The organism is Saprospiraceae bacterium (genome assembly GCA_016717265.1).
Lineage (GTDB): Bacteria > Bacteroidota > Bacteroidia > Chitinophagales > Saprospiraceae > Vicinibacter.
On the sequence record JADKFX010000001.1, the window covers coordinates 1,425,514 to 1,540,856 of the forward strand.

The window sequence follows — 115,343 nt, forward strand, 5'->3', positions numbered from 1 at the left end:
TTAAGAAGGGTCTTAGCATAGCAAACATTACGATCAAGGTTAAACCAAATACAATATACGCTAATACTTTATTTTCATGTTTTGTATAAAATGCAAAGACCAATAACAAAAGTCCAAATCCCATTGGAACAAAAGCAGTATGTGCAGAAAAATTATTAGCTGCATATCCCCAAAATCCGATTGCTAATAATATGATTGCATTGATAATAGTTGCTTGTTTTGATTTCATGAAATCCGATTATTTTGTTTGTTTAAATATAAAAAGATTTACTGATTTTGATCTTTTTTAGGAGGTTCTTCTTCGAAAATTTCATCATCCGTGGATTGATTATTTTTTGGTAATAGAGAATGATCTGCATTATGTGTACTCATCATTTGACGAAACGTTTCACAATCTAATTCAATTCCGATGTCACCGGAAGGTCTAATAAATTCAACGGCTGGATTAAAACCAGATTCTTGATCCAATTCTAATTTAGTAATAAATTTTGTAAAAAAAGGTTTAGCCATTGCAGATCCTTGGCCTAATTCTAATGATAAAAATCGAATCCATGGATCTTCCCCACCTACCCAGGTGCCAACAACCAAATTAGGAGTAATTCCCATATACCAACCATCTACATAATCATTTGTTGTTCCGGTTTTGCCACCATTGGGCACTTTTACACCCCAGGTTCCTCCAGATTTGCGGAGTAAATCTACCATCACATAATTATAATTTGGAGATAATGCAACATTGTTAGTGGGCGTACTGCGATAGATTACTTTTCCATTTTTATCTTCAATCCGATTTATAAATACAGGTTTTGTATAAATTCCATTATTCGCAAAGGTTGTATAAGCGCCGGTCATTTCCAAAACAGAAAGATCTGAAGAACCCAAAACAATTGACGGATATTTTGGTATTAAATAGCCACCATCTCTTCTTCTGAGAGAAGAATCAATTCCCATATTATTTAATAATCCACGGATGGGTTCGACACTTCCTAAAAGAATCACAAGTTTAACGGAAATTGAATTTTTGGATAAAGCTAAGGCACGATATAAATTCATATTTTCTCCGGAAAAGGTTTCAGCAGCATTTCCAGGTGACCAAGCCTCGGGAAGGTGAAAATTTGGATCATCGGCAGGAATTGTATATTGAACATCTTGAAACTCACTACATGGAGAAATTCCTTGTAATGCAATGGCAGTTGCGTATACAAAAGGTTTAAACGTGGAGCCTACTTGTCTCCTGGAATTAACATGATCATATTTAAAATATTTAAAATTAGTGCCCCCTACCCATGCTTTAACTTCTCCTGTATGCGGATCCATTGCAATAGAACCGATTTGCATATGTTTCCGGTGAAATTTAATGGAATCCAAGGGGCTCATTAAAGTATCTTTTTCACCCATAGTTATATAATCATACACTTTCATTTTAACAGGGGTCGTCATGGATTTCCGCACATTCGTTTCAAATGCAAGCCATTCTTTTTTAATAGCTGGCCACTGTTTGCTTTTTAAAATTTTGTGCGAATATTCATATTGTGATTGATTAATTATTTTTTTCTTTAATTCTTTTTCTAAAAAGCCAGTTTCTTTTTCTTCATTTATCAATCGCTGAATGGTCCGATCATTCATATCTACATTACCAATTTCAGATTCCATTTTGGCAATAATGTTTCCAAAATGTTGATTCCAAATTAAATTGAAACGCTCCGTCTCACGGATCATAAGATTCAATGCATCCTTTCGGATTTTTAACATATTTTCATCTGAATCATACGTCCAAGGATCTTGTTTAGTCCAAACATTAAAATATGATTTTTGAACTTTAAGCATATGTTCCCGAGCGGCGTCTTCAGCATATTTTTGATAGACAGGATCAATGGTTGTATAAATTTTTAAACCATCTTCATAGAAATTATATTTTGTACCATCTGCTTTACGGTAGCGTTCATCGTCTAATAAATTTTTTAAATATTTTGAAAGTTCAGCCCGAAAATATAATGCCATACCTTCTAAATGGGATTCCCTTTTAAATTGAGTTATATCAATCGTTTTAGCTGAATACGCTTTTAATTGTTGAGCATTTATAAAATTTTTATCAAACATCAAAGCAAGGACAGTATTTCTTCTGTCAAGTGCAATTTTTGGAAATCGTTTTGGATTAAATCGGGTTGGATTTTTTAGCATTCCAATAATCATTGCAGCTTCATTTAAGTTCAATTCTTTATGATTTTTTCCAAAATAAGTTTGGGCTGCAGTTTGAACACCATTTGCACCATATAAAAAGTCAAACTTGTTAAGATACATTGCAAGGATTTCCTCTTTCGTATAGCTTTTCTCAAGTTTAATTGCGGTTAGCCATTCCTTCATTTTTACCCGGATAATCAGGAATGTTCTTATAATTTTATTGCGATCTTCCAAATTGGGTCTTTCGAAAAGTAATTTCGCTAATTGTTGTGTAATGGTACTTCCTCCTCCGGATTCTTCATTACTTAATAAGATGGTTTTAAATGCTACCCTCATTAAAGCAAAAAAGTCAATCCCAGAATGCTTATAATATCTTGAATCTTCAGTTGAAAGTAAAGCATGTACTAAATGTTGATTTAGACTATCATATGGAATGAATTCCCGGTTTTCTGTATAATATTTACCAAGTATACTGAGGTCGTTTGCATACACGATAGATGCTTGATTGTAGCTTGGATTTTCAAGGTCTTTGAAACTTGGCAAATTATCAAATGAAACGAATATCAAACACAGATACAAAAATCCGATTCCAGCAAACAAGATCTTCCAGATCATTAATACGGCACTACTAAACCAGCTTTTATCGGCCGTTGTCTTGCCAGAATAGATATCGGTAAATTTAAAGTCTTTCCGAAGTTGATTTAGAAAGCGTTTTATGGAATCCCAGCTATTCATAATTAATATACCACAAAAATCTAATTTAAATTATAATAATCCAAAGATTTTAGAACAAGAGTTTCGGGAACAAGTTGGTCTAATTTTACCAATCCAGGTGCTTCTAGAAGACTAAAACGGGTAATCTGATTTAATTTTTTCTTATCCGCTTGCAAATTTTTAAAAATTTCAGGATACCAGGATTCTGAAAAATTTATGCCTCCTGTAAAAGGGAGAAGAAAAGTTTTCAATTGTTCCAGAATATAAGGTTTCCAGTTAAACATCGCTGCTGATATGTAACTTTCACAGATAATACCTATTGCGATTGCTTCGCCATGTAATATATCGTGTTCAATGGATAAGTAATAACTTTCAATGGCATGTCCAATGGTATGTCCAAAGTTCAAACTTTTCCGAATGCCATGCTCGTAAAAATCCTGTTCAACGATATGTGTTTTTGTTCGGATAGATTTTTTTAAATAATCTTGTAAATTGGATACATCTAAAGGCCATCCTAATTCTTTAATATCCTGCCAATAAGGAGGAGATTGAATTAAACTGTGTTTTATAATTTCAACAAAGCCATTTCGCAGGTGCCTTTCTGGCAATGTTTTTAGAAAAATTTGATCAATTACAACGGCTTTAGGTGGTATGAAACTGCCAATTTGATTTTTGAAATGATTCAGATTAATTGCTGTTTTGCCACCGATTGCTGCATCGGCCATGGCCATTAAACTAGTTGGTACGTATACACAATCTACACCTCTCAAAATAACGGAGGCAGCAAATCCTCCAACATCACAAATGATTCCACCACCAAGACAAATAATAAGTGCTTTGCGATCAATTTGTTGGCTCAACCAATGATTCCAAAGAGCTTCACAAGTTGCTAAGGTTTTATTTTTTTCACCAGATTGTATCGTAAATTTTGAATACACTAAAATTTTACTTTTTTCAAGAAAATAAGGGAGACAATGCGTTTCTGTATTTTCATCTAAAATTATATTGATAGAAGAATACGACTCATTGTTTATGATATCATTTAATTTTTCCCATGGAGCTAATGAAAGAATTAAAGAAGATTGTTTTTGAATAGTACTCAATGGATTTGTATTTTAAATAGTTACTCTGAAATTGTTGGAAGTACTTCTAAAAGCCTTTGTAAAGCAATGCGGTAACCATCCAATCCATGACCTGAAATTTCAAAAAAAGCAACGGGTTTAATATAAGAATGTTTTCGAAAGGACTCTCTTGAAGAAATGTCACTTATATGAATTTCTACTACGGGAATTTTAATTGCGGAGATAGCATCCCGGATTGCAATGGAAGTATGGGTATATGCTCCTGGATTTAGAAGTATCGCATTTGCTTTATTTCTGTAATCCTGTATCCAATCAATCAGATACCCTTCATGATTACTTTGATGATAGGGTATTCTTACTTGTGGAAACTCCGTTTTGAGCTCATCTAAAAAATCTTCAAAAGATTTTGTACCATAAATAGATGGCTCGCGTTCACCTACTAAGTTTAGATTAGGACCATGAATAATGGGAATTTGCCACATCAGTTAACCATTTCAGACATATACTTCAAACGAATTAAGCGGATTTCTTCAAATGTGATATCATCTTCCTTTAGACTTTGGTAGGCTTCTTCTGCAGAATCTGATTCAGCAGAATTGAAATAGTCAAAAATATCTTCTTTAGAATACTCATCTACATTATCCTTGATATAATAATCAATATTGATACGAGTCCCGGAAGAAACAATCATATTTAATTCATCCATCAATTCTTCCATATTCATTTGCAGGTTTCTAGCAATGTCTTCTAATGGAATTTTTTTATCAATACTCTTAATAATTTCTACCTTATTTTTGGATTTATCTGCGACTTGCCGAATTACAAAATCCTCTGCTCTTTCAATGTCATTTTCTTCGACATATTTTTGAATAAAATCTAAAAATGGCTGACCATATCGTTCCGCTTTTCCTTTACTAACCCCTGAGATTTTACAGAGATCATCAATTGTAATTGGAAAGCGTGTAGCCATTTCTTCCAATGCAGGATCAAAAAATATGACCCAGGGTTTTACTTTATTTTTTCGGGCAACTTCTAATCGTATTTCTTTTAAAGTTTTGAATAAGACTGGATCTAAAGCGGCACCTTGTGAAGGCGCTGAGTCTTCTTCTGTAAAAGAGGAAGTATCCCCATAATCATGGTTGATACTAATATATACTTTTGTTGGTTTATCAATAAATTCTTGACCTTTTTCACTTAATTTTAAAATGCCATAGGTTTCTATATCTTTAATGATATAATCCATTATGATTCCCTGACGGAAAAGTGAAAACCAATATAAATTTCCTTTGTCAATACCTTTTGAAAATAACTCATTTTGATCTAAGTCATAATCTAAAATGTCTTTTGTCTTAACGCCACAAATAAACTCTACGAGTGTTTTGATTGTAAAATTTTGATTTAAAGATTTTATTGCTTTTAATGCCAATAGCATTTCTTCTTTAGCTTCTTGTAAAGGTTTAGGATTGCGACAATTGTCGCACATTTCTTTACAGGATTCTTTGTCAAATTCTTCGCCAAAATAATGTAATACAAATTTTCTACGGCACACCGCACTTTCTACGTAAGCTTCCATTTCGTCCAGGAGTTGAGCGCCCATATCACGTTCAGAAGCTGGTTTGTCACGTAAAAATTTTTCTAGTCTTAGGAGATCTGCATTTGAAAAAAATGCATAGCAATCACCTACCATACCATCTCTACCGGCTCTGCCAGTTTCCTGATAGTAGTTTTCAAGACTTTTGGGTATATCAAAATGAATTACAAATCGCACATCTGGTTTATCAATTCCCATCCCAAATGCAATGGTAGCACAAATCACATCGATTTCTTCCATCAGAAAATCATCTTGAACTTGTGTGCGCGACTTAGCTTCCATACCTGCATGATAGGGAGATGCCTTAATCCCATTAACTTGTAAAATTTGCGCTAGATCTTCCGTAGTTTTTCTAGCTTGAACATATATAATTCCGGATTCTCCGGGGTGTGATTTAATAATTTGAACAATTTGTTTTGCAGTCTGATCTTTTGTAATTTTTGGTCGTACTTCGTAATATAGATTCGGTCTGTTAAATGATGAAACATAGATTTGTGGATCTACCATTTCCAAACTTTTTACAATATCTGTTTGGACTTTTGGTGTAGCGGTGGCAGTTAAAGCAATTGTAGGAATATGGCGATTTAAGGAATTGATCATATCCCGAATTCTTCGATAATCTGGTCTAAAATCATGTCCCCATTCTGAAATACAATGCGCTTCATCCACGGCAATAAAGGATAGATCTACTGAATTTAAAAATTCTATAGTTTCCTCTTTTTGTAATGTTTCCGGAGCCACATATAATAGCTTGGTTTTACTGCGGACGATATCATCTTTCACCTGCTTAATTTCGGATCGATTCAGCGATGAATTTAAAAAATGAGCGATTTCATCTGTTTGACCGTAGCCTCGTATGGAGTCTACCTGGTTTTTCATTAATGCAATCAATGGTGAGATAATGATCGCAGTACCCGGGAGCATTAATGCCGGAAGTTGATAACATAAAGATTTACCGCCTCCTGTTGGCATTATGACAAAGGTATCTTTGCCATGCAATAAACTACTTATAATATGTTCCTGATTGTCTTTAAATGCTTCAAAGCCAAAGTGATTTTTTAATGCTTCGTAAATTATTTCTTTTGTGAACATCGGTTACAATTTGTTGCTTATTTGTTTTTTATACATATAAGCGATTGGGTTAAGGGAACTAAAAATACGTCGAAATCCCGGATTGGTTTAGTTATTGTGATTTATTTTGCAAATATTTTACAAAAAATTCGCCTTAAACATATCAGCTTTGTGATTTTATGATAAATATTCAGAATTCTTTACTCATTAAGATTCAGGAATTAGAATTGATTTCAAAGCGTCTTGAGCCTAAAATAGAGCTTCGAAAAGATTGGACTGATAAAGTGAATCAGTTTGCTTTTGAATTTATTGATTCTTTGAACGAACAATCTGCATTTCAAATGTTTGGTAGTTTGAAAGATTGTCTCAATTTAAATCTTGAAGAAAATTCAACTCAAGAAATTTCAACAGTTTTATCTGATCTAAAAGAAAATTTAATTTCTCAGGGTTTAAATCCAGCATCCGGAGGACATCTGGGTTATATACCAGGTGGCGGGATCTATGGAACGGCTCTGGGTGATTATTTAGCAGCCATTACAAATCAGTATGCGGGTATTTTTTATGGAGGACCAGGTGCAGTAAAAATTGAGAATGAACTGATTCGTTGGATGGCTTCTTTATTCGGGTATCCGGAGAATAGTCATGGGAATCTTTCAAGTGGGGGTTCCATTGCTAATTTAATTGCCATTGTTACTGCACGAGAAGCTAGACAAATAAAATCATCAGAGATTTCTAAACAATGTATATATCTCACAGAACAAGTTCATCATTGTGTGCATAAAGCAATTCGAATTTCTGGTCTTGGAGAAGCTCAAATCCGTTTTATAGGAATGGATTCTAAGTTCAGAATGGATGGAGCTTTATTAAGAAATGCTATTATTAAAGACAAAATGGATGGGTTTACGCCGTTTTTAGTGGTTGGAAGTGCAGGAACCACAGATACTGGTGCAATTGATCCTTTAGATCTTATTGCAGAGATCGCCCAGGAGGAGCATATTTGGTTTCATGTGGATGCAGCTTATGGAGGTTTTTTTACACTTTGTAATTTAAAAAATGAAGAGGGTAGGACTTATAAAGACCTACTAAAAGGTATTGAAAGATCAGATAGCTTGGTTGTAGACCCACATAAGGGACTATTTCTTTCATACGGATTAGGGGCTGTTTTAATTAAGGATACAGCGGCTCAGTATAGAGCGCATTATTATAAGGCGGCTTATATGCAAGATACGCTTTCTAATCAGGAGGAATTAAGTCCCTCAGATTTGTCACCTGAACTTACCAAGCATTTTAGAGGATTAAGACTATGGTTGCCTTTAAAACTGCATGGTTTAGCCCCATTCAGGGCATGTTTGGAAGAGAAAATCTTATTGTGTAGGTACTTTTATGAAGAAATTGGTAAACTTGGATTTGAAAGAGGGCCATTTCCAGAAACTTCAGTATGTATATATAGATACGTACCGGAAAGCTCAAATGCCAATGAATTTAACCAAAAATTGGTGGATTATATAGTGCAAAATGGGCGGGTTTTTGTCTCCTCAACCTCTATAAATGGGGTTTTCTGGATTCGAATCGCTATTTTGAGCTTTAGGACACATCTAACTATTATTCAGGATTACCTGGATTTGTTAAAACAAGCATTAACGAAGCTAAAATACTGATTTTCTATTGGAATTTGGAAATTTTATAAGAAGTTGCTACATTTGCAGCCCTTTTTAAAATAAAAGAATAAAATTAATTATGCGTCATTTTGAAGTAAGCTTTATCGTTGATCCAGTACTGTCGGGCGATGAGGTTAAATCGACAGCTCAAACATACCAGGATATGCTCACCAATGAAGGTGCCCGTATTATCCAGGTTGATGAGATGGGACTTAGGCAATTAGCTTATCCCATTAACAACCGGTCATCCGGATTGTATTTTTGCATTGAATTTGCAACTGAAAACCCAACGTTTATTGGCAAATTTGAACTTGCCTTAAAACGGGACGAGCGTATTTTGCGTTTTCTTACTGTCAAGCTTGATAAATTTGGTGTCAAGTATAATGATGATAAAAGAAATGGAAAAATTGGTAAAAAAGCGAGAAAGGAAAAGCAAAATGAAATCACTGCTGGTTTAATTACAGATTCAATTACAAGATCTGTAAATGCAATTCCAACGCCTCCAGTTGAAATCATAACTGAGGAAGAATAATTTCAAAATTTAAAAAAATTTAAAAAATGGCAACGCAAGACGAAATTAAGTTTCTCAGTAATCCGAATATCGGACAGAAAAAAAGTAAATACTGCCGTTTCAAGAAATTCGGCTTAAAATATATCGATTATAAAGATGAGGCATTTTTAGTTCAATTTGTAAATGAACAAGGAAAATTATTGCCACGTCGATTGACCGGTAATTCATTGAAATATCAAAGAAGAGTTGCAACCGCTGTAAAACGCGCAAGACATTTAGCAATTCTTCCATATGTAACAGATCTTTTAAAATAATCCTAAACTGAAAAAATTATGGAAATCATTTTATTAAAAGATATGGATAAATTAGGCGACAAACATGAAGTCGTAAAAGTACGTCCTGGCTTTGGTCGTAATTTTTTAATTCCAAATGGTATTGCATTGTTGGCTAATGATGGTAACCTTCGCAAACTTGCTGAATTAAAAAGACAAGAAGACGCACGGGAGAATAAAAAAGTGAATGATTATAAAGCAATGGCAGATCAATTAAATGGTGTGGTATTGAAAATTGGAGCTAAAACTGGAGCATCCGACAAAATATTCGGAAGTGTTACCAATGTTCAATTAGCACAAGCTTTAAAAGATCAATGTAATTTAGATGTAGAACGCAAGAAAATTCATATTGAAGAGGAAGTAAAAACAACAGGTGTTTATACTGCTATGATTGACTTCCATAAAGATGTTCATACGAAAGTAACATTTGAAGTAGTATCAGAGTAAGCTAAAAAAATTGCAACCTATAAAATCCCGAATCATATACCTGATTCGGGATTTTTTTTTTATCAAATAAAGCCTACAATCATTAATACTGCAAAACCAATTAAACATATACAAATTAGAGTTTGCAACTGGCTTGAACTTATTTTCTGGATATATTTATTACCTAACCAAGCTCCCGAAAAAGCTGAAATTAAAGCAACACCAATAAGTCCCAAATTTGAATGTGCTAATTCTGAAAAATTCGTTTTTCCATAGATCCAAAGCCGACCTATATCGACCAGGCATGCACATGCAATGCCCGTTGCAATAAATTGATGTTTGTTTAATCCAGCTTTACTTAAAAATGCAGATCGCAAGGCACCTTGATGACCAGAAAGGCCACCAAAAAAGCCACTTAAAATTCCACCCCATAATATTTGATTTTTATTTAATTGGATTGTTTTAAGGCGATTGGTAAATTCCAATAAAACAAATACGATTAAGAGACTCCCTATGATTAATTTTAACATCGTAATTTTCATTGGATAATCTAATAAAGAATAATTTAAGGACCATCCAGAATTATAAAAGTAAGCAAAGACTATTGCACCCAGGATCGAAGTGAATAATGAAATCAAACCAAAAGATTTAAGAATACTAAAATCAATATTGCCATATGTAAGAAATAACTTAAAGAAATTATTTAAAAAATGTACAATGGCGGTCATGATGATAGCGACTTCTACCGATACTAATATGGTAAAAACAGGAAGGAGTATGGTACCTAAACCAAAACCACTATAAAAAGTTAGTAAAGAACCCAAAAAGGAAAAGAGTATTACAATAATATATTCCATATTTCAATTTCTCATTCGCAAATATAATGTGAGTCCAATTGCAAGTATAATTAAACAAATCAAAAGAACTATATGAAGTTCGTCCCGTCTTTCTGAATTCCGGTTTAGATTTAATTGTGTTTTCGCTTTTGTATCCACTTTTAATTCGTACTCAAATCCATCTGGTTTTTTAAGAATATGGAAATTCAAAAGTTCTTGTTCAAAAAAAAAGGTGTATGTTTTATCTGCCACGATCCCAAAATCGATAATCAGTATTTTCTGGTCCAAATAGGCAACAAAATGCCCGCTTTGTTCACCATGATACATCCCAAAAACATGGTCCATTCCTCCTTGATCGTAAAATGTCCAAACTTGTTGTGTCATAATCAAGAACTGCTTTGTTACTCGTAATTGCGAATCCTATCTAAATTATTTAAACATAAGCAAATAGCTTTATAATGCACTACTTTTAATGGATGTAGTGGTAAGTAAAAATACCATATCTTCGTTTTGAAAATAGACATTATGCAAAAAATATTTTTATTGATTGGGTATTTTGCTTTTGTAACTGTAGGTTTTTCTCAAAACTTAATCCCTAATCCTGGTTTTGAACAATGTGACAAATGTGATTCCAGAGGATTTTTTGAGTTGGGTATTGGTTATGGTGCAAATGATCCAATAGACTGGAATGCATCCACCTATGGAACTCCGGATATTTATTCAATAAGTCCCCGTACAGGAAAGAAGCATGGTGGGTTTTTTCTAGGATTTCCAAAATACGAGTACCTGACCAATCACTTTACAAGTCCTTTAAAAGCAGGTGCGACTTACCGATTTAGTTTTTGGGTAAGACCCGGTACACAGAATTTGAATTATATTCTAGATGAAATTGGAGTTTATATTCAGACCGGAACAGCTAAATATCCACAGGCAGACCCATTGAAGCAATTAATACCAACATTTCAATCTCCGAATAACGAATTTATTGATGCCTCAGGGTATCGGCAATATAGTTTTGAATATTTGTCGTGCGGGGGTGAAGACCATTTTATTGTAGGACGATTTCAAGCTTTACAAAAAGGTGATACCATGTTTGTAGGTGCAAAACGACCAGCCAATCCAGCAAGTGAACCCATCTATTATTTTGTAGATGATTTTGAAATGATTGAATTAAACCCACCGGTTGCCATCGACCTTTTACCTGAAAAAATAGCATTATGTCCAGGTGAAATAAAGCAAATCAGTATATCGGCTCCTTATGACAAAGGGGCCATTTTATGGAGTACAGGTGAAACAAATGCTACCATCAATATTCCACAATCTAGTTCCTTAAGTGTAGAAATTAAATTAAATGATTTTTGTAAAACAGTACTCCGGGATACCATCCTAATACAATTAGAAAAGGAAATCAGTATTAAAATTTTAGGAAAAGATAGTATTTGCATAGGTGATACCGTATCCCTCAATGCAATTTGTAATGGAAACTGCTTTGATATTATATGGAATACCAATGAAACAACCAAAGCAATAAATATTACAAAAGATGGTGTTTATACTGTAAAAGCGAAATCGATCTGTAAGGAACTTACAGATAGTAAAGAAGTGTTTAGCTTGCGAAAATTGTTGGAATCATTTATTCAATTTCCAAATTTAATCATTCCAAATGGGGAAGAAGTAAATCGCGAATTCAGGCCAATTATTGATTCCAATCACAAAGACAAAGATCGGATTAAAGCAATGAAAATGGTGATTTATAACCGATGGGGTCAAAAGTTATTTGAGACCTCTAATAAGGATGGAAAATGGATACCTGAAATCAACACACCTATGGAAACCTATATGTATGTGGTAGAATTTGAATATCAGGATTGTGATCAGATCCGTAAACGTTTAATGAAAGGTTCCGTAACTTTAGTTCGATGATGTTAAAAATTCAATTAGATAATAAACATGCCCTCGTATGTGGCGCTAGTAAAGGAATTGGAAAAGCAACTGCATTCGCTTTAGCATCTGCAGGTGCATCTGTAACCCTACTTGCAAGAAATGCAGTCCTTTTAGAAGAACTGATAAGCCAACTTCCTAAAAGTCAAAATCAAAGTCATCGGGCATTGATTGCTGATATGAATGATCCATTGGATTTGAATAAAAAAATTCATGGGCTTGCTTTAAGTAATCCAGTGCAGATATTAGTTAATAACACCGGAGGTCCTCCAGGTGGTCCAATTCTTTCAGCAGATCAAAATCAATTTGAACTGGCTTTTCGGCAACATCTTATTTGCAACCATATCCTTGTAAGTAATTTAGTTCAAGGCATGAAAGATTCATCCTACGGCAGAATTATTAATATCATTTCAACTTCAGTAAAACAACCTCTGGATAATCTTGGAGTGTCGAATACGATCAGAGGTGCAGTTGCAAATTGGGCAAAAACACTTGCTAATGAATTAGCAAGTTTTCAAATAACGGTAAACAATATTTTGCCTGGGGCAACGCAAACAGAGCGATTAGAAGCAATCATAGAAAGAGAATCCGTCCAACTGAAATTAAGTTCGGAAGCTGTTTCTGCTAAAATGATTTCTGCAATTCCTATGAAGCGATTTGCCAAACCAGAGGAAATAGCAAATGCAGTTGCTTTTCTCGCAAGTCCATTAGCTGGATATATTACAGGAATTAATTTACCTGTAGATGGTGGTAGAACCAGATGCTTATAATTTTCAAGTTTTAAATTACTTCTAACCTAGGATTTAATAGGTCTTATAATTTTTTCCTGTTTTATTGTTTTATCAAATTTTGATTGATATTTAGTTTGTATCAATTGTAAATCCATTTCCGATTTATCAACTTCCTTTTGTAAAATAGCAGCACGTTCTATTATTAAATTGGAAGGTTTGAGTTCTTCCCATACTACATTGGAATATGCATCAGAAATTCGCTCTCTCAATTTTTCTTCATCTGCAAAAATTGATTTTTGTTTTGTTGCCAATAAATTGCTTCTTAAATCTTCCAGGGCTTTATAATAAGAATCTGCCTGAGCTATATGTTTCTTATTTTTCATTTTTGTTTTTAACTCAAGAATCGTTTTTTGTTGATTGGAAATAGCACTTACAGTTCTAGCTAATTGCTCATGCATGTAATAAAATTTCATATTTAAATCATATTGTAATTTTCGATCAGCCAAGCTAAAGTCTGGACGATCCGTATGTACTAATTTAATGGTGTCTATATAGGAAGAATTTCCAACAATTAGTTTTACCTGATAGTTTCCGGGTAAAACTTTTGGAGCACCAAACGCACCAAAATCTAATTTAGTACCACCTTCAGCAACTTTTGAAGGTTTCATTCTTTGATTCCAATAAATTTTATTAATCCCTTTTCTCTTAGTTCCTGGTAAACTTTGAATTAATTTTCCTTCCATATCCAGTATATCAATTTTGACATCATCATTCATCAATCGATCTTTTAAATAATATTGAAAGGGTTTAATATCATCTGGATTTCCTGCAACCCATCCACCACTTATTGGAGACCCACCTCCATATTTTCCAGTTGTTAAGTCAAGTTCCTTGGTATCAAATAATACGACATTTTGTTCTGCTAATTCTTTTGTCATATTTCGGATGGCAGTAATGTCGTCTATGACATAAATACCGCGACCATGAGTACCTATGATTAAAGCATTTTCTCTGGATTGTATTTGAATATCCCTAACCAATGCAAAATCCGGAATATTATTTTTCATTCGAAACCAATTTTCTCCGCGATCAAGACTCGCAAATAGTCCCATTTCTGTACCTAAAAATAACACGTTTTTATTGTGTGAATCTTCTTTTATTTTATGAGCAAAGCCGGTAAATTCTTTGTTGGTAATTTGGATCCAACTTTTGCCCATATCATTTGATTTTGCTAAATAAGTTTTATGATCTCCATAAGTATGATTATCAAATGTTACATACACTGTATTAATATCAAATTGGGATGCTTCAATACTGCTTACCCAAGTTTGAGCTGGAATTCCTGATGTGGCATAATTTGCTGAGACATTCGTCCAGCTTTTACCTCCATTTATAGTCAATTGTAAATTTCCATCATCGGTACCGACCCAAATTACCTGATCATCTAAAGGAGATTCTGCAACAGAATAAATAGTACAATGATTTTCAGCACTTGTATTATCTGCGCTTAGACCTCCAGAATTTTCTTGTTCTTGTTTTTTCTTATCATTTGTAGACAGATCCGGAGAAATTGTTGTCCAGTTTCTTCCTTGGTCAGTGGATTTAAATAGATATTGAGAAGCAACATATAAATTCTTTTTATTATTTGCTCCAGTCACTATCGGACTATTCCAATTCCAACGCATTTTATCTTGATTACCAGTTTGCTGCGGTTTCATGGAATAAGATTTAAATGTACGAAGGTCAACTCTTGCAGAATTTCCACCCTGACTTTCAGCAAATGCAATATTTGGATCTAAAGGATCCGGGACAGTCCAAAAACCATCACCCCAATATACTCCTTTCCAATCTCCATTGCCAATACCACCTGGATTAGCACTTGGTCCAATCCAAGAGCCGTTGTCTTGTAAGCCTCCATAAATGCGATAAGGATTTTGATTGTCAACAGCAACCCGATAAAATTGTCCTACTGGAAGATTCTGACAAAAAATCCAGGTTGCTCCCCGATCATTACTTATATATACACCACCATCTGTACCTAAATACATATTGCTGGTGTTGTTTGGATTGATCCACAAAGCATGATGATCACTATGAACCCATCCACCATCATAGCTTGCATCATTAAAAGAATATCCTCCATCATCTGAATACGAAAATTGGAAGGCAGGTCTATAAACTCTTTTAGGATCCTTTGGATCGATAACCAAAGTAGAAAAATAAAATGGCCTGGATACAACATTCATGGTAGCACTTTGTGGCTTCCAGGATTCCCCGGCATCCGAGGAAATAAATAGACCCGTGTTATTGGATTCAACTATAGCTAATAGATTTTCAGGGGCGCTTGGAGCTAATGCTAATGCAATTCGTCCAAAATCTCCTTCCGGTAATCCTTTTGTTATTTTTCTCCAGCTGGTACCACCATCCTCACTTTTATAAAGTGCTGATCCTTTGCCTCCGGATTCAAAAGAAAATGCTTTTCTTCTAAATTGCCAGGTCGTTGCATAGATAATATTTGGATTTAAAGGGTTGATTGCAATATCTGCACAACCGGTTTTTTCGTCTATATAAAGTATCTTATTCCAGGTTTTTCCTGCATCTATCGATTTATACAAACCTCTGTGCGGACTATCACACCAAAGTGCTCCGGGTGCAGCTACATAAACTGTATTTGAATTATTTGGATCCAGGAGGATTTTAGATATATGCTCTGTACTATCTAGCCCTATTTTTATCCAATTTTCTCCGGCATCATTGGATTTATATAAGCCTACACCAATAGAAACTGAATTTCTCATATTGCTTTCACCAGTTCCTGCATAAATTGTGGTAGGTTTTTTTTGGTCAATTGCAAGCGCTCCAATGGATTGACAATACTTATCAAAAATAGGCTTGAAGGAAGCTCCGGCATTGGTTGATTTCCAAATTCCACCGCCAGCAGTACCAATAAATAAATTCCGTGGTTCTGAGTTTACACCTTCTATGGCTGTGATCCGACCACTCATTGTGCCGGGACCTAATGCGCGAGCTTCTAATGCACCAAAAGTGGAGGCGTTAATTTTTTGCTGTCCGCTAAGAGTGTTAAAGCAAAACAATAATGAAAAGAGGCAAAAGAGAAAACGAGTCATATAATCCAATTTAAAGTTCAAAAATAAAGGACATAAGATCAACTACAAATAAATTAGACAAAACATCTATATAATTAGTCAAATGGTCCATTTGAGCTACAAAATTAATCTATTTATTGAATTACGAAGATTTTCGTAGAATTTTTGATTTTTGATCAAGCAATTTGGTTTTTGGCATTTGTTAAGGTGCTTTGTATAAATTTAGATTCATCCTGAGAAATGACAGCTATAAACAAGATTCTAAGGTTTTATTATTGTGTTTTAGTTCCGAATATCAGAATTTCTGAGTATATCTGGAATCAAATCTGGTTTGCTATAAACCACTTTAATAATGGTTCCGTATTTAAAAACATAGGACTATTTTCCAGATACGGTAACTCCAGTTTTGATTTGTAAAAAAATAAATAACATCATGACGGGATGGTAAGGAAAGGAAGAATATCCTGCTCAGGAGTTTGTATTTTTTAAAATTGACAATGGTTCACCTACTATTAAAATTACATTTGACCAGGAAGGTAGGTTGGAAAATATCGATGCTTTGTATTTAATGTTTGCATAAAAAACCAGTCAGAATCGGGTCCCGATTTATAATCAGGATAAGGCCGGAAAAGCTAGTCAATGGATTTTACTTTGTTTTCTTGTTTCACAAATGATTTATTTAATTGATATTAATTTAAATGACAAGGTTTCAAATGGGACTTATTTTTTAAAAATAATGACAATTTCTAATTCAAGCAATCCTGTAAATTGTCAACATAAAGTGGACTAAATATAACTTTAAATAAAGTAGTGGGCTTTCTGGAACCTTTAAATTTGGAAATTATGGAAACAAAAAAGAACTAAAAATTAAGTAATATTAATTAATTGTTTTGCCAATAGTTATGTATGGTTTGCAATTATAGAATCCATTCCAGAGGCTGGAGATCAAAATGAATTGAGCACACATTTCATTTCGACTAGGTATTGTCTATTTTATAAAGTTGGTTATATCCCTGAAAATTAACTTGGACCAATTTTTATTCTTCCATATCTTTTGTAGCTGCTTTATATTCTGCAATTAATTTTTGCTGAATATCTGGAGTTACCGGAGCATATTCATTAAAATGCATTGAAAATTTTGCTTTTCCTTGTGTCATAGACCGAAGACTGGAAGAATAATTATGCATTTCAGATAATGGAACTTTGGCTTTTATTTTTTTGTAATGTCCTTCTGAATCCATGCCTAATATAATTGCACGCCGAGTTTGCAAATCGCCCATGATATCGCCCATTGCTTCATCCTGACATAGAATTACTAATTCATAAACGGGCTCTAAAATTTGAGCTCCAGAACTATGAAATGCTTCTTTAAAGGCCATGGTTCCAGCAATTTGAAAGGCCATATCATTACTATCAACTGCATGCATTTTTCCATCAAAAACAGAAACCCGAATGTCTGTACAATAAGAACCCGTGAGCGGACCTTCAACCATTTTATTCATAATTCCTTTTTTGATGGCGGAAGAAAACTTTGTATCAATTGCACCACCAACAATACACCAAAAGAAAGAAAGTTTGCCACCCCAACTAAGCTCTTCTGCTTCCCGGTGTCTTACATTTAATCCAGCAGGATCAGGCATTCCTTCATGAAATGGTTCAACACGCATATGCACTTCGCCAAATTGCCCAGAACCACCAGATTGTTTTTTATGCCTATAGCTGGTATCAGAAGCTTTGGTTATTGTTTCAAGATATGGAATTTTTGGTTTTAAAAAATCTACATGTAAACCATGTAATTTTTCAATTCGGTATTTTAATAAATCAAGATGAAGTTGTCCCTGGCCATGTATTATATTTTGTTTTAATCGTTGAGAATGTTCCAAAACCAAGGTCGGATCTTCTTCTTGTAAATCATGGATGGATTTTATTAATTTTTCAAAATCATTTTTATTATCCGTTGAAATTGCAGCGCGGATTCTAGGTTCTGGAAATGGTATAGGTTCAATTTCTATATCATTTCCTTTAATGCTAAGTGTATTATTCGTATGGGTATCTTTCAATTTTACAACAACCCCTAAATCGCCGGCAACCAATTCATTTACAGCTTCCCGGTTTTTGCCATTTGAAACAAATATTTGATTTAATCTTTCAGAACCTCTATTAGAATTATTAATAAATTCATCCCCGGTTTTTATTTTACCAGAATAAACTTTAAAATAGGAAACCCTCCCAACTTTTGGTTCTGTCATGGTTTTATATACAAATAAAGTGGCAGGACCATTTGCATTTATGAAGAGCTCTCCAGTTTTTAATTTTGCAGCAGGGCGATCCGCCGGAGATGGACAAACATCATTAATGAAACCCATAATACGGCCACTTCCCATATTTTTTATAGCGGAACTACAAAATACCGGAAACAAACTTTGTTTTGCAATTCCTTTTCGCAAACCATCTGCTAATTCAGATTCATCCAAATTGCCAGTTTCAAAAAAATGTTCCATAAGGGTATCATCGTTTTCTGCTGCTGCTTCTACGATGGCATTATGCATTGATTGTGCTTTTTGCATTTCACTTGCTGGAATTTCTTTTTTAATTGGCTTCCCACCATCTGCCGGAAATTCATACATGATCATTCGAAGTGCATCAATTATGGCATTAAAATTTTTCCCAGGATTTAAAGGATATTGAAAAGGGATGAGTTTATGTCCAAAACGTGAAATTGCTTGATCCAAAGTAGCATCAAAATCTGCCTTTTCATGATCGCATTGATTAATGACAAACATCGCTGGTAAATTGAATTTTTCAACATATTCCCAAAGTAATTCTGTGCCAACTTCTACACCATGTGCTGCATTAATCGTCATGATTCCTAGATCTGCAACTTTCATAGAAGATAGAATTTCTCCAACAAAGTCATCGGATCCAGGGGTGTCAATTATATTTATTTTTGAATCCTTCCAGCTTACATGCATCAATTTGCTATATAAACTTGCTTTTCGTTCTTGTTCAATTTCTGAAAAATCAGATACTGTATTACCAGCATCAATCGTACCACGACGTGTAATTGCTTTTGCTTCGAAAAGCATACTTTCAATTAAACTGGTTTTTCCACTATGGGAATGACCGAGCAAGACTACATTTCTGATTTGTTTTGGATCAAAGCTCATATCCTGATGGTTTTATTTGTTTTGAAATAGTTGCAACAAGTTATCCTATTTAAGAAGATTTCCAAAAATTATTTTAATATATTTTTATAGATCCGCCTCCTTGAACAGTTTAATTAATATATGTAAATATTGGATATATATAATTAATTAATAATAGTATACTTAATTAAAATTGGTATTGGCTTTTTAAATTTGCTAGTTTAGAAAATTTGGCTGAAAGTACCTGCTTAGTAGGTTTGTGAATCTGCATTTAGGGAATTTCGAAAAAGGTTAGAATTGCATATTGCATCTAGGATTTATAAAAGTTGAAGTAAGTTAATTGACAGGCTTTATGAGATTTGGTTGGCTATCTTATTTAAAGCTTGATTTTACCAAAAATAAAGCTAGCTAAAACATTTTTAATATTTGATTAAAAGGACCCATCCATCCGTTTTAATTCTAAAAATGGATTTGAATTTTAGCTAAAGATCTTCAATTTACAGTCACTGAGAATTACCAATAGGTGGAGCTTATATTAACCATATTATTCAAAGATTTTTTTTAAATGGATCATCGAATTAAAGTTAGATTCCCTTTTAATTCAATGATTTCAGAATCGTTTGATCTTATTTTGGCATAATACACAAATACACCTGGATTCATTTTCTGTGTTTTGAATGTTCCATTCCAGCCAGAAGTTTGAACATTCATTGGTATATTTTGTGCATCAAATACTTTTACACCCCATCGATTGAAGATAGATAAAGTTTCAACAATTAAATGATCATCTCCTTGAATATAAAAATAATCATTTATATTATCTCCATTTGGAGAAAAGGAATTTGGAGCAAATACCTTATTTGATTTTTTCACGCGAATGAAAATAGAATCTGTTTGATTACAATTTCGTTCATCAATCACTTGGGTATAAACCCACATATTCTGGTTAGCTATAAAATTAATTTGACTACAATTATTACAATTTGAAAGATTTGTAGGATTCCAGAAAATATTTTTTAAATTTTTGTTTGACTGAAGATTCAGATTAATGCTTGATCCTTTATCAACTTCCAGGTCGTTTCCAAGGTCAATGATTAGTTCTTCAGGATTCACCAAAGTTATATGGATAGTATCTGTGATACAAGCTTTTGGATCTCGTATAAAGATTTCATAGGATCCTGAACTTAAATTCTCAATTTGAATTTGATTCCCAAGTTTCTTACCGTTTATAATAATTTCGAAAGGTTCAATAAAATCAGAATGATTTAGGATTCTAAAAATACCGTCATTTTGATTGAAACAAGAAATTGAATCCAATTCGTAATTCAAAGATAGCGGAGTAAAGCTGGTATTAAATAAGATCAAACTGTCACAGCCCTTTGCATTCGCTAATAGGATCGTATCAAGTTTTGCCTTTGTTGGGTCACAAGTACTTAGTTTAATTTGTGTGGTATCAGATGGGCTGTAAATGGTCGTGGTTATTATTACACTATCGCATTGCCTACCGTTTAAAATCCTGGTTTTTATTCCAACTGCAGTTAGATCACAGGAGCTTTGTATTAGCTGCGTTGTATCTGGAGGAATAAAAATGGTAGTTCTTAAAATAACGCTATCACAAGTGCTACCTTTAAATACCAAGGTATCTTTACCTGCGAGTGAGGATATACAAGTATTCTGTATAACTAAAAAAGTATCTGAAGGTAGAAAGTTAGTTGTTATTTGAACAATACTATCACAGCCAAATTTATTTTTTAACGCTTGGATATTAATTCCAGATTGGGAAAGCTGGCACGTTGTTTTGGAAATAAATATGGAATCTGATGGATTTAAAATAATTTCTTTTGTTACGAGACTATCGCAACCAAACTGGTTCGAATAGATGCTTGAAAAAATACCTACTTTAGATTTGTCGCAACTTGTGCTTTGAATGTAAGTGGTATCTAATTTGAGTGGGATATAACTTGTAATCACTAAACTATCGCAAAAACCGTTTGTAAATTTTATAGTGTCAATATAGCTTATTAGTAAACCACAGATTTTGCTTTCAATAAAAGTAATTTGTTGTGGGCTATAAATTGTAAAGATTGTTATAATACTGTCGCAGCCAAGATTATTTTTCAAATACATTAGGCTTGTATCCACCTTAGTTAAATCACAGGTATTAACGATTACAAAATTGCTATCCTTTCTTAACGGAATATATTCTGTGATTACCAATGAATCACAATATTGACCTTTTAAGAACAGGGTATCTTTTGAGTATGCAAGATAATTGCAATCCGATTTTTGTAAATTTGTAATGGTGTCTGAGCGAAGTGTAAATTCAAAAAATAGCAAGGAATCGCAACCATTAGAATTTTTCAAATAAAGGGTATCATATTTTTTGTTTTGGGGATCGCAAGTATTTATTTGAATGTATGTACTATCTGTGAAGCGTTTTATTTTTTCAAGAATGACAATACTATCACAGCCATGGATTGAATAGGAAAATGTATCTATTGAATTTTGGAGAATGGTACAGGAATAGTTTGTTAATCTTAAAGTGTCGGTATTACTTCGATGAGAAAAGCTAGCCTGGCAACTATCAATGTTTCCACAATCATCTTCCGCATAAAAGGTGAGATGGAGCGGATTTTTTGTTGAATCTCCATTAAAATTAGTACTTAGCGTAACATTACTGCAATCGGAATTCGTTTTTGAAAACCCAAACGTTTTCAGCCAAGCTCGCAAGGAATCCTGGGTGTTCGGAATGCAGGCAAAGTTTTTAGTTTCCGCTTTAATAATAAATTTAGGAGCCGTGGTATCGATCACCGTAAATTTTGCAATTGCAGAACTTTCGTTGCCACAAAAATCTTTTGCTACGAATTCAACGGTTACAGATTCGCAATTTTTTATTGGAGGATTAGAGTAGTTTGCATTCCAGTTAATTGTGCAGTCATCTGAAGCAATCGCATTGCCATTATTCCGAATCCAGTTATTAAATGCTTTTGGGATATCTAGATTGCAATCGATCGTTATATTTTCAGGAAGCTTGATGAATTTCGGAGGTATATCGATGACATCAATGATTTGAACTACTGTTGTAAAATTTCCACATCCATCGGTGATTTCCCAATCGCGGGTAATTTTTTTAGTACAGGGATCCATTTCTTCTATAGTTTCTATTAAAGTAACCATCGGATTTGGATCACAATTATCAGTTATATCCAGGGTTGGAATATTTGGAATCAATTGTTCGCAGGCAACTGTTATATCAATTGGCGGTTTATTGACCTTTGGTTTTTCTTTATCTTCAATACATTTTTCAAATATTTTAATATCATCAATGAGCATTCCTATTTGACTACCATTTATGGTATTATTTCCGGTATCTGTAAAATCCATATTAGCGGATGAGGAAGTTGCAGTAAAAACATAACTTGCCTTTAACCAGATGATCTGTCCTGGATTTGTGGCAGTCCAATTTACATTCAGCCAATTTCCAATTTTCAAATTTGCAGTATAATTTCCTGGCTTATCAAATTTGGCATAATAAAACTCAATTGTATACTGGTTACCAGGTGTTAGACCTGTAAGTGGGTAAGACATAGTACCAACGCCATAACCAGGTCCTGAAGGAGAACCAAACAAATCAATAAAATTGGAAGGCCCATTTGGATTTCCACAACTACTACAGAAATAATGATCTTTGTCAACATGATCTACAGAACCTGCGGTTATATTCCATGGGCCCATTGGACCCGCTGGATAATTTATAAACCAGGCTGGTGGAGGATCGGGCGAAAATTCAAAATCTAAACCCTGGAAATTCAATTCTTGTAGCGTGTCTTTACAACAACAACCACCTTGGGCTGGTAAGCTCTGAGTTATTAGTTCAAAAAGAAAAAAGCAAACAAAAATTTTTAAAAAAAAAGTACGCATTGATTAATAAACAGGTTTCATTTTGGACACTCGTTCAAATATAAATTATTTAATATTTACCATGGTCTCGAAGTCAAATTTACATAAATTAAAGGACTTTTGATAAGGCTTAGAAATTTATATTTAAATAACCGTCATCCGGTATTGACACCATTTTTACGAGCATTTAAAGTAATTTTAGAGGGTCCTTTAATTTTTAGATAGGTCGAATTAGTAAATCATTGAAAAGTTTATGAAGCTTGCCTTTTGATTGGATGGTTTAAGCAGTGAATTCTTAAATTTCAATATATTTTATAGAATAAATGGCAAAATTATTTAATTTAAAGTGTTATTAATTAATTATATATACATATGTATTATTATAATATAAATCTGAGTTTAAAGGGATCTCAATATTTTTCAAAATTTTCATCATTATTTTGTGTAAATGTCCTACTTTTGCAGTCCATTTTAAAAGACTATAGACATGATTGCAGTCGTTAACATTGCAGGACAACAATTTAAAGTAAGTTCAGGGCAGAAAGTTTATGTACATCGTCAAGAGGACGGAATTGGAAGCAAAGTCAATTTTGATCAGGTTTTAATGCTTATAAATGGAGATGCAACAACGGTTGGTATGCCAACTGTAGAAGGTGCTAGTGTTTCTGCAACGGTATTAGATCATCTAAAAGGCGATAAAGTTATCGTTTTCAAGAAAAAAAGAAGAAAAGGATACCAAAAAAAGAATGGTCACCGCCAGTCTTTTACTCAAATTCAAGTCGATTCAATTAATGTTTAATTTTTAAAAGGTACAGTCATGGCACATAAAAAAGGGGAAGGTAGTACAAGTAACGGACGCGACAGTAATAGTAAAAGATTAGGTGTTAAATTGTTTGGAGGCCAGAAAGCTATTGCAGGTAATATCATAGTTCGCCAACGAGGAACCAAATATCACCCAGGTACAAATGTTGGAGTTGGTAAGGATTTTACCTTGTTCGCTTTAAAGCCAGGGGTCGTTACTTTTAAGAAAACCTTTAGTGATCGGAATGTAGTTCACGTTCTTTAGGCAAATTTTCATACTTTTTATTTTATTGCATTTTGAATAGCTCAACTATTTAAAAATTTGGTATTTGTAAACCTTTATTCTCAAGGATTTTAATTGGCTATTTACCTCCTTAAATGCATATACCATTTAGATTTCGACTAAATTTGTTAAATAAAATAAAAATAGTAGCCATTTAAGTTAAATTAATTGAAAGTTTTAGCGTCTAAGTATAAGGTATTATACCTTCGATTAAAATCATAGCTATGAAATTTAACATTGGAATTTTTCAATTTTTATTATTCGGTTTATTCATTTCTTGTAGCCCAAGTTTAAGTCCGTTTACACAAAAACTTTATGAATCTAATAATTGGTCTGTAGATGAATTAAAGCAGATCCAATTCTATATATCGGATGATATTGTATTGCGACGAAAAGTAACGGAAGGCCAGACCATGATTCAAAATGGTAAGATCAAAACAATCGATGGTGAAAAAATTGAAGAGCTCATATTTAAAAGAGGAACACCCTGTGTATATTTATTTTCACCGAAGGAAGAACGCTTTGCTATTAGCTTTGAACAATCGGAGCCACCAAAATATTTGATGTTTGGTCCGAATCCAAAATATAGCAACCGATATGTATTATTAGGTAAAGAATGGAATCGAAATTCCGGTTCTATTACATATCAGGATGCAAATTGGTATACAACCACAGAATCTGCTTACGCTTGTTTGTTAGTAGACTTAAAGCGGGCTAGTAGTATTCAAAGAAATTCAAAAATTGTGAAAGGCCAGCGTGTTGGAGAATAAGGATTTCAAATTTCTATTAAATTGCAATTCTTTATTTTTTGAATCAAAAATAGCCTCGAATCCCTTTACATTAATTCTTCGTATGGAATGGAATCTGTGATTTGAGGATTTGGTTTTGGTTTTTCAGTTCTGGAAAACAAGTCAACTGAACCATTTTCTAACCGCAGTACACCCCGAGGACAAACTGCAGCACAAATTCCACAACCTACGCAAGATGCCCTGACAATATTAGCGCCTCGTTGAGCATACGAACGCACATCAATACCCATTTCACAATAGGTAGTACAATTCCCACAGGAAATACATTGAGATCCATTAGTTGTAATTCTGAATCTAGAAAAAAATCGTTGTTGAATACCAAGAATTGCCGCCATTGGACAGCCAAACCGACACCAAACTCTGCTTCCTAAGAGTGGATAAAAACCAACACCAATCACACCAGAAAAAACAGCTCCTATTATAAATCCATACCAACTTCTTAAAGCAGCAGAAGATATTCCTAATACATGGGTTTGTCCAGTTTGGAAAGTATAGATTACTCCCGCGGTCATGATAATTGAAAAGAGGAGAACCGCATATACTAAGATGCGTTCCAATTTCCAGGATTTTATGGATTTATCAGAAAGATGTCTGAAAGAATCACCTGCAGTTTCTGCAAGTCCCCCACATCCACAAACCCAGGAACAATACCATCTCTTTCCATAAAAGTAAGTTAATACAGGTGAAATAAAAACAATCATAAGGATCCCAAAAAGTAACATGTTCCGTCCGATATTTCCATGCGACAAGAGTTCTTGAATATGCCAACCATCAAAGAAATAATAATTTAATGGCCACATATTTTTATAGTCATTGTATGGAAGATTCATTTTTAATAAATATTCCGGAAGTAAAAATGCAATACCAGTTTGAAAAAACATCACAGAAATAGTCCGAATGACCTGATATCTATTATGCCTGTATTTTAAAATAAACTTGATTCCAAAAAGTAAAATTGCAAGTGTATATAAAGCGCCATAGACAAACCATTGACTCGCTGGTTTGTTTTTTAAATACATACTTAGTGGATCAAAAAATGCAATCAATCCAGTATTTTCTCCGGCATCAGAATGCCCCAGATATTCAGGCCACCAATACAGAATACAATAAAAGAAAGTTAAGATTAAAGAGACTATCCATGCAGTGGCTTTTCGGGCACTAATCCCTTGTATCCAAATGTGATTATTTTGAATACCGGAAGGACGTGTAAGATAGATTAAAAGAGAATATAATAGGATTCCAATGGACAAACTTCCCAGACTAATAAGCAACCAATTGTCACCAAAAGGGAATGCTAGAATCGGCAATTTATCAAATGTTGCCAAGATTAAAATGAGAACACCAAAACAAATGACAATCCAAGAAATCCATTGAAAGAATTTTATGAATTGATATTTAAAAGTTTTTAAAGTAGTGTCCATAGTATTCAATTTTTTTTAAAGAAACGAAGCACAGCATTTAAAGATCCAGAACTGCGAAGACTTGTTTTTTTACCAAATTTTAATTTGTAAATTTTCAGCAATTTTGGTGCAACATCAGAATAAAATTCAGGTTCAAAAAATGCAAGCCTGATATTCGCAACTACATTTTCTAATGGAGTTTTTTTACGAATCCATTGTTCGCAAACTTCTTGCCGGAATCTAAAACCCATTAAATTGAATCCTTTAATAATTTTAGTATCCTCGTCAAATATAAGTCGAATACTTTTCTTACCAGAACTTGACTCCCAATACAAGGTATCCAAAGGATATTCAATTTTATTTGGAACCAATCCATACACTTGATATTCTATATCAAAAAATTTGGCAGAATTAAACCAAATTAATTGTTCATAAGGTTTGGGTTCAACACAAATTGTATATGCTAAGGTTTCACCCATGATGCTCCCGGTATACCAAACAGCTTCTATCGCTTTACGATCTTTTATGGGTTCTCGCAATTGAACACAATCGCCAATCGCATATACATTAGGAATATTCGTTTCTAAATAATTGTTGACTAAAATTCCTTTGTCACATGCTAATGGCGTATTTCTCAAGAAGTCAATATTAGGACTTACCCCTGTAGTGATTCCAACAAATTCACATGGAATCGTGTGTCCTTTATCTGTTAAAATAGAGGCTACCTTTCCGTTTTCGTTCGCATTAATTTTTAAAAGTCCAGTTTCATGCCTTAAATCAATTTGATGTTCTAAAATATGTCTGGAAACCAATGCTGCTTCTTCTGCTGGCAAAACTGCACTCCAATAAGCAGAATCTCTTGCTAATAAAACTACTTTTATATTTCTTGAATGTAACATTTCGGCTAATTCAACCCCAATTAGCCCACCCCCTACAATTACTGCAGATTTTATTCCTTCGCTAAGGAATTCTATTTTATCTAAATCTTGTTTGGTATAAAGTCCACAAACACCTTCTAACTCCTGGCCTTCCCAATTGAAATAATTGGATTTAGATCCGGTAGCAAGGATAAGCCGATCATATTTATAAGAGGCACCATCAGTTGCTTGAAGTATCTTATTATAAAAATTTATGCTTTGTATATGATTGTAAATTAATTCAATACGATTTTTTTTATAAAAATCTGCATCGTAAGGTAGGATATCCTGCCACCGCATATGGCCCATATAAACATACATTAATGCGGTTCTTGAAAAGAAATAATCGGATTCAGAAGAAATTACAGTGATGCGGTGATCACTCAATTTACGGATCCATCTAGCAGCTGTAATTCCCGCAATTCCATTTCCAATGATTACAATATGTTCCATTAGGCTTAAATGACTGTCATTTTTAGAATTTGAAAAATTAACTACGAAAAGTACTGTAGAATGTTAAAAGTCGAAATTAATTAATAAAAAACTATATTTTTGCAAACTTATCATTTTTCATTAACAAAATATTTCCATATGAAACAATTGTACTTTTTGTTTTTTCTCTTTTTTGTCTTGAACATCAATACGGATGCTCAGGCACCGCGCCGGGTCTTGGTGGAGGAATTTACACAAGCTTCCTGTCCGCCTTGTGCCGTTTACAATCCTGGCTTTCATAAAATTATTTTTACACCTGGAAACGAAACGAAAGTGAGTTTACTATGCTACCAAACTAGCTGGCCAGGTTCAGATCCAATGAATGCCCAAAATCCTACCGATGTTGCCAACCGGGTAACATATTATGCTGTGAATGCAGTGCCAGACTGTTTTGCAGATGGTGGCGCAACTAAAACTGGAACACCCATATTTCATGGGAATATTGCGGATTTCACACAAAGTATTATTGATAATAGAGCCGCTGTTACAAGTCCTGTAGAAGTTACAGTCGACCATATTTTAAGAGACAAACTCGATTCCGTTTCGATTTCAGTGACCGTTAAAAATGTAAGCGCAAATGCATTACTAGATGAAAATACTTTACAAATTGCATTAATTGAAAAGGAAGTTGACTTTAAAATTGCTCCTGGTACTAATGGAGAAATGGAATTCTTTTCAGTAACTAGAAAATTGGTACCAAATTCAGGAGGTACAAAAGTGGGTGCTTTAGATCCAGGTGCCAGCAAAACGTTTAACTACACTATAGTGATTCCTACGTATATCTATAATCTTCGGAATATTGGAGTCATCACGTTCGTTCAACATACAACTAAAAAGGAAATCCTTCAATCTGCAGAAAGTTATCCAAAACCATTACCTACAGCAAGCAAGTATGTTGATTTAAGGGCAACTGGAACAGTTAATGGGTATACTGGACTTTGTGATGGAAATGTTAGTATGAAAGTTGATTTATTCAATGATGGAACAGATACTATAAAAACGATTTCAATAGATTTAATTGTAAATAGTGTTAAACAAACTGGTCAAACTGCATTGGCAGTTAATTTACCAGCTGGTGGTGTAGGAAGCTACGAATTTAAAAATATAAATATTAAAGCTGGAAAATCTTCTTTAAACTATCGCATTAATAATGTGAATGGTGCAAGTAAGGATATTGATAAATTAAATCATACGAATGTAGTTACCGTATTGTATAATGTAGAGGCAACTCCATTTGCAACAGCAATAAATGAAGAATTTGCAGTTTCGGCTCGGGGTGTTTTTCCTGCCCATACATATTCTGAAAACAACTCATCAATGCGTGTTTATCCAGCGGATAAAGCGTTTTTTGGCGTTACAGAAGAGGTTGGTGGCTTTGGAAATTCTCCATTTTCTTTATTCTGGGACTTTTATTTTGGTCCAGAAAATACAGAAGTTAATTTTTTCTTTGACAAAGTGGATTTAACAAATAGTAAGAATACTTTTTTTGCTATTAGTAGAGCGTATGCACAAAAAGGTACTGAGTTAGCAAGTTTAATAATAGAAGCTTCAAAAGATTGTGGAGCAAATTGGACTACATTTTATGCTAAGGAAGGTGCAGATTTAGCAACTGCTGATCCAAGTCCTGGTGCTTTTTTTGCACCAAACTCTGCACAATGGATTCGCGATACGGTAAGTATTGCTGAATTTGATGGAGCGGCCGAAGTGATCTTTAGATTAAAAGGTTATAATCCTTTTGGCGGTTCTAATTTAATGTTTTTAGATGATATCAATGTTGGATCCCTAATTGTCGGAACGGATGAACCAGGTATTTTAAACAAGATCTCTATTTACCCAAATCCTACACACGATAAATTGACGCTTGATATCAGCACAACAGAAGCTGCAATTGCAACGGTTCAATTATTCGATGTAAATGGCAAAATGGTATCTGTTTTAGACCATAATGCAAGCTTAATTCAAGGTAAAAATGTAAAAACCTATAATGTTTCTGGTTTTCATTCTGGAATTTATAACTTAAAAGTTGTGACTCCAAAAGGTGTTAGAAACAGCTTTGTTACCATTCATTAAAAGAATTTAACAAATCAAAATCAAATTAGCCAATTCGGGATTCTCGGATTGGCTAATTTTTTTTAGTTAAAATTGACGCAAAACATGCATAAAATAATATCTTTACAATTAGTTATCTAATCACTCGGCCTATGAAATATAGTTACTTGATTATCAGTTTGTTATTTGTTCAGGTACTGGTTGCTCAAAACACTCGTTTTGCGGTTAGTCCTAGTCCAAATACAATTTTCTTTGTTCCAGACATGACAGATCACAATGCACATGGAAAAATAAAGAATAAAACAAACGCGAATATTAACATGCTTTGGACGCGTGAAATACTGATGTTGCCAGCAGCTTGGAGTACTTATGTATGTGATGCAAATAATTGTTATGCTGATTTTGTTGGTAAGTGTCCAGAAGGACATCCCAATATTGTTAAACCAAATGATTCTTCAACATTAGATGTGCATGTTTTTGACGATGGAAATTTGGGAGAAGCCCATATTGTAATGTGGGTTTATGAAAAAGAAGACACTACAAAAAAATTTAAAGCGGATTACTCCTTTAATAAAGTTGTAACCTCCAATCGAGAGGTTAAAAACATTGAAACTAAAGTGTATCCGAACCCTGCATATAATTCATTTTCAGTTGAATATAACACTGGATTGACAAGAATTGAACTGTATTCAATTTTAGGAAAGAAAGTCACTTCTTACCAGGCATCAGGTAAAATTAGCTATGATATTAGCTTTTTAGATGATGGCCTTTATTTCGTTAAGCTAATAGGCCCAAATGAACAAATGTTGCGGACTGTCAGACTTCAAAAGAGATCTTATAAACCGTAAGAAACTTATAAGGATATTTTTATGAAAATCCATAAAAGCTCAGTTTTTAACTGGGCTTTTTTTATAGTATTAAAAACCAAAATCCAGCATTTGATTCTGCGATTTCCAATTTTCAGTACTTAATAGCTGAAATTTAGGAATTAACAAGGGTATTCAACGAAGTTCCGGGGTGTTTCCGATAGGCGAATATGAATATCCAAATGGCTGGGAATCACGTTTCTTAGGATTTTATATATTTCAATGCAAATATTTTCAGAAGTTGGAATTTTTCCAATAAATTCAGGACAATCCATATTTAGGTTTTTATGATCATATCGATTTTCTACATTTATTTCAATGATTTCCTTTAAAACCTTTAAATCCATCAAAATACCTGTGTTATGGTCCAGTTCTCCCATAATTTTAACCTCCATCTCATAGTTATGGCCATGATAATTTGGATTGCTACAAATTCCAAAGACATCTTTGTTTTTTTCATCTGTCCAATCTGGTTTGTAAAGCCTATGAGCGGCATTGAAATGTCCTTTTCTGATTATAGCGATTCGCATGAGCTTATTTTGATGCAAAACTAAGGAAATTTATAGTGTACCGTCGAATTTGGGCTTTTGAGCTGTATATTTTTACGATTTCTGAACATATAATTTGAGTTCAATAAGCTGAAGCACCTTATATTTGCCCTGCTTTAAAAGCCAATTATGGAATCAAACCATATCCCATTTAGTTACGTACCAATTCTAATTCAGTTTTTTGTTGCTATGGGTTTTGTAGTATTTGTTTTGATAGCTACACATCTTTTAGGACCAAAACTGAGTGGGAAGCGAAAAGATGCAAGTTTTGAATGTGGCCTGGATAGCGTAGGAAATGCTAGAAGTCCATTTTCAATCCGGTACTTTATGACAGCGATTTTATTTGTACTTTTTGATGTGGAAATCATTTTTATGTACCCTTGGGCTGTTAATTTTAGAACTTTAGGATGGTTTGGTTTCGTCGAAATGTTGATTTTTTTGGCCTTGCTTATGGCTGGTTTTTATTATGTATTAATGAAAGGTGTATTAAAATGGGAAACCAGGGAAGATGTTTAATTGATTGTGAAAATTATAGATGAATTTCTTTATGGATCACCATCTTATTTTAAGAATTGGAAAATCCATTAAATACTAAAGATTTACGATTCTAAGGTTTTCTAATAAATATTCATTTTAAATTAAAACTGATCATAAGCTTGACATTAATTTTTGAGAATAGAATATTCGAAAACGCGATTTACATTTTGGAATGTTCTTTAGGAATTAAAAATTATGAATCGTAAAATTGAAATAAGTGAGGCTCCGGAAGGCATCAGTGGGCAAGGATTTTTTGCAACATCATTAGATGCAGTTGTCGGACTCGCTCGAAAGAATAGTATATGGCCTTTACCATTTGCAACTTCCTGTTGTGGTATAGAATTTATGTCTACCATGTCATCACATTATGATTTAGCCCGTTTTGGATCTGAACGATTAAGTTTTACCCCAAGACAAGCTGACTTATTAATGGTAATGGGGACTATTGCAAAAAAAATGGGTCCTGTTTTACGCCAAGTATATGAACAAATGGCCGAACCAAAGTGGGTCATTGCAGTAGGTGCTTGTGCTTCTAGTGGTGGAATTTTTGATACCTATAGTGTATTACAAGGTATTGATCGAATTATTCCAGTAGATGTATATGTGCCAGGATGTCCACCAAGACCTGAACAAATCATTGATGGTGTTATGAGGATTCAGGATTTAATTGGTAAAGAATCGGTTAGAAGACGAAATTCAGAAGAGTATAAACAATTGATGGAAACCTATTTAGTGAAATAATGAACACCTTGAATTTAGACCAAATCACCAAACATATTCACACGAATCTAGAGGATTCGTTTATTATAACAGAAGATGCTTTTGGCATTTATAATTGTACTATCCCCATTCAACAATTATATCGGTTGGTTCAGTTTTTATTTAAAGACACTACGCTTTCTTTTCAATTTCTAACAGACATTTGTGGAGTTCATTATCCAGATCATAAAAATCAGGAATTAGCGGTTGTTTATCATTTGCAGAGTATGCAAAACAAAGCGCGATTCCGAATCAAAATATGGGTTCCAATAGACAAACCAGAAGTACCAAGTATTACTGGAATTTATGCATCTGCAAATTGGATGGAACGAGAAACTTATGATTTTTACGGGATTCAATTTTTAGGACATCCAAACTTAAAACGAATTTTAAATATGGATGAAATGACTGCTTTTCCTTTACGCAAGGAGTTTCCATTGGAAGATCCTACAAGAGAAGATAAAGCTGATTTTCAATTTGGTAGATAATAATAATGAAAACGAATTTAGAATTTCTTGCAGAAATCCAGGAGCCGGAAAGACCAGAGATAGCCTATACCACGCTCAATCTTGGACCTACACATCCCGCTACTCATGGGATATTCCAAAATGTACTAAAATTAGATGGAGAACGCATCGTTAGTGGTGAACAAACCATTGGATATATCCATCGTGCATTTGAAAAAATTGCAGAACGCAGACCATTTTATCAAATAACACCTTTAACAGACCGCTTAAATTATTGTTCAGCACCAATCAATAATACCGGTTGGCATTTAACAGTAGAAAAATTATTAGGTGTAAAAGTACCCAAACGTGTTGATTATATGCGCGTAATGGTCATGGAACTTTCAAGAATTTCAGATCACATTATATGTAATTCTATTTTAGGTGTTGATACAGGTGCATTAACAGCATTTACATATGTGTATCAATGGAGGGAATTTATTTATGAAATTTATGAAGAAATTTGTGGTGCAAGATTAACTACAAACATGGGACGTGTCGGTGGATTCGAAAGAGATTTTAATCAAATTGTTTTTGATAAAACCAGAAAATTTTTAAAAGAATTTCCTCCTGTTTGGAAAGAATTTGAAAGTTTGTTGTCCAGGAATAGAATTTTTATGGATCGCACTATTGATACCGGCGGTCTATCCATGGAAAGAGCCTTGAATTATGGGTTTACAGGTCCTAATTTAAGAGCTTGTGGTTTGGATTATGATTTAAGAATTGCAGAACCCTATTGTTCTTATGAAGATTTTCGATTTGATATTCCAGTTGGAACAACAGGTGATACTTATGATCGATTTATGGTGCGCAATGAAGAAATCTGGCAAAGTTTAAGAATTGTTGAACAAGCTTTAAATAAAATTCAAGAACTTGAGCCGGGTGTATTTCATGCAGATAGTGACCAATACTATTTACCTCCAAAAGTGGAAGTTTACAAAAACATGGAGGCATTAATTTATCATTTTAAAATAATCATGGGCGAAATTGAAGCGCCTGTTGGGGAGGTTTATTCAGCTGTTGAAGGAGCGAATGGGGAATTAGGATTTTATCTCATTAGCGATGGTGGCAGAACGCCCTATCGATTGCATTTTAGAAGACCCTGTTTTGTTTATTATCAGGCGTATCCTGAAATGGTAAAAGGGCAGCTTTTGTCAGATGCAATTGTAGTTATGAGTAGTTTAAATGTTATTGCAGGTGAATTGGATGCTTAAAAGTTTGAACTATGAATTTTTAATTGAATCGTAAGCAGCAATTCATTTGGAAAAATGAAAAAGTTTAAAATAGATAATTAGGATTTGAATTTTTGAATCCAATAAATTTAAAAAATAGGGTAATATTAAATTTTTAAAAATTGATTTTATAAATACGAATTCATAAAATGCCATTTAGCAAAGAACGGTTGAAACAATTTGAGGAACTCAAAAAACAATATCCTGAAGGTCGGCATAAATCAGCTTTGTTACCTATTTTGCATATTGCACAAGAGGATCACGGTTGGTTGCCTGCAGAGCTCCTGAATGAAGTTGCAGAAGTATTAGATATTCATCCTATTGAAGTATATGAGGTGGCAACTTTTTATACGATGTTTCATGTAAAGCCTGTTGGAAAGTATGTTCTTGAAGTTTGTCGTACCGGCCCTTGTTGTTTGGTTGGTGCTGAAAATATAATCCAATATTTAAAAAATAAATTAAACGTCGAAGAAGGAGAAATAACAACAGATGGTTTATTTACGATTAAACCTGTTGAATGTTTGGCTTCCTGTGGTACGGGTCCGGTATTGCAAATAGGACCAGATTATAAGTACTATGAAAACTTAACTACAGAAAAGATAGATCAGTTAATTGATATTTTAAGAAGGCAGGGATAACATGGGAAAACAAATTTTACTTGAACATTTAGGCAAGCCTGATATACAATCAATAGAAGGATATTTAAAGCAAGGAGGCTATTCTTCTGTTCAAAAAGCTATCAAAAGTTTTACACCAGAACAAGTTGTTGAAGAAGTGAAAATTTCTGGATTACGAGGAAGAGGTGGCGCCGGATTTCCAACTGGATTAAAATGGTCTTTTTTAGATAAAAAGTCTGATAATCCAAAATACTTGGTTTGTAATGCTGATGAATCAGAGCCTGGTACCTTTAAGGATCGATATTTAATGGAGCATTTACCTCATTTATTGATTGAAGGAATGATTGTTTCATCTTTTGCATTAACTGCTAAAACAAGTTATATCTATGTGCGAGGTGAAATGATGTATGTAATTCGCATTTTAGAAAAAGCCATTGCAGAAGCATATGCAAAAGGATTTTTAGGAAAAAATATTTTAGGGAGTGGATATGATCTGGACTTATATGTACAACCAGGTGGAGGCGCCTATATCTGTGGCGAAGAAACAGCTTTGTTAGAATCTTTAGAAGGGAAACGAGGAAATCCCAGGAACAAACCTCCCTTTCCAGCGGTATGGGGACTCTACGGTTGCCCTACGGTGGTGAATAATGTGGAGACTTTAGCAGCAGTACCATGGATTGTAAATCATGGGGGTGCAGCGTATGCATCAATTGGGATTGGGAAAAGTACGGGCACAAAATTAATTTCAGCTTGTGGTAATATTAATAAACCGGGTGTATATGAAATTGAATTAGGTGTTCCTGTGGAAGAATTTATATATAGTGATGAATATTGTGGTGGAATTTCAAATGGTAAAGAGTTAAAAGCAGTAGTTGCTGGTGGTTCCTCAGTGCCCATTTTACCTAAGGATTTAATTTTAAAAACAGCCCAAAACGAAATTCGACTGATGACTTATGAATCGCTTTCGGACGGAGGATTTGTAAGCGGTACGATGTTAGGTTCTGGTGGTTTTATAGTGTTTGATGAAAGCGCTTGTATAGTTCGTAATTTATGGAATTTTACACGATTTTACCATCATGAAAGTTGTGGTCAATGCAGTCCTTGCCGGGAAGGAACTGGTTGGATGGAAAAAGTATTACATCGAATTGAACATGGGCATGGTAAGATTACGGATATAGATTTATTAGTTGATGTGGCAAGAAAAATAGAGGGCAAGACAATCTGTCCATTAGGAGAAGCGGCGGCATGGCCAGTTGCAAGTGCCATTCGGCATTTTAGAAGCGAATTTGAAAATCATATTCATAATCCTGATTCATGCAATGCAAAACATTTGCATTTTGAATCTTCAATGTTGCATTAAAAATGAAACTGCATGAGTGATTTATTAAAAGTTACGATAGACGGAAAAAGTATAGAAGTTGCAGCAGGTACCACAATTTTACAAGCTGCACGAATGATTGGTGGCAAGTATCCTCCTGCAATGTGTTATTATTCTTCAATAAAAGAAACGGGGGGAAAGTGTAGAGTCTGTTTGGTTAAAGTTTCACAATCCAGTGAAGCAAATCCCAGACCTATGCCTAAATTAGTTGCAAGTTGTTTAACCCGGGTTGAAAATGGGATGGTAGTTGAAAATGAATCATCTCCTGAAGTATTAGAAGCACGGAATGGGATTGTTGAGTTTTTACTAATTAATCATCCATTGGATTGTCCGGTGTGTGATCAAGCTGGTGAATGTGATTTACAAAATTTATCATACGAACACGGCACAGAGCATACGCGTTATGAAGAACATCGTAGAGAATTTAATAAAATAGATATTGGGCCTTATGTACAATTACATATGACCCGTTGTATACTTTGTTACAGATGTGTTTATGCAGCAGAGCAATTGACGGAAACTCGGGTTCATGGAGTTTTAAATCGTGGAGATGTTTCTGAAATTAGCACCTTTATACAAAATGCAATAGATAAAGATTTTTCTGGAAATATTATTGATGTATGTCCGGTTGGAGCTTTAACGGATAAAACCTATCGTTTCAAACAACGGGTATGGTTTTCAAAACCTTATAATGCACATCGGCATTGTTCAAAATGTTCTGGTCAAATTGTCCTTTGGTTAAAAGGTGAGGATGTGATTCGAATTACAGCCCGGAAAAATCAGTTTGGTGAAGTCGAGGATTTTATTTGTAATGAATGTCGATTTGAACATAAGGAAAAATCAGATTGGAATGTTGAAGGACCTCGTGATATGGGAGAAGAATCTGTGATTTCATCCAATAAGTATGATTTGCCTGTTATATCACCGTCCGTAATTGTTGATGCCAAATTTGTATCGTAATGAATGAGTGGGTATTTAAAATAATTTTTATTTCAATCATATTTGGATTGTCATTATTTATAGCAATGTATTCTACTTATGCAGAGCGAAAATTGGCTGCTTTTTTACAAGATCGGCTTGGCCCAAATCGGGCAGGACCCTTTGGATTATTGCAACCTTTAGCAGATGGCGTAAAGTTGTTTTTTAAAGAAGAATTTATACCGAAAGCTTCAGACCGCTGGTTATTTATAATGGGCCCTGGTTTGTTTATGATTACAGCACTTATGACAAGTGCAGTCATTCCTTTTGCTCCAGATTTAGTATTGAATGGCCAAACTTATTCAATGCAAGCTGCAGATTTAAATGTGGGTATCCTTTATATATTTGGGGTGGTTTCGTTAGGGGTTTATGGAGTATTAGTTGGTGGCTGGGCATCTAATAATAAATTTTCATTATTGGGTGCGATCAGAGCTGCATCTCAAAATATTAGTTATGAATTGGCCATGGGTTTATCTATTGTTGCCCTTGTGATGGTTACATCAACCTTGTCACTTCGCGACATTGTAGATCAACAACATGGCTGGCATTGGAATATTATTTATCAACCTTTTGGTTTTTTAATTTTTATAATTTGTGCATTTGCCGAAACCAATCGGGCACCTTTTGATTTACCGGAGTGCGAAACAGAATTAGTAGGTGGATATCATACTGAGTTTTCATCTATGAAACTTGGTTTTTATTTATTCGCAGAATACATTAACGTATTTGTAAGTAGTGCAGTATTGGCAACATTATATTTTGGTGGATATCAGTTTCCATTTATTAGTGATATGGAACCCGGAATGGCAAAGACCATATTAGGTGCATGCGTCATGTTTGGAAAAATATTCTTTTTTATATTTTTATTTATATGGATTCGATGGACCTTACCAAGATTTCGGTATGATCAATTAATGAATCTAGGATGGAAGGTCTTAATTCCTTTATCTGTTCTAAATATTTTATTGACGGGTGCATTTATTTTATTTAAAATTTAATAGCATGTTAGAACTTAAATTAACGAATCGAAGAAAAGTCATGGTGCGAAAACCAATGAACTTCTCTGAGCGAATTTATCTACCTGCTGTTTTTAAAGGGATGGCAATTACCTTAAGTCATTTATTCAGAAAAAAAGCAACCATCCAATATCCTGAGCAGCAACGTCCGATGAGTCAGGTATTCAGAGGTCTTCATATCTTAAAACGCGATGAAAAAGGTGCTGAGCGTTGTACCGCTTGTGGCCTTTGTGCCCTTGCATGTCCTGCGGAAGCAATTACCATGACAGCGGCAGAGCGCACTCCGGATAACAAGCAATTTTACCGGGAGGAAAAATACGCTTCTGTTTATGAAATCAATATGTTGCGATGTATTTTTTGTGGACTTTGTGAGGAGGCATGCCCGAAAGCTGCAATTTTTTTACAAAATGATGTCATGGCTCCTGCTAGTTATGAACGGGAAGATTTTATCTATGGTAAAGATCGATTAGTAGAACCATTTCTTCAAAATTAATTTCAATGGACAAATTGTTTTACACATTATCATTTCTCACGCTGGCATCTGCCTTAATGGTTGTTTTATCAAAGCACCCCATTCGCAGTATCCTATTTTTAGTGGTAACTTTTTTTCTAATTTCTGCACATTATATTTTATTGAATGCTCAGTTTTTAGCATTGGTTAATGTAGTAGTTTATGCTGGTGCAATTATGGTATTGTTTTTATTTGTGGTTATGTTTCTAAATTTGAATCAGGAAATTGAACGATTTAAAAACTGGGTGCCATTAGGAGCTGCTGTAATTTCTGGTGGATGCATATTTTTAGTATTCCTCTCTGCTTACAAATCCTCACAGCAAATTGAAATCGATCATTTAGGAAACTATCAAATAGGCCTTATAGAAAATCTCGGGAATGCTTTATACAGAGATTATTTATTACCTATGGAAATATGTTCTATTTTGTTTCTTGTAGCGATGATAGGTATTGTTTTATTAAGTCGGAAGGAAAAATTGGAATTCCCTAAAAATAATTAAATATGAATCATATTCCTGAAGTTATAACTGCCATACCATTTGATTATTACCTAATTTTAAGTGTGAGTTTATTTATCATAGGGATGATCGGAGTTTTGGTAAGAAGAAATGTAATTATTGTTTTTATGTGTATTGAAATCATGTTAAATGCTGTCAATTTATTGATGGTTGCGAGTTCAGCTTATCGTGGAGATGTGTCTGGTCAAGTCATGGTCTTATTCACCATGGCGGTTGCCGCTGCAGAAGTTTCTGTTGGCTTGGCTATCATCGTGATGATGTATAAAAATTTAAAATCAACAAATATTGATTTATTTAATCAGTTAAAGGGTTAAGCAATCGAATTGTCAAATGAGCGCAGAATTAATTTTACATATTATTTTATGGCCGCCATTAATCGGCTTTCTGATCAATGGAATAGTTGGCAAAAGGATGCCAAAATTATTAGTCACTTTAATAGCTTGTCTTGGACCCTTAACAAGTTTTATAGGTACCTCACTTGCGTATACTTATTTATTAGGAAAAGGAAGCACTATAAATTTATATACCTGGTTTTTGGCAGAGGGATCTGCAAGATTTGAATTTGGTTTTTATATTGATCATTTAACGATGATTATGTTATTCGTTGTGACTGGTGTAGGAACTTTGATTCATGCATATTCAGCAGGATATATGAAAGATGACAAAGGGTATTCGCGTTTTTTTAGTTATATGAATCTCTTTTTATTTTCCATGCTATTACTCGTTTTAGGTTCCAATTTAGTCGTTTTATTTGCGGGTTGGGAAGGCGTTGGATTATGTTCATTTTTATTGATCGGTTTTTGGTTTGAAAATAAAGAATATAATAAAGCAGCTGCAAAGGCATTTCTTATGAATCGGGTAGGGGATGTTGGGTTTTTAATCGCGATCTTTTTAATTATACATAAATTTGGAGCGGTTAGTTTTACAGATATTCAAGACACCATAATTGATGAAGGGATTATGAATGATCCCGGAGTCATTGGAATTACTTTGTTTTTATTTTTGGGCGTCTGTGGAAAGTCTGCACAAATACCACTTTTTACCTGGTTGCCGGATGCTATGGCTGGTCCAACTCCAGTATCTGCATTGATTCATGCTGCAACCATGGTTACCGCTGGTATTTATTTAATTGCCCGACTGCATTTTATGTTTGAGTTAGTGCCATTTACATTAAATATAATTGCCATTGTAGGTTGTCTAACGGCCCTTGTTGCAGCAAGTATAGCTTTAAAGCAAAATGATATTAAAAAAATATTGGCATACTCTACCGTAAGTCAATTAGGATATATGGTGGTGGCCTTGGGAGTGGGTGCTTATGTCACCGCAATTTTTCATTTGATGACACATGCATTTTTTAAGGCCTTATTATTTCTGGGTGCAGGTAGTGTGATTCATGGACTTCATGGAGAACAGGATATTCGCAAAATGGGTGGATTAAAAAGTAAAATGAAATGGACTTATGCAGTCATGTTAATTGGTACACTAGCGATTGTTGGGTGCCCACCATTTGCAGGATTTTTCTCAAAAGATGAGATTTTATCAGTGGCTTATGCTAAAAACTTTTGGTTTTTTCTGGTACTCGCCATCGCCTCCGTATTTACAGCTTGGTATATGTTCCGTCTTTTTTTCGCTACCTTTCATGGTTCATTTAGAGGAGATGAAGCAAGCTATAAAAAAGTGCATGAATCTTCCTGGAGCATGTTAATACCTTTAATTGTTTTAGCAGTCTTTTCTATTATTGGAGGATTTGCAGGATTGCCTGATATTCTGGGGCGGCATAAATTATATTTATTTTTAGCACCGGCAATTGTCCAGATAAAATCACATGTTTCTCATCTTTTTGAATATTCTTTATGGAGTGTGACCATAGTCGCATTGCTATTGATTTCATTTTTAACGTATAAAAAATATGCAAGGAATGCTTCCACTGCATTGGCAGACGAGAATTCTGTAATTTCTAGAATCCTTGTAAACAAATATTACCTTGACGAATTGTATAGTTACTTAATCGTTTCACCATTGAAAAAACTAGGTGCATTTTTAAGTACTCAATTTGAATATGGTTTTATAGATAAATTGGTCAGAATACCAGATAGGATATTATTTTCTGCTAGTGTATCCCTGAAAAATGTTCAATCCGGTAAATTAAGTTGGTATTTATTGAGTACAGTACTTGGAATACTGCTTATATTAGTAATGTTTATTTATAAATAGTAGGATGAATTTAGCGATTATACTTATTTTAATTCCATTATTTTTTTCGGCAGCATGTTTTGTTTCAGGAAAAAAATTAGCACCTTATATATCCTTATTATCTGGAATCATCAGTATTTTTTATTTTCTTTTACTGATGGGTTCCTATAATGTCAAAGACAATTATTTGGCATTTAATACTTCGATTCTTTGGATTCCGAGTTTAAGGGCTTATTTTCATGTCGGCCTCGACGCAGCAGCAATTTTACCCATGTTGTTGACACAATTAGTAATCACCTTAAGTTCGTTAGGTACGATTGTTAAAGGAAATGGTAGGAATGCAAGCTTTTATAGTTTAATAGGCTTGACACATGCAGCATTAAATGGATTTTTTTGTGCGCAAAATCCAATTACATTTTTTATTTTCTTTGAGGCAGCATTGATCCCTATTTATTTTTTGGTTTTAAATTTTGGCGGTGCAAATCGACAACAAGCAGTATTTAAATTTTTTCTTTATACAGCGTTTGGTGGCTTATTAATGTTGGCTGCTGTGGTTTTTCTCCAGGTAAATATGCATGCCTATCTGCATCTCGAATCGTGGGTTGATTTTTATCAAAATAAAATGGCAATTAAATACCAGTATTGGTTATTAGCTGCATTCTTTATTGCCTTTGCAATTAAATCTCCTATATTTCCTTTTCATACCTGGCAAGCAGATCTTTATACCCAAGCAGATCGTCCCACTTTAATTATAATAGCAGCATTGATGTCGAAAATGGGTGTATTTGGACTCATCCGATTTAATTTTTTATTTATCCCGGCATTGTATGATTGGTTTTATTATTTAATTTTAATTTGTCTGATAGGTGTTGTTTATGGAGCCTTAATTGCCTGGCGACAACGAGACTTTATTCGCATTATTGCATATTCTTCATTGTCCCATATGGGGCTTATTGCAGCCGGTATTTTAACATTAACAAATAAAGGAGTGCAGGGTGGCTTGTTTGCTATGATTGCGCACGGCCTTGGAGTCGCAGGTCTGATTTATGCTTCTGATGTTATCATCAGAAGAACAGAAGAGAGCTCCATTGATTCAAGTTCCGGTATTGCTAAAGTAAATCCAAGATTTGCGACGTACTTTTTCATTATTTTATTATCTACCATTGGCTTACCCTTAACCTGTGGATTTATTGGCGAATTTTATTTGATATGGTCAATCGCTGAATTTAGACTTCCATTTGGAATTTTAGCTGCATTGACGTTGATTTTTGGTGCAGCTTATATGCTCCGTTTTTATCAGAAGACAATGTTTGGTGTTAGCTCCAATAATGTTTTGAATTTTGATAAACTAAGTTTATCAGAAGATTATGTATTTATCATCATTGTAGTGTTAATCCTAGCACTGGGCTTATTTCCTGCCGACTGGATGGGACTTGGGCAATTTGCATACCAGTTCATGAATTACATTCCAACTAAATGATTTTATTATGATGCTCGCATTTATTTTACTCACTTTATTTTCTGTTGCAATTCTTTTTTTAGGTTTTATTAAGCAACGAAATGTAATAATACCAATTTCCATACTTGCAATATTATCTGCAATTATTTCCATTAGTACAGAACAGAATTTCTGGAATCATTATCTGATGGATATGATACGTATTGATTTTAATTCAAAAATAGTTTCTTTAATTATTTTGTATACTGGATTAGCTTTGGTTCCATTTTTTGCACTTTTTCAAAAGCGTGGCAATGAAGAATTGGCAGACTTTATGGGCATTTTTATTTTTTCGATTGTTGGAGCTTTGCTGATGGTTGGAGCCGTTAATTATATGACGCTGTTTTTGGGAGTCGAGATTTTGTCAATAAGCATGTATATACTTGCAGGTGCAGATCGAAGGAAAGTAAAGTCAAACGAAGCATCCTTAAAGTATTTCATAATGGGTGCTTTTGCAAGTGCCTTTATGTTGTTTGGAATTGGACTAATTTATGCAAGTACAGGAAGTTTATCATTGTTGAATATAGCATCGCAATCCAGTGTATTAACCGATTTTGCTTTGGTATTTTTATTTTCATCTTTTGCTTTTAAAATAGCATTAGTTCCTTTTCATTTTTGGACTCCGGATGTTTATGAAGGCACACCCACCTTATTTACAGCAGCCATGTCCACCATTGTGAAAGTAGCAGCATTTGGCAGTTTTTATAACTTAATTCAATTGAATACTCCACTCTTACCAGATTGGATTCAATGGTATTTTGTTTTTCTAATTTTAGCAACGTTGATTATCGGTAATCTAATGGCTTTATCACAACGCAGTGTCAAAAGGTTATTAGCATATTCTGGAATTGTACAAGCAGGTTTTATATTAATGGGTTTTTTACAGCTAGATGCAAATTCTGAATGGCCAATTTTTTTCTATTTTATTGCTTATACACTTGCCTCTTTAGTGGCTTTTATTGTGGTGCATTTTGTGGAAGTCCAAAGTGGATCAGATGATATCGATTCCTTTGCAGGATTATCTAAAAGCAATCCAAGTCTTGCAATCTTTATGACATTGGCTTTAATATCATTAGCTGGTGGACCTTTGACAGCTGGATTTATTGCAAAATTATTAATGCTTAATCAGGCTATTCAAAGCGGATTTTCAGCCTTGGTAATCATCGCCGTTATTTGTACCCTAATGTCTGTCTATTATTATTATAAAATAGTAAATTCAATGTTTTCTAAAAGTGGTGATTCCCGTTGGAGTATCCCATTCATTTATAATGGCTTATTATTGATTTTTATTATTATCACTTTTGCAGCTGGAATCGTTCCAACTTATTTTACTAATTTATTAAGAAACTTTTAGTTTTTTCAATTCCTTATTTTTGAATTGATTGGTTTTTTTGATTTGGTTTTCCAATGATTTTTGTAAATTTATGATGGCTTTTTTGTTTTTATAAAATGGAGTTATTCTTAATTTTTAATAACTTATCCTTTAGTTTGTCAACCAAATTTTTTTAACAATTAGATAATAATATAATAGACTTACAATTCCTAAAATGAAAGAAGCCAAAGCCATTGTTTTAGTCTGATTTTCAAAATAGAATTCTCCGAACATCCAGATTCCATTTGCAATGATCCAGAAGCTAACAGCAAGATTATGGTAAAAATCTGAAGCTATTTTTCTTGATTTATAACAGATATAAAAGGCTAATAAAAAAGTGGGTACCATGATTATGGATGCTATTATTTTTAGCCCCAGCATCCAGCTAACATCTTTTAGAAGCCATAGAATAATATGCCTGTTTTCCATTTTTCTCAATTGGCTTAGCATGGATTATTTTTTTACAAAGATAGCATGCATTGGGCCGTCAATTTTAACATTAGTTTATATTATAATATATAAATAGTTGTAATACAGAAATATAACGCAAATTATTTTTTTGTATTTTTGTGCTATTCACGAGTTATGCTATATACGCAAGAAGATAAAGGGGTTCAAAATCAAAAGAAAATCTGGGCAGACCGCCTGATTTCTCAGAATATATTATGGCCTAAAGTGAACCAGACCATTCTTACCCACCACTTCCCGCATTTTAGTTTATTACTTGGTAAGCCTGGAAACGGTCAATTGGTGTTGGCTTTAAGTATTGCGCAAACCCTTTTGTGCAAATCTGAAGAGAAACCATGCGGAATTTGTGATGCCTGTTATAAAGTCTTAAATTGCATACACCCGGATCTTCATTTTTCATTCCCATTAAATAATCCAAAGGATACTTGTCAACAACATTATTCAAGTTGGAGAAAAGCAATTGCCGAAAAACCATTTATGACCATAACAGAGTGGTTTTCATATTTGGACGGTGAAAGTAAAAATGCAAATATTTCTGTTACGGAAATTAATAATTTTTCAAGTTTATTATATTTAAAACCCTTTGAAGCGAATGCAAATGTATTGATTTTGTGGTTGCCTGAATATTTAGGCAAAGATTCAAATCGCTTATTGAAAATTCTGGAAGAACCTCCTGCAAATGTTTTTATTATTTTAGTAACTGAAAATTGTGATTTATTATTGCCGACAGTTTTGTCAAGAGCGCAAGTTTATAGAATGCAATCTATTCAATTGGAAGAAGCAGCGCATAAACTTACTTCTGTTGGTCATGTTGATTATAATACAGCCTATTCGGTGTTGCTTTCATGTAATGGAAATATTCAAGAAGCCTTATTGCAAATGGAGCACCAAAATATTCCTTCCATTGATGTATTAAGAAAGCTTTTGCAAAGTGCCTTTGTTTATAATGTAGCTGGTATGATAGAATGGGTTGAACATTATTTAAGCTTGAATAAGGAAGATCAAAAGAATTTTTTACAGTGGATTCAAATGTTATTATCTTTTGTTTTGAAACTTAAATTTACAGATGATAAAAATTTTAGTCAGACCAATAATAGTATGATTCAATATGCTGCAAAACTTTCAAATACACTTACCATTTCGCAAATAGAATTGTGGACGACTTTAATTGATGATACCTATATCGCTCTTCAACGCAATGCGAACGTGAAAATTTTGATGACCAATTTTAGCATTCGGTTATCGCATATTTTAAAAAATTTAAATTCAAATAATTAAAGCTAAATTTATACCCAATGGGATGTACTAGTTGTAGCTCAAAGAAGGATGGAACGCCAAATGGCTGTCAAGATAAAGGTCATTGCTCTAGTGGAGGATGTAATAAAATGAATACCTATGATTGGTTGACAGTATTAGATCTGGATGACCCTGAAGAAAGTAAATTGGCAGAAGTGAGTTTTAAAAATGGTGCACGAAAAACATTTTATCGCATTTCAGATTTTCATCGGTTTACCACCGGGGATCTGGTAGTGGTAGATACAGGATATGGTGGTTATGATGTCGGGAGAGTGAGTTTAATGGGCGATCTTGTTAAAATTCAAATGAAGCGTAAGAATTTTGCAGAAAATCGAATCACTTTCGAGATTCTTCGCAAAGCGAATCAAAGAGATATAGAACGAATGGATGAAGCCAGGGCAATAGAACATACCTCCTTGGTGAAAGCGCGTGTGATTGCGAGAAATTTGAATTTAGACATGAAAATTGGGGATGTAGAGTTTCAAGCGGATATGAAAAAGGCAACATTTTATTATACTGCTGAAGGAAGAGTTGATTTTCGGGAATTGGTCCGTTCTTATGCAAAAGAATTCCGTACAAAAATCGAGATGTGGCAAATCGGTGCACGGCAGGAATCTGCCCGAATCGGCGGTATCGGCTCTTGTGGACGAGAATTATGTTGCTCTACCTGGTTGTCTGATTTTAAAACCGTCAATACAAATGCAGCACGATATCAAAATATTGCAATTAATCAATCAAAACTTACGGGTCAGTGTGGTAGATTGAAATGTTGTTTAAATTATGAACTGGATTTGTATGTCGATGAATTGGAAAAATATCCATCAAATGTGGATGAACTTTATTCTAAAAAAGGCAAAGCGAGTTTAGTAAAAATAGATATTTTTCGAGGGGTTCTTTATTATGCTTATGAACCCGAACGAGGCAGGACATTGGTGTTACCTTTACTTCCGGATTATGTGAGACAGATAAAAGCGATGAATGTCAAAGGTGAAAAACCGGAAGAAATTGTCGCATCTGATGAACATATCGAAAGTCAAAAACCACCCGTAAATGAATATGCAGATGTAACCGGGGAAATTGTGTTGCCTGAAAATCGTAAGAAGAAGAAAAAATTCAGAAAAAAACCATTTGATAAAAATCAACAAAGACCTCAGCAATAAAATGATTTAAATAATTTATTGCCGCAGCAAATACTGAATTTATAAATCCTATTAAACTACCATCTGTTGATAAACGTTGCAATTATTGGATCAGGTCCCGGTGGCTATGTAGCCGCGATTCGTTGCGCTCAATTAGGGATGCAGGTAACACTGATTGAAAAGTACCCAAGTTTAGGAGGCACTTGTTTAAATGTAGGCTGCATACCTTCAAAAGCTTTATTAGATAGTAGTGAACATTTTTATAAGGCCAAACATTCATTTTCAGATCATGGGATTTTATTAAATGACCTGCATTTGGATATGCAAAAATTAATATCCAGAAAGGATGCTGTGATTTCACAAAATGTGAAGGGGATTGAATATTTAATGAAAAAAAATAAGGTCCATATAATACATGGCATAGCAAGTTTCAAAAATTTAAATACCTTAAGCATTACAAAAGCAGACCAATCAATTGAAGAACTTAGTTTTGATAAATGTATTCTAGCTACAGGTTCGAAACCCATAACGCCTGCTGTATTTAATTATGATAAAAAGAAGATTATTACATCTACAGAAGCGCTTCAAATAACAACATTACCAAAATCAATGACGATTATAGGAGCTGGTGTAATTGGTTTAGAATTAGGTTCTGTTTTTGCAAGATTAGGAACTCAGGTAGATGTTATTGAATATTTGGATCGGATATTAGCTGGAATGGATTTAGATTGCGCAAAAGAACTCCAAAAGTCATTAAAGAATTTAGGGATCCGATTTCATTTAGAGCGATCCGTAACCAGTGTTGCATATACATCAGATAAAAGCCAAGTGCTTTTAAAACATGCGTCGAAATCTAATGACGATTTAAAAGAAATGGTATCCGATTATTGTTTAATAGCGATAGGTCGAAAACCATATACGGAAGGCTTGCAATTACAGAATGCAGGAATTCAATTGGATCAGAAAAATAAAGTCATCGTAAATGATAAGTTGCAGACAACCTGTGAAAATGTATTTGCCATTGGAGATGTAATAGACGGTCCAATGTTGGCACATAAAGCAGAAGAAGAGGGGGTATTTGTTGCTGAAATTCTTGCGGGTCAAATGCCGCATATCAATTACAATTTAATACCTGGGGTAGTTTACACTTGGCCAGAAATGGCAGGAGTTGGTTATACCGAAGATCAATTAGTAGCTTTATCAAGAAATTATAAAGTTGGAAAATTTCCATTTAAAGCTTTGGGGAGAGCTCGGGCAAGTGCAGATTTAGATGGAATTGTGAAAGTTATTTGTGATTCAAAAACGGATGAGATATTAGGGGTTCATATGGTTGGAGCCAGAGCGGCAGATTTGATTATGGAAGCTGTTTCTCTTTTGGAATTTAGAGCAAGCGCAGAAGATATGGCTAGAATATCTCACCCACATCCCACATTTTCGGAGGCTTTAAAAGAGGCAGCATTAGATGCCACAGCTAAAAGATCCATTCATAATTGATAAAATTATAGTTGGATGGGAACTTTTTATTCGATTTATGCTTTACTAGATTAGTTTCTATTTGGTTCGTTTGATGGCGGCAAGTCATTTAACAAAGAGTTCACTAAAAATGAATACCTGTGCTGAAATTTAGAATTTTAATTATTCTCAGTTGCCTTGTTTTATGCCAAATAGTAAGTGATTCTGCATCCTATCAGTATCCACAAAATTTTGCAAATAAAAAAACAGCAGTGGAATGTCTCTTTCAAAATTGTGGATTGGAAGGGCTGATAAGTTTTGATGCATTTTCAAAGGCTATCGAAGGTTTTGAGAAATATCATCCATTAAAGTCCATTCTTGCGATTTGCGATTTTACAAAACCATCTGATCAGAATCGGTTTTTAGTGATCGATTTAGAACATAAAAAACTTATCTTAAATTCATTAGTTGCACATGGTAAAAATTCAGGTGATCGATTTGCAAATTATTTTTCAAATCAAATGCATTCACTTAAAAGCAGTCTTGGCTTTTATCGAATAGGTCAGGAAATTATAAGTCCAAAACATGGAAAAGCAATTTTATTAGAGGGACTTGAAAAAGGTAAAAATGATCTGGCGCGTAAACGGGAAATTATAATTCACGGTGCGCAATATGTAAGTACTGACTTTATAAAGAAAAACGGTAGGCTTGGAAGAAGTTATGGGTGTGCAGCACTACCTGTTGAAATCATGAATACAATTGCGCCTATTCTATCGAATGGTGCTTTATTGTATATTTATAACAATTGATTTTATTTTTTAGACTCCATATTTTTACAATTTAAATGAGCGTATGCAGCGGGGTAATAAAAAAATGAAATTTGTTATTTATAGTCTATTTTATTTTATAATTGTATTCCTGTTTTCAACCATTCATTCCTGTAAAATTTCTAATAAAAAGAAAGGAATAACACAAGACAGCAGTCTTTATAGTAATGAAAATTATACCCCTTTGTTTTTAGATAAAAGCCTCGTTGAAAATTATTTGCAAGCGGATACATCATTGAAAACAATTGCTGACGAAGTGCTTGCATTTTACCATAGAAGAGATTACCAATTTGCCTGGTTTCAAAATGATGGAGATACTAAATCATTGTTAAATTTTTTAAATTTACTCGACAATTATAATTATACATTCGCAGACACAAGTATAAATAGTAAGCCTATTCGCAGCTATCTTGAAAGTGTTGCATTAGACTCCACTTATTTTCGGCGGAATCTTGATGACATGGATAAGATTGAATTGTTATCTACGGTTACTTATTTTCAATATGCCAGGAAAGCATACAGTGGATTAGAAAAAGATCCGAAGGATTTGGAATGGTATATTCCCCGGAAAAAGAAAAATTATCAATTGTTGATTGAACGCATTACGTGTTCTGATGTGGAACTTGAGCCATATGAACCTGTCAACGAATTCTATAGGGCACTTAAAAAGCAATTAATAATCTATAGAGAATTGTTGGATAGAAAATCGTGGCCTGTAATATTAGTGGATTCTTTTCCATTAAAATTTGGTGATACTGCAACTTCCTTAATTTTTATCAAAGAAAAACTATCTTGGTTAGGAGATTTTAATAGTTTTGATAGTACCCCAATTTTTTCAGATAGTTTGCAATCTGCGGTTAAAAAATTTCAGTTTAGAATGGGATTAATACAGGATGGTGTAATAGATTCATTTACTTTACTGGAGTTGAACAAACCGCTTGAGGAACGGATTAAACAGATATCTATTAATATGGAGCGATTGCGTTGGATGCCAGATTCAATTCCTCCGGATTACATAATAGTCAATATTCCTGATTTTAATTTGTATGTATATAAATCGAATCAATTCGTTTTTAAAATGCCCGTTGTAGTTGGCAAGAATATTACAGAGACTTCGATTTTCAGCGGACAAATGACGCATATTGTGTTCAAGCCTTACTGGAATATTCCAGCGAGTATAATTCAAAATGAGATTTTACCTCGCATTAAAAAAAATCCGATGTATTTGGAATTAAATGGTATGGAGGTTTTGTCGGGTAGTCAAATTGTTGATCCTAATTCTATTTCCTGGAAAAAATACAATACTTCAATACCCTATACAATTCGTCAAAAGCCAGGATTAAAAAACGCACTCGGAAATGTAAAATTTTTATTTCCAAATTCCTATAGTATCTATTTTCATGATACACCTGCTAAAAACTTATTTGCTGAAAACGCAAGGGCATTTAGTCATGGTTGCATTCGTTTATCGGATCCAATGAAATTGGTAAATTATATATTACGTGACGATATAAATGGAACCGAAGAACGCATTCAGGAATACCTTTCCAAGAAAACAGAAACCTGGGTTCCTATTCATCCAATTCCTGTTTTTATTTGTTATTTTAGTTCATGGGTTGATATCAATGGATTGCTGCATTTTCGCAAGGACATTTATGGTCATGATAAACGTTTAAATTCTGAAATTTATAATATCGCTCCATATTAGTTGAAAAAAAGTGGATGTATATTTTCATTCAGAATAAATCCAATTTAATTTTAAAGTCTCATTTTTTTAGTGTTTCATTGTTTTTTCCTTGAAACCATCATGCACCACTATTTTATATGTTGAAGTATATGCTTCGGCTTGTACCATCAGAAAGTATATTCCTGGAACAGTAGGTGATTTTATTTCATAAATTTCATTCCATATTTCAAGTGCTATTTTATGTTCTATAATTTTATTTCCTGAAATATCAAACCAACTATAATTTGCATAATTAGAATTGTAAATACCTTGAATCCTAATATTCGTTTTGCCCTCCGGTGAAATTGGATTCGAAATTAGAATTTCTGTGGATTTGTTATGTAGTAAATTATTTTGAATATTTGAAAAAGAATTTGATATTTCAGTTTTTGATAGCAAAGGATCAATTTGCTTAATTGGAATTTTAAAAAATTCAATAGATACAAGATCACTGTCCGTGCATTCTTTTGAACTTGCAAACCATTCTAAAGTATAATTTCCATATTTTGTTACCGTAATCCTTGATTTTGGGTCTGAAGGATTTGAAAAATTAACATTTCCTGGACCCGATATTTTTGTCCATATTCCAGATTGTGCGATGTCTGCGTTCATTTTTGTTTTTAATCCTAAAACTTTAAAATCGCGACCTGCATTTGCCGCTTTGTAAATTTTAAATTCAACAATGGAATCGAATTTGCAGCAATTTAAATCCGTAAATTGTTCTCTATAGAATCCTTCTCGATTAATTCTTTGACTATGCCATTTATAACCACCGGGATTCACCTCGCTCCAACAAAGCGATCTTTGGACCCCAGCTTTGTCAGCAATTGGACGCACTTTTACAGTTGCACATTGGGGTCCTTCTTGAGAACAAATAGATCCACTTATTAGATTTCCTATATATGCAGTTACACAAAGTACAAAATCACCTTGAACTGGAAAATCCAAGTGCAGTTCATTGCTATTTCCTCCAACTTCATCACCATCTAAGGTCCATACGAAATATGGATTACAACCACCAGGTAGTGGGTTTACAAAAAACAATACATTGCAAGTTCCTTCACAAACCGGTTGAATAATTCTACTTGGTACATTATTAATATTGGAAAGAGGTGGTAAAATCGGAGGATCTCCTCCTATTGTATTTATTGTAAAGTCGCACACATCTCCAGAGCAACCGTCTAACCAAAAATAATAGGTTTTACAAGGTGTTAAACTTGCATTTATAGTTTGTAAGCTATTCGGAGGTGAACAGGGTATTGATTTGCATACAATTTCTTCTCCGCAATTACAGTCTCCCCAGATTCCAAACTGTAAACCTTGTAAAATTTGGCAGCTTCCAATGGTTAAAGAAATTGTTACATCGCCACCTTCTGATACAAAAGCCCACCAACTCGTATTAGAACCTTCACCACCCTGAGAACATAGCGGATTGCACGGACTTGCAATGGTGCTGGAATTATTACAGGTGTAACCATTTAATTCCTTCAACGAACATAATACAGATGCCCCCTGGCAGGTTTCAGACATAGGAGGTGTACATTGCCCATGTGCCTTAAATTCTAAAAGTACAAAAATCAAAATCATAGTAATAAATAATGTGATCAGATTTCTGGAATGTAAATAGAGCAAACAATAGGAACTCATACTATTGAATTTAATTTATTTTAAAATAATTTTTGTTGCCAATTTTTTAATTAAAGCATTTCTGAACGAATATACTTATTTGTATCGAAGTCTATTAGAACTTTAACATATAATCAGTGGGCAAAACCTAAATCTGCAGAACGGAAGGGAGCCTATTTTAACATTTTACAATTGTTTTTCATACAAGACTCTTTGCACTTAAGTAAAATTTATAATCTTTGATTAAACTCGGTATTCTGCTTCAATAGCAATTTGGTCTGATTTAGAATCGGTGTTATAGAAACTATGCAAAATTTTAAATTTTGGAGTAGTCGATAAGAATCGAAAAATTCAATTGCTTCCTATTTCAAATTTTCTGCAGCTTCAAAGCGTGCATAAAAGCAGATAAAATAAGGCTTATAGAACATAAATATTTATGGATATTAATGATTTAAATATTTATAATAATTTGAAATACAGCATAATAAACATTATTATAAAAATATATGTAAATAAATTGTAATATGTAACAATTCTTTGTAATCTTTGCTCGTCGGATATGATTATCCAATGAGATTTATATGAATTTCAATAAATATCAAAGGCCGACCAGTTAGAATTTAAAAGACCTGTTGTCTTTAATTTTCTTGCTGATTTGATGTGTTAGTTCACAAGAATTGCCAACCAATTATAAAGTATAAGAATTTTTTTTCGACTACGGGTACTTTGTTTTTGGCACAATAATTGCGAATTATTAAACAGTCTTAGTCTCGAATATGAAAACTACAATCAAGTCCTTTCAAGGACTGGTATGTTTATTATGCAATGTAAAATTGCAAATAATAAATGCAAGTGCTCACTTGTATATTTGGATTGGTTATCCAGTATTCTCCTCATTAAAATGTATTCAACAAATTTATAAATTGAAATCGGAATTCTCCGATTCCAGGATATATCATAGTGCTTTAAATGATTTTAATTTTCGGATTGCAATTTCATATGTAAGCAATCCATTGGACTATTTATATCCTTCCCATCAACAAATACAAGTTTCCAACTATAATAATAAGAAATTAATATATAATTCTAATCGAATGTTTTTATTGATGAAAATCAAAGAACATTCTATTTAACATTTTATAAATAATAGTAAACTGAATCAAAAGAAATTCGGAAATGAAAATTATAAATGACTTATATCCGAAAATTTAATTGACAAATTTAGAAGTACGCATTTTCAACAAAATGATAAAACAAATATCTCAACTTTCAAAAATTAATACCATGATTAATTTATTTCCGAATTCTGGAAGACTTAACCAAACTTCTTTTTCTATGCAAAACCTTTTTAACTGGTTGCCAAAATCAATTTTTATATTGATTGCATTCAGTGCAGGTTTTTGTCAAAACCAAATTGCAGCACAGGAAGCACTAAGACCTGAAGCAGCAATGGAAGCTAAAGTAAAACAGACACTAAAGCAAAATGCTGAGTTAATCCGTTTTATGGAGAATAAAGGACAACTTAATAATAAGGATATCCTTTATTACTTAGAAGGAAAGCAAGGTACGGTATATATTGAAAAGAACAAAATTCGTTTTGTTGCTAAAGAATATGTCACAAAACTTCGTGAAGACAAGAAAGAAACCGAAAGATTTCTTACAGGTATTCACAATTTTACAGTTCGTATGGAAGGCGCAAACCCTGAGCCAAAACTTAAATTGGGGAATTCGTTTTCTACAAATTACAATTATTTCTTAGGTGAAAAATCCAGTGATTGGGTATCTGGTGTGAGAGCTGCAAAAGATCTTACCTTAGAAGATATTTATCCGGGTATTGATATTCGTCTATATAGTAATGCGGATGGTTCTCTTGAGTTTGACTGGATCATGGATGCCGGTGCAGACTTCAATAAAATTAATATGTTATTTGAAGGACAAGATAAATTGTCTGTTGGAAGAAGTGGAGAATTAAAAGTTGGATTGCGTTTTACAGATGTGAAGTTTAATGTTCCAGAATCTTATCAGGTAACAGAATCTGGTAAACAACTTGTAAATTTTGCATTTAAAGCAGATGACAATAGAGTTACATTCAAAACAAAATCAAAAATTGATCCTCAGTATCCATTAATTATTGACCCAGTTTTAAGTTGGGGTACATTTATGGATGGTAATGATCCGGATTTTGACCAATATTTATTTGGTATTCAGGTAGACCCAATTGATGGTACTGTTTATTGTGCTGGAGCTACCAATCGTCAAATTTCAACAAGTTCACCACCTTATGATGCAAATGGGTATTTAAATGTAATTACTGGCTTTGGTACGGGTGCAAATCCTCGGGTAGCCATTGTATATAGAGTGAGTAGCTCAGGAAATGATTTAATAGATTTAACACTTTATGGACCAAATTCAGTTGGTGGCAGCGATCAGGTGGCTGCATATGGTTTAAGTTTATCTGATAATCGGGTGTTTATTAGTGGTAGAACGACTGTTGATTTACCAATGACTGGTGGTCCATTTGATGGAACCCGTGATGGTAATGATGGTTTTGTGGCAATATTTTCTAGAAATTTAGGAACCTTGCATTACTCCACTTATATAGGTAGTTCTGGGGCAGAAGATGTTGGAGTACCTTCTATTCGAGCAATTAATGATAATACCTATGTATTATGCGCAGCAGTTACTGCAGCATTGCCCGGAGCATATATCAGTGGAGGATCTGCAGATGGAACATTTGGAGGTACAAGTGAAGGTTATGTTGCAAAGTTTAATACGAACAATATTTTAGAGTGGGGTACTTATGTCGGAGGTTCTGAAGAAGAGACTTTAAATGATGTTGAAGTTTTTACTGATGGTAGAGTAGCTTTTGGTGGTTGGGGTAATAATACAGATGCCAGTATGACTGAATTTAGTCCGGCCTCTTCTGGTTCAAATAACAATGGAAATTTAGATGGTCTTATTGGGGTTTTGACGGATGACGGCAGTGCTTTTAATTACCTTGAAGAAATTGGAGGTGGAAATGCGGACAAGATTAATGATGTTGAAATTATAAATGGTATTATGGCCTTTACAGGTGCTGCCGAAAGCGGCTTTCCAACAACAGCAGGGGTAGTTTATCCTAGCAATGCTGGAAATATTGACATGATATTAGGGGTTGTAAACACAAATGGTGGATCTGGTTACAAAGCAACCTATTTTGGTGGATCTGGGGCCGATAGAGGAGCTGGTGTGCAAAAAGTTTTTCAGGTGCAGTGTGATGGAACAGAAGAAGCATTTCTTTTGGTTTTTGGAACCTGTGAATCTGGAATCCCAACAAAAAATATAAATGGGGATCCATTTTTTGATTCTTCAAATAATGGTGGTTTAGATATGTTTTTTGCAGGATTTAATGATAATTTGACAACCTTAAATTACGCAACAAATATTGGAGGTCAATACAACGACTATTTAGGAGATACAGGAGATCCAAGAGGTGCAAATCATTTATGGGTTAAAGGAGCCAATATTTATGTTGGTACCACTACACATAGTGCTTCGCATTCACCTACCATTGTAAGTGGTGGATTTGATACCGGAAAATCAAATACAGCAAATCCAACTTCGGATGATACCCATGTACTTTTCTCAATTCTTTTTAGTTCCCTTTTAGAATCAGATTATAGTGATGCACCCGCAAGTTATGGTGCACCATCGCACACTTTAGATTGTGCACATATTCGAATCAATACTTTGGATTCTGAAGCTGGAGCTACTCCAGGAGTCAATGCAAATGGAGATGACTTAGCAGGTTTGGATGATGAAGATGGAATCAGTGTATTTCCTGTATATCAAGCTGGCGGACCTCAAACAATCAGTATAACAGCGAATGGTATATTAAATACTACCGGATTTTCAGCTACTTTGTTTGGTTGGATCGATTTTAATAATGATGGAATGTTTTCTGCATCAGAAGCTGCTACAGTTTCAGTTGCGAATGGTTTCTCAGGATCCAAAACATTAATTTGGACAGGGGTAACAGTGGCTGGTACACCATCCAATCAATATTTAAGATTGCGTCTTACTTCAAATGCATTAAGTGATGACGGTTCAACGGCTTCTTTGGATGAACGTTCAACGGTGTCAGCTGGAAATGGTGAAGTAGAAGATTATTATATATGCGTGAAGCCTACAGCCGGTGTAAATAAAACAGTTTCTTGTGCTATATTACCTGGTGGCTCAGCCACTATGACAGCAACAGGAACTGGAACCTGGGCTGCTAAAGCAGGAAATCCAGGTACTGCTACTATTACGAATACAAGTTCACCAACTACAACAATAACAAACTATAGTGTAGCAGGTGATTATTTTTTCATCTGGACAAATTCAACAGGTTGTGCTACAGATACCGTAATTGTATCCGTTACTGCCAAACCAAATGCAGGTACAAATAAAACTTTAACCTGTGCGGAATTGCCAGGTGGATCCGTTACGATGTCAGGAACTGGAGCTGGAACCTGGACTGCACAAGCTGGTAACCCAGGCACCGCAACCATTACAGATGATAACGATCCCGTTACAACGATAACAACGTTTTCAGCTGCTGGTACGTATAATTTCATATGGACCAATGCAAGCAATTGTACAGATACCGCAAGTGTTACCGTAACTGCAAAACCAGATGCTGGTGATGACAAAACGGTAAGCTGCGTGATTACATTCCCAGGGGGTTCCACAACAATGAATGGAACTGGGACTGGAACCTGGACTGCACAAGCAGGAAATCCAGGAACTGCGACAATTACAAACGCGAGTTCCCCAACAACAACGATAACAACATTTAGTGCCGCAGGTACTTATAATTTTATTTGGACCAACGGATCTTGTAAAGACACAGCAAGTGTTACTATTACTGGTAAACCTAATGCTGGTGTTGATAAAAACGTAAATTGTGTTGCAACGTTCCCAGGTGGTTCAACTGTAATGGCTGGAACAGGAACGGGAACCTGGACTGCACAGGCAGGAAATCCAGGCTCTGCAAACATCGTTACACCATCTTCTCCAACAACAACAATAAATACATTTACAGATGATGGAGATTACTTCTTTATTTGGACGAACGGTACTTGTACAGATACAGCGAAAGTTGTTGTAACTATGAAACCAAATGCTGGTGGTAATCAAAACGTAAATTGTGTAGCTGTTTTCCCAGGTGGCTCGGCTACTATGGCTGGAGTAGGAACAGGAACCTGGACTGCCCAAGCAGGAAATCCAGGAACCGCGACAATTTCAACTCCTGGTTCACCAACTACTAATATTATTAATTTCAGTGCTGCAGGGACTTATAATTTTATTTTTACGAATGCAAGTAATTGTACAGATACAGCAAGTGTAATTGTGACTGGAAAACCAAATGGTGGAGTAGATCAGAATGTAAGTTGTGTAACTTCTTTCCCTGGCGGTTCAGCAACAATGGCAGGATCCGGGACTGGAACTTGGACTGCACAAGCAGGAAATCCAGGAACAGCAACAATTACAAATTCAAGTTCGCCAACAACTACTATAACTAATTTTAGTGGCGAAGGAACTTATCATTTTATATGGACTAATGGGGCATGTTCAGATACTGCAAGTGTGAATGTATCTAAAGGACCTATTGGTTCGGCAACACCTCAAACAATTTGTAGTGGATTTACTACAAGTGTAGCCTTAAATTCTACAATACCAGGTTCTACTTTTACCTGGACAGCAGCTTTGCAATCCGGTTCAATTACTGGTTTTAGCAATTGTGCTGGAGCTTGTGGAACTACAATTTCTCAAACCTTAACGAATACATCAAATGCAGTTGCAGGTGTTGTAAGATATACAGTTACACCAACAGCACCAAATGGTTGTATTGGTAATCCATTCACAGTGGACGTTACTGTAAATCCAAAACCTGTAGGTTCTGCTTCAAATGAATCTATATGTAGTGGTGGAACTACGAATGTTTCACTGAGTGCTACCGTTCCAGGAACTACATTTACCTGGACCGCTGCACAACAATCCGGTTCAACAATTACTGGGTTTAGTAATTGTGCGTCAAGTTGTGGTATTACAATTTCACAAACTTTGACAAATACGAGCAATGCAAATCCAGGAGTAGTTCGATATACCATTACACCAACGTCTCCAAATGGTTGTATAGGAAATACTTTTACAGTAGATGTTACGGTAGATCCAAAACCTCAAGGTTCGGCTGCTCCTCAAACTATTTGTAGTGGTTTCACTACCAGTGTTGGTTTGAGTTCAACAGTTGCAGGAACAACATTTACTTGGACAGCGGCACAACAATCTGGTTCTGCTATAACAGGATTCAGTAACTGCGGTGGTGCATGTGGTGCCACGATTGCTCAAACCTTAACGAATACAAGCAATGCCGCAACAGGTGTTGTTAGATATACAGTCACTCCTACTACTCCAGCAGGATGTATTGGCAATGCCTTTACAGTAGATGTTACCGTGAATCCTTTACCGATTGTAACGGTTGCAACAACACCTTCCTGTATCGCTCAAAATAATGGTACTGCTACCGCAAATGTATCTGGTGGCTTAGCACCTTATTCTTATAACTGGAATAATGGCCAGGTTACTCAAATTATTTCTGGCTTAGGAGCAAGTACCTATTCTGTTACTGTAACAGATGCTAACGGCTGTTCAAAAACTGCTAATGGCGCAGTTGTTGAACAAGGAATTTCAAGTTTAACTGCAGTTCCTGGTCCTTGTAATTCTTCAAATAATACCTATAGCCTTACAGGTTCTATGGTCTTATTAAATGCACCAAATTCTGGTACTTTAACAGTTAGTGTTGGAGCCACGCAACAAGTATTCAACGCTCCATTTACAAGTCCTCAAGCCTACGTTTTAAATGGTTTAATAGCAGATGGTGCTGTACATACAGTGACTGCTATTTTTAGTGGTGGAACGAATTGTTCTAAATCAACAAACTATACTGCACCTGTTAATTGCTTACCAATTATTACACATACTAAGAGTTTCACTTCTGCTACGCAAACTGGAGCTTATACTTATGATGTTGTTTATAAAATTAATGTTAGTAATAGCGGTGGTGCTGGACAATATGACTTAAGTGATTTTCCATCATTCGATGATGATATTGCAATTAATAACGCATCCTATACAACAACAGCTCCTGGAAATCCAGGTGGTGTTCTAGGTGGAAGCGGACCTTGGTTATTAGCAAATGATCAAGCGATCGCTGCAGGTGCTTCGCATATGTTTACACTTACCGTAAATGTTACAATTAATCTGAATGCAAGTTCAGGTGGAAATAATGTTTATACAAAATGCGGACAAGCAATTCCAGGGAATCCATCTCCGGGAGAAGGTTTGTATAATCTTTCAAAATTAGATACAAATAATGATGGAACACCAGAAGAAACTTATGAAGCTTGTGGTGATTTACCATATGTTACACACGATAAAACATTAGCGAGTATAGTTCCACTTGGTGGAAATATGTATAATGTTACCTACCAAATTGTAGTTAAAAATCTTGGTGGTGTCAATTCGCAATATGATTTAGTAGATCAAGCAGGATTTGATGATGATATTACCATAAATAACACAACATACACTTCAAATGCCCCTGGAAATCCAGGTGGTCCTTTAGCTGGTAGTGGTCCATGGACCATGGCAAATAATCAAGCCATTGGAATTGGTTCTACCCATACTTATAATTTAGTTGTAAAAGTCACTTTAGATTTGAATGTTGGTTCTGGAGGTGATAATGTTTATAAAAAATGCGGACAAACAATTCCAGGTACTCCGGTAACAGGTGAAGGTTTATTCAATAAATCAAAAATAGACACAAATGATGATGGTACCTATGAAGAAACCGATGAAGTTTGTGGAGATTTACCGTACATTATAAGTACTAAAACATTAACAAGTATTACACCTTTAGGCGGTAATATGTACAATGTAGTTTACCAATTAGTGATAAAGAATTTAGGTGGTGCTTCAGGTCAATATGATTTGAATGATACTCCTGGATTTGATAACGATATTACGATTAATACTGCTTCTTATACTTCAAATGCACCTGGAAATGCAGGTGCTGCTTTAGCAGGAAATGGACCTTGGTCATTAGCAAATGATCAGGCAATTATTAGTGCAGCAACACATACTTATACACTCACTGTGAAAGTTACCTTAGATTTAACTCCAGGTACAGGTGGCGATAATGTATATACAAAATGTGGACAAGGAACTCCGGGAAATCCATCACCAGGTGAGGGATTATTTAATGAATCCAGTATGGATAGCAATAACGACGGAATTCCAGAATCTACTAATGAAGTTTGTGGTGATATACCATACGTAATTCATGATAAAACATTAACTAGTATTTCTCCTCTTGGTGGAAATATGTACAATGTTGTTTATCAAATTGTAGTAACAAATTCAGGTGGTGCTACGGGTCAATATGATTTGACAGATACTCCTGGTTTTGATGATGATATTGCAATAAATAGCGCATCTTTTACAACAACAGCTCCTGGCCCAAGCGGTGTTCTTGCTGGAAGTGGTCCTTGGGTTTTAGCCAACGATATAAACATTAGCGCTGGAACAAGTTATACCTATACCCTTACAGTAAAAGTTACAATTGATTTATCTGCAGGTTCTGGTGGTAACAATACCTATACAAAATGTGGTCAGGGAACTCCTGGTGATCCAACATCTGGCGAAGGATTGTATAATGAGTCTAAAATAGATAGCAATAATGATGGTGTGCCAGAACAAAAAGATGAAGTTTGCGGCGACCTTCCATACATTACGCATGATAAAACCATTGCTAGTGTTACACCTTTGGGTGGCAACATGTATAATGTTACTTATAAAATTGTTGTTCAGAATTTAGGTGGTGCATCAGGTCAATATGATTTGAAAGATATACCAGGTTTTGATGATGATTTCACAATTAATACGGCATCTTATACTTCAAATGCTCCTGGAAATGCAGGGGGTGCATTGGCAGGAACAGGACCCTGGACTTTAGCAAATAATCAGGCGATTATTATAGGAGGTATACATACTTATAACCTGTTGGTAAAAACAACTTTGGATTTAACTCCAGGTTCAAGTGGTGATAATATTTATAAAACATGTGGTACTGCGATTCCAGGGGATCCATCTCCTGGAGAAGGTTTATACAACCAATCTACATTAGATACAAATGATGATGGTACACCGGAAGAAACAGATGAAGTTTGTACGGATTTACCATTTATAACAAATACAAAAACAATAACTGGTATCACTAATTTAGGTGGTAATATGTACAATGTTACTTACCAAATGGTAGTTAAAAACCAAGGTGGTGTTTCTGGTCAATATGATTTAACAGATATACCAGGTTTTGATGATGATATTACCATTAATAGCGCATCATTCACTACAACTGCACCTGGAAATCCTGGTGGAGTATTAGCAGGAATAGGACCCTGGACATTAGCGAATGATCAAACAATTTTAGCCGGTGCTACGCATACATTTACACTTACTGTAAAAGTTACGATTGACTTAACTGCAACATCCGGTGGAAATAATGTATACACAAAATGTGGACAGGCAATTCCAGGCGATCCAACATCAGGTGAAGGTTTATATAATCAAGCAAAACTGGATTCAAATAATGATGGTGTTGCAGAAGATACAGATGAAGCCTGTGGTGATTTGCCATATGTAATTCATGACAAAACTTTAGTAAGTATAGCTCCATTAGGTGCTAACATGTATAATGTAACATATCAGGTAATCGTTACAAATTCAGGTGGTGCAGTAGGTCAATATGATTTAACGGATACTCCTGGATTTGATGATGATATTACAATCAATACTGCATCTTATACATCCAATGCTGCAGGAAATCCTGGTGGTCCGTTAGCAGGTGTAGGACCCTGGGCTTTATCGAATGATCAAAATATTACTGCTGGAACTAGCCATACATATACCTTGGTTGTAAAAGTTACATTGGATCTTAATCCAGGTTCTGCAGGAGATAATATTTATAAAAAATGTGGACAAGGCACACCTGGTGATCCAACATCTGGAGAAGGTTTATACAATGAATCAAAAATTGATATTAATAATGACGGAACACCAGAACAACGGGATGAAGTGTGTGGAGATCTTCCATTTATCACACATGATAAAACGATTGCAAGTGTTGCTCCATTAGGAGGAAATATGTACAATGTTACCTATCAAATAGTGGTTAAAAACTTGGGTGGTGCAACAGGTCAATATGATTTAACTGATATTCCAGGATTTGATGATGATTTTACAATTAATACAGCATCTTATACCTCGAATGCTCCTGGAAATGCAGGAAGTGGATTAGTTGGAATCGGTCCGTGGATTTTAGCAAATGATCAAACGATCTTTGCTGCGGCAACACATACATTTACATTAGTTGTAAAAACAACCTTGGATTTAACCCCAGGTTCTGGTGGGGACAATATTTATAAAACTTGTGGTACTTCTATACCAGGAGATCCATCACCAGGAGAAGGTTTATACAATCAATCAAAATTAGATAGTAATAATGATGGTACTCCAGAAGAAACGGATGAAGTTTGTACGGATTTACCATTTATAACAAATACAAAAACAATCACAGGTATTACACCTCTTGGTGGTAACATGTACAATGTTACCTATCAAATGGTAGTAAAAAATCAAGGTGGTGTATCTGGTACCTATGATTTAACAGATGTTCCAGGATTTGATGACGATATTACAATCAATAATGCATCCTATACTACAAATGCTCCACTTAATCCAGGTGGTGCACTAGCTGGTACGGGTCCATGGTCATTAGCAAATGATCAAGTGATCTTAGCAGGCGCAACGCATACGTATACACTTACTGTAAAAGTTACACTTGATTTAAGTGCAACATCCGGTGGAAATAATGTCTATACAAAATGTGGTCAAGCGATACCTGGTGATCCAACATCCGGAGAAGGATTGTATAATCAGGCAAAACTAGATACAAATAATGACGGTATTGCTGAAGATACAGACGAGGCTTGTGGAGATTTACCGTATATCACACATGACAAAACAATTGCAAGTATTGCACCATTAGGTGGCAATATGTTTAATGTTACCTATCAAATTGTTGTTAAGAATACAGGCGGAGCAAATGGTCAATACGATTTGACAGATACTCCTGGCTTTGATGATGATATTGAAATTAATACTTCTTCTTATACTTCTAATGCTCCAGGGAATGCTGGTTCTGGATTAGTTGGTGTCGGACCTTGGTTATTAGCCAATGACTTAGCAATTATTGCAGGTGCAACACATACATACCAATTAGTAGTTAAGGTAACTATAGATTTAGGCCCAACTTCTGGTGGAAATAATAGCTATACTAAATGTGGACAAGCTACACCAGGGGATCCAACATCTGGAGAAGGTTTATACAATGAATCAAAAATAGATGCTAATAATGACGGTGTTCCAGAAGAGAAAAAAGAAGCTTGTGGTGATTTACCATTCATTACAAGTTCTAAATCTATAAGTTCAATATTACCTTTAGGAGGTAATATGTTTAATGTTACTTACCAAATGGTAGTTAAGAATATTGGTGGAGCAACAGGTACTTATACTTTAGTTGATGCACCAGGTTTTGATGATGACATCGCCGTTAATACAGCAAATTATACTTCAACTGCCCCAGGAAATCCAGGATCAGCATTAGCTGGAGTCGGACCTTGGACATTAGCAAGCGCCCAATCTATTTTAGTTGGAGCAACCCACACCTATACGCTTGTAGTAAAAGTTACACTAGACTTAACAGCTGGTTCTGGTGGAAATAATGTGTACACAAAATGTGGACAAGGAACACCAGGGGATCCAACATCTGGAGAAGGTTTATATAACCAATCCAAAATGGATAGTAATAATGACGGTACTCCAGAAGATGTGGATGAAGTGTGTGCGGATATTCCATTTATCACACATGACAAAACAATTGCAAGTATTGCACCATTAGGAGGAAACATGTATAATGTTACGTACCAGATAGTTGTTAAAAACTTAGGTGGTGCAAATGGTGAATATGATTTAAGTGATATTCCAGGATTTGATGATGATATTACAATTAATACTGCTTCTTATACATCGAATGCTTCAGGAAATCCAGGGGGTGCATTAGCAGGAACTGGTCCATGGACATTAGCAAATAATCAAGCAATATTAGTTGGCGCAACACATACTTATTCTATAATTGTAAAAGTTACTTTAGATCTGAATCCAACATCTGGTGGAAATAATCTGTATACAAAATGTGGACAGGCAACACCTGGTGATCCAACATCTGGAGAAGGCTTATACAATCAATCTAAATTAGATAGTAATAATGATGGTACCCCAGAAGAAACGAAAGAAGTATGTGGAGACCTACCATTTATTACAAGTACAAAATTATTAACAGGAATCGCTTCCTTAGGTGGAAATATGTACAATGTAACCTACCAATTGACAGTTAAAAATCTTGGTGGTGCAAATGGACAATATGATTTAACAGATATTCCAGGATATGATGATGATATTACAATAAATACCTCATCTTATACGTCAACTGCTCCAGGAAATGCTGGCGGACCATTAGTTGGTTCTGGACCTTGGACATTAGCAAATGATCAGGCAATATTGACTGGTGCCACGCATACGTATACATTAACAGTAAAAGTGACCATTGACCTAAGTGCCGGTTCTAGTGGAAATAATGCATACACAAAATGTGGACAATCAACACCAGGTAATCCAGCTCCAGGAGAAGGCTTATATAATGAAGCTAAAATGGATAGCAATAACGATGGCGTTCCAGAAGAGACACCAAAAACTTGTGGAGATCTTCCTTATGTGATTCATAATAAAACCATTTCAAGTATAGCTCCATTAGGTGGAAACATGTATAACGTTACCTACCAAATTACAGTTAATAATAATGGTGGTGCAACGGGTGTTTATGATTTAACAGATATCCCAGGTTTTGATGATGATATCGCAATTAACACAGCTTCTTATACATCAACAGCTGCAGGAAATCCAGGTGGACCACTAGCAGGGGTTGGGCCATGGATTTTAGCGAATAATCAGACAATCATTGCGGGTGCAAGTCATACTTATACTCTTGTAGTAAAAGTTACACTTGACTTAACAGCTGGTTCGGGAGGTAATAATGTTTACACAAAATGTGGACAAGGAACTCCAGGTGATCCGACATCCGGTGAAGGTTTATATAACCAATCTAAAATTGATCATAATGATGATGGCATTCCAGAAGAAACAAAAGAAGTTTGTGGAGATATTCCATTTATCACGCATGACAAAACAATTGCTAGCATTGCACCATTAGGAGGAAACATGTATAATGTTACCTACCAAATAGTTGTTAAAAATTTAGGTGGTGCAAATGGTGAATATGATTTAAGTGATATTCCAGGATTTGATGATGATATTACAATTAATACAGCTTCTTATACATCGAATGCTTCAGGAAATCCAGGGGGCGCATTAGCAGGAACTGGTCCATGGACATTAGCAAATAATCAAGCAATATTAGTTGGCGCAACACATACTTATTCTGTAATTGTAAAAGTTACTTTAGATTTGAATCCGACATCTGGTGGAAATAATTTGTACACAAAATGTGGACAAGCAACACCTGGTGACCCAACATCTGGAGAAGGATTATATAATCAATCTAAATTAGATAGTAATAATGATGGTACACCGGAAGAAACGAAAGAAGTATGTGGAGACCTACCATTTATTACAAGTACAAAATCATTAACAGGAATCGCTTCCTTAGGTGGAAATATGTACAATGTAACTTACCAATTGACAGTTAAAAATCTTGGTGGTGCAAATGGACAATATGATTTAACAGATATTCCAGGATATGATGATGATATTACAATAAATACCTCATCTTATACATCAACTGCTCCAGGAAATGCTGGCGGACCATTAGTTGGTTCTGGACCTTGGACTTTAGCAAATGATCAGGCAATATTGAATGGTGCCACGCATACGTATACATTAACAGTAAAAGTGACCATTGACCTAAGTGCCGGTTCTAGTGGAAATAATGCATACACAAAATGTGGACAATCAACACCAGGTAATCCAGCTCCAGGAGAAGGATTATATAATGAAGCTAAAATGGATAGCAATAATGATGGCGTTCCAGAAGAGACACCAAAAACTTGTGGAGACTTGCCATATGTAATCCATGATAAAACAATTGCAAGTATTGCTCCATTAGGAGGTAATATGTTTAATGTGACTTACCAGATTGTTGTAAAAAATAATGGTGGTGCAAATGGAGTATATGATTTAACAGATATCCCAGGCTTTGATGATGATATCACTATTAATAGTGCATCTTATACATCAACAGCTGCAGGAAATCCAGGTGGACCATTGGCTGGGGTTGGACCATGGGTATTAGGAAATAATATTGCAATAACTGCAGGTGCAACACAAACCTATACATTAATAGTAAAAGTTACACTTGACTTAACAGCAAGTTCTGGAGGAAATAATGTGTACACAAAATGTGGACAAGGAACTCCAGGTGATCCGACATCTGGTGAAGGTTTATATAACCAATCTAAAATTGATCATAATGATGATGGTATTCCAGAAGATACAAAAGAAGCTTGTGGAGATTTACCTTCGATTACACATGATAAAACACTGACTTCTATTACACCACTTGGTGCCAATAAATATCAGATAAATTATCAGTTAGTTGTTAAAAATCAAGGCGGTGCAATAGGTCAATATGATTTGACAGATATTCCAGGTTTTGATGATGATATTACAATTAATACAACCAGCTTTACTTCAAATGCTCCAGGAAATCCTGGTGCTGCATTAGCAGGAACTGGTCCGTGGTTATTAGCTAATAATCAATCCATATCAGCTGGTGCAACGCATACTTACCAACTCGTTGTGAAAGTAACAATTGATCTGAATCCTTCGTCAGGTGGCAATAATGTTTATAATGCTTGCGGAGCTTTAATTCCTAATAAACCAGTTGCAGGTGAAGGATTATTTAACAGATCAACGATGGACAATAACGACGATGGTATAGCTGAAGAAACGCGTGAAGTGTGCGGTGATTTACCATATGTAACAAGTACAAAATCTCTTACCAGCATTGCTCCTCTTGGTGGTAATATGTATACTGTAACCTACAATATTGATGTAAAAAATATTGGAGGTGCAAATGGTCAATATGATTTATTAGATGTCCCTGCTTTTGATAATGATATTACCATAGGAACTGCTTCTTTTGCTTCAAACGCACCTGCTAATTCAGGAGCAGCTTTAGCTGGATCAGGTCCATGGACATTAGCAAATGATCAGAATATTCTAGTGGGCGCAACTCATAATTATACAGTAACTATAAAAGTTACAATTGATCTGAGACCTACTTCAGGTGGAGATAATGTTTACAAACAATGTGGACTTGCAGTTACAAATGATCCATCTCCAGGAGAAGGATTATACAATGAGGCAAGAATGGATAATAATAATGATGGTACTCCAGAAGAAGTAGATGAAGCTTGTGGCGATTTACCATATGTTACCAATACCAAGACCTTAACAAGTATTACACCATTAGGTGGAAACATGTTCCAGGTAAATTATCAAATCGTAGTTAAAAACTTAGGTGGAGTAACCGGACAATACAATCTTACGGATGCACCAGGATTTGATAATGATATTACAATCAATAATGCATCCTATAGCTCAAATGTAATTGGAAATCCAGGAACTGCTTTAGCAGGAAGTGGACCCTGGACATTAGCTAGTGATCAAATAATTGCAGTAGGTGCAATTCATACTTACCAATTATTGGTTAAGGTTACGATGGATTTAAATCCAGGTTCTGGTGGAGATAATGTGTACACTAAATGTGGACAAACAGATCCAGCCGGTCCAAAAGCAGGAGAAGGATTATTCAATGAATCGAGAATTGATTCAAATGATGATGGAACTCCGGATGATGTAAGTTCTACTTGTGGAGACATTCCTTATGTTACCAGTACAAAAGTATTGTCAAGCATTATTCCTTTAGGTGGAAATTCATACAATGTAAATTACACACTTGAAGTTAAAAACTTAGGTGGTGTGAATGGTCAATATGATTTATTTGACGCTCCAGGATTTGATAATGATATTGCTATAAATAATGCAAGTTATACTACTACTGCTCCTGGAAATCCAGGTGGTGCATTAGCAGGTAATGGACCCTGGACTTTAGCAAATGATCAGGCAATTCTTGTTGGAGCTACACATACCTATCAATTGACTGTAAAAGTTACCTTAGATTTGAATCCAGCATCTGGTGCTGATAATATTTATACAAAATGTGCTCAGTCTACACCAGGAGATCCTAAATCAGGAGAAGGTTTATATAATGAATCCAGATTAGATAATAATAATGATGGTACACCAGAAGAATTGGATGAGGCATGTGGAGATATACCTTATGTTACACATGATAAAACAATTGCTTCCATAATTCCTGTTGGTGGAAATGCATATGATGTTAGCTACCAAATCGTGGTTAAAAATTTAGGTGGAGCTAATGGTCAATATGACTTAACTGACATACCTTCATTAGAAAATGATATTACCATTGGAACTGTTTCTTATACTTCTACAGCACCTGGAAATGCAGGTGGTGCATTAGCTGGAACGGGTCCGTGGAGTTTAGCAAATGATCAGGCAATTTTAACGGGTGCAACACATACCTATGTGGTAAAAGTTAGAGTTACCATAGATTTAAATCCTGGTTCAGGTGGTGATGATGTATATCTGAAATGTGGTCAATTAATACCAGGTACACCTACTCCGGGAGAAGGATTGTTCAACAGATCTAAACTGGATTCCAACAACGACGGAATTCCAGAAGAAACCGATGAGATTTGCGGAGATCTTCCATATGTAACAAGTACAAAGACCTTGACTAGTATAAATCCATTAGGTGGAAATATGTATCAGGTAAATTATAAATTGATCGTTAAAAATCTTGGAGGTGCTTTAGGTCAATATGACTTGAAAGATAATCCAGGTTTTGATAATGATATTGCAATTGGAAGTGCTTCCTTTACTTCTGATGCTCCAGGAAATGCTGGTGCAGCATTAGCAGGGACCGGTCCATGGACATTGGCAAATGATCAGAATATTCTCGTTGGAGCTACACACAATTACGATTTAAGCGTGAAAGTGACCTTAGATCTAAGACCGGGAACCAGTGGTGATAATCTATATAAAAAATGTGGACAATCAACACCAGGAGATCCAACTGTAGGAGAAGGTTTATACAATGAATCTACATTGGATAATAACAATGATGGTACACCGGAAGAAAAGGATGAAGTATGCGGTGACATTCCTTATGTTACCAGTACAAAAACAATCGTAAGTACGGCACCATTAGGAGGCAATATGTTCCAGGTAACATACAAGATTGAAGTGAAGAATCTTGGAGGTGTTGTTGGAGTTTACGATTTGTCTGATGCTCCGGGATTTGATGATGATATCGTTGTTGGAACTGTAAGTTATACTTCTACAGTACCTGGAAATCCAGGTGGACCATTAGCAGGCGCCGGACCTTGGAAACTTGCAGATGATCAAGCGATTGTAGTTGGAAATGTACACACCTATACGCTTACTATGAAGGTAACAATTGACTTGAATCCAGGAACTTCAGGAGACAATGTTTACAATAAATGTGGACAATCTTCTCCAGGAAATCCAAAGAAAGGTGAAGGTTTATTTAATGAAGCCTTAGTGGATTCTAATAATGACGGTGTAACGGATGATACAAGTAGAATATGTGGTGACTTACCATATGTAACAAGTACAAAAGTGCTTACAAGTACCACTGCTTTAGGTGGAAATATGTATCAGGTAAATTACTTGATTCAGGTTAAAAATCTTGGTGGTGCTGTTGGGCAATACGATTTAAAAGATGTAACGGGATTTGAAGATGACATTACTATTGGAAGTGCTAGTTACACATCAACAGCTCCTGGAAATGCAGGTGGCGCTTTAGCTGGTGTTGGACCATGGACTTTAGCAAATGATCAGAATATAGCAATTGGTGCAACACATGATTATGTGGTTTCTGTCAAAGTAACAATTGATATGCGTTCAACTTCTGGTGGTGATAATGTTTATAAAGCTTGCGAGTCAACAACTCCAGGCCAACCAAAAGCAGGTGAAGGATTATATAATAAAGCTGTTTTGGATAATAATAATGATGGTACTCCTGAAGAAACGGATGAAGCTTGTGGTGACTTACCATTTGTGACACACGAGAAAATTTTCAGTAGCGTATCCTTGCTTGGAGTAAATATGTTCCAGGTGAATTACAAAATCGTTGTTAAAAATCTTGGAGGTGCAGTAGGTCAATATAATTTGATCGATGCTCCTGCTTTTGATGATGATATCGCCATTAGCAATCCTAGTTACACTTCAAATGCACCTGGGAATGCAGGTGGTAATTTAGCTGGAAGTGGACCTTGGACATTAGCCAATGATCAATCTATTGCAGTTGGTGCAACACATACTTATGACTTAACTGCGAAAGTGACTTATGATGCCACACCAGCATCTGGTGGGGATAATAAATATAAAAAATGCGGATTGTCAAATCCAAATCTTCCAGTAGCCGGCGAAGGTTTATTTAATCAGTCAAGGTTAGATAATAATGATGACGGTATACCTGAAGAAACGGATGAAGTATGTGGTGACTTACCGGATATTGCAAAATACGGTAGTAAAGTTTGGAATGACCTGGATGGTGATGGTAGACGGGAAGCAGGCGAACCTGGAATTCCAAATGTTACCGTAATCTTATATGATGCAGTTACAAATGTTGCAGAACGGGTAACGACAACAGATGCAAACGGAAAATATTTGTTTGAGAATTTGAAATCCAAAGCATATTATGCAAAATATGTATTGCCTTCTGGCTACGTATACACAATTCCTAATGTTGGCTTGGATTCATTAGATAGTGATGTTGACGGAAGTAATGGTCCGGGTACAAATGGAACTACTGTGCTTGATTTTGGTGAAGAAGAATTGATAAATGATGTTGGTATGTTCCAGTGTGCAACCATAAGTGGTGATGTTTGGTTTGATTTGGATATGGATGGTATTTACGATCCAGCTGAAAAAGGTATCAATGGTTTAAGAGTATATATCATTGATGCGATGACAGGTGCGACGGTAACAACATTAACAACCAGTGTTAAACCAGGTACTCCATCAGATGATGGATACTATATCGCGAGTTGTTTAAAACCTGGAATGTATTACGTGAAATTTGAAAGACCAGGACATTTGGGTGCAAGCGAACCATACAAAGGAACAAATCCAAATAAAGACAGTGATATTTCACATGAAAATGGTGTAAATACTACTAAGAAAATTACTTTAAATCCGGGTCAGAATGTGCTCAATGTGGGTGGTGGATTCCAAACAAAATCCATTGTCGGAGATAAAGTATGGATTGATAAGAATTATAACGGATTACAGGATAATGGTGAAGTGCCATTACCAAACGTTAAAGTTGCAGCTTACAATAGTAAAGGAACAATGGTTTCTGAAGGTACAACAGGAATTGATGGACAGTTTGTGTTGGATGGAATGATTCAAGGTGACTACTATGTTAAATTTGAAGTTCCTAATCAGGCTTACGGATTTACGGTTGCTCATGCAGGTGTTGATGATATGGATAGTGATGTTGACGGAACGAATGGTTATGGTACTACAAAAATGTATCGTATACTATCCGGGGAAGTTAGACCTACTATTGATGCAGGTGTAGTTGCGCAGGTACTAGCAGTAGATTGGTTAAGTTTTGACGGACAGTACAACGGAAACTTTACAGAATTAAACTGGAGTACAAAAGTGGATATTAATAATCACCACTTTGTGGTTGAGCGTAGACATGAATCTGAAACTGATTTCAAAGAAATCGGAAATGTAGATGCAAATCAGGATTTCAATCTTGCACAGCACGATTATGATTTTGATGATTATGATGTAAACTTGTCTGGTGTTTATTACTATCGTATTAAACAAATTGATAAAAACGAAAGATTTACATACAGCCGTATCATTTCAATCCAGGTAAAAGTAGATGAGTCATTGAATGCATTCATTTATCCAAACCCAGTAAATGATAAGTTGAAAGTAGAATTGTGGTTACCAGAAGACAGTGAATTGGAAGCTAAAGTGTTTGATAATACTGGAAAAGCAGTATTGGTTGCTCCTTTCAGTGAATTCAAAACAAAAGGTAAATACAATGAACTTCTTGAAACGAGTAGTCTGGTTCCTGGTCAGTATGTACTTCAAATAAAAACAACTTCCGGAGTGATTAATAAAAAGTTTACCGTTTCTAGGTAACAAAATATTAATCAATGAAAATAAAAGAGCTTATTCCTTTGGGAGTAAGCTCTTTTTTTTATGCTAGTTATTGGATGTTATACCAATTGTTTTTATAACAATGTCCTATCTCATTAATAAATTACAATGTTTAATGCCACAGGTTACAAATACCAAGCTTAAATTAACGTATGGATTTATTGGACTAAAATATTTGTCCAAGTGGTAATAATTTTTGAATACCACCAGTAGTTTTACAAATGAAGTTTCACTATTTTTCAGAAAGTAGTTTCCTCAATATTCCGATTTAAAATATTAGTAAACTAAAATAAGATTGTTTGCAGTGATTCCAATTTTATAAGGCACATCTGAAACACTGCAATTAGAAAAATGAAAACATTTAAATACAGTTAAACCGATTCATACGTTCCATTATCTAACTTACTTGTATGCAATAGGCCAATAAAAAATTTGCCATTTCAATCCTCTAAAACGATGTAATATTCAAAGCATGTTGTAATACCTCATTCATCTGTTTAACATAAATAAATTCCATTCCTTTCAGATGATCTGGATTTACCTCTTCAACATGTGCTTTATTATCCTTGCAAAGTATGATCGTTTGGATTCCAGCTCTTTTTGCAGCAAGTATTTTTTCTTTTATCCCACCTACCGGTAACACCTTTCCACGTAATGTTATTTCTCCGGTCATTGCTAAAAATGGTTTAATCGGCTTTTTCTTAATCGCAGAACACATCGAACTCAACATGGTAATACCAGCTGATGGACCATCCTTCGGTATAGCACCTTCCGGAACATGAATATGGATATCTGTATTTTCAAAAAAATCAGCGTCGATTTGTAATTCGTCACTATGTGCTTTTATATAACTTAATGCAGTGGAAGCAGATTCTTTCATTACATCTCCAAGGTTTCCGGTTAATACCATCTTGCCTTTTCCTTTTGACAAACTCGTTTCAATATATAAGATATCACCACCGACTCTTGTCCAGGCTAAACCTATCGCAACTCCGGAAGAAAGATTCTCCTGATAATTGTCATTATTAAATCGAGGAATCCCTAATATGTCTTTCAGGTCATTTGATTTAACCGTATAGTTTTTCTTTTTTTCCATTGCAATTTTACTCGCAGCTTTTCTCATGACAGAAGCTAATTGCCTGTTTAAGGTACGCACTCCTGATTCCCGGGTATAATCCTGAATAATGCGCTCTAAAACTTCATCACTTAGTTTTATTTGATTTGATTTTAAGCCATGTTCTGTAATTTGTGATGGAATTAAATGATCTTTTGCAATTTCAATTTTTTCCTCAGTACTATATCCTTGTAATTCGATAATTTCCATACGGTCTAAAAGAGCAGGTTGTATGGTACTTAATGAATTTGCAGTTGCAATAAAAAGAATTTTGGATAAGTCAAATTCAAGATCTAAATAATTATCATGGAAACTAGAGTTTTGTTCAGGATCCAACACCTCTAATAATGCGGAAGAAGGATCTCCTCTAAAATCTTTTCCTATTTTATCAATCTCATCTAAAATAAATACAGGATTTGCAGATTTTGCTTTGCGAATGGATTGAATAATTCTACCAGGCATTGCTCCAATATACGTTTTACGATGCCCTCTGATTTCAGATTCATCATGCAATCCTCCCAAAGACATTCTGATAAATTTTCGATCCAATGCTTTTGCAATAGATTTTCCAAGGGACGTTTTACCAACGCCAGGAGGTCCTACCAAACAAAGTATAGGAGCTTTCATATCTCCCTTTAATTTTAAGACCGCAAGGTGTTCTAGTATTCGTTCTTTGATTTTTTCCAATCCATTATGATCTTGCTCGAGTATTTTTTTGCTTTCATTTAAATCCGATGTATCCTGTGTATATTCATTCCATGGGAGATCTACTAACAAGTCGAGATAATTCATTTGTACAGAGTATTCAGCAACCTGAGGATTCATCCGTTTTAATTTCGACAATTCTTTATCAAAATGTTCCTGAATAGATTTATTCCATTTTTTTGTTGCTGCTTTTGTTTTTAAATCTTCAATATCTTGTTCTTGTGGATCTTGTCCAAGTTCCTCTTGAATAGTTTTTAATTGCTGATTTAAAAAATAATCGCGTTGTTGTTTCTCCAGATCTGTTCTAACTTTAGATTCAATTTGATCTTTAACTTCCAATAATTGTAATTCATTTTCCAAATGTACCAATAGGGTCTCTGCTTTTTTATGGAGATCATCCATTTCAAGTAAAAGTTGTTTTTGTTCTATTGGTATATTTAAATTTGAAGAAATAAAATGTAATAAAAATCGATCATTATTAATATTTCTCAAGAGAACTTGTGCTTCATTTGGAATTTGAGGTGATAATTCAACAATGAGTCTAGATTTTTCTTGTATTGTTTTTATCATTACCTCGTATTCAAGTTTTTTGCCGGAGTTGATATGCGTTCTTTTAACGATGCGGGCTTCCAGGTAAGGTTCTTCTTTTGTCCATTCTTCAACTAAACATCGTTTTCTGCCTTGTAATATTACAGTTTGACTTCCATCAGGCATTTTTAATAATTTAACAATACGCGCAACAGTCCCGGTGGTATACATATCGTTAAAGCCAGGGTCTTCTGTTTTATGATCTTTTTGAGTTAAGACAATAATATATTTTTCGCCATCTTGTGATTTGGTTACTGCACGAATAGATTTATTTCTGCCAACGGTTATAGGAATGATAACACCAGGAAATAAAACCGTGTTTTTTAATGGCATTACCGGTAAAATATCACTAAAATGATCTTCTCGTGTAGGTTCTTCATCATCTGCTACCGCTACAAAAGGTAATAATTCTTCATCTTCATGCAGATTGGAATCAAATATTATATTATTAAAATTCATAATGTATAATGCTTAAATTAAAGCAATTTTATAATTGCAGGGTATAAATTGAAAAATGTTTACAATAGTAGTTTGTCAATCGCCGTGCCATTCCAAGAATCTCAGGATTCTATGACAAAAAGGCTAAAAACTATAGACAATATGTCAAAAAATAATAACAAGATTTGGAAATGAATAGAATTATCTTAACTTTTAAGGTGCGAGTCTTGACACATTCCATTCAGAATTTTCAAGTTGGTAACAAAAACGGTCATGTAATCGACTCTCACGACCTTGCCAAAATTCGAAATAATCAGGGGACAGTTTAAACCCTCCCCAATGTTTGGGTTTTTTTATTTCTTCTGGATGTTGCTCATAGTAAGCAATTTGATCTTCTAATTCCTGTCTACTTGAGATTACTTGACTTTGAGGAGAAATAATAGCTCCAATCTGACTACTTAAAGGTCTTGAGTAAAAATAGTTTTCAGATTCACTAGATTGCAAAGGATTAACCTTTCCTTCAATGCGAATTTGTCTTTCCATTGCATCCCAAAAAAATAATAAACAGGCATTTGGATTTGTAGTAAGTTCTTTTCCTTTTCTACTTAAATAATTTGTGAAAAAAATAAATTCACCATTAAAAATATTTTTTAGTAACACCACTCTGGAAGAGGGCTTAGAATCCAAACCTACGGTTGATAATATCATAGCTGTAGGTTCTTTGACTTCAGATTCTAAAGTTTGGTCAAACCAAATTTTAAATTGTGCTATTGGATCTTGAACTAAATGCTCTTCGCTTAAAATTGCTTTTGTATATTCTTTTCGTATTTGATCCATGGGAGTGGATTTTATAATTTTCCTAAACTTTTATCGAGATCTACTTTAGCCTGAATTAAATTAACTTGAGCTTCCAGAAGATTTGCTTGAGATAAGTAAACATCCCGTTCGGCAGAAGTAACTTCTAAACTCGACCCTACACCTTCTTTAAATTTTATTTTTGAAGTATCATATATCCGTTGTGCCAATGCCAGCGATTTTTTTCTTGAATCAATTGTTAGACTTGCATTTAAATATTGAGTTCTTGCATTTTCAAATTCTAAATGAACAGCACTTTCAAACTGTTTATATTGTAAATTAGATTTGTTCAATAAAGTTTTTGCTCTACTGATTTTTGCTTTTTTATCAAAGCCATCAAAAATAGGCACATTTAAATTTAAGCCTACGGTAGATGTTGGAAACCAATTATTATCATTAGAATCAAATAATTTTGTCCTCTGTAGACTTTGTTGGTAACTTGCAAAGCCATATAAACTTGGCAAATAGGCAACTTTATAACGTTTAATATTTATTTCAGCCAATCTTATCCCTTGCATAATGACAGGATATTCAGGACGCTCCTCAATATTTAATTTAAAAGAAGGATCCATGATTTCAAGATAGGAACGCGTTAAAAATGCATCCAAATTTTCAGATAAACTAAGTGCTTCTGAAAGCGGGTAATTCATCTGAAATTTTAAAACATTCATACTAATAATAGCAATTCGTTCTAATTTTTCATTTTCTGTTATTAAATTCTGAAGCGATAATTCAACGCGATCAACATCTAATTTTTCAATTAAGCCAGCCGTATAAATTTGGCTTAGTTCGTTTTTTACATTTTCAAGATTTGAAATATTTTTCTGAACAAGCTTCTGATTTTCTGCGATGGCTAATGCAGCCAAATATGCTTTTGTAACCTGATATTTTAATTCAGATTCCGATTGGTTGATTTGCTTTAAAATTAAATCTCTGTATAGTCGTTGTGCTTTTAAGCCTACAAAAAAACTACCATCAAACAATAAAGTTGAAAGTTCAAGACCTGCTGTTAAATTATTTTTAGTTCCAAATTGAACAGGCACCCCAGCGCCTATAGCAACATCTCTTCGGGGCAAAAGATTTTCATCAAATAATACATCATAAACGGCTGGTGTTATGAAGTTTGGAAAGATGCTGGTTGGTAATTTAATAAAATAATTATACGAAAGAGAACCAGAAAGTTTAGGTAAACCAATGGCATAATATTCCTTAATTTGTCCATCAACATCTTGAATGTTTGTGCGTTCAATATTTAAGGTATTGCTATTTATACGAGCATAATTAATGGCCTCCTCTAAACTGAAGCGTTTCTGTGAAAAACCAACAGAGAAGAATATAATATATGAACTAAGGATTAATGTGAATTTTTTCATTAATTATTTTTTACAAAGATCGGTAGATCGAATGGAATCAAAAAAATCAAGTTTGTTAACAATTTATTATTCGTTGTGTGTGCTGTCGAAATCATGAAATTATAACTTCGTTTAAAGATCTTGTTTTTCCATATAGATACCTCGCTAAAAGAAATTTTTTCAAAAAGTCTTGTACGAAAATAAAACATGCCTGTTAATTATGAACGAAACTATAAAACGTTTCATGGAAACATGAAAGTACACCAATTAAAACTAATTTTGCATCCATTAGTTTAAAGATTAAGTAAGAAAATGAATTCGAAATTAAAATTGCTTGTCTTTGGTATGTTATTTTATATAATGGCATGTCAATCCAACAATGCAGAAAAGCTCAAAAGTGAGAATTTGTCTGGTTTGGAGCTGTTCAAGAAATATTGTACAAATTGCCATGGAATAGACGGGACCTTAATGACCAACGGTGCTAGAAATCTTCAATTATCCGAATTATCCCTGGATGAACGGATTTTAGTTATCACAAAAGGGAGGAATATAATGACTCGATTTGAAACAGTTTTGACTCCTGAACAAATTGAAGTAGTCGCAAAATATACCTTGGAGTTGAAAGTAATGGAGAATCATGGCAAGTAACAAAGTCTTGATTACTGGAGCGTCTGGATTGCTTGGGATTCCAATAATTCAAAAATTGATTGCACACAAAATTACTACTTCTGCTTTAAGCAGGAAACAGCAATTGGCTTTAGAGGGATTGGAATGGATTCAAGGTGATCTTTTGAATCCCCTAAGTTATGAGTATAAATTGCAAGGTATAGAAACCATTATTCATGTTGCTGGATATGTTTCCTATCAAAAAGAAGATAGAGATTTATTGTATAAAACAAATGTTCTAGCTACCCGCGATTTGATTAATGCTGCCTTAGCTTATAAGGTTCAAAATTTTCTGTATATAAGTTCAGCTTCTACCTTAATTCGATCCAGTGACCTAGCCTTGGTTTCCACACAATCTGCTGGTAATCCTGTATTTAATTCATTTTATGCCGAATCGAAATTTCTTGGAGAATTGGAAGTCTGGAGGGCAGCAGCCGAAGGTTTAAAAGTATGCATCCTAAATCCTAGCTTGGTTTTGAGTAAATATTCATGGGATCATTCTTCGATGCAAATTTTTAATCGGGTAAAACAAGGACTATCGTATTATCCACCGGGAAGTTTAGGACTTGTTTCAGCCGAAGACATAGCAAACATTGTGTTGAAAATTATGAATGAAAGTATTTGGAATCAACAATTCCTTGTGAATGCCGAAACCTGGACCTACAAAGAATTTCTGAATGCAATTGCGAAAGGTCTAAATACTCCAGAAATTAACAAAGAAGCGTCGCTATTTGCAGCAAAGTCCTTATCCTTAATAGAACGCTTTGCAAGCTTTATGAACAAGCAGCATCGATTAATTACGCAAGAAACGATTCAATCTAGTTTTACAAAGTTTAAATATGATGATTTTGCAACAAGCCAAACATTGAATTATAACTATAAGGATATCAAAAACCTGATTGAAGACATCACAGCATTGGGTTAAAAAGGGTTGTTATAAGGTTTGAACATTTATTATAAACCGGGCTGGTGCAGTATTTTTTTAAAATAGGACGGTAATAACTGCAATTATACTCGCAAGCATGTTTAAACAAATAATAAGATAAATATATTACGAATCAATATTTTATATATTAAATAAAATATTATATAAATAGTCAAATTTAAAGTATCGTGATTTAACGTAAATTTAACGTTAATTAAAACAAAGATTATGAAGAAAGTTTTACTAAACGTTTTTACATTATTAATTACTGGTATGGCTTTAAATGCTCAGGCTGTATTAGTGAATGCTCCTGGATCCATTGCCGGAGTTTATTTATTTTCTGCTGCCGGGTTCGGTGCAGATTTGACTACAAATGTTTGGACCGGGGATGCCGTATTAGCTGATAATATTTTAGCTTGTCAGGCACTCACAAATGCAGCTGCCATGAATGGTAAGTTTGCAATTGTTGATCGGGGTAGTTGTGAGTTTGGTGCAAAATGCCTAAATGCCCAAAATGCAGGAGCTATCGCTTGTGTTGTTTTTAATAACACTGCAGGAGCAGGTACAATTGTAATGGGAGTTGGTGCTGTCGGAGGACAAGTAACCATCCCTTGTGTTATGCTTTCTTATGAAGATGGCTTAAAGATTAAAGCCGAAATGGCAAACGGCACAGTGAATATGACGATCGGAAATATCAGATTTCCAAATGACTTATCTACCAATAATAGAGCAGGTGTTTGCCATGCTCCATTTGGGACCTATCCTGCCGCTTGGTTGCGAAAATCTGGGGATTTATCAATTACTCCTGGAGCAAGCGTAACAAATAAAGGTAACTTTTTAGCTTCTAATGTAAAAGTGAATGCTAAAATAAGTTATACACCAAAAGGTGGATCAGCCAATGAGTTTTATGATAAAACATCTGGTGATGGTTTATTTGTAGAAGTGGATTCTACCAATGATGTTATCCTGGAAGCTCAAGATTTATTTGGTAACGCAAAAGGTTTGGGAAAAGGAACTATAACTTATTCTGTTACATCTGATAGTTCAGAGCAATTTACGTCTAATAATAATGCAATATCAGAATTCTATTTATCAAATAATTTATTGTCCAAAGCCAGATTGGCTGCCAATGCTTTTGATCCTTTTGTTACCACAAGTTTTCGGAGAAGTGACGGAACAAATGCAGAATATTTGACTGGATTTAAAATCCCATATGGTAAAGGTTGTAAAATTGATTCTATATTGTTCAATATGGCTGTTTCTGCACCTGCAACTTTAGCAAATTTGACACCCGAAGCTACTTTATATGGTTGGTTTGATGCAAATGGAGATGGAGATGCTTCAAATGATGAAATTAGTTTTCTTGCATTAGGTACTTATACTTATGACGCTGCAGATTTAAGAACATCTGCTGTTGCAAGAGTGCCTTTGGAAGATTTTAATACTAGTGACCCAGGTTTTGTAATCCCAGAAGATAATTTTGGAATTTTTATTGGTGTTAGATATTCTGGTACAGATGCAACTCCATTTTTTGGATTTGATGAAGGCATAGATTATAGTTGTAATAATGATTTATTAAACATTGCAGGTACTTTAGCTATCACCGATTTACCTTATATAGGGATCACTGGTTATGATGCAAATACAGGAGTACCAGATATTGATAATGCTTCTTTTAGTTTTACAGGTTTGACTGCTCCATTAGCTGCATCTTTAGTGCTTTCTGGTGATTGTATCGTTGGAACAAATAACCAATTGTCTGAATTAGATGCAAAACTTGTCATCTACCCAAATCCTGTTAAAGATCATTTTATAGTTGATTTAAGCTTAAATGAAATTTCTTCTAAAATTGTCTACAATATTATTGACAATTCAGGGAAACTGATTCTTCAACAAGCTGATACCAATAAAGGCAAAGCATTTCGTGCAAAGTTCAATGTTGAAAATCTTTTAAATGGTCATTATCATTTACAAGTTAGAACCGATAAGGGATATAAACAAGTATCCTTCGAAGTATTAAAATAAAAGTTTAATTTGTAATTTTTAAATAAAAAAGACCAGTAATTCACTGGTCTTTTTTATTTAGCAAACGATCCATTTAGTCAGCTCCTTTTCCATTTTCTATTTCCAATTTTGCCTATCCTTTTAAGCCTAATTAAATTTAATTTGATTGCCAAATGAATTTGCGAGATTATCAAAATTTTCTTATGGAACTTTAATTATTATTTTTTAATTGATTTCTTTACCTTCATATTTTAAAATACTAAACGAAAAACTAACTTATGAAACAATTTTCAATACTCTTATTTTTCCTGACTGTAGTAGGGTCTCTGCTACATTCACAACAAACCATAAATGGTCAATTAAAAGATGCTTCAGGGGCTCCTTTAGTAGGCGCATCTGTTTTTATCCCGGGTACTAATACGGGTACTATTTCAGATGCTTATGGAAATTTTACTATCCAATTAAAAAAAGGTGAAAAACTTCAAGTTAATTTGATTGGTTATGAATCCTTAATTCTTACAGAATTCCTGAATGAGAATCTTTCTTTGATTATGGAAACTTCGATTACATCCCTCGAACAAGTTATTGTTACTGGAACTCGTCGGGCAAACCGAATCCGAACTGAAACTCCGGTACCGGTGGATGTTGTTCAAATTAGCCAAACCCAATTTCCTACTGCCAAAATGGATGTAACGTCTATGCTCAATTTTGCCGCACCATCTTTTAATCATGCAAAACAATCAGGTTCTGATGGTGCAGATCATGTTGATTTAGGAACTTTGCGAGGTATGGGTCCAGATCAAACCCTCGTCTTGATCAATGGAAAAAGAAGACACCAGACGGCTTTTGTATCTGTTTTTGGAACCCGAGGTCGAGGAAATTCCGGTACAGATTTAAATGCAATTCCACAATCTTCCATAGACCGTATTGAAATTTTGCGGGATGGTGCATCTGCTCAATACGGATCTGATGCAATTGCTGGAGTCATGAATATTATCCTTAAAAAAAATATTAATAAATTGACTGGACATGTAGGTTATGCAAGTAACTATGACAATAAATATAATACCATTCTTGCAAAAGACCAGGGCTATAATGAATATGAAAATAAATTGGATGGAAATACATTAAGCGCTGGTTTAAATTATGGAATTGGAATTGGTTCGAGTGGTGGATTTTTAAATCTTGGTGCAGATTATGCAAGTATTGGTAAAACATATCGTCAGGATCCTGATCAAATTTTACCATTCAATATATATCGAAGAACTCATGGAGACGGATCTGTAGATGCATATGGCGCTATGCTTAATTTTGAATTACCCTTAAGGCAAGATAACAAAATTAATGTCTATGGTAATGGAGGGTATAATTTTAAAAAATCAGATGCGTTTGCATTTACCAGAAGATTTGCAGATAATCCGGAACGATTCCCAACAGATGCAGCAGGAAATATAATTTTAACAAATTTTATTAAAACTACGGCTGATGGAAACTATTATTACAATCCTCATATTCAAACAGAAGTTTCAGATCTTGCGTTTACAGCGGGCCTTAAAGGAGTGTGCGTTGGAGCTTGGGATTGGGATTTAAGCAATACCTATGGTAAAAATGATTTTCATTTTTTTGGAGATAATACATTTAATGCAGGATTAGGTGCAAATCAAACACATTTTGATGATGGTGGTTTTAGTTTTGCACAAAATACTACCAATTTGAATTTTGGAAAAGAATTTCCTAACATATTAAGTGGATTTCATTTGGCGTTTGGTGCCGAATATCGCACAGAAAATTATGAGTTGTACGCAGGAGAAGAAGCCTCTTATAAAAATTATAATCAAGATAAAGCTAGCGGTGCCCAAGGATTTCCAGGTTACCAACCGGCAGATGAAGTAAATGCAAATCGCAATACTTTTGGATTTTATTCTGATATTGAAGCGGACCTTTCAAGCAAATTTTTATTAACTGCAGCGTTTAGATGTGAGAATTATTCTGACTTTGGCGTTACCAATAATTATAAAATTGCTGCTCGTTTTAAAGCGGATGCAATGACTACCTTAAGAGCCTCGGCTAGTACCGGTTTTAGAGCACCATCATTGCAGCAAATTAATTTTAGTTCTACGTTTACAACAGTTCAAGGTGGACTTATTTCGGAAGTTAAAATTGCTCCAAATTATAGCCCCATTACGAAAGCTGCTGGGATTCCAAATTTAAAAGAAGAACGCTCTACAAATTTTAGTTTAGGGGCCAGCATTAAACCTGCACAAAATATTACCTTTTCAATCGATGCATATCGGGTTAAAGTAAAAGATCGCGTAGTCTTATCCGGACAATTCAGTGCGGATGATGAAACCCTCAATGAAACGCTGCGCAATACTTTGAGAGATCTTAAAGTAAGTTATGCCCAATTTTTTGCCAATGCAGTGAACACAACAAATTCAGGCGTAGATGTTGTCCTGGATTATAATCACAAATGTTCTGCAGGAACCTTAAGATTCCTACTCACCGGAAATGTGCAGAAAATGGAAATTGATCGCATCAATATTCCAGAGAATTTAAATACTTCTGAATCTAATAAGGAATATTTTTATAGCATTCGGGAGCAGTATTTTTTATTAGCTTCAGCTCCTAAAACGAAGTTTGGAATTAGCTTGGATTATTCTTGGAATCGCTGGACTTTTGGAACTCGTTTAAATTATTTTGGACAAGTTGACTTATATGGTTACGGAGATTTTGAATCCTTAAAACCTGAAGTTCCATTAGATAATAGTCCAAATATCAGAGTTCCAGATTTATATAATTATACTCCAAAATGGGTGCATGATGTTTATGTTTCAGCAAGAATTGTCAAAGGTGCTACCTTATATTTTGGTGTAGATAATCTATGGAATATTCATCAGGATTTGGGATTTGTTAATGGTGCAGCTGGATGGGCATATAACAATGAAACAGGTGGGCCATGGGATGCTGTTCAAATGGGCGGCAATGGCAGAAAATTGTTTGCCAGATTAGGAATCAACTTTTAATCAACATAGGGATGGACTGAAGTCCATCCCAACAAAATATTTTGAACTGTCATATATTTCAAATTAAAAAGGGGGGGCGGGGGGCCCCCCTTTTTGGGGGGGTTTTCCCCCCCCCCCCAAAAAATTAAAAAAAAAAGGGGGGGGGGGGGGGGGGAAAAGTAAAAAAGAGTGCCAAAGGCACTCCTCCCATTTTTTCGGAATGGATTTCAACCCATTCCCCTTAAATTTTTTATTCCCCAAAAGTTCTCAAATAAAAAAGAGTGCCAAAGGCACTCCTCATTTTTTCGGAATGGGTTTCAACCCATTCCATTATTTTTTATTAATTCACAATAAATTTCATTGAGCGCATTTGATTATCTTGAAATAATCTAGCAAAATAAACACCACTAGCTAATTGATGAATAGCTATTGCTTGTTTATTTTTTCCAGCGATAAGATTGATTTGTTTTTCAAATATTTGTTTACCTGTAAGATCCATAAAACTTAAACTAGCAATTCCAGTTTTTTCAGAATCAAAATTTAAAAACACTTCTTGATTTGCTGGGTTAGGAGTTAAAAATAAAACAGAAGCATTGAAAGGTTCATGGGTTCCGGTAACTAAAGAATAGGTACTAAAATCTCTGCTTACAGTTCCTACACCAAGAATCCGTTGTTGAAATATTAAATTAATTTGTTCATCAAATATTTTATAAGTTCCATTTAAACTCGCTGTATTATTTGTTGAAGAAACCCGATAGCATCTGTCTTTTTCTAAATCAAGAACATAGGTTCTCGATGAATTATCTGTAAAAGGACCATCTTGTAAAATAATTTTATTTTGGTCATCTCGGATTGCAAAACTTAATTGTGTTGGCTGAGTGGTTGGCTTAATTTCAAATGTTGAATGAATTGTTGTTGAAGGTGCAGATTGAAATGTAAGATTTGATATGTTATTAATGGTATTGATATCCACATCTCCATTTACAGCGCTAATTTCGAGGCTTAAATTATTTTGACCTTTTAAAGCAACGAAATCAATTGCAGGTAGTTTAATGTCTATTTCTTTTAAAAAATCAAGTTTGCCAGTCCAATTGTAATTGCTGAATGCGCCACCATTTACTTGATATTTAAAATCAAGGCTGGTAATTGATTTGTTACCAGTATTGATAACTTTAACAATGGGTGATGTTTTATTTCCACAAACAATACTATCACCATATACACCAGTGGCATTTGATAGTTTGATGGCTACATCATTTCCTGGATTGGCTGGAAAGGCAACGATAAGATTTTCTGATTGATGCACTTCTTTAGTGGCATCATCTTGAATAAAAGCTGCGGTTTCCAGGTTTTGGAAATTATATAATTTGTCAAATTTATAGAGGAAGGTAAATGTTTTACTTTGACCAGTTTGATTCACATCAGCCAATGATGTTCCGTTAGTATTTGGTAAGTATTTTTTCACCACATGGTAAAATGTCTTTTCTCCATTAGAACCTGGAGGAGTAGTCCAGGAAATTATTTTTTCAAGTGCGGCAACCCTCAATACAGGTTTGCCACTAAAAGTTCCGGTTAATTTAACGGTAACAGATACTTCCATTGAATTGTAATCTGGTAAGACTTTATTGATAATACTGATTTCATAAGGGGCCGGTCTCAGATATTCATTTTGAATCGTAGCATCTGTAATCGTAGCGGTTGGATTTCCAGAACTATAGGCATTCAAAAAGATATCAGGAACACCCGTTACACCATAATAATTTACTCGATTTTGAACTTCTCCTGGATTGTCTTTATTCATTGGATCTACCCCAGGCCAGCTTACCTGATGGGTAATTTTAGTAATTTTTGCCTTGTTCCGTTCCATAATCGGTTGGATTACAGGATTAATGGAAGCACAAGGACCACAGGAAGCTTGTGTGAAATGTTCGATCAGAACTTTTCTTTGAGATTGACCGATTAGCATAGTGCCAAGACAAAAAAACAAGATGGAAAAAAGTAGATTTTGTTTCATGATTTGAAATTGAATTAAAAAGTAAATTTACTGATTTTCAACGATTTTGAATGAAAGAATGGATTATTTTGAATCATATTTAGCTTTTTAACTAAATTCTGCGAACTAATTAATTCTTTCAGATGTTTTTGAACGAGGGATTATAATAAAGATCTTCCCCGGTAGGTATTCATTTAAATCTGTCAAAGGACAAAGGTTGGTTATTGTTGCTATCGGGGATTTTTTTTAATGCTTGGTTTTCTTCGGCACAGGGTCTTCACCACTACCACCCCAGGGATGACACTTCGTAATACGCTTCAGACCTAAATAAAATCCTTTAATCAAACCCCATTCTTCAACAGCTTGTAACATATAATTTGAACAGGTCGGATTAAATCTGCAGTTTTTACCTAAAATAGGGGATAATAAAAGCTGGTATGCTTTAACTGGTCCAATAATCAGGTAATTTAAAAACTTCATGTTAAATTTCTTTATTTATCATGATCATGGATTATAGTTTTTACTATGGATTTTAGTTTTTCTGCAGCATCTAATAATAAACTTTCATTGGATGGAAAACTGATGAGTTTGCCATTAAGTTTTTTGCGACAATCTGCAGTGACATAATTGCGATCACCTCGAACGAGTCTTGCTAAATTATTTTCAAATATGGCCTCAACTTGTATCGGTTTGGTAAATTCTAAATCACTAGATCGAACATTGATATATTCCAATCTACCAGCTAATATAACAGATTTAAGTTGTGTGATTTCTTCAATGGTTGCTGTATATTTTGTTTTTATTTTTTCTTTAATTTCTCTACCCGATGAATCTCTTTTTGGTTTTCCATTTTTATCTTTTACAACGGCTTCTGTTTTAATTTCATTTACATCATCGTATACCCTTGTTTTTTCGCGTTCCGGACTAAATTCCATTTGTGTAAGATTCATAACAATATAATGATCATACAAAATGGATGGGTTTGATTTAATATCGTAATTTTTAAATTTAGAATTTAAATTTTCCACACTTAATCGCAATAATTCAGCTTCCACATTTTCTGGTATAATGTTGCTAGTATTATTGTTAATTTTAACAAGGTAATTCTCTAGACTTAGGTTGTAAGCAATTTTCTTTAATTGATCTTTATCTTTATATTGAGAAAAAAGGCCATCGATTTTACCAAGATAATTATAAGCTTCTCTTGCTGCATTTTTATCTCCTGATCTGCGCGCATCATCAATAAGATTTGTTGCTGACTGATAGTAAAAATCTGCAGTATTTCGTTTTGATTCTTTTTGAAGTTCTTCAATATTTACAAATTTAAAAGTTGCCTGATAGCCATCTTTTGACTCCAATGGAATCAACGCTTCTATTTTATTTTGTCGATTTGAAATCCGATTGTGGATATTATAAATTTTAGTCCAATTTTCTGATAAATTTTCATCTCGAAGTGCTTTTTCAGTTCGCAAATCCAAATCTTGAGCTTTTTGGAATGCATATTCTAAAGCCACCACATATTCTCGTTTTTTTTCTTTTTTACCTGCAAGCTTAGGAATCAGTTTAGCAATCGCAGGGTCATATTCACCTTTGTCAATCATTTTATCAATGTTTGCGCAAGATGCAGCAAGTAGCAAAAGACTAAAATAGGCGAAGCATTTTTTCATGGGATTTGATTTTTTTAATTTGACTACTTAAAATTCAAACAAGTATAATAATATCAATGGTATTAATATATTTTTAACGGAATTGTTAAAATTCGAACAAAATTACAAACCATTTGCTTCGCAATTCAATTTCAGGAGTCCACGAATCAATTTAGAAATACTGAAAATATTGAATAGTGCCCGGGACAGAAGTCGAATCTGCATACCTTTCGGCATACGCCCCTCAAACGTACGTGTCTACCAATTTCACCACCCGGGCAGGGATCCTTTTTTCAAAGGATTGCAAATATAAGTATTGAAAATGGTTGAATTGGGTTTTTATTTAGCTAAAAAAGTGTTTTGGAATTCAAATTTTAACTAAGTTATTAAATTATTTTTACATATAAATTGATTATATATTACATAAATTAATAATATATATCTATTTAAAAAACAATTAATAATACTTGTAATATCTTCAAGCTATTTGATTAGCTTATAAATATGCGTTTTACATATAAACTTTATTTTAATATTTTTTGTTGAATATTTGGAAATTCGATTTGTGCATACTACTTTTACAACAAATCCCAGCGGCAGTATATCTATAACGATCAGATACCCTATCGCTTATATTCATACTTTATTTGTAATTTATACTGAATTCTGAAATGAATTCTTAACATAGACATCTATATTTTTTAGATAAAGATCGTAGTTTTCTTATTTTGAGACCTTAGTCGAAAGAGCCTGAATTTGCGCCTTGCAAATTTGGGCTTTTTTTTTAAAAGCCCAAATTGATAAGACGATCTGAAAATTTTTCATTCTTCGCCACTCCTAAGGCCCTTTGAAGTAGTTATTTACGATTACCCCAGATATTCTAAGATTAGCTCAAAATCTTTATTCAAAGGCTTAACTTATACTAATTTATGTTCGCTTTAAATCTGGAAACGAGCATAGCCATTTGCAATCAAATAGTAATTTTTAAGTTTCTTTCGGTTCGTTTACTAATGCTTCCCAAAACTCTGCTGCCCTTCTGGTATGTGGAATACAAATCGACCCTCCAACCATATTAGCAATTGCAAAGACATCATAAATTTCTTCCTTACTGACTTCGATTTCAAAACATTTTTGCAAATGGTACTTGATGCAGTCATCACATCTCAATACCATGGAAGCAACCAAGCCTAGCAGTTCTTTTGTTTTCACGGGAAGTGCACCTTCCTGATACATTTGATTATCTAGTGAAAAAAAACGTTTAAGTGGTAAATGTTCATGTGATAAAATGAGCCCATTCATTTTCGCTCTGTAATCATTAAATTCTTTTACTTGAGACATTAGCTTTGGGTTTAGATTTTAAAATTTTAAGTACAAGCTATTTTAGACATTGTGGTTTTGATTCAAACCCTCTAAACTTCATTTCGGTTGTATTGTTTCCAAATACTCCAAATCATTATAAATGGAATGATACTAGCGCTAATAATAAATGAAGTGCCAAAAAAGATCATTTCATTTCGCATATAAAGGATCATACTAGTTTGTTCAGAAACACCAAGATGAGGTACCAGTTCTTGCAATCCAATTTCATCCAAATAGATTCTGAAATCATAAAATTTATTAATGCCAACGAAAGTAAGTGGAATAAAAATGAATATTAATACTAATTTTAATATTTTACTCCAGGCGTAAGGAGTAAATTTCCACAAAAAGATCCATCGACAAAACAAACTAAAACCAACAATAAATGCGATGTTTGTAGTAATAAATGGAAATTTTATATTGTAAATTTGAATAGGAAGTAGAATAATGAACGCAAATGCAAAGGAACTCACAATCCAAATCCCTTCTACAAACCAACGATTATTTGTCAATTTCATATTAAAAATGGGAAAGATATTGTTTTTCATAGAAGTTGAGACAGTTTTTCAAAATAAAAGATTTAAGCTTTTTGTGAGCTTGGTATCCCGGTTGTATCTTTAACCCATGTGGCAAAAATACTACCGATATGTTATAGGTGCCATCATACTAGTATTACTTTTATTAGTTTTAAGCTATTTTAGCGAAGTTGTTAGCTTTATCTTAATAAGTTGGGTTATCAGTATGGTTGGACAGCCAATAATGAGTTTCTTGCTTGTGCGGGCTCAACTTTTGCGTTTTGGTTTTGGAAAATCATTAGCAGCATTATTAACAATTTGCTGTTTATTTAGTATGATTGGTTTATTGTTATGGATGTTTATCCCTTTGGTAATTCAACAAGCAGTCGTTTTATCAAAAGTCGATTTTAATGCTATTTCAATGGCTTTACAAGAACCAATTGATAAATTGAATACCTGGCTGCGATCATTAGGTCTGGAACCGGGTCCAAGTGCAGCAGATCAAGTTCGATCCTTTTTAGGTGGTTATTTTGATCCTAGCATGATTAGTAGCTTTTTTGGTACTTTGTTAGGCAAAGCAAGTCATATATTTATCGGACTTTTTTCAATTATTTTTATCAGCTTCTTTTTTCTGAAAGAAAGAGGATTATTTACAGAAATAGTGGAAGCAATCGTACCAACCGGTATGGAGCGAAAAGTGAGAAACGTAATCGATGATGTAAGTATTTTATTAACTAAATATTTTGGAGGAATCGTTATTCAAATGACCATTTTAATGGTTTTAGCGGGGAGTATTTTGGGATTTCTTGGCATCAGAAATGCATTTCTAATTGCATTTTTTTACGCAATCATGAATATCATTCCTTATTTGGGTCCGGTTATAGGAGCAGGATTTGCATGTTTATTGACAATCTCTTCAAATTTAGAAATGAATTTTTATGCCCAAACCCTGCCTTTACTTTTTAAAGTTTTACTTGTTTTTTTAGTGATTAAATTGTTAGATGATTTTATTATCCAACCCTATATTTTTTCCAAAAGGGTGCAAGCCCATCCTTTGGAAATTTTTATTATAATTATGATTGGCGCCAGAGTTGGTGGGATCATAGGAATGGTATTAGCAATTCCTGCTTATACAATTTTTAGGGTAGTTGCTAAAACATTTTTAAGCGAATTTAAAGTAATTCGAAAAATTACAGAGGATTTAAATCCAGAAGTTTAAAACAAGGAAGAGATAAGTTTAAAACGAAGCTGTGTTAAAACCTCTGAGTGTAAATTAATTGTAAAATGAGATACCTTGAGAATTATTTTTTTAATTCCAATTTTCAATAAATTTAGATTTGTAAATATAAAATATAATGTGGTCTGAAATTCAAAATGCGTTCGAAGGATATTTTCAATCTACAACGAGTTCAATTCCTTCTATAGTCAATGCATTGATAATATTAATAATAGGCTGGACACTTGCAAAGGTAATTCAATGGATTGTATTTAAATTAAGTCATGCATTAGGGATAGACCGTTTAGCACAAAAGTCAGGGGTGCATCGCTTTTTGGAAAAACGAGGGATCAAAAAAGGCTTTTCAGGACTTACATCTTCCATCTTTTTTTGGATGATTATCTTAATCGTAATGGTTAAATTTTTTAACCTATTAGGCTTGGATATTGTCTCGGATCTTTTAAACCAGTTTGTTTTTTTTATCCCGAATGTTTTAATTGCATGTGTGCTTATTATTTTGGGATTTTATTTGGCTGAATTTGTTTCTAGTTTGGTTGTAGGTTCTTTAGAAGAAAGCAGTTTTGAAAATCCAGAACTCATTGGAAAATTGATATTTTATTGTATTGGTTTTTTTACAATTGCAATTGCACTAACCCAAATTGGAATCGGTGAAGCAATTATAACAAATGTAGTTAGTATTTTTTTCGGTTCCATCGGATTGGCATTTGCACTGGCCTTTGGTTTGGGAGGCAAAGATTGGGCTGCAAAAATATTATCAAAATATTTTTGGAATAATAATGAGGACAAGCCTTGATGTAAGTTAAAATCTGGACTTCTAAGAGAGGCTTTAAAACCTTTGCCTATAGATCGGAACTAGCATCTTAAGATTGCAATTTATATTCTAATAAAATCTCAAAGGGTAAGTATTTTAAAACATCTTGATTGCAGGATTCTAAAATTAGTTCAGGGGCCATTCCTGCATCATACGCTTCTTTCCAACGCAAAGCACATAAACACCAACGTTCTCCGGGTTTAACTCCTGGAAAAGCAAACTCAGGTCTTGGGGTAGAGAGGTCATTTCCTCTGTTTTTAGAGAATTCCAGGAATTCATGGGTCGCATAAATACAAACAGTATGCATACCTAGGTCGTCAGAACCCGTAGTACAACAACCATCTCTGTAAAAACCGGTAAGTGGCTCATTGCTGCATACTTGCAATGGCTTCCCAAAAACGTTTAAAGGATTTTTTTCCATAAAATTTGATGATTTTCAAGGTCTTATTAACATATATTTTGGCAAATAAATCAATGAATTGCTTAATTTTGTGGCCAATTTCCACATTTTTAAATGAAAATAAGTATATGAACAAGATTTTAGTATTATTAATGTCTATTGTTATCCTAGGTTCTTGCGTTTCTAGCAAGAAATATAAAGACTTACAGTCTGAAATGGATAATGTAAAAATGGGTTTACAAAAATGTAATGACAACCTTGCAAATTGTGAATCTGAAAAGTCCAAAATAGCTGCCGATTGTAAAACTCAAACTGGCAAATTAGAGTCTGAAGTAACGGCTCGTGGTAACAAAATCAAATCCCTTGAGGATCAAATGGAATTGTTGAAAAAAACAAATAACAATCTATTGGATCGATTGGCGGACCTTTCAATCGTGAGTAAGGCAGGTGCTGAAAGTATTAAAAAATCATTGGATGCATTAAATGAAAAAGATCGTTACATCAAAGATCTAAACAATTCAATGGCTCGTAAAGATTCATTAAACCTAAGTTTAGTGATGAATTTAAAGAAATCTCTCGCTGGAATCAATTCAGACGATGTTAATATTGAAGTAAAAAAAGGCGTGGTATTCATTTCTTTATCTGACAAAATGTTATTCCGCACAGCAAGTGCTAATATCAATGATAAAGCAGGAATGGTTTTAGAGAAAATTGCAAAAGTAGTAAATGATCATAAAGACATAAATATCTTAGTGGAAGGACACACAGATAATGTACCTATGGCAAATGATTGTGTAGCAGATAATTGGGATCTCAGTACAAAAAGAGCAACAGCAGTTGTTCGGGTATTGCAAAAGAAATATGGCGTAAATCCAACCAGAATGACAGCAGGTGGACGTTCAGAGTATGATCCAAAATCAGCCAACGAAACATCCGATGGTAGAAAAACAAATCGCAGAACAGAAATTATTATTCTTCCTCAATTAGATCAGTTCTTTAAATTGATCGCACCTCAAGGATAAAACATTGTCAAGAAAATATAAAAAGCTGCTTCTGAACTGAAGCAGCTTTTTTTTTGAATTTTTTTTAAATGTGCCAGACAAAATTAAATTTGGTTCATATACTCATATTTAAAACTGCCGATGAAGCTCATTGAGCGTAAAAATGAATATGATTAAATTATTAAATTTTAGAATAATAATCAAATTAATGAATAATTCTATTTGTATATAATATAAAATCAATTAAATATATATTATTAATTTATTTAATATTAAATTTTATTTTTTATGGCAAAATTTTACACATTTTTCTTGTGAAATCGTTTTATCATTACGTCAAACAACAAAAGCATGACAATCATCAAACTTATTATATGTTTGGCGAAGCCATGATTAATTGATTCAATTTAAAATAAAATTTTTTATTCATTCAAAACTGTTAATTCCAGACTGTTATGAGCAATCAAAATGCAAAGGGTGCAGAAGCATCCAGTAGTAAGTTTAGTTCTTTATTTGCAGCTATTGTCATTCCATTAGCAATTGTTGTAGGGTATTTTGTTTTTAAATATATCCTTGGAAACCCTATCCACTTTGAAGGTGGCGACCCAAATGGTCATCCAATTCCAGGAGATTATTTAGGCATGATGTATAAAGGAGGAATCCTTGTACCTGTTTTAATGGGAATGTTTATGATTGTATTAGCGGTAATTATCGAACGTTTTTTTACAATCAATGCTGCTTCTGGGAAAGGTTCTATCCCGAATTTCGTTAGAAAGATCAAACAATTATTAGATTCTGGTAGTGTTGATCAGGCAATAAGTGAATGCGATAGACAAAAAGGCTCAGTCGCAAATGTTATCCGTGAAGGATTAACTAAATATAAAGAAATGGCAAAAGCAACAGATTTGGATAAAGATCATAAGGTATTGGCAATTCAAAAGGAAATTGAAGAATCCACCTCACTGGAGCTTCCTATGCTAGAGAAAAATCTTGTGATTTTGGCTACCATTTCTTCCGTAGCAACTCTTTTTGGTTTATTAGGAACGGTATTTGGAATGATTCGGGCGTTTTCTGCCATTGCAACAGCAGGTGCACCAGATGCAGTTGCCTTATCAACAGGGATTTCTGAAGCTTTAATTAATACAGCACTTGGTATTTCTACTTCCGCATTAGCTATTATTTCATATAATTATTATACCACAAAAATTGATGGTTTGACTTATGGCATTGATGAAGCAGGATTTACAATTTCACAATCTTTTGCTTCTAAGCATTCATAATTATCAAAACCAGATATGCCAAAGGTTAAAGTCCCACGAAAAAGTACGGCGATAGATATGACTGCCATGTGTGATGTGGCTTTTTTATTGCTTACCTTTTTCATATTGACAACAAAATTCAGGGCACCTGAAGTAGTGGAAATTGATATTCCTTCTTCAACAGCTCAAATTCCAATTCCAGACAAAGACATCTTGATGATACAAATTGCTCCAGATGGCAAAGTATTTATGGGTTTAGATGACCAAAACACACGTTTAGGTCTGCTTGAAAGATTGGAAGAAGCCTATCAAATAAAATTTACCCCGGGCCAAAGAGATGCATTCCGACTTACTGAATTATGGGGTATGGATATCCGGCAACTGCCGCAATGGTTAGATTTGAATGCAAATGATAGGGCTCATTCCAAGCAGCCAGGTATAAAGATTGATACTACTGGGGGTGAACATCAATTGCAAGATTTAATATTATTTTCAAGAAGAGCAAATAATAATTTGCGAATAGCTATCAAAGCTGATAAAACGACCGAGTATAAAGCTTTTGATAAAGTAATCGAAGCACTTCAAATTCAGAAAGTTAATCGCTTTAATTTGATTACTTCAGCAAAAGGAAATAAAGAATAATTAATTATCATTTTTAAAGCATAAAATTCAATTGAATTATGGCTGAAATGAATGTACCCGAAAGTGGTGCGAAAAAAGGTAAAAAGAAATCCCGGGCTAAGAAAATGTCTACGCGGGTAGATTTAACTGCAATGGTGGATCTCGGTTTTTTGTTGATCACATTTTTTATGTTAGCAACAACGTTTAACAAACCGAAAACAATGGAGGTAAACAAACCGGCAAAACCAGATAAATTGGAAGAAGAACCACCTATTAAAATGTCTAAAACAGTAAACTTTTTATTAGGTAATAATAATAAAGTTTATTGGTATGTTTCTCCAGATGAAATTACAGCAGACACAAATATTGAAATGGATAGCGTGGATTACAGCGCAAATGGTGTTCGCAAAGTGATCCAAAGACGGATAAAGGAAGTTCATGAAATGTGGACAGATACAACCAACTTATTTGTTATGATTAAGCCATTGCCAAATTCAAAATACAAAAACGTGGTTGATATATTAGATGAAATGACGATTAATAATGTAAGAACCTATGCTATTTTACCTCCTAACGATCCCGTAGATAGTGTAGTTTGTTTAAGAATTGGTCAATTAAGGAAATAATTTGAGAAAAATTTTGTTATACCATTAAGCGTATTAAATCTAAATAAAAAATGGAACAAAAAGATTATATGAAGCTATCCATGGATGAAATCGTCTTTGAAGGGCGAAATAAAACCTATGGTGCTTATATACTTCGCAAGATCTATAGTGATCATATGACCCGTTCGGCCATATTAGGCATCCTGCTGTTTATAATTAGTATCAGTATGCCCATGATCATTAAATTGGTGCAAGGGTGGATTCCTGAAAAGACAGAGAAAGATATAATGAAAGAAGTAATCCTAGCGGATGCACCACCGCTGGATCCTAAAAAACCACCACCACCACCACCACCTAAAATTGAACCACCACCGATTAAAGATCAAATTAAATTTGTCCCTCCTAAAGTTAAAAAGGATGAAGAGGTCAAAGAAGAAGAACCACCTCCACCTACAATCGAGGAGCTGAAGGATAAAGAAATAGCCACTGAAACAAAGGAAGGCGACAAAGATGGAATTGATGCTTCTTTAATAGAGCCTCCTCCTCCAGTAGTTGAGGAAAAGAAAGAAGAAGAGGTCTTTAAATTTGTTGAACAAATGCCTTCATTTCCCGATGGAGACGCAGCGATGTTAAAATACATTCGGGAGCATGTTAAATATCCAGCCATTGCAAAAGAAAATGGAATTGAAGGTACCGTAGTAATCCAATTTGTTGTGACAAGAGATGGCGATATCCAAAAAGTTCAAGTAGCCCGCGGTATTGGCGGAGGTTGTGATGAAGAAGCTGCAAGAGTGGTTAAATCCATGCCCAACTGGAAACCAGGAAAGCACAATGGAAAGGCAGTTCCCGTAAGCTTTACCTTGCCGATCCGATTTAAGTTGGAAGGCTAGTGGCTATTCGGAAAATATTTTATATCTTATTGGGAATTACATATATAGTCTTAGGCGTATTGGTTTGGGTGAAATCTTTCTTTGCATATCCTTGGGGTCAAATTTTTTCAATCACTTGTATAAGCTATGGAACCTTTAGAATTTATCGGGGACTCAAAATTCAGGAATATTAAATATGATCGCTACGCCAAATATTAGTGCGCACATTGCCAAAATCAGGCAATCGCCTCGATGTAATATTTGTTTATTTTTTGGGACCATTCTACCACACTGGATAGAAGCTTGAACATAAATATAAACAGCTCCAAAACCCTTAAGAGTAAAAGGTTCTTCCCTATAATCTTCATTCCTGATAGATTATCTTTACCGTATGGAACAATTAAATTTAGTTTCTCTCATTCTTGGATTTGTTTTAGGTATCATCCTGCTTTTGTTGAATCGAATGAACACTTCTAAGAATACAGAACAGCTTCGAAATCAGTTAAATGATGCTTTGAATCAACAAAAAATTATAGATGAAAAGTGGAAAAAAGAAGCCGCTGATTATCGAAATTTAGAAGTGAAACATGACTCAAAACTCCAGGAATTTCAAAGTTTAATTGCAGAAAATTCAGCCTTGATAAATTCAATTCAAAATGCAAAAGAACTAGTCAATAAAAGTGTTCTTGAATGCACTGATTTAAAAAATTTCAATCAAATACAACAACAGGAAAATTCGGAAATTAAACAACGATTCGCAGAATTGAATTCACAAAATCGTTTTCTTTTGGAAAAATTAAATACACAAAAATCAGAGTTTGAAGAAATTAGGAAACAAGCTCAAGTAGAGTTTCAAAATATTGCCAATAAAATTTTAGAAGAAAAGTCTCAAAAATTTACAGCCTCAAACAAAGAAAGCATTGATACGATATTAAAACCACTCGGCGAAAATCTCGATCAGTTCCGGAAAAAAGTTGAAGAAACCTATGACAAAGAATCCAAGCAGCGATTTTCATTAGAAGAGAAAGTCAAGGAATTAGTCGAAATGAATCAACGATTAAGTCAGGAAGCAAATAATCTTACTTCCGCACTTAAAGGACAATCAAAAAAACAAGGCAATTGGGGGGAGATTATTTTGGAGAGTATACTGGAAAAGTCAGGCCTTCAAAAAAATCGAGAATATAAAGTACAGGTAAGTGTTCAAAATGAAGAAGGTAGAAGATTGCAACCAGATGTGATTGTTTATTTGCCAGATGCTCGGACCATTGTAATTGATTCTAAAGTTTCATTAGTGGCCTATGATCGATTTTCATCTGCAGATTCAAGAGAGGATCAGGATCTTGCATTAAAAGAACATATCACCTCAATGTATAATCACATTGATCAATTAGGAGATAAAAAATATGATACCATCGTGGGTACACTCGATTTTACGATGATGTTTATTCCAATAGAACCAGCATATATAATAGCTATCCAGGAAGATCAAGAACTTTGGGCATATGCTTATGCAAAACGAATCCTGCTAATTAGTCCGACGAATTTAATTGCATCTTTAAAACTAATCGCCGATCTTTGGAAACGGGAACAACAAAGTAAAAATGCTATGGAAATTGCAAAACAAGGCGAAAAACTTTATGAAAAGATTATCGGATTTCTGGAATCAATGGAAGATGTCGGAAAACATATAAACAGATCACAAGACTCCTATCATAAAGCCGTAAGTCAATTGCGGGATGGTCGGGGAAGCCTGATAAAACGCGCTGAGAATATGAAAAAATTAGGCTTAAATTCTCAAAAAGAAATCCCGAGCACTATGATTCCATTTGAAGATGCAGATTCAGAATTGGATTTTGGAGAAGCTACGAGTATCGAAGAATAAATTAATTTATTATTAAATATAATATATAAATTACTGTTTATGTAATTAATATATATTAAATATAAATTTAATAAATAAATCAATTGCTCAAACGTTAATTAATTATTAAGTACTATAGGTTCTATTTATATTTGATGTTTAATATATTTTTATTAACAAACAAAACCTTAATACATGAAGAGATTTTTACTAATACTTTTTATTGGAGGGTCGTTTAGCGGTTTATTTGCTCAAAATACATTTTCCGATAATTTTGATAGCTATACTGCGGGCGCTTTCTTAGGAGTAAGTTCTACTAAATGGTCCACTTGGAGTGGAATTAAAGGAGGAGCTGATGATACCAAAGTGAGTAACGAACAAGCTCATAGTGGTGCCAATTCAATAAAATTTATTTCCAATGTTTCAGGTGGTGGCCCTGCAGATGTGATTTTGCCTTTTGGTGGAAGAAAAACAAATGGAGTTTTTACCATGGAGATGTGGATGTATGTTGTAACTGGTACAGGAGCTTATTTTAATTGGCAAGGAAATGCTGTAGTTGGTCAAATCTGGTCTATGGATGCATTCTTTGACCCGAATGGTGATGTTCGGTTTACCTTAGGTACAGCTGGGGCTGGAACGATTGCAAAAGGAACCCATCTAAAAGATACCTGGTTCAAAATAAAAGTGGTTGCAAATATGACCGATAATAATTGGGAAGCTTTTATAGATGATAAATCCCTTGGAAGCTGGTCAAATCCAAACAATGCAGTTGCATCTATGGATATTTATCCAACGAGTTCTAACAATCTTTCTACGTACTATGTAGATGATGTGACTTATACTTATGAACCCTTTGTTTCATTAAATTTAGATGCTACCTTATCAAGCGCAACCGTGAGACCTAAAAATCTTACAGGTGAAACTGCGCCGGCTAGTATTAAAATTAAAAATGTAGGTCGTACAAAAATTACATCAGCAGAAGTTGTATGGTCTGTGAATGGTGGATCCCCTACCACGGAGAATTATACTTTAAATCTTGATAGTTTAAAAGAATCTGCTGCATTACCATTAACTGGATTAATAACTTATGGAGTTGGAATTGGTAAATTGGATATTGCGATAACCAAAGTGAATTCTAATACAGATGATAAACAAAGTAACAACAGCCGTTCTGTGGCAATTGAAGGTGTTACACCTGCTCCAAATAAAAAGCATGTCGTGGAAGAGGCTACCGGTACCTGGTGCCAGTGGTGCCCAAGAGGTGCGGTTTATATGGATTCTTTGACAAAGTTATTTCCAAATCATTTTATTGGTATTGCAGTACATAATAGAGACCCTATGGTGTTTGCAGCATATGATTCGGGCTTAGCTACATTTCCTGGTTTCGCAGGATATCCAAGTGTTATCAATAATCGAAAATTATTAGGGGATCCTAGTGGAATGGAACCCGTATTTTATGATCACATTGTAGAATTAACACCGGTAATTCTTGATCTTGGAGCAAAATATGATGCAACTACTAAGGAATTAACCGTTGAAGTTAAAGCAGATTTTGTTGAAGCTGTAACTGGAGATCATCGATTCAATCTAGTTATTGTAGAAGATGGTGTTAAAGGAACTACTTCAGCATACAATCAATCAAATGCTTATGCAGGTGGAACAAATGGCGTTATGGGCGGATATGAAATTCTTCCCAATCCTGTTCCGGCAGCTCGTATGACCTATAATCATGTGGGTCGTGCAATTGTAGATGGATGGTCTGGGGAGCAAGGTTTTTTACCAGATGACATTCCAGCAAATACCTCGTATATTAAATCTTATACATACCTAATTCCAACTGGATACAATCCTGCAAAAATGAGATTGGTTGGACTTATGATGGACCCTAATGGTGAAATCCTAAATGCAAATGAAGCAACTTTTGATGATGCTGTTGCCGCTGGTTTATTTACAGCAACAAATGATCCTAATGCGAATGTTAGCGCAGTTAAAATAATTCCAAATCCTGCTTCAGATTATATGGAAATAAGTTTGAATCTATTAAATCAAACAGATCTTGCTGTTGAAATTTTAGATTTGATGGGACGTACAATAATTAAAAAGGAATATGGTCTTCAAAATGGTGAAATTGTATTGCCAATCCAAACTTCTTTATTGGATAATGGTAATTATATTTTGCGTCTTTATGAAGGAAATAAAATGAAAACACAAAAATTAGTGGTAGCTCATTAAAATTATATAGTTTCTATCAAAAAGCCATTTCAGTAATTTGAAATGGCTTTTTTTATGAATGCTAGTGACTAACCACAAGACCTAAAATTGTACTCAGCTTACGCCAAACTTTAAAACAACTGCATCAACAAACTAGCCATTCCAAAGGATCCATCTATTTTGCTAAAAATAGAAGTGGATTTTGTGGATTTTTTCCATTCCAGGTTTCAAAATGTAATTCAAAAAGTCCCTGATCATTTTTAAAAGCTTTTCCAAGGTTCATCCCAGTTTCAACTTTTTCACCATTGCGTAAAAGCACACTTTGTAGATTTGAATATACTACGTATAAATTTTTGTTTTTTGTTATTAATAAATAGAGTTGATTCGGCATTTTTCGAATTTGTACCACTTCAGCATTCATGGCGGCAGTTACAAATGGATTACTGGATTGTAAGTCGATTCCATTATTTCGTATAATCAGATTCTTATTTCCAGATTCAATATTTTTTCCAAATCGTGAAATAATTGCAGATTCTTCCATTGGAAATTTCATAATATTTTTAGTATTCGTAAGTACTGCCCGGTCTGTTTTTTTGTTCAGGCCTTCGATACTTTCTTTAATCCAGGAACTTAATTGTTCTTTTTTCTTTTTATAGCTTAAAAGTTCGGCACTTAAACTTAATTCTTTGGTCTGTAATCCTTGAATTAAAGTTTTCGCACTTGTAAGATCCGAAATAATTTTTACTTCTTCTTCTTTTACAGTTTTTAACAAAGAATCCTGTTTGAAAGATTCAAGATTTAAATTATTTAACGAATGGAGATACTTACTTTTCCAGGTTTTCATCGAACTTAAAATTTGGATTCTCTGATTTTCAATTCTTTCAATTAAATACCATCGCTTTACATTTTCATCCAGGTTATCAGGACTCATCATGGTAAGTAAAGGATTATAGGTAAGTCGGTGTATCAATTTATATTTCAAGAGCAAACTGTATTCTTTTTGTAATTTGATTAATTGTGTACTGTTTTCTTCATTTTGAATTTGAAATGATTTTATTTTATTATTGGTAACCTGAAGTTCACTATTTAGTTTTTCTTTTAATTCTCTACGATATATTATTTGACTTTGTAAAAGTTCTAACTTTTTAAATAATTGCCTTTTCTCTTCTTTAGAGGAATTCAATAAATCGTTTGTTTGATTAATTGCTTTTTGGATTTCATTTATTTGATTCATATTCTGATTTCGGGCAATTGAATTTTGTGCCGTAATCTGGACGTTGATTATAATAATGATGTTTAGGGTATAAAATAAGAAGATTTTTTTTAACTTCATTTAGAGCGTTTTAAATAATGGTCGGGAATATTAAATTTAATGGTTTTAGGAATTTCAAATTTTATGTCTGTCCAATGAATATGAATATCTAGTAGCGCTTCCTGAGGATTCAATTTTTCATGTATTGAAATTTTCATTTTAGTGGGTATAGCGTTCCATAAAATTTGACTTCTTTCTTCGCTTTGAATGTTCATTGCATACGCTTGAGTATTTAGGCTAAATGAAAGGGGTTTAAGGGTCCGTCCATGAATTTTACATTCACAAGCTTGGGTTTCAGTGAAACCCTTTATGATATAATTATTTTCTTTTATGGACGATTGATAGAGGATATCTTCTGAAAAAAAACAAACGTTTGTTAATATGTCATGGATTGCATAAAATGGAAAGGGAACTTGATAATATGCTATTAAATTGTTATATATGCCAGTTATATATTCCTGATTCAGGCGGTCTATAATTTGGATACTATCTTTAGTAATTAAAATCCGGGAAACTTCAATCCCAAGTTTTTTTAAAATAAGTAAACAAAAACTATCCTTCATAGAATATAATGAAATCTTAGCGTCTAAATTTTCATTTTTATTTTCATATTCTATTTCCCCTTTCATTGAAAGCAGTTGGATATTTTGAGCTGCCATAATATGGGTCAACAAACTATCCAGTGGAAGTTCGGGTAGTGTAGGTAAAAGGGTATCTTTATTTGCATTCGCAGATGGCCTGGAAGAACGACAACCTGTTGAATATATAAATAGACTTATTAAAAGTGCGAGGTGAATGGGTTTATTTATAAGCTTCATGGAATCATTTAGTTTGAATTCCAGCATTTTGATCACTTAATTCTTGAGCTTTTAATTTATACTCTAATTCTTTTTCTTGCACTCCTAATTCCTTGTAAATTTTGGATGCAAGTAAAAAATAATCAACATGTTTAGACGACATTAAATGAATGCCTTGTTCTATATAATTTTTTGCTTTTTGATATTCTTTTTTGAAAACATAAATTTCAGCAATTTTATATGATTTTAGTGAACTTGAAACATTCGGATCTTTTAAAATGCTTTCAATTTGAATTTCATCAATAGGTTTAAGATTTCGTGCTAAATAGGACTGGTAATTTAGGGCAACTAATTTAGTTGGATCTTCTTTCAAGGCGGCATCCCATACCTTTTCAGCTTCTTGATATTTAGCTAAACGTTCAAGTACCAGGGCTTTTAGGATGCTTACATCTCTTTTTCTACTGGGATTATGTTCAACCATTAACTCCAATGTTTTAAGGGAGGATTCTATTCCATCAAATTCTGATAAATGAAATTTGGAAAGCAGGTAAACATATAATGGAAAACTCTGACTAGGATAAAAATCCATACATAAATTGGAAAACCGGGAAGCTGTATTCCAATGATCCATGTGTATTAAACAAAATAGTAAATTATCCCATACGGAATAAGGTACATTTCCAGTCTTAATAGAAATTTGATAAAATTCTTTAGCTTTAAATAAATCCTCTAGTTGAAAATAGAGATCACCGTACAAGGCACTGGTTTTGGGATCCTGGGGTGCTTCAAGATAAAGCTTATGTGCATATGGTAGTAAAGCTTCTATAGCTGTTTTATTACCAGATTTAGCAAATCCATCCAATTGATAAAAAAGGACTTTTATTTTTTCATCAAGATTGTATTGTGAAGATTCGAAAATGGAATTTAAGTCTAATTGATTTTTTCCAGTTTGTTTGGTTTCAGTTTCCTGTGCTTCAGAGAAAAATGAATTGGATGGATCCATTTTCTTGAGTTGTGTAATATATTTATCAGTCAATGCCTGATTTTTTTCTTCTCTGGCTAATGCTATAAGTTCTACTAAAATTTCGTGATGATTCGGAAACAAAGCAAGACATGCATCTAGTAATTCTATGGCTTTTAGTGTTTTATTGAGATTGGTTAAAATGCGTGCTTTTTTAAATGCTAAGGGTGGTAATAAACCAAATTTGTTTTGGGCCAAATTTAAAATTTCCAAAGCCTTTTCTGGATTTTCGGATTTTAAATAATTTAAAGCGGCGTTGTCGAAATGACTATATGTGGTAGGTTCTAATGCACTTAATTGATGATAAACGCTGGCAACTATGGTATACCTACCTAGATCTTCTGCAATATTTGCTTTGAGCACCAGATACCATTTATTTTCAGGTTCCGTTAAAACACTTTCTTCGATGGCTGCTAATGCATCATCTTGCCGGTGCAAAGACCGGTATATTCTCGAAAGATAATAGTTGCAAATAGCTTTTGAATCTGGTTCTAATTTTAGTTTTTCCAAAATTTGAATTGATTTTTCAATATTACCAATCGACTCTTCGCGAATTGCGTCCAATAGTAAAGACTGATTTACAATCAATTTCTCTTTGTCTTGAGCAAAGCCAAAGTCCAAGAACGAAAAACTGATGAATAAATAAATGGCGAATTTTAGCATAGTATATTTTAATTAGCAAAGCATCAAATTATTCAACTTCTGTAACTTTGAGCATATTAGTTCTTAGTTTTTTATGAATTGGCATACTGCCTGTGTTAACAACTAAATCACCAACTTGTAATTTTTTCTCCGCTTTTAATAATTCAATGAGATCATCAATGGTTTCATCTGTGGAGCTCATTTTATCATAATAGTAACAACGAACTCCCCATACAAGGTTTAAAGTTCCTAACATATGGATGGCACTTGAAAAAATAAAAATCGGACAATTTGGTCTGTAAGAGGAGGTTTTAAAAGCGGTATATCCAGAAACAGTCAAGCCAATAATCGCTTTTGCTTTAATGTCTTCTGCAGTTTTTGCTGCATTAAAGCAGACCACGTCGGATATAAACGTAGAGGATTTATCTGAAGGTCGGGGTCTTTTGGTTATAATTGCATAATGTTTTTCAGCTTCAAAAATTATCTTATTCATGGCCTTGACCACTTTCACAGGATGCATACCGACAGAGGTTTCTGCACTTAACATAACAGCATCTGTCCCATCAAGGACGGCATTTGCAACATCTGTTACTTCTGCTCTGGTTGGACTTGGATTTTGAATCATGCTATCCATTAATTGTGTTGCTACAATAACGGGTCTTGCTCGCTGAATACATTTCGCAATAATCATTTTTTGAACAGTTGGCAATTTCTCAATTGGAAACTCCACACCTAAATCGCCCCGTGCAATCATAATGCCATTACTTATTTTAATAATTGCATCCAGGTTTTTTATCGCTTCCGGCTTTTCTATTTTTGCAATGACTTTCGCAGAATGCTTTGCATTTTCAATTAAGTTGATCAATTCTTCAATATCACGGGCTTTTCTAACAAAAGATAATGCAATCCAATTTACAGGATGTTGTAGAATAAATTCAAGATCTCTCATATCTTTTGGGGTCAGAGAGGGGAGTGAAATTTCAGTATCTGGTAAATTGACCCCTTTATTGGAAGAAAGGATACCTCCAAATAGGCATTTTAGTTTCACCGTATCCTTTTTATTGCTTTCAATCACTTCAAAAACCAGTTTTCCATCATCTATTAAAATGGATTCACCAGGCTTAACATCTTCAGCAAAATTCTCATAGCTCATATAGATCTTATCTTTCGTTCCTATACAAGACTCATTAACAAAAGTTAAAATATCCCCAGGAAAGACCTCTAACTGGTTATTTTCTATAAGGCCAATTCGTAATTTGGGCCCTTGAAGGTCACATAATATACCCAAATGGGCATCATGTTTTTCATTTATTTGAAGGATGGAATGTATGACTGCTGCATGATCATCATAAGTTCCATGGGAGAAATTGATCCGGAAAATGGCAACTCCTTCTTGGGCAAGAGCCAATAAATTTTGATAACTACTGCAAGCCGGGCCTACGGTTGCTATAATTTTTGTGTTGTGGTGGATCATAATTTATTAAATTTATGGAACTTTAAGCTTACTTAAATTTGTTTAACAACGCAAAAGAAAGATAAAGTCTTTAAAAAAAGCTAAAATAATTTTGGTATTCCTTATATGAATCCTTTATTTTGCGCCTTGGTTTAAAAAAATCATAAAAAAATATTAAACATGTCAACAATTGCTGAGAGAGTAAAAAAAATTATCGTAGACAAACTTGCAGTCGATGAGGCTGAGGTCACAACAGAAGCTAGTTTTGTTAACGATTTAGGTGCAGATTCCCTTGATACTGTGGAACTTATCATGGAATTTGAAAAAGAGTTTGATACTTCAATACCAGATGATCAAGCAGAAAAAATCCAAACAGTAGGTCAGGCGATTTCATATTTGGAGGCAAACTGCAAATAATCGATTAAATAAGTTTACTAATTTTATCTCGCCTTTCGCCGGTTTGGTGTTAGGCAAAATTTAACGCAATAGCGTATGAGGCGAGTCGTAGTTACAGGAATTGGTGCCCTAACCCCTATAGGTGTTGGGCATCCTGCATATTTGGAAGGTTTAAAGGCAGGCATCAGTGGTGCTTGTCCTATAACTTATTTTGATGCGAGTCTATTTAGAACGCGTTTCGTTTGTCAATTAAAGGATTTTGTTGCAGAACATTATCTCGATAAGAAAGAAGCTAGAAAAATTGACCCTTTTGCACAATATGCTTTGGTAGTAGCCGAAGAGGCAATGAAAGATTCTGGAATTGAAACAGATAAAACAGATCTTTCCCGTTTTGGGGTAATTTGGGGCTCAGGAATTGGTGGTTTCAATACGTTGGAAAATGATATTTCTGAAGCAGCTTTGCATGTAGGAGCACCTAGATATAGTCCGTTTCTCATACCGAAATTAATTACAGATATAGCTCCTGGCCATATTTCTATTAAATATGGATTAATGGGTATAAATTATAGCACGGTTTCAGCCTGTGCTTCTTCTGCTCATGCAATCAGTAATGCATTTGATTACATTCGTCTAAACAAAGCTGACGTAATGGTTACTGGCGGTTCGGAAGCTGCAATAACAAGAGCTGGAATGGGTGGTTTCTCATCTATGAAAGCCTTATCTGAGCGCAATGATGATTTTCTCACCGCTTCCAGACCCTATGACAAAGATCGGGATGGTTTTGTTCTAGGAGAAGGTGCTGGAGCTTTGATATTAGAAGAATACGAAGCTGCAAAACGAAGAGGAGCAAAAATTTATGCCGAAATGGTTGGTTCTGGAGCTACAGCAGATGCTTATCATATTACCGCACCACATCCTGAGGGATTAGGAGCTAGTAATGCAATGGCCTTAGCTTTAAAAGAAGCAGGATTAAGACCCTCTGATATTGATTATATTAATACTCACGGCACTTCCACTCCGTTAGGTGATATCGCAGAAGCAAAAGCTATTTTAAAGGTATTTGGAGAAGATGCTTACCAACTCAATATAAGTTCAACAAAATCTATGACGGGTCATTTATTAGGCGCAGCTGGCGTTATAGAAGTGATTGCAGGTATTTTTGCAATGAACCATAGTTTTATACCACCTACGATTAATCACTTTACAGATGATCCAGAATTGGACCCTAAACTCAATTTTACATTTAATGAAGCGCAGCCTCGAACGGTAAATGCCTTTTTAAGTAATACCTTTGGTTTCGGAGGCCATAACAGTTCAGTGATATTTAAAAGATGTTAGGATTTATATTTAAGTACTATAAGAAAACAAATCATAAGTTTTTTTCAAAAGACAAGTACTTTGCAGAGCGCTTGCAAAATCTAACTGGGTTTATACCATCCAATATTTATATTTTTAAATTAGCCTTTTACCATAAATCTACCCTCAATAATTATCCTTCGGATACCAATGGAATTTATCAATCAAACGAACGTTTAGAATATTTGGGTGATGCCTTATTAAGTTTTGTGGTCGGTGAATATTTATTTAAAAAATATCCATCAGCAGATGAAGGTTTTTTAACTAAAATGAGATCTAAAATTGTGAAGCGCAAAACGATGAATCATGTTGCGGAGCAAATGGGTTTAGATAATCTGATGATGGAATTTAATCAAACAGCGATATCGCAATCCATGTTGGGTAATGCTCTGGAAGCTTTAATTGGCGCAATCTATATCGAACAGGGATTTGAATTTACAAAGCAGTTTATCTTGACTAAGATTCTTAAAAAATTCATTGATATTGATCAATTGGAATTTTTTGATGATAATTATAAAAGTCAATTATTAGAATGGTGTCAAAAATATTCTAAAGAAATTGATTTTAAAGTATTAAATAAATTTAAAATAGATAAACGAGATCGCTTTAAGGTAGGTGTAATAATAGATGGAGTTGAAATTTCATCAGCTGAAGATTTTAATAAGAAAAGCGCAGAACAAGTCGCCTCTGAAATTGCCATTCGGCATTTGGGTGTTCACTTAGAAATTGATAAAGAAGATTAACCAATTTCAACGTTTGATAGATTGTAAATTCTTTGACCAATCCTAAATATTTTTTAAGACTTACAGACACAAAGGAGCAATCCATTTTTAAAGCTGTTCTTTTATTGGAGAAATGGCTGGATAATTTATTGTTATCCGGCATCTCTGTATTGCAGCAAGATTCTGAAAAATTCACAGAAATTTCTACAAGAATGCTGGATTTAGGCCTGGCAGGTATTTCAAAAAAACTTAGATTAGTTCCTGAAAAAGTACAAAAATCAAAAGATTGGACAGAATTTGCAATTTTACAAATTAGTGAATTGTATCTGTTTATTAAATTAATGAATAAAATTGAACATCTCAATCATTTAGAAAAAGAAGATCTTTTAAATTATGCTGGTATTCCATTTAAGAAAACAGATTTTACAGAAGATTATTATTTACAGGATGATTGGTTATTTATTGGAAATTCAAGAGAAAAAGAAGAAAACCTAGTTATTATCAGAAATTGGTTTTATGGAGCCCATTCTGGAAAATTGATTTTGTATTTAGAGTATCAGTTTAATCAATTTGTCCAACTAAAAGCATTTAAATTAGGTAGCTTTTATCAGGCGACTGTTCAGTTTTATCCTTCTGTTATATTTCAACGGATTCGGGACATGCCAGTCGATAATTTGATCCTGGGAATGGAGCGAAAGTTACTTTCTAAAACAGTAGAGGCGAGTTTAGAGGAGTATATTTCAATAATTACATTAAATCCAATGATCAGACAATTTTGTTTTGTCTTGAAAGATATCAAATTTACTAAAAGCAAAGAACAATGGTTCATTAGCTCGAAAGGAAATCAATGGGTCCAGATTATGAATTCAGAAGCTGAAATTGTTAAAATGCTAAGCTATTCTTCAAATAAGGATTTTTTAATTATTGGCGAATATTCTGAGACTAAGTTTCGTGTTTTAGCTGCCGTTTTAGATTCCATAATTATCCCATTTTAAAGATGACTTTAGGTGTGATTTTATGAACCTATGTTTAATAAACCTGTAAAGGGATTCCCGGATTCTGATCTATTTTGATTTTTAATAATTTTGAATTAGATTCAACCAGTTACATATTTTTTTGCAAAATGCTCACAATATATTTTTATTTCGTCCCGTACGATTCTAAATTCTTGCAAAATTTCCTCTGGTGTACCTGTAGCTTTTGCAGGATCTGGAAAACTATAGTGAAGGTTTAGAATTTTTGCTTTCAGCCAGGGGCAAGATTCTCTGGCATGATCACAAACGGTTATAATGTATTCAAAAGCGATGCCATCATATGCATCTATAGAAGTAGAACGGTGCTTTGAAATGTCTACACCGTCTTCAGCCATTACCTTCACAGCAAGTGGATTTAGCCCATGCGTTTCAATACCTGCACTAAATACATTGCAATGCCCGTTTGCAAAATGTCTAATATACCCTTCAGCAATTTGACTCCGACAGCTATTTCCAGTGCACAATACAAGAATATTCATGTTCCTTCATTTTCATGTTAATTACAACACCCAGGGGCGCAACACGATTTTGTTTCTGTTGGTTTCACTGCATAAACAGTAATACTCTGGATTCCAAAATAACCAGCTTTATAGGCAGCGAGTTGTTTTGCATCCAGGTGTTTTGATAAAATGTCATCAGGGATATAAATAGGTTTTTCTTTTTGGATTGTGATTTCTGAAAAATTTGTATTTTTTATTATTTGAATGTATGCATCTTTTTGAATGGCACCTGAAACACAACCAACATACATTTCAACATTCGATTGTAATTCACTGGGAAGATCGCCAGACAAAACGATATCAGAAATACTAAAGTGACCACCTGGTTTTAAAACCCGATAAATTTCTTTAAAAACATTTGTTTTGTTAGGCACTAAATTCAAAACACAGTTACTGATAACAACATTTGCAACACCATCATTTACAGGCATTTGTTCTATATCTCCTTGCCGGAATTCAACATTATGGAAGCCTAAAGATGCTGCATTGATTCTGGCTTTTGCAATCATAGCTTCTGTAAAATCGATGCCTAATACGTTCCCGGATTCTCCGGTTTCTGCCCTTGCAACAAAACAATCATTGCCAGCACCTGAACCAAGATCTATTACAAAGTCACCTTTATGAATCTTTGCAAATTGTGTAGGGAGTCCGCATCCTAAGCCAAGGTCTGCATCTTTAGCATATCCTTTTAATTCTGTATAATCATCGGTCATGATGTTATATACTTCGGTGCTGCAAGCTCCTGCACCGCAACAAGAAGCCTGGTTAGAATCTTTATCCTGAAGGGCAATTTCAGAATATTTTTGACGAACGATTTCTTTAATTTCTATTTCTGTTTTCATACCTCTTTTTTAATTAAACGTAATATTACGATTAAAGGTTTAGATTTAACAGCAATTTTTTGTATTTTTTTTTGCCAATTCAAAAAATTCCAGAAATGTAGCAGCAGCTGAATTCCATATTTTTGAATTAATACAATAACAAATGGATGGGCCTTCGACCGCTCCTTGAATAATTCCGGCCTTTTTAAGTTCTTTCAAATGTTGACTGATGGTACTTTGTGCTAATGGTAATTCGTCAACGATAGCACCACAAATGCAGCTTTCTTTTTTGATAAGAATTTTAAGAATAGCTATTCTTGCAGGATGCCCAAGTGCTTTTGCTAGAGTCGCTATCTTATTATCACTTGTAGAAAATATTTCGGTTTTAGTGGTCCCCATAATTTTTATCGCAAAAATACGATAAAATAGGATACGCAAATGATTGACACGGAATCATTCCTTCTTTTTTTCTGAAACTATGATTTTTCTTTTCTTCTATTTTAAGCAACATTGCGCTGAATCTAGCACCCTGAATCAAGAAGTTTTATTTGAATTCTATTTTAAATAATAACTGGTAAATCCATTCGACCAGATTTGAAATACCGGAATATTCTAAATATAGTAGGGTGACTGGGGTTTATTAAAATAGGCGTAAAAAACAGGAATGCCTGGTTAAGCTGCAATTTTTAACCATTGTAAAATGGCTTTTGTTGGTTGTTCTGAAGTAATATGTAAATCATGCGTTTCACCGATTCCCATGGTGATAAAATCTCCTGCTTGCATATGTACAATTCTCAAATTGCCCTGTTGATCTTTAATATGGCAGGTACAACTGCCTTCTAAGATCAGAAAACTTTCTAATATATTGTCGTGAACTTCTTCGGGTATAATTGTTGAAGCCCAGGCAATAAACATTTCAACAGTTTCATCAGATCGGATTGGTTCTAAATGAATCTCATCAAAATCTATAGGGGCTTTTAAGCCTTCTATTGCATTTATCCAATCCTGAATATTGGAGTCTTTATGGATCAAGGGCGGATTCTTTATATCTATTTTTCCTTGTATTAAACGATTCTCATTCAAGCTTGAGATTTGACCTAAAATATGCTCTTTTAGATACGCTGGTGGCAATTTTGCATTAGCAGTTGCCAAATTATTTAGAGCAATTTCATAATCTTGGATCTCTTTATTTTCAATCTCACCGAGCCACTCCCGGATTTTATCTTGATTTATATTTTTTAAATGTTGCAAAATTATTTATTTATATTCCATTAAATTAAAATGTCTTTTCTGTTTCAAATAGGGATCTCAAAGCTTTAAGCCCATTTCTAGCCCTCGTTTTTACCGTTCCTAAAGGAATTGAAAACTCATCTGAAATTTCCTGCTGGGTATATCCTTCAAAATACATCCATTCCAGAATTTGACGACAGGATGGATCAAGTTTATTTACAAGTTCCCGCAATCCGATTTCTTCATCAGAGATTCTAACAGACAAACTGGGCATTTCATTATATACGAAGTAATCTAAATTTTGGTTTTTATTACTGTTTAGATACTGACTAGAACGCGTAAAATCGATCGCTGTATTCCGGGCTATGTTAATTAACCAGGTAGCTAAACTTCCTTTAGAAGCATCATAACTTGCTACATATTTCCAAATTTTAATAAAACAATCTTGTAAAACATTTTCTGCATCTTCCGGTTTTGGAATTATTCTAGTGATAATCCCAAATAATGTAGGAGCATAATGATCATATAGATATTCAAAGGATTTATTGTCCCCAGCTTTTAATTGTTTTATCAAAATTTGTGGATCCAAAGAGTATAATAATATTTAAATTGCAGATTATCAATTATTTATTAAAAACCAGGATCATTTTTTTAGATCCAGTATCAAATATAAGAAAACTCGCTTAAATTTTGATAAATCGAAAACTGGAATCCGGTCATTTTCGTACATCTAATTAATTTAGATATTGATATTTTAATATGCAGACAATTTTTATAACGGGAGCCTCCGGGTATATCGGAACCCGATTCATGCAAAATATAGACAAATCGCTTTTTCGAATTATAGCCTTAGTGCGCAAAGGTTCGGAACATAAAGTTCCTCCTGGTATTGAAATTCTTATAGCTGATGTTTTTAATCCAGTATCCTGGAAAGAACACATTCCCAAAGATTGTATATTTATACATTTGTTGGGTGTAGCTCACCCATCTCCACAAAAAAAAGCAGCATTTTTAAATATTGACCTCCGGGCCTTAAAAGATGTTGCCAATGTGGCGAATGAACGAAACTCAAAAGCATTTATTTACTTAAGTGTGGCGATGGAACCAAGCTCGATTATGAAGGATTTTCAAGAGGCAAAATCACTCGGTGAGAAATACTTAGAATCCCTGCATTTAAATTTTATTTTTGTAAGACCTTGGTATATAATCGGTCCGGGACATTGGTGGCCGATATTTTTTATACCTTTATTTAAATTACTTGAAATAATTCCGGCAACTTCTATGAAAGCTAGAAAATTTAGTTTGATAACGATTCACCAAATGATTTCAAGTTTAATTTATATTATAAATCATATTGATAAGGTTCCTAAATATGTCGAAATTGAAAATTTAAAAACTTTAAATACGAATTCTAAATGAATTCGCCAGGTTTCTGTTTTACCTTATTATTTATTAATTTTAATTTACAGAATTTCGTATAAAATCATTAATTATTAATCAATTTTATTATGAAAATTATTTTTTTATTAATCTTAAGTTTTAGTTTAAACTCTTGTGAATTAAAGTATAATGTAAAATCAGAAGCTGCAAGTTTAAATAGGAGCTATTATGATTTGGAAGAATCAGGAGTTAAATCGGGTGGAGTAAAAATCATTCCAATAGAAAATGGAAAATATAAAGTATGGACCAAGAGAATCGGTAATAATCCAAAAATCAAAGTACTCCTATTGCATGGAGGTCCTGGTTGTACACATGAGTATTTTGAAAGCTTTGAAAGTTTCTTTCCAAAAGAAGGCATTGAATTTTATTATTATGATCAATTGGGTTCAGCCTATTCTGACCAACCAAAGGATACGAGCCTTTGGAACCTTCCAAGGTTTGTAGAAGAAGTAGAACAAGTTAGAAAAGCTTTGAATCTAAATAAAGATAATTTTTATTTATTAGGGCATTCGTGGGGTGGAATCCTTGCGGCGCAATATGCTTTGAAATATCAAGAGCATTTGAAAGGTTTAATTATTTCTAATATGATGATGAGTGCTACTGCATATGATCATTATGCTGAAAATGTTTTGGCAAAGCAAATGGATCCAAAAGTATTGATGGAAGTTCGGGCAATAGAAGCAAATGGTGATTTTACAAATCCTCGTTATATGGAATTGTTGCTTTCAAATTTTTATGTAAAACATATTTTAAGGATTCCAATCGAACATTGGCCGGATGCAGTAAACCGAAATTTTAATAAATTAAATGCAACGATTTATACAACAATGCAGGGACCAAGTGAATTTGGAATTTCAGGCAATTTGGAAAACTGGGACATTACAAAAGAACTTTCTACTATAGAAGTTCCAACCCTTGTTATTGGTTCAACGTTTGATACGATGGATCCTGATCATATGAAATGGGTTTCCACGCAACTAAAAAATGGAAGTTTCTTGTTATGCCCAAAAGGTAGCCATATGAGTAT

General features: G+C 34.2%; 84 protein-coding genes and 1 tRNA gene (2 of these 85 only partly in view). 51 read left to right on the forward strand and 34 right to left on the reverse strand.

Annotated elements, in window-relative coordinates:
• The 5 genes in view from IPO86_05640 to IPO86_05660 are tightly spaced (at most 38 nt apart) and all read right to left on the reverse strand, a layout consistent with a single transcriptional unit that may run on beyond the window.
• On the reverse strand, nucleotides 1–229 hold the 5' portion of the coding sequence (locus IPO86_05640; GenBank protein ID MBK9727584.1) for a hypothetical protein. The gene continues 110 nt to the left of window position 1, outside the view; 229 of the gene's 339 nt are visible here — the first part of the coding sequence; it begins with the start codon at nucleotides 227–229; its stop codon lies beyond the left edge, outside the window.
• A gap of 38 nt (nucleotides 230–267) precedes the next feature.
• Complete coding sequence (locus tag IPO86_05645; protein MBK9727585.1) at nucleotides 268–2,916, reverse strand: transglycosylase domain-containing protein; 2,649 nt, start codon at nucleotides 2,914–2,916, stop codon at nucleotides 268–270.
• 20 nt (nucleotides 2,917–2,936) lie between these two features.
• Nucleotides 2,937–3,998, reverse strand: a complete 1,062-nt coding sequence (locus IPO86_05650; GenBank protein MBK9727586.1) for a 3-dehydroquinate synthase — start codon at nucleotides 3,996–3,998, stop codon at nucleotides 2,937–2,939.
• Between the two features lie 20 nt (nucleotides 3,999–4,018).
• Nucleotides 4,019–4,459: a 3-dehydroquinate dehydratase gene (locus IPO86_05655; GenBank protein MBK9727587.1), complete on the reverse strand. Its 441-nt coding sequence runs from the start codon at nucleotides 4,457–4,459 to the stop codon at nucleotides 4,019–4,021.
• Nucleotides 4,459–6,660: a RecQ family ATP-dependent DNA helicase gene (locus IPO86_05660; GenBank protein ID MBK9727588.1), complete on the reverse strand. Its 2,202-nt coding sequence runs from the start codon at nucleotides 6,658–6,660 to the stop codon at nucleotides 4,459–4,461. The genes IPO86_05655 and IPO86_05660 overlap by 1 nt, the downstream gene beginning before the upstream one ends.
• A 158-nt stretch (nucleotides 6,661–6,818) precedes the next feature.
• Here IPO86_05660 and IPO86_05665 point away from each other — a divergent pair, with 158 nt between their 5' ends.
• The 4 genes from IPO86_05665 (at nucleotide 6,819) to IPO86_05680 (ending at nucleotide 9,587) form a co-directional block, all read left to right on the forward strand.
• Nucleotides 6,819–8,297 carry an amino acid decarboxylase gene (locus tag IPO86_05665; protein ID MBK9727589.1) on the forward strand — a complete coding sequence of 493 codons (1,479 nt, stop codon included), beginning with the start codon at nucleotides 6,819–6,821 and terminating at the stop codon, nucleotides 8,295–8,297.
• 79 nt (nucleotides 8,298–8,376) lie between these two features.
• Nucleotides 8,377–8,829, forward strand: coding sequence for a 30S ribosomal protein S6 (rpsF, locus tag IPO86_05670; GenBank protein MBK9727590.1), 453 nt, complete (start codon nucleotides 8,377–8,379; stop codon nucleotides 8,827–8,829).
• A 26-nt stretch (nucleotides 8,830–8,855) separates the two neighbouring features.
• Complete coding sequence (locus IPO86_05675) at nucleotides 8,856–9,122, forward strand: 30S ribosomal protein S18 (protein MBK9727591.1); 267 nt, start codon at nucleotides 8,856–8,858, stop codon at nucleotides 9,120–9,122.
• A gap of 18 nt (nucleotides 9,123–9,140) precedes the next feature.
• Nucleotides 9,141–9,587 (forward strand): 50S ribosomal protein L9, encoded by a 447-nt coding sequence (locus IPO86_05680; GenBank protein MBK9727592.1) that lies wholly within the window; start codon nucleotides 9,141–9,143, stop codon nucleotides 9,585–9,587.
• Nucleotides 9,588–9,649: 62 nt separating this feature from the next.
• Here IPO86_05680 and IPO86_05685 read toward each other — a convergent pair whose 3' ends face one another.
• Nucleotides 9,650–10,423, reverse strand: a complete 774-nt coding sequence (locus IPO86_05685; protein MBK9727593.1) for a sulfite exporter TauE/SafE family protein — start codon at nucleotides 10,421–10,423, stop codon at nucleotides 9,650–9,652.
• 3 nt (nucleotides 10,424–10,426) lie between these two features.
• The gene (locus IPO86_05690; protein MBK9727594.1) at nucleotides 10,427–10,786 is read right to left on the reverse strand and encodes a hypothetical protein; all 360 of its coding nucleotides are present in this window, start codon (nucleotides 10,784–10,786) and stop codon (nucleotides 10,427–10,429) included.
• 141 nt (nucleotides 10,787–10,927) lie between these two features.
• Between IPO86_05690 and IPO86_05695 the strand changes: the two genes are divergently transcribed.
• Nucleotides 10,928–12,325 carry a gliding motility-associated C-terminal domain-containing protein gene (locus tag IPO86_05695; protein MBK9727595.1) on the forward strand — a complete coding sequence of 466 codons (1,398 nt, stop codon included), beginning with the start codon at nucleotides 10,928–10,930 and terminating at the stop codon, nucleotides 12,323–12,325.
• Nucleotides 12,325–13,113: an SDR family oxidoreductase gene (locus tag IPO86_05700; protein MBK9727596.1), complete on the forward strand. Its 789-nt coding sequence runs from the start codon at nucleotides 12,325–12,327 to the stop codon at nucleotides 13,111–13,113. The genes IPO86_05695 and IPO86_05700 overlap by 1 nt, the downstream gene beginning before the upstream one ends.
• A gap of 26 nt (nucleotides 13,114–13,139) precedes the next feature.
• Here IPO86_05700 and IPO86_05705 read toward each other — a convergent pair whose 3' ends face one another.
• The 3 genes from IPO86_05705 to IPO86_05715 all read right to left on the reverse strand — a co-directional run bounded on the left by IPO86_05705 (nucleotide 13,140) and on the right by IPO86_05715 (nucleotide 23,248).
• Nucleotides 13,140–16,202: a glycosyl hydrolase gene (locus IPO86_05705; GenBank protein MBK9727597.1), complete on the reverse strand. Its 3,063-nt coding sequence runs from the start codon at nucleotides 16,200–16,202 to the stop codon at nucleotides 13,140–13,142.
• A 1,016-nt stretch (nucleotides 16,203–17,218) separates the two neighbouring features.
• Nucleotides 17,219–19,348: an elongation factor G gene (locus tag IPO86_05710; protein ID MBK9727598.1), complete on the reverse strand. Its 2,130-nt coding sequence runs from the start codon at nucleotides 19,346–19,348 to the stop codon at nucleotides 17,219–17,221.
• A gap of 549 nt (nucleotides 19,349–19,897) precedes the next feature.
• Entirely contained in the window at nucleotides 19,898–23,248 is a 3,351-nt protein-coding gene (locus IPO86_05715; protein ID MBK9727599.1) for a gliding motility-associated C-terminal domain-containing protein, read from the reverse strand.
• A gap of 466 nt (nucleotides 23,249–23,714) precedes the next feature.
• Here IPO86_05715 and rplU point away from each other — a divergent pair, with 466 nt between their 5' ends.
• The 3 genes from rplU to IPO86_05730 all read left to right on the forward strand — a co-directional run bounded on the left by rplU (nucleotide 23,715) and on the right by IPO86_05730 (nucleotide 25,081).
• Nucleotides 23,715–24,026, forward strand: coding sequence for a 50S ribosomal protein L21 (gene rplU / locus IPO86_05720; protein MBK9727600.1), 312 nt, complete (start codon nucleotides 23,715–23,717; stop codon nucleotides 24,024–24,026).
• Between the two features lie 18 nt (nucleotides 24,027–24,044).
• Nucleotides 24,045–24,293, forward strand: a complete 249-nt coding sequence (rpmA, locus tag IPO86_05725) for a 50S ribosomal protein L27 (GenBank protein ID MBK9727601.1) — start codon at nucleotides 24,045–24,047, stop codon at nucleotides 24,291–24,293.
• A 242-nt stretch (nucleotides 24,294–24,535) separates the two neighbouring features.
• Nucleotides 24,536–25,081, forward strand: coding sequence for a hypothetical protein (locus tag IPO86_05730; GenBank protein MBK9727602.1), 546 nt, complete (start codon nucleotides 24,536–24,538; stop codon nucleotides 25,079–25,081).
• Nucleotides 25,082–25,146: 65 nt separating this feature from the next.
• Here the strand turns inward: IPO86_05730 and IPO86_05735 are convergent, their stop codons facing one another.
• Together IPO86_05735 and IPO86_05740 are read right to left on the reverse strand one after the other, a co-directional pair.
• Nucleotides 25,147–26,541, reverse strand: coding sequence for a 4Fe-4S binding protein (locus IPO86_05735; protein MBK9727603.1), 1,395 nt, complete (start codon nucleotides 26,539–26,541; stop codon nucleotides 25,147–25,149).
• A gap of 5 nt (nucleotides 26,542–26,546) precedes the next feature.
• Nucleotides 26,547–27,890 carry an NAD(P)/FAD-dependent oxidoreductase gene (locus tag IPO86_05740; protein ID MBK9727604.1) on the reverse strand — a complete coding sequence of 448 codons (1,344 nt, stop codon included), beginning with the start codon at nucleotides 27,888–27,890 and terminating at the stop codon, nucleotides 26,547–26,549.
• Nucleotides 27,891–28,028: 138 nt separating this feature from the next.
• On the opposite strand from IPO86_05740, the gene IPO86_05745 reads away from it, so the two are divergent.
• Both IPO86_05745 and IPO86_05750 read left to right on the forward strand, forming a co-directional pair.
• Nucleotides 28,029–29,999, forward strand: coding sequence for a T9SS type A sorting domain-containing protein (locus tag IPO86_05745; GenBank protein ID MBK9727605.1), 1,971 nt, complete (start codon nucleotides 28,029–28,031; stop codon nucleotides 29,997–29,999).
• A gap of 131 nt (nucleotides 30,000–30,130) precedes the next feature.
• Nucleotides 30,131–30,826 (forward strand): T9SS type A sorting domain-containing protein, encoded by a 696-nt coding sequence (locus IPO86_05750; GenBank protein MBK9727606.1) that lies wholly within the window; start codon nucleotides 30,131–30,133, stop codon nucleotides 30,824–30,826.
• A gap of 140 nt (nucleotides 30,827–30,966) precedes the next feature.
• Here the strand turns inward: IPO86_05750 and IPO86_05755 are convergent, their stop codons facing one another.
• Nucleotides 30,967–31,374, reverse strand: coding sequence for a 6-carboxytetrahydropterin synthase (locus IPO86_05755; GenBank protein MBK9727607.1), 408 nt, complete (start codon nucleotides 31,372–31,374; stop codon nucleotides 30,967–30,969).
• Between the two features lie 147 nt (nucleotides 31,375–31,521).
• Here IPO86_05755 and IPO86_05760 point away from each other — a divergent pair, with 147 nt between their 5' ends.
• The 14 genes from IPO86_05760 to IPO86_05825 all read left to right on the forward strand — a co-directional run bounded on the left by IPO86_05760 (nucleotide 31,522) and on the right by IPO86_05825 (nucleotide 44,489).
• Nucleotides 31,522–31,908 (forward strand): NADH-quinone oxidoreductase subunit A, encoded by a 387-nt coding sequence (locus tag IPO86_05760; GenBank protein ID MBK9727608.1) that lies wholly within the window; start codon nucleotides 31,522–31,524, stop codon nucleotides 31,906–31,908.
• 216 nt (nucleotides 31,909–32,124) lie between these two features.
• A complete protein-coding gene (locus IPO86_05765; protein MBK9727609.1) occupies nucleotides 32,125–32,670 on the forward strand; it encodes an NADH-quinone oxidoreductase subunit B in 546 nt (181 codons plus the stop codon).
• The gene (locus tag IPO86_05770) at nucleotides 32,670–33,176 is read left to right on the forward strand and encodes an NADH-quinone oxidoreductase subunit C (protein ID MBK9727610.1); all 507 of its coding nucleotides are present in this window, start codon (nucleotides 32,670–32,672) and stop codon (nucleotides 33,174–33,176) included. The genes IPO86_05765 and IPO86_05770 overlap by 1 nt, the downstream gene beginning before the upstream one ends.
• A gap of 5 nt (nucleotides 33,177–33,181) precedes the next feature.
• A complete protein-coding gene (locus IPO86_05775; protein ID MBK9727611.1) occupies nucleotides 33,182–34,408 on the forward strand; it encodes an NADH-quinone oxidoreductase subunit D in 1,227 nt (408 codons plus the stop codon).
• Between the two features lie 167 nt (nucleotides 34,409–34,575).
• Nucleotides 34,576–35,064 (forward strand): NAD(P)H-dependent oxidoreductase subunit E, encoded by a 489-nt coding sequence (locus IPO86_05780; protein MBK9727612.1) that lies wholly within the window; start codon nucleotides 34,576–34,578, stop codon nucleotides 35,062–35,064.
• Between the two features lies 1 nt (nucleotide 35,065).
• Entirely contained in the window at nucleotides 35,066–36,403 is a 1,338-nt protein-coding gene (nuoF, locus tag IPO86_05785; protein ID MBK9727613.1) for an NADH-quinone oxidoreductase subunit NuoF, read from the forward strand.
• 12 nt (nucleotides 36,404–36,415) lie between these two features.
• Nucleotides 36,416–37,381, forward strand: a complete 966-nt coding sequence (locus tag IPO86_05790; protein ID MBK9727614.1) for a (2Fe-2S)-binding protein — start codon at nucleotides 36,416–36,418, stop codon at nucleotides 37,379–37,381.
• Nucleotides 37,381–38,397, forward strand: coding sequence for an NADH-quinone oxidoreductase subunit NuoH (gene nuoH, locus IPO86_05795; protein MBK9727615.1), 1,017 nt, complete (start codon nucleotides 37,381–37,383; stop codon nucleotides 38,395–38,397). The genes IPO86_05790 and nuoH overlap by 1 nt, the downstream gene beginning before the upstream one ends.
• 55 nt (nucleotides 38,398–38,452) lie before the next feature.
• Nucleotides 38,453–38,908, forward strand: coding sequence for an NADH-quinone oxidoreductase subunit NuoI (gene nuoI, locus IPO86_05800; protein MBK9727616.1), 456 nt, complete (start codon nucleotides 38,453–38,455; stop codon nucleotides 38,906–38,908).
• A 5-nt stretch (nucleotides 38,909–38,913) separates the two neighbouring features.
• Nucleotides 38,914–39,426 (forward strand): NADH-quinone oxidoreductase subunit J, encoded by a 513-nt coding sequence (locus tag IPO86_05805; GenBank protein ID MBK9727617.1) that lies wholly within the window; start codon nucleotides 38,914–38,916, stop codon nucleotides 39,424–39,426.
• A gap of 2 nt (nucleotides 39,427–39,428) precedes the next feature.
• The gene (nuoK, locus tag IPO86_05810; protein ID MBK9727618.1) at nucleotides 39,429–39,758 is read left to right on the forward strand and encodes an NADH-quinone oxidoreductase subunit NuoK; all 330 of its coding nucleotides are present in this window, start codon (nucleotides 39,429–39,431) and stop codon (nucleotides 39,756–39,758) included.
• A 16-nt stretch (nucleotides 39,759–39,774) separates the two neighbouring features.
• Entirely contained in the window at nucleotides 39,775–41,658 is a 1,884-nt protein-coding gene (gene nuoL, locus IPO86_05815) for an NADH-quinone oxidoreductase subunit L (GenBank protein ID MBK9727619.1), read from the forward strand.
• Between the two features lie 4 nt (nucleotides 41,659–41,662).
• A complete protein-coding gene (locus IPO86_05820; protein MBK9727620.1) occupies nucleotides 41,663–43,117 on the forward strand; it encodes an NADH-quinone oxidoreductase subunit M in 1,455 nt (484 codons plus the stop codon).
• A gap of 7 nt (nucleotides 43,118–43,124) precedes the next feature.
• The gene (locus tag IPO86_05825) at nucleotides 43,125–44,489 is read left to right on the forward strand and encodes an NADH-quinone oxidoreductase subunit N (protein ID MBK9727621.1); all 1,365 of its coding nucleotides are present in this window, start codon (nucleotides 43,125–43,127) and stop codon (nucleotides 44,487–44,489) included.
• Nucleotides 44,490–44,618: 129 nt separating this feature from the next.
• On the opposite strand, the gene IPO86_05830 is transcribed toward IPO86_05825, so the two are convergent.
• Nucleotides 44,619–44,936, reverse strand: a complete 318-nt coding sequence (locus tag IPO86_05830; protein MBK9727622.1) for a hypothetical protein — start codon at nucleotides 44,934–44,936, stop codon at nucleotides 44,619–44,621.
• Nucleotides 44,937–45,092: 156 nt separating this feature from the next.
• Here IPO86_05830 and IPO86_05835 point away from each other — a divergent pair, with 156 nt between their 5' ends.
• From IPO86_05835 to IPO86_05855, 5 genes are all read left to right on the forward strand, one after another.
• The gene (locus tag IPO86_05835; GenBank protein MBK9727623.1) at nucleotides 45,093–46,253 is read left to right on the forward strand and encodes a hypothetical protein; all 1,161 of its coding nucleotides are present in this window, start codon (nucleotides 45,093–45,095) and stop codon (nucleotides 46,251–46,253) included.
• A gap of 17 nt (nucleotides 46,254–46,270) precedes the next feature.
• Nucleotides 46,271–47,431: a hypothetical protein gene (locus IPO86_05840; protein ID MBK9727624.1), complete on the forward strand. Its 1,161-nt coding sequence runs from the start codon at nucleotides 46,271–46,273 to the stop codon at nucleotides 47,429–47,431.
• 66 nt (nucleotides 47,432–47,497) lie between these two features.
• Nucleotides 47,498–48,904, forward strand: coding sequence for a dihydrolipoyl dehydrogenase (gene lpdA, locus IPO86_05845; protein ID MBK9727625.1), 1,407 nt, complete (start codon nucleotides 47,498–47,500; stop codon nucleotides 48,902–48,904).
• A 119-nt stretch (nucleotides 48,905–49,023) separates the two neighbouring features.
• Nucleotides 49,024–49,671: a murein L,D-transpeptidase catalytic domain family protein gene (locus IPO86_05850; GenBank protein ID MBK9727626.1), complete on the forward strand. Its 648-nt coding sequence runs from the start codon at nucleotides 49,024–49,026 to the stop codon at nucleotides 49,669–49,671.
• A 64-nt stretch (nucleotides 49,672–49,735) separates the two neighbouring features.
• Complete coding sequence (locus tag IPO86_05855; GenBank protein MBK9727627.1) at nucleotides 49,736–51,397, forward strand: L,D-transpeptidase family protein; 1,662 nt, start codon at nucleotides 49,736–49,738, stop codon at nucleotides 51,395–51,397.
• 66 nt (nucleotides 51,398–51,463) lie between these two features.
• On the opposite strand, the gene IPO86_05860 is transcribed toward IPO86_05855, so the two are convergent.
• Nucleotides 51,464–53,062 carry a hypothetical protein gene (locus IPO86_05860; GenBank protein MBK9727628.1) on the reverse strand — a complete coding sequence of 533 codons (1,599 nt, stop codon included), beginning with the start codon at nucleotides 53,060–53,062 and terminating at the stop codon, nucleotides 51,464–51,466.
• A 755-nt stretch (nucleotides 53,063–53,817) separates the two neighbouring features.
• On the opposite strand from IPO86_05860, the gene IPO86_05865 reads away from it, so the two are divergent.
• On the forward strand, nucleotides 53,818–54,174 hold the full coding sequence (locus tag IPO86_05865) for a hypothetical protein (GenBank protein MBK9727629.1): 357 nt from the start codon (nucleotides 53,818–53,820) through the stop codon (nucleotides 54,172–54,174).
• A gap of 151 nt (nucleotides 54,175–54,325) precedes the next feature.
• Nucleotides 54,326–73,537, forward strand: a complete 19,212-nt coding sequence (locus IPO86_05870; GenBank protein MBK9727630.1) for a T9SS type A sorting domain-containing protein — start codon at nucleotides 54,326–54,328, stop codon at nucleotides 73,535–73,537.
• A 466-nt stretch (nucleotides 73,538–74,003) separates the two neighbouring features.
• Here IPO86_05870 and lon read toward each other — a convergent pair whose 3' ends face one another.
• The 3 genes from lon to IPO86_05885 all read right to left on the reverse strand — a co-directional run bounded on the left by lon (nucleotide 74,004) and on the right by IPO86_05885 (nucleotide 78,628).
• Nucleotides 74,004–76,421 (reverse strand): endopeptidase La, encoded by a 2,418-nt coding sequence (lon, locus tag IPO86_05875; protein ID MBK9727631.1) that lies wholly within the window; start codon nucleotides 76,419–76,421, stop codon nucleotides 74,004–74,006.
• Nucleotides 76,422–76,613: 192 nt separating this feature from the next.
• Nucleotides 76,614–77,237 (reverse strand): pyridoxamine 5'-phosphate oxidase, encoded by a 624-nt coding sequence (gene pdxH, locus IPO86_05880; protein ID MBK9727632.1) that lies wholly within the window; start codon nucleotides 77,235–77,237, stop codon nucleotides 76,614–76,616.
• A gap of 11 nt (nucleotides 77,238–77,248) precedes the next feature.
• The gene (locus IPO86_05885) at nucleotides 77,249–78,628 is read right to left on the reverse strand and encodes a TolC family protein (protein MBK9727633.1); all 1,380 of its coding nucleotides are present in this window, start codon (nucleotides 78,626–78,628) and stop codon (nucleotides 77,249–77,251) included.
• Between the two features lie 324 nt (nucleotides 78,629–78,952).
• Between IPO86_05885 and IPO86_05890 the strand changes: the two genes are divergently transcribed.
• From IPO86_05890 to IPO86_05905, 4 genes are all read left to right on the forward strand, one after another.
• Nucleotides 78,953–79,255 (forward strand): c-type cytochrome, encoded by a 303-nt coding sequence (locus IPO86_05890; protein ID MBK9727634.1) that lies wholly within the window; start codon nucleotides 78,953–78,955, stop codon nucleotides 79,253–79,255.
• Nucleotides 79,245–80,198 carry an NAD-dependent epimerase/dehydratase family protein gene (locus tag IPO86_05895; GenBank protein ID MBK9727635.1) on the forward strand — a complete coding sequence of 318 codons (954 nt, stop codon included), beginning with the start codon at nucleotides 79,245–79,247 and terminating at the stop codon, nucleotides 80,196–80,198. Before IPO86_05890 ends, IPO86_05895 begins: the two co-directional genes overlap by 11 nt.
• 228 nt (nucleotides 80,199–80,426) lie before the next feature.
• Complete coding sequence (locus IPO86_05900) at nucleotides 80,427–82,223, forward strand: T9SS type A sorting domain-containing protein (protein MBK9727636.1); 1,797 nt, start codon at nucleotides 80,427–80,429, stop codon at nucleotides 82,221–82,223.
• A 257-nt stretch (nucleotides 82,224–82,480) separates the two neighbouring features.
• A complete protein-coding gene (locus tag IPO86_05905; protein ID MBK9727637.1) occupies nucleotides 82,481–85,225 on the forward strand; it encodes a TonB-dependent receptor in 2,745 nt (914 codons plus the stop codon).
• A gap of 319 nt (nucleotides 85,226–85,544) precedes the next feature.
• On the opposite strand, the gene IPO86_05910 is transcribed toward IPO86_05905, so the two are convergent.
• The 6 genes from IPO86_05910 to IPO86_05935 all read right to left on the reverse strand — a co-directional run bounded on the left by IPO86_05910 (nucleotide 85,545) and on the right by IPO86_05935 (nucleotide 90,720).
• Nucleotides 85,545–87,218 carry an Omp28-related outer membrane protein gene (locus IPO86_05910; GenBank protein ID MBK9727638.1) on the reverse strand — a complete coding sequence of 558 codons (1,674 nt, stop codon included), beginning with the start codon at nucleotides 87,216–87,218 and terminating at the stop codon, nucleotides 85,545–85,547.
• A gap of 225 nt (nucleotides 87,219–87,443) precedes the next feature.
• Nucleotides 87,444–87,677, reverse strand: a complete 234-nt coding sequence (gene yidD, locus IPO86_05915) for a membrane protein insertion efficiency factor YidD (protein ID MBK9727639.1) — start codon at nucleotides 87,675–87,677, stop codon at nucleotides 87,444–87,446.
• An 11-nt stretch (nucleotides 87,678–87,688) separates the two neighbouring features.
• Nucleotides 87,689–88,864 (reverse strand): hypothetical protein, encoded by a 1,176-nt coding sequence (locus IPO86_05920; GenBank protein ID MBK9727640.1) that lies wholly within the window; start codon nucleotides 88,862–88,864, stop codon nucleotides 87,689–87,691.
• Between the two features lie 177 nt (nucleotides 88,865–89,041).
• Nucleotides 89,042–89,123, reverse strand: a tRNA-Leu gene (locus tag IPO86_05925).
• Between the two features lie 704 nt (nucleotides 89,124–89,827).
• Nucleotides 89,828–90,181, reverse strand: a complete 354-nt coding sequence (locus tag IPO86_05930; GenBank protein ID MBK9727641.1) for a carboxymuconolactone decarboxylase family protein — start codon at nucleotides 90,179–90,181, stop codon at nucleotides 89,828–89,830.
• A gap of 71 nt (nucleotides 90,182–90,252) precedes the next feature.
• On the reverse strand, nucleotides 90,253–90,720 hold the full coding sequence (locus tag IPO86_05935) for a hypothetical protein (GenBank protein MBK9727642.1): 468 nt from the start codon (nucleotides 90,718–90,720) through the stop codon (nucleotides 90,253–90,255).
• A gap of 106 nt (nucleotides 90,721–90,826) precedes the next feature.
• Between IPO86_05935 and IPO86_05940 the strand changes: the two genes are divergently transcribed.
• Together IPO86_05940 and IPO86_05945 are read left to right on the forward strand one after the other, a co-directional pair.
• A complete protein-coding gene (locus IPO86_05940; protein MBK9727643.1) occupies nucleotides 90,827–91,936 on the forward strand; it encodes an AI-2E family transporter in 1,110 nt (369 codons plus the stop codon).
• A 136-nt stretch (nucleotides 91,937–92,072) separates the two neighbouring features.
• Entirely contained in the window at nucleotides 92,073–92,747 is a 675-nt protein-coding gene (locus IPO86_05945) for a hypothetical protein (GenBank protein ID MBK9727644.1), read from the forward strand.
• 67 nt (nucleotides 92,748–92,814) lie between these two features.
• Here the strand turns inward: IPO86_05945 and IPO86_05950 are convergent, their stop codons facing one another.
• A complete protein-coding gene (locus tag IPO86_05950) occupies nucleotides 92,815–93,186 on the reverse strand; it encodes a DUF2237 domain-containing protein (protein MBK9727645.1) in 372 nt (123 codons plus the stop codon).
• 107 nt (nucleotides 93,187–93,293) lie between these two features.
• Here IPO86_05950 and IPO86_05955 point away from each other — a divergent pair, with 107 nt between their 5' ends.
• The 7 genes from IPO86_05955 to IPO86_05985 all read left to right on the forward strand — a co-directional run bounded on the left by IPO86_05955 (nucleotide 93,294) and on the right by IPO86_05985 (nucleotide 101,613).
• A complete protein-coding gene (locus IPO86_05955; GenBank protein MBK9727646.1) occupies nucleotides 93,294–94,187 on the forward strand; it encodes an OmpA family protein in 894 nt (297 codons plus the stop codon).
• Nucleotides 94,188–94,621: 434 nt separating this feature from the next.
• Complete coding sequence (locus IPO86_05960; protein MBK9727647.1) at nucleotides 94,622–95,446, forward strand: MotA/TolQ/ExbB proton channel family protein; 825 nt, start codon at nucleotides 94,622–94,624, stop codon at nucleotides 95,444–95,446.
• Between the two features lie 15 nt (nucleotides 95,447–95,461).
• Nucleotides 95,462–96,067: a biopolymer transporter ExbD gene (locus IPO86_05965; GenBank protein ID MBK9727648.1), complete on the forward strand. Its 606-nt coding sequence runs from the start codon at nucleotides 95,462–95,464 to the stop codon at nucleotides 96,065–96,067.
• A 38-nt stretch (nucleotides 96,068–96,105) separates the two neighbouring features.
• Nucleotides 96,106–96,672 carry a biopolymer transporter ExbD gene (locus IPO86_05970; protein MBK9727649.1) on the forward strand — a complete coding sequence of 189 codons (567 nt, stop codon included), beginning with the start codon at nucleotides 96,106–96,108 and terminating at the stop codon, nucleotides 96,670–96,672.
• Nucleotides 96,673–96,722: 50 nt separating this feature from the next.
• A complete protein-coding gene (locus IPO86_05975) occupies nucleotides 96,723–97,541 on the forward strand; it encodes an energy transducer TonB (GenBank protein ID MBK9727650.1) in 819 nt (272 codons plus the stop codon).
• A gap of 370 nt (nucleotides 97,542–97,911) precedes the next feature.
• Nucleotides 97,912–99,402, forward strand: a complete 1,491-nt coding sequence (gene rmuC, locus IPO86_05980; GenBank protein ID MBK9727651.1) for a DNA recombination protein RmuC — start codon at nucleotides 97,912–97,914, stop codon at nucleotides 99,400–99,402.
• A 174-nt stretch (nucleotides 99,403–99,576) separates the two neighbouring features.
• A complete protein-coding gene (locus IPO86_05985) occupies nucleotides 99,577–101,613 on the forward strand; it encodes an Omp28-related outer membrane protein (GenBank protein MBK9727652.1) in 2,037 nt (678 codons plus the stop codon).
• Nucleotides 101,614–101,767: 154 nt separating this feature from the next.
• On the opposite strand, the gene IPO86_05990 is transcribed toward IPO86_05985, so the two are convergent.
• The 4 genes from IPO86_05990 to pyk are packed head-to-tail and all read right to left on the reverse strand — an operon-like array spanning nucleotide 101,768 to nucleotide 106,838.
• Nucleotides 101,768–102,925 (reverse strand): peptidoglycan DD-metalloendopeptidase family protein, encoded by a 1,158-nt coding sequence (locus IPO86_05990; protein ID MBK9727653.1) that lies wholly within the window; start codon nucleotides 102,923–102,925, stop codon nucleotides 101,768–101,770.
• Nucleotides 102,922–103,722 (reverse strand): DUF4292 domain-containing protein, encoded by an 801-nt coding sequence (locus IPO86_05995; protein ID MBK9727654.1) that lies wholly within the window; start codon nucleotides 103,720–103,722, stop codon nucleotides 102,922–102,924. The genes IPO86_05990 and IPO86_05995 overlap by 4 nt, the downstream gene beginning before the upstream one ends.
• A 4-nt stretch (nucleotides 103,723–103,726) precedes the next feature.
• On the reverse strand, nucleotides 103,727–105,385 hold the full coding sequence (locus IPO86_06000; GenBank protein MBK9727655.1) for a hypothetical protein: 1,659 nt from the start codon (nucleotides 105,383–105,385) through the stop codon (nucleotides 103,727–103,729).
• Nucleotides 105,386–105,413: 28 nt separating this feature from the next.
• Complete coding sequence (pyk, locus tag IPO86_06005) at nucleotides 105,414–106,838, reverse strand: pyruvate kinase (protein MBK9727656.1); 1,425 nt, start codon at nucleotides 106,836–106,838, stop codon at nucleotides 105,414–105,416.
• A gap of 159 nt (nucleotides 106,839–106,997) precedes the next feature.
• Here pyk and IPO86_06010 point away from each other — a divergent pair, with 159 nt between their 5' ends.
• The 4 genes from IPO86_06010 to IPO86_06025 all read left to right on the forward strand — a co-directional run bounded on the left by IPO86_06010 (nucleotide 106,998) and on the right by IPO86_06025 (nucleotide 110,286).
• Nucleotides 106,998–107,234, forward strand: a complete 237-nt coding sequence (locus IPO86_06010; GenBank protein ID MBK9727657.1) for an acyl carrier protein — start codon at nucleotides 106,998–107,000, stop codon at nucleotides 107,232–107,234.
• A 75-nt stretch (nucleotides 107,235–107,309) separates the two neighbouring features.
• A complete protein-coding gene (fabF, locus tag IPO86_06015) occupies nucleotides 107,310–108,551 on the forward strand; it encodes a beta-ketoacyl-ACP synthase II (protein MBK9727658.1) in 1,242 nt (413 codons plus the stop codon).
• A 71-nt stretch (nucleotides 108,552–108,622) separates the two neighbouring features.
• Nucleotides 108,623–109,312 (forward strand): ribonuclease III, encoded by a 690-nt coding sequence (gene rnc, locus IPO86_06020; protein MBK9727659.1) that lies wholly within the window; start codon nucleotides 108,623–108,625, stop codon nucleotides 109,310–109,312.
• 32 nt (nucleotides 109,313–109,344) lie between these two features.
• On the forward strand, nucleotides 109,345–110,286 hold the full coding sequence (locus tag IPO86_06025; GenBank protein MBK9727660.1) for a hypothetical protein: 942 nt from the start codon (nucleotides 109,345–109,347) through the stop codon (nucleotides 110,284–110,286).
• Between the two features lie 101 nt (nucleotides 110,287–110,387).
• Here IPO86_06025 and IPO86_06030 read toward each other — a convergent pair whose 3' ends face one another.
• The 5 genes from IPO86_06030 to IPO86_06050 form a co-directional block, all read right to left on the reverse strand.
• The gene (locus IPO86_06030; protein MBK9727661.1) at nucleotides 110,388–110,804 is read right to left on the reverse strand and encodes an arsenate reductase ArsC; all 417 of its coding nucleotides are present in this window, start codon (nucleotides 110,802–110,804) and stop codon (nucleotides 110,388–110,390) included.
• 17 nt (nucleotides 110,805–110,821) lie between these two features.
• On the reverse strand, nucleotides 110,822–111,667 hold the full coding sequence (locus tag IPO86_06035) for an arsenite methyltransferase (GenBank protein ID MBK9727662.1): 846 nt from the start codon (nucleotides 111,665–111,667) through the stop codon (nucleotides 110,822–110,824).
• A 45-nt stretch (nucleotides 111,668–111,712) separates the two neighbouring features.
• Entirely contained in the window at nucleotides 111,713–112,045 is a 333-nt protein-coding gene (locus IPO86_06040; GenBank protein ID MBK9727663.1) for a winged helix-turn-helix transcriptional regulator, read from the reverse strand.
• Nucleotides 112,046–112,318: 273 nt separating this feature from the next.
• Nucleotides 112,319–112,897: an AraC family ligand binding domain-containing protein gene (locus tag IPO86_06045; protein ID MBK9727664.1), complete on the reverse strand. Its 579-nt coding sequence runs from the start codon at nucleotides 112,895–112,897 to the stop codon at nucleotides 112,319–112,321.
• 25 nt (nucleotides 112,898–112,922) lie between these two features.
• Entirely contained in the window at nucleotides 112,923–113,450 is a 528-nt protein-coding gene (locus tag IPO86_06050) for an RNA polymerase sigma factor (GenBank protein MBK9727665.1), read from the reverse strand.
• Between the two features lie 185 nt (nucleotides 113,451–113,635).
• Here IPO86_06050 and IPO86_06055 point away from each other — a divergent pair, with 185 nt between their 5' ends.
• The gene (locus IPO86_06055) at nucleotides 113,636–114,295 is read left to right on the forward strand and encodes an NAD-dependent epimerase/dehydratase family protein (GenBank protein MBK9727666.1); all 660 of its coding nucleotides are present in this window, start codon (nucleotides 113,636–113,638) and stop codon (nucleotides 114,293–114,295) included.
• Between the two features lie 89 nt (nucleotides 114,296–114,384).
• Nucleotides 114,385–115,343, forward strand: partial view of a proline iminopeptidase-family hydrolase gene (locus IPO86_06060; protein ID MBK9727667.1) — the 5' portion only. 64 nt of this gene lie beyond the right edge of the window; only the first 959 of its 1,023 coding nucleotides appear in the window; the start codon lies at nucleotides 114,385–114,387; its stop codon lies off the right edge, out of view.

Coding starts and splice junctions, on each gene's coding strand:
- IPO86_05645 (MBK9727585.1), bottom strand. CDS start 2,916: ATGAATAGCTGGGATTCCATAAAACGCTTTCTAAATCAACTTCGGAAA.
- IPO86_05655 (MBK9727587.1), bottom strand. CDS start 4,459: ATGTGGCAAATTCCCATTATTCATGGTCCTAATCTAAACTTAGTAGGT.
- IPO86_05660 (MBK9727588.1), bottom strand. CDS start 6,660: ATGTTCACAAAAGAAATAATTTACGAAGCATTAAAAAATCACTTTGGC.
- IPO86_05665 (MBK9727589.1), top strand. CDS start 6,819: ATGATAAATATTCAGAATTCTTTACTCATTAAGATTCAGGAATTAGAA.
- rpsF (MBK9727590.1), top strand. CDS start 8,377: ATGCGTCATTTTGAAGTAAGCTTTATCGTTGATCCAGTACTGTCGGGC.
- IPO86_05675 (MBK9727591.1), top strand. CDS start 8,856: ATGGCAACGCAAGACGAAATTAAGTTTCTCAGTAATCCGAATATCGGA.
- IPO86_05680 (MBK9727592.1), top strand. CDS start 9,141: ATGGAAATCATTTTATTAAAAGATATGGATAAATTAGGCGACAAACAT.
- IPO86_05685 (MBK9727593.1), bottom strand. CDS start 10,423: ATGGAATATATTATTGTAATACTCTTTTCCTTTTTGGGTTCTTTACTA.
- IPO86_05690 (MBK9727594.1), bottom strand. CDS start 10,786: ATGACACAACAAGTTTGGACATTTTACGATCAAGGAGGAATGGACCAT.
- IPO86_05695 (MBK9727595.1), top strand. CDS start 10,928: ATGCAAAAAATATTTTTATTGATTGGGTATTTTGCTTTTGTAACTGTA.
- IPO86_05700 (MBK9727596.1), top strand. CDS start 12,325: ATGTTAAAAATTCAATTAGATAATAAACATGCCCTCGTATGTGGCGCT.
- IPO86_05705 (MBK9727597.1), bottom strand. CDS start 16,202: ATGACTCGTTTTCTCTTTTGCCTCTTTTCATTATTGTTTTGCTTTAAC.
- IPO86_05710 (MBK9727598.1), bottom strand. CDS start 19,348: ATGAGCTTTGATCCAAAACAAATCAGAAATGTAGTCTTGCTCGGTCAT.
- IPO86_05715 (MBK9727599.1), bottom strand. CDS start 23,248: ATGCGTACTTTTTTTTTAAAAATTTTTGTTTGCTTTTTTCTTTTTGAA.
- rplU (MBK9727600.1), top strand. CDS start 23,715: ATGATTGCAGTCGTTAACATTGCAGGACAACAATTTAAAGTAAGTTCA.
- rpmA (MBK9727601.1), top strand. CDS start 24,045: ATGGCACATAAAAAAGGGGAAGGTAGTACAAGTAACGGACGCGACAGT.
- IPO86_05730 (MBK9727602.1), top strand. CDS start 24,536: ATGAAATTTAACATTGGAATTTTTCAATTTTTATTATTCGGTTTATTC.
- IPO86_05735 (MBK9727603.1), bottom strand. CDS start 26,541: ATGGACACTACTTTAAAAACTTTTAAATATCAATTCATAAAATTCTTT.
- IPO86_05740 (MBK9727604.1), bottom strand. CDS start 27,890: ATGGAACATATTGTAATCATTGGAAATGGAATTGCGGGAATTACAGCT.
- IPO86_05745 (MBK9727605.1), top strand. CDS start 28,029: ATGAAACAATTGTACTTTTTGTTTTTTCTCTTTTTTGTCTTGAACATC.
- IPO86_05750 (MBK9727606.1), top strand. CDS start 30,131: ATGAAATATAGTTACTTGATTATCAGTTTGTTATTTGTTCAGGTACTG.
- IPO86_05755 (MBK9727607.1), bottom strand. CDS start 31,374: ATGCGAATCGCTATAATCAGAAAAGGACATTTCAATGCCGCTCATAGG.
- IPO86_05760 (MBK9727608.1), top strand. CDS start 31,522: ATGGAATCAAACCATATCCCATTTAGTTACGTACCAATTCTAATTCAG.
- IPO86_05765 (MBK9727609.1), top strand. CDS start 32,125: ATGAATCGTAAAATTGAAATAAGTGAGGCTCCGGAAGGCATCAGTGGG.
- IPO86_05770 (MBK9727610.1), top strand. CDS start 32,670: ATGAACACCTTGAATTTAGACCAAATCACCAAACATATTCACACGAAT.
- IPO86_05775 (MBK9727611.1), top strand. CDS start 33,182: ATGAAAACGAATTTAGAATTTCTTGCAGAAATCCAGGAGCCGGAAAGA.
- IPO86_05780 (MBK9727612.1), top strand. CDS start 34,576: ATGCCATTTAGCAAAGAACGGTTGAAACAATTTGAGGAACTCAAAAAA.
- nuoF (MBK9727613.1), top strand. CDS start 35,066: ATGGGAAAACAAATTTTACTTGAACATTTAGGCAAGCCTGATATACAA.
- IPO86_05790 (MBK9727614.1), top strand. CDS start 36,416: ATGAGTGATTTATTAAAAGTTACGATAGACGGAAAAAGTATAGAAGTT.
- nuoH (MBK9727615.1), top strand. CDS start 37,381: ATGAATGAGTGGGTATTTAAAATAATTTTTATTTCAATCATATTTGGA.
- nuoI (MBK9727616.1), top strand. CDS start 38,453: ATGAACTTCTCTGAGCGAATTTATCTACCTGCTGTTTTTAAAGGGATG.
- IPO86_05805 (MBK9727617.1), top strand. CDS start 38,914: ATGGACAAATTGTTTTACACATTATCATTTCTCACGCTGGCATCTGCC.
- nuoK (MBK9727618.1), top strand. CDS start 39,429: ATGAATCATATTCCTGAAGTTATAACTGCCATACCATTTGATTATTAC.
- nuoL (MBK9727619.1), top strand. CDS start 39,775: ATGAGCGCAGAATTAATTTTACATATTATTTTATGGCCGCCATTAATC.
- IPO86_05820 (MBK9727620.1), top strand. CDS start 41,663: ATGAATTTAGCGATTATACTTATTTTAATTCCATTATTTTTTTCGGCA.
- IPO86_05825 (MBK9727621.1), top strand. CDS start 43,125: ATGATGCTCGCATTTATTTTACTCACTTTATTTTCTGTTGCAATTCTT.
- IPO86_05830 (MBK9727622.1), bottom strand. CDS start 44,936: ATGGAAAACAGGCATATTATTCTATGGCTTCTAAAAGATGTTAGCTGG.
- IPO86_05835 (MBK9727623.1), top strand. CDS start 45,093: ATGCTATATACGCAAGAAGATAAAGGGGTTCAAAATCAAAAGAAAATC.
- IPO86_05840 (MBK9727624.1), top strand. CDS start 46,271: ATGGGATGTACTAGTTGTAGCTCAAAGAAGGATGGAACGCCAAATGGC.
- IPO86_05855 (MBK9727627.1), top strand. CDS start 49,736: ATGAAATTTGTTATTTATAGTCTATTTTATTTTATAATTGTATTCCTG.
- IPO86_05860 (MBK9727628.1), bottom strand. CDS start 53,062: ATGAGTTCCTATTGTTTGCTCTATTTACATTCCAGAAATCTGATCACA.
- IPO86_05865 (MBK9727629.1), top strand. CDS start 53,818: ATGAAAACTACAATCAAGTCCTTTCAAGGACTGGTATGTTTATTATGC.
- IPO86_05870 (MBK9727630.1), top strand. CDS start 54,326: ATGATTAATTTATTTCCGAATTCTGGAAGACTTAACCAAACTTCTTTT.
- lon (MBK9727631.1), bottom strand. CDS start 76,421: ATGAATTTTAATAATATAATATTTGATTCCAATCTGCATGAAGATGAA.
- pdxH (MBK9727632.1), bottom strand. CDS start 77,237: ATGGATCAAATACGAAAAGAATATACAAAAGCAATTTTAAGCGAAGAG.
- IPO86_05885 (MBK9727633.1), bottom strand. CDS start 78,628: ATGAAAAAATTCACATTAATCCTTAGTTCATATATTATATTCTTCTCT.
- IPO86_05890 (MBK9727634.1), top strand. CDS start 78,953: ATGTTATTTTATATAATGGCATGTCAATCCAACAATGCAGAAAAGCTC.
- IPO86_05895 (MBK9727635.1), top strand. CDS start 79,245: ATGGCAAGTAACAAAGTCTTGATTACTGGAGCGTCTGGATTGCTTGGG.
- IPO86_05900 (MBK9727636.1), top strand. CDS start 80,427: ATGAAGAAAGTTTTACTAAACGTTTTTACATTATTAATTACTGGTATG.
- IPO86_05905 (MBK9727637.1), top strand. CDS start 82,481: ATGAAACAATTTTCAATACTCTTATTTTTCCTGACTGTAGTAGGGTCT.
- IPO86_05910 (MBK9727638.1), bottom strand. CDS start 87,218: ATGAAACAAAATCTACTTTTTTCCATCTTGTTTTTTTGTCTTGGCACT.
- yidD (MBK9727639.1), bottom strand. CDS start 87,677: ATGAAGTTTTTAAATTACCTGATTATTGGACCAGTTAAAGCATACCAG.
- IPO86_05920 (MBK9727640.1), bottom strand. CDS start 88,864: ATGAAAAAATGCTTCGCCTATTTTAGTCTTTTGCTACTTGCTGCATCT.
- IPO86_05930 (MBK9727641.1), bottom strand. CDS start 90,181: ATGTCTCAAGTAAAAGAATTTAATGATTACAGAGCGAAAATGAATGGG.
- IPO86_05935 (MBK9727642.1), bottom strand. CDS start 90,720: ATGAAATTGACAAATAATCGTTGGTTTGTAGAAGGGATTTGGATTGTG.
- IPO86_05940 (MBK9727643.1), top strand. CDS start 90,827: ATGTGGCAAAAATACTACCGATATGTTATAGGTGCCATCATACTAGTA.
- IPO86_05945 (MBK9727644.1), top strand. CDS start 92,073: ATGTGGTCTGAAATTCAAAATGCGTTCGAAGGATATTTTCAATCTACA.
- IPO86_05950 (MBK9727645.1), bottom strand. CDS start 93,186: ATGGAAAAAAATCCTTTAAACGTTTTTGGGAAGCCATTGCAAGTATGC.
- IPO86_05955 (MBK9727646.1), top strand. CDS start 93,294: ATGAACAAGATTTTAGTATTATTAATGTCTATTGTTATCCTAGGTTCT.
- IPO86_05960 (MBK9727647.1), top strand. CDS start 94,622: ATGAGCAATCAAAATGCAAAGGGTGCAGAAGCATCCAGTAGTAAGTTT.
- IPO86_05965 (MBK9727648.1), top strand. CDS start 95,462: ATGCCAAAGGTTAAAGTCCCACGAAAAAGTACGGCGATAGATATGACT.
- IPO86_05970 (MBK9727649.1), top strand. CDS start 96,106: ATGGCTGAAATGAATGTACCCGAAAGTGGTGCGAAAAAAGGTAAAAAG.
- IPO86_05975 (MBK9727650.1), top strand. CDS start 96,723: ATGGAACAAAAAGATTATATGAAGCTATCCATGGATGAAATCGTCTTT.
- rmuC (MBK9727651.1), top strand. CDS start 97,912: ATGGAACAATTAAATTTAGTTTCTCTCATTCTTGGATTTGTTTTAGGT.
- IPO86_05985 (MBK9727652.1), top strand. CDS start 99,577: ATGAAGAGATTTTTACTAATACTTTTTATTGGAGGGTCGTTTAGCGGT.
- IPO86_05990 (MBK9727653.1), bottom strand. CDS start 102,925: ATGAAGTTAAAAAAAATCTTCTTATTTTATACCCTAAACATCATTATT.
- IPO86_05995 (MBK9727654.1), bottom strand. CDS start 103,722: ATGAAGCTTATAAATAAACCCATTCACCTCGCACTTTTAATAAGTCTA.
- IPO86_06000 (MBK9727655.1), bottom strand. CDS start 105,385: ATGCTAAAATTCGCCATTTATTTATTCATCAGTTTTTCGTTCTTGGAC.
- pyk (MBK9727656.1), bottom strand. CDS start 106,838: ATGATCCACCACAACACAAAAATTATAGCAACCGTAGGCCCGGCTTGC.
- IPO86_06010 (MBK9727657.1), top strand. CDS start 106,998: ATGTCAACAATTGCTGAGAGAGTAAAAAAAATTATCGTAGACAAACTT.
- fabF (MBK9727658.1), top strand. CDS start 107,310: ATGAGGCGAGTCGTAGTTACAGGAATTGGTGCCCTAACCCCTATAGGT.
- IPO86_06030 (MBK9727661.1), bottom strand. CDS start 110,804: ATGAATATTCTTGTATTGTGCACTGGAAATAGCTGTCGGAGTCAAATT.
- IPO86_06035 (MBK9727662.1), bottom strand. CDS start 111,667: ATGAAAACAGAAATAGAAATTAAAGAAATCGTTCGTCAAAAATATTCT.
- IPO86_06040 (MBK9727663.1), bottom strand. CDS start 112,045: ATGGGGACCACTAAAACCGAAATATTTTCTACAAGTGATAATAAGATA.
- IPO86_06055 (MBK9727666.1), top strand. CDS start 113,636: ATGCAGACAATTTTTATAACGGGAGCCTCCGGGTATATCGGAACCCGA.